This window comes from Cellulosimicrobium sp. BMG9.22, assembly GCF_059159975.1.
Map to the genome: position 1 here is coordinate 110,549 of NZ_JBZGBY010000005.1, position 88,872 is coordinate 199,420.

71 protein-coding genes (1 of these 71 running past the window's edge) are annotated in these 88,872 nt (G+C 73.8%); 17 read left to right on the forward strand and 54 right to left on the reverse strand.

Going from position 1 to position 88,872, the window contains the following annotated elements; genetic code table 11:
* Positions 1-732: the 3' portion of an HAD family hydrolase gene (locus AC4H2H_RS05880; protein ID WP_494369861.1), read on the forward strand. It extends 165 nt beyond the left edge of the window; only the last 732 of its 897 coding nucleotides appear in the window; its start codon lies off the left edge, out of view; the stop codon is at positions 730-732.
* On the opposite strand, the gene AC4H2H_RS05885 is transcribed toward AC4H2H_RS05880, so the two are convergent.
* From AC4H2H_RS05885 to AC4H2H_RS06035, 31 genes are all read right to left on the reverse strand, one after another.
* On the reverse strand, positions 685-2,442 hold the full coding sequence (locus tag AC4H2H_RS05885) for an L-aspartate oxidase (RefSeq protein ID WP_494369862.1): 1,758 nt from the start codon (positions 2,440-2,442) through the stop codon (positions 685-687). The two genes, AC4H2H_RS05880 and AC4H2H_RS05885, sit on opposite strands and share 48 nt — an antisense overlap.
* Before the next feature lie 258 nt (positions 2,443-2,700).
* On the reverse strand, positions 2,701-3,588 hold the full coding sequence (gene htpX, locus AC4H2H_RS05890) for a zinc metalloprotease HtpX (protein ID WP_494369863.1): 888 nt from the start codon (positions 3,586-3,588) through the stop codon (positions 2,701-2,703).
* 193 nt (positions 3,589-3,781) lie between these two features.
* The gene (locus AC4H2H_RS05895) at positions 3,782-5,194 is read right to left on the reverse strand and encodes an FAD-dependent oxidoreductase (RefSeq protein ID WP_494369864.1); all 1,413 of its coding nucleotides are present in this window, start codon (positions 5,192-5,194) and stop codon (positions 3,782-3,784) included.
* 213 nt (positions 5,195-5,407) lie between these two features.
* Positions 5,408-5,881, reverse strand: a complete 474-nt coding sequence (locus AC4H2H_RS05900) for an LpqN/LpqT family lipoprotein (RefSeq protein WP_494369865.1) — start codon at positions 5,879-5,881, stop codon at positions 5,408-5,410.
* Positions 5,882-6,011: 130 nt separating this feature from the next.
* Positions 6,012-6,281 carry a hypothetical protein gene (locus tag AC4H2H_RS05905; RefSeq protein WP_494369866.1) on the reverse strand — a complete coding sequence of 90 codons (270 nt, stop codon included), beginning with the start codon at positions 6,279-6,281 and terminating at the stop codon, positions 6,012-6,014.
* A 147-nt stretch (positions 6,282-6,428) separates the two neighbouring features.
* Positions 6,429-10,934 carry a type VII secretion EssC family protein gene (locus AC4H2H_RS05910; protein ID WP_494369867.1) on the reverse strand — a complete coding sequence of 1,502 codons (4,506 nt, stop codon included), beginning with the start codon at positions 10,932-10,934 and terminating at the stop codon, positions 6,429-6,431.
* A 110-nt stretch (positions 10,935-11,044) separates the two neighbouring features.
* On the reverse strand, positions 11,045-11,740 hold the full coding sequence (locus AC4H2H_RS05915) for an FHA domain-containing protein (protein ID WP_494369868.1): 696 nt from the start codon (positions 11,738-11,740) through the stop codon (positions 11,045-11,047).
* Entirely contained in the window at positions 11,737-13,578 is a 1,842-nt protein-coding gene (locus tag AC4H2H_RS05920) for a serine/threonine-protein kinase (protein ID WP_494369869.1), read from the reverse strand. Before AC4H2H_RS05920 ends, AC4H2H_RS05915 begins: the two co-directional genes overlap by 4 nt.
* Positions 13,575-15,260, reverse strand: a complete 1,686-nt coding sequence (locus tag AC4H2H_RS05925; RefSeq protein WP_494369870.1) for an FHA domain-containing protein — start codon at positions 15,258-15,260, stop codon at positions 13,575-13,577. Before AC4H2H_RS05925 ends, AC4H2H_RS05920 begins: the two co-directional genes overlap by 4 nt.
* Positions 15,257-16,120, reverse strand: a complete 864-nt coding sequence (locus tag AC4H2H_RS05930; protein ID WP_494369871.1) for a PP2C family protein-serine/threonine phosphatase — start codon at positions 16,118-16,120, stop codon at positions 15,257-15,259. Before AC4H2H_RS05930 ends, AC4H2H_RS05925 begins: the two co-directional genes overlap by 4 nt.
* Positions 16,117-17,751 carry an RDD family protein gene (locus AC4H2H_RS05935; RefSeq protein ID WP_494369872.1) on the reverse strand — a complete coding sequence of 545 codons (1,635 nt, stop codon included), beginning with the start codon at positions 17,749-17,751 and terminating at the stop codon, positions 16,117-16,119. The genes AC4H2H_RS05930 and AC4H2H_RS05935 overlap by 4 nt, the downstream gene beginning before the upstream one ends.
* On the reverse strand, positions 17,748-20,192 hold the full coding sequence (locus tag AC4H2H_RS05940) for a transglutaminase-like domain-containing protein (RefSeq protein WP_494369873.1): 2,445 nt from the start codon (positions 20,190-20,192) through the stop codon (positions 17,748-17,750). The genes AC4H2H_RS05935 and AC4H2H_RS05940 overlap by 4 nt, the downstream gene beginning before the upstream one ends.
* On the reverse strand, positions 20,192-21,511 hold the full coding sequence (locus tag AC4H2H_RS05945) for a DUF58 domain-containing protein (protein WP_494369874.1): 1,320 nt from the start codon (positions 21,509-21,511) through the stop codon (positions 20,192-20,194). The genes AC4H2H_RS05940 and AC4H2H_RS05945 overlap by 1 nt, the downstream gene beginning before the upstream one ends.
* A gap of 60 nt (positions 21,512-21,571) precedes the next feature.
* Positions 21,572-22,546 carry an AAA family ATPase gene (locus tag AC4H2H_RS05950; RefSeq protein WP_494369875.1) on the reverse strand — a complete coding sequence of 325 codons (975 nt, stop codon included), beginning with the start codon at positions 22,544-22,546 and terminating at the stop codon, positions 21,572-21,574.
* A gap of 46 nt (positions 22,547-22,592) precedes the next feature.
* A complete protein-coding gene (locus AC4H2H_RS05955; protein WP_494369876.1) occupies positions 22,593-28,655 on the reverse strand; it encodes an Ig-like domain-containing protein in 6,063 nt (2,020 codons plus the stop codon).
* Positions 28,656-28,978: 323 nt separating this feature from the next.
* Positions 28,979-29,983, reverse strand: a complete 1,005-nt coding sequence (locus AC4H2H_RS05960) for a polyprenyl synthetase family protein (RefSeq protein WP_494369877.1) — start codon at positions 29,981-29,983, stop codon at positions 28,979-28,981.
* Between the two features lie 65 nt (positions 29,984-30,048).
* The gene (gene nuoN, locus AC4H2H_RS05965) at positions 30,049-31,857 is read right to left on the reverse strand and encodes an NADH-quinone oxidoreductase subunit NuoN (RefSeq protein WP_494369878.1); all 1,809 of its coding nucleotides are present in this window, start codon (positions 31,855-31,857) and stop codon (positions 30,049-30,051) included.
* A complete protein-coding gene (locus tag AC4H2H_RS05970) occupies positions 31,854-33,521 on the reverse strand; it encodes an NADH-quinone oxidoreductase subunit M (RefSeq protein ID WP_494369879.1) in 1,668 nt (555 codons plus the stop codon). The genes nuoN and AC4H2H_RS05970 overlap by 4 nt, the downstream gene beginning before the upstream one ends.
* A 13-nt stretch (positions 33,522-33,534) precedes the next feature.
* Complete coding sequence (nuoL, locus tag AC4H2H_RS05975) at positions 33,535-35,574, reverse strand: NADH-quinone oxidoreductase subunit L (RefSeq protein ID WP_494369880.1); 2,040 nt, start codon at positions 35,572-35,574, stop codon at positions 33,535-33,537.
* Positions 35,575-35,587: 13 nt separating this feature from the next.
* A complete protein-coding gene (nuoK, locus tag AC4H2H_RS05980) occupies positions 35,588-35,887 on the reverse strand; it encodes an NADH-quinone oxidoreductase subunit NuoK (protein WP_483775859.1) in 300 nt (99 codons plus the stop codon).
* Entirely contained in the window at positions 35,887-36,813 is a 927-nt protein-coding gene (locus AC4H2H_RS05985; RefSeq protein ID WP_494369881.1) for an NADH-quinone oxidoreductase subunit J, read from the reverse strand. Before AC4H2H_RS05985 ends, nuoK begins: the two co-directional genes overlap by 1 nt.
* On the reverse strand, positions 36,810-37,559 hold the full coding sequence (gene nuoI / locus AC4H2H_RS05990) for an NADH-quinone oxidoreductase subunit NuoI (protein ID WP_494369882.1): 750 nt from the start codon (positions 37,557-37,559) through the stop codon (positions 36,810-36,812). The genes AC4H2H_RS05985 and nuoI overlap by 4 nt, the downstream gene beginning before the upstream one ends.
* Complete coding sequence (nuoH, locus tag AC4H2H_RS05995; RefSeq protein WP_494369883.1) at positions 37,552-38,973, reverse strand: NADH-quinone oxidoreductase subunit NuoH; 1,422 nt, start codon at positions 38,971-38,973, stop codon at positions 37,552-37,554. The genes nuoI and nuoH overlap by 8 nt, the downstream gene beginning before the upstream one ends.
* Positions 38,970-41,651 (reverse strand): NADH-quinone oxidoreductase subunit G, encoded by a 2,682-nt coding sequence (locus AC4H2H_RS06000; protein WP_494369884.1) that lies wholly within the window; start codon positions 41,649-41,651, stop codon positions 38,970-38,972. The genes nuoH and AC4H2H_RS06000 overlap by 4 nt, the downstream gene beginning before the upstream one ends.
* On the reverse strand, positions 41,651-43,006 hold the full coding sequence (nuoF, locus tag AC4H2H_RS06005; RefSeq protein WP_494369885.1) for an NADH-quinone oxidoreductase subunit NuoF: 1,356 nt from the start codon (positions 43,004-43,006) through the stop codon (positions 41,651-41,653). Before nuoF ends, AC4H2H_RS06000 begins: the two co-directional genes overlap by 1 nt.
* Positions 43,003-44,034 (reverse strand): NADH-quinone oxidoreductase subunit NuoE, encoded by a 1,032-nt coding sequence (nuoE, locus tag AC4H2H_RS06010; protein ID WP_494369886.1) that lies wholly within the window; start codon positions 44,032-44,034, stop codon positions 43,003-43,005. Before nuoE ends, nuoF begins: the two co-directional genes overlap by 4 nt.
* On the reverse strand, positions 44,031-45,410 hold the full coding sequence (locus AC4H2H_RS06015) for an NADH-quinone oxidoreductase subunit D (protein ID WP_494369887.1): 1,380 nt from the start codon (positions 45,408-45,410) through the stop codon (positions 44,031-44,033). Before AC4H2H_RS06015 ends, nuoE begins: the two co-directional genes overlap by 4 nt.
* Complete coding sequence (locus AC4H2H_RS06020; protein ID WP_494369931.1) at positions 45,407-46,132, reverse strand: NADH-quinone oxidoreductase subunit C; 726 nt, start codon at positions 46,130-46,132, stop codon at positions 45,407-45,409. Before AC4H2H_RS06020 ends, AC4H2H_RS06015 begins: the two co-directional genes overlap by 4 nt.
* Before the next feature lie 47 nt (positions 46,133-46,179).
* A complete protein-coding gene (locus AC4H2H_RS06025; RefSeq protein ID WP_494369888.1) occupies positions 46,180-46,731 on the reverse strand; it encodes a NuoB/complex I 20 kDa subunit family protein in 552 nt (183 codons plus the stop codon).
* Between the two features lie 79 nt (positions 46,732-46,810).
* Positions 46,811-47,173: an NADH-quinone oxidoreductase subunit A gene (locus AC4H2H_RS06030; protein WP_494369889.1), complete on the reverse strand. Its 363-nt coding sequence runs from the start codon at positions 47,171-47,173 to the stop codon at positions 46,811-46,813.
* Between the two features lie 115 nt (positions 47,174-47,288).
* Positions 47,289-48,590 (reverse strand): geranylgeranyl reductase family protein, encoded by a 1,302-nt coding sequence (locus AC4H2H_RS06035; RefSeq protein WP_494369890.1) that lies wholly within the window; start codon positions 48,588-48,590, stop codon positions 47,289-47,291.
* Between the two features lie 272 nt (positions 48,591-48,862).
* Here AC4H2H_RS06035 and AC4H2H_RS06040 point away from each other — a divergent pair, with 272 nt between their 5' ends.
* Positions 48,863-49,414, forward strand: a complete 552-nt coding sequence (locus tag AC4H2H_RS06040) for an MOSC domain-containing protein (RefSeq protein WP_494369891.1) — start codon at positions 48,863-48,865, stop codon at positions 49,412-49,414.
* 143 nt (positions 49,415-49,557) lie between these two features.
* Positions 49,558-51,297, forward strand: a complete 1,740-nt coding sequence (locus tag AC4H2H_RS06045) for an ATP-binding protein (RefSeq protein WP_494369892.1) — start codon at positions 49,558-49,560, stop codon at positions 51,295-51,297.
* A gap of 158 nt (positions 51,298-51,455) precedes the next feature.
* Here AC4H2H_RS06045 and AC4H2H_RS06050 read toward each other — a convergent pair whose 3' ends face one another.
* Genes AC4H2H_RS06050 through AC4H2H_RS06060 form a run of 3 tightly spaced genes read right to left on the reverse strand, consistent with a single transcriptional unit; the run spans position 51,456 to position 52,879 of the window.
* The gene (locus tag AC4H2H_RS06050; RefSeq protein ID WP_494369893.1) at positions 51,456-52,151 is read right to left on the reverse strand and encodes a demethylmenaquinone methyltransferase; all 696 of its coding nucleotides are present in this window, start codon (positions 52,149-52,151) and stop codon (positions 51,456-51,458) included.
* 39 nt (positions 52,152-52,190) lie between these two features.
* Positions 52,191-52,628 carry a type II toxin-antitoxin system VapC family toxin gene (locus AC4H2H_RS06055; protein ID WP_494369894.1) on the reverse strand — a complete coding sequence of 146 codons (438 nt, stop codon included), beginning with the start codon at positions 52,626-52,628 and terminating at the stop codon, positions 52,191-52,193.
* Complete coding sequence (locus tag AC4H2H_RS06060; protein WP_494369895.1) at positions 52,625-52,879, reverse strand: hypothetical protein; 255 nt, start codon at positions 52,877-52,879, stop codon at positions 52,625-52,627. The genes AC4H2H_RS06055 and AC4H2H_RS06060 overlap by 4 nt, the downstream gene beginning before the upstream one ends.
* 68 nt (positions 52,880-52,947) lie before the next feature.
* Between AC4H2H_RS06060 and AC4H2H_RS06065 the strand changes: the two genes are divergently transcribed.
* Positions 52,948-54,312, forward strand: coding sequence for an isochorismate synthase (locus AC4H2H_RS06065; protein ID WP_494369896.1), 1,365 nt, complete (start codon positions 52,948-52,950; stop codon positions 54,310-54,312).
* A gap of 81 nt (positions 54,313-54,393) precedes the next feature.
* Complete coding sequence (locus AC4H2H_RS06070) at positions 54,394-54,927, forward strand: GNAT family N-acetyltransferase (RefSeq protein WP_494369897.1); 534 nt, start codon at positions 54,394-54,396, stop codon at positions 54,925-54,927.
* A 97-nt stretch (positions 54,928-55,024) separates the two neighbouring features.
* Here the strand turns inward: AC4H2H_RS06070 and AC4H2H_RS06075 are convergent, their stop codons facing one another.
* The 6 genes from AC4H2H_RS06075 to pdxR all read right to left on the reverse strand — a co-directional run bounded on the left by AC4H2H_RS06075 (position 55,025) and on the right by pdxR (position 62,213).
* Positions 55,025-56,626 carry a S1C family serine protease gene (locus AC4H2H_RS06075; RefSeq protein WP_494369898.1) on the reverse strand — a complete coding sequence of 534 codons (1,602 nt, stop codon included), beginning with the start codon at positions 56,624-56,626 and terminating at the stop codon, positions 55,025-55,027.
* Between the two features lie 161 nt (positions 56,627-56,787).
* Positions 56,788-58,680 carry a 2-succinyl-5-enolpyruvyl-6-hydroxy-3-cyclohexene-1-carboxylic-acid synthase gene (gene menD / locus AC4H2H_RS06080; RefSeq protein WP_494369899.1) on the reverse strand — a complete coding sequence of 631 codons (1,893 nt, stop codon included), beginning with the start codon at positions 58,678-58,680 and terminating at the stop codon, positions 56,788-56,790.
* Positions 58,677-59,684 carry an o-succinylbenzoate synthase gene (locus tag AC4H2H_RS06085; RefSeq protein ID WP_494369932.1) on the reverse strand — a complete coding sequence of 336 codons (1,008 nt, stop codon included), beginning with the start codon at positions 59,682-59,684 and terminating at the stop codon, positions 58,677-58,679. The genes menD and AC4H2H_RS06085 overlap by 4 nt, the downstream gene beginning before the upstream one ends.
* 1 nt (position 59,685) lies before the next feature.
* Positions 59,686-60,351 (reverse strand): TetR/AcrR family transcriptional regulator, encoded by a 666-nt coding sequence (locus AC4H2H_RS06090; RefSeq protein ID WP_494369900.1) that lies wholly within the window; start codon positions 60,349-60,351, stop codon positions 59,686-59,688.
* A 4-nt stretch (positions 60,352-60,355) separates the two neighbouring features.
* The gene (locus AC4H2H_RS06095; protein ID WP_494369901.1) at positions 60,356-60,679 is read right to left on the reverse strand and encodes a DMT family transporter; all 324 of its coding nucleotides are present in this window, start codon (positions 60,677-60,679) and stop codon (positions 60,356-60,358) included.
* Between the two features lie 88 nt (positions 60,680-60,767).
* Entirely contained in the window at positions 60,768-62,213 is a 1,446-nt protein-coding gene (gene pdxR, locus AC4H2H_RS06100; protein ID WP_494369902.1) for a MocR-like pyridoxine biosynthesis transcription factor PdxR, read from the reverse strand.
* 67 nt (positions 62,214-62,280) lie between these two features.
* Here pdxR and AC4H2H_RS06105 point away from each other — a divergent pair, with 67 nt between their 5' ends.
* Complete coding sequence (locus AC4H2H_RS06105; protein ID WP_494369903.1) at positions 62,281-63,363, forward strand: DMT family transporter; 1,083 nt, start codon at positions 62,281-62,283, stop codon at positions 63,361-63,363.
* A gap of 25 nt (positions 63,364-63,388) precedes the next feature.
* Positions 63,389-64,414 carry a 1,4-dihydroxy-2-naphthoyl-CoA synthase gene (locus AC4H2H_RS06110; RefSeq protein ID WP_494369904.1) on the forward strand — a complete coding sequence of 342 codons (1,026 nt, stop codon included), beginning with the start codon at positions 63,389-63,391 and terminating at the stop codon, positions 64,412-64,414.
* Positions 64,415-64,497: 83 nt separating this feature from the next.
* Here AC4H2H_RS06110 and AC4H2H_RS06115 read toward each other — a convergent pair whose 3' ends face one another.
* Both AC4H2H_RS06115 and AC4H2H_RS06120 read right to left on the reverse strand, forming a co-directional pair.
* Complete coding sequence (locus tag AC4H2H_RS06115) at positions 64,498-64,734, reverse strand: hypothetical protein (protein ID WP_494369905.1); 237 nt, start codon at positions 64,732-64,734, stop codon at positions 64,498-64,500.
* A gap of 152 nt (positions 64,735-64,886) precedes the next feature.
* Positions 64,887-65,915, reverse strand: a complete 1,029-nt coding sequence (locus tag AC4H2H_RS06120; protein ID WP_494369906.1) for a DUF3048 domain-containing protein — start codon at positions 65,913-65,915, stop codon at positions 64,887-64,889.
* Positions 65,916-66,053: 138 nt separating this feature from the next.
* Between AC4H2H_RS06120 and AC4H2H_RS06125 the strand changes: the two genes are divergently transcribed.
* Positions 66,054-67,376 (forward strand): AMP-binding protein, encoded by a 1,323-nt coding sequence (locus tag AC4H2H_RS06125; RefSeq protein WP_494369907.1) that lies wholly within the window; start codon positions 66,054-66,056, stop codon positions 67,374-67,376.
* Between the two features lie 59 nt (positions 67,377-67,435).
* Positions 67,436-68,305, forward strand: coding sequence for a 1,4-dihydroxy-2-naphthoate polyprenyltransferase (locus AC4H2H_RS06130; RefSeq protein WP_494369908.1), 870 nt, complete (start codon positions 67,436-67,438; stop codon positions 68,303-68,305).
* A 35-nt stretch (positions 68,306-68,340) separates the two neighbouring features.
* On the opposite strand, the gene AC4H2H_RS06135 is transcribed toward AC4H2H_RS06130, so the two are convergent.
* Positions 68,341-68,658 carry a DUF4229 domain-containing protein gene (locus AC4H2H_RS06135; protein ID WP_494369909.1) on the reverse strand — a complete coding sequence of 106 codons (318 nt, stop codon included), beginning with the start codon at positions 68,656-68,658 and terminating at the stop codon, positions 68,341-68,343.
* 31 nt (positions 68,659-68,689) lie between these two features.
* Here AC4H2H_RS06135 and AC4H2H_RS06140 point away from each other — a divergent pair, with 31 nt between their 5' ends.
* Complete coding sequence (locus AC4H2H_RS06140; RefSeq protein ID WP_494369910.1) at positions 68,690-69,196, forward strand: PLD nuclease N-terminal domain-containing protein; 507 nt, start codon at positions 68,690-68,692, stop codon at positions 69,194-69,196.
* A 136-nt stretch (positions 69,197-69,332) separates the two neighbouring features.
* On the opposite strand, the gene ccsB is transcribed toward AC4H2H_RS06140, so the two are convergent.
* The 6 genes from ccsB to AC4H2H_RS06170 all read right to left on the reverse strand — a co-directional run bounded on the left by ccsB (position 69,333) and on the right by AC4H2H_RS06170 (position 75,125).
* On the reverse strand, positions 69,333-70,385 hold the full coding sequence (gene ccsB / locus AC4H2H_RS06145) for a c-type cytochrome biogenesis protein CcsB (RefSeq protein ID WP_494369911.1): 1,053 nt from the start codon (positions 70,383-70,385) through the stop codon (positions 69,333-69,335).
* Complete coding sequence (resB, locus tag AC4H2H_RS06150) at positions 70,382-72,217, reverse strand: cytochrome c biogenesis protein ResB (protein WP_494369912.1); 1,836 nt, start codon at positions 72,215-72,217, stop codon at positions 70,382-70,384. Before resB ends, ccsB begins: the two co-directional genes overlap by 4 nt.
* Complete coding sequence (locus AC4H2H_RS06155; protein WP_494369933.1) at positions 72,217-72,981, reverse strand: cytochrome c biogenesis CcdA family protein; 765 nt, start codon at positions 72,979-72,981, stop codon at positions 72,217-72,219. Before AC4H2H_RS06155 ends, resB begins: the two co-directional genes overlap by 1 nt.
* Before the next feature lie 104 nt (positions 72,982-73,085).
* Positions 73,086-73,727 (reverse strand): TlpA family protein disulfide reductase, encoded by a 642-nt coding sequence (locus AC4H2H_RS06160; RefSeq protein WP_494369913.1) that lies wholly within the window; start codon positions 73,725-73,727, stop codon positions 73,086-73,088.
* A gap of 127 nt (positions 73,728-73,854) precedes the next feature.
* Positions 73,855-74,526: a histidine phosphatase family protein gene (locus AC4H2H_RS06165; protein ID WP_494369914.1), complete on the reverse strand. Its 672-nt coding sequence runs from the start codon at positions 74,524-74,526 to the stop codon at positions 73,855-73,857.
* Between the two features lie 71 nt (positions 74,527-74,597).
* Positions 74,598-75,125, reverse strand: coding sequence for a MarR family winged helix-turn-helix transcriptional regulator (locus tag AC4H2H_RS06170; protein WP_494369915.1), 528 nt, complete (start codon positions 75,123-75,125; stop codon positions 74,598-74,600).
* A 171-nt stretch (positions 75,126-75,296) separates the two neighbouring features.
* On the opposite strand from AC4H2H_RS06170, the gene AC4H2H_RS06175 reads away from it, so the two are divergent.
* Positions 75,297-75,848, forward strand: coding sequence for a YceI family protein (locus tag AC4H2H_RS06175; protein ID WP_494369916.1), 552 nt, complete (start codon positions 75,297-75,299; stop codon positions 75,846-75,848).
* 131 nt (positions 75,849-75,979) lie between these two features.
* On the opposite strand, the gene AC4H2H_RS06180 is transcribed toward AC4H2H_RS06175, so the two are convergent.
* The gene (locus AC4H2H_RS06180) at positions 75,980-76,651 is read right to left on the reverse strand and encodes a redox-sensing transcriptional repressor Rex (RefSeq protein ID WP_494369917.1); all 672 of its coding nucleotides are present in this window, start codon (positions 76,649-76,651) and stop codon (positions 75,980-75,982) included.
* Positions 76,652-76,709: 58 nt separating this feature from the next.
* The gene (locus AC4H2H_RS06185) at positions 76,710-77,003 is read right to left on the reverse strand and encodes a glutaredoxin family protein (RefSeq protein WP_494369918.1); all 294 of its coding nucleotides are present in this window, start codon (positions 77,001-77,003) and stop codon (positions 76,710-76,712) included.
* Between the two features lie 49 nt (positions 77,004-77,052).
* On the opposite strand from AC4H2H_RS06185, the gene AC4H2H_RS06190 reads away from it, so the two are divergent.
* Entirely contained in the window at positions 77,053-77,925 is an 873-nt protein-coding gene (locus tag AC4H2H_RS06190; RefSeq protein ID WP_494369919.1) for an HAD family hydrolase, read from the forward strand.
* 28 nt (positions 77,926-77,953) lie between these two features.
* Here AC4H2H_RS06190 and AC4H2H_RS06195 read toward each other — a convergent pair whose 3' ends face one another.
* The gene (locus tag AC4H2H_RS06195; RefSeq protein WP_494369920.1) at positions 77,954-78,712 is read right to left on the reverse strand and encodes a type 1 glutamine amidotransferase; all 759 of its coding nucleotides are present in this window, start codon (positions 78,710-78,712) and stop codon (positions 77,954-77,956) included.
* 127 nt (positions 78,713-78,839) lie between these two features.
* On the opposite strand from AC4H2H_RS06195, the gene AC4H2H_RS06200 reads away from it, so the two are divergent.
* On the forward strand, positions 78,840-79,436 hold the full coding sequence (locus tag AC4H2H_RS06200) for an NYN domain-containing protein (protein ID WP_494369921.1): 597 nt from the start codon (positions 78,840-78,842) through the stop codon (positions 79,434-79,436).
* 18 nt (positions 79,437-79,454) lie between these two features.
* On the opposite strand, the gene AC4H2H_RS06205 is transcribed toward AC4H2H_RS06200, so the two are convergent.
* Positions 79,455-80,684 (reverse strand): DNA glycosylase AlkZ-like family protein, encoded by a 1,230-nt coding sequence (locus AC4H2H_RS06205; protein ID WP_494369922.1) that lies wholly within the window; start codon positions 80,682-80,684, stop codon positions 79,455-79,457.
* Between the two features lie 95 nt (positions 80,685-80,779).
* Here AC4H2H_RS06205 and AC4H2H_RS06210 point away from each other — a divergent pair, with 95 nt between their 5' ends.
* The 4 genes from AC4H2H_RS06210 (at position 80,780) to AC4H2H_RS06225 (ending at position 84,445) form a co-directional block, all read left to right on the forward strand.
* On the forward strand, positions 80,780-81,523 hold the full coding sequence (locus AC4H2H_RS06210) for a response regulator transcription factor (RefSeq protein WP_494369923.1): 744 nt from the start codon (positions 80,780-80,782) through the stop codon (positions 81,521-81,523).
* The gene (locus tag AC4H2H_RS06215) at positions 81,520-83,103 is read left to right on the forward strand and encodes a sensor histidine kinase (RefSeq protein WP_494369924.1); all 1,584 of its coding nucleotides are present in this window, start codon (positions 81,520-81,522) and stop codon (positions 83,101-83,103) included. Before AC4H2H_RS06210 ends, AC4H2H_RS06215 begins: the two co-directional genes overlap by 4 nt.
* 190 nt (positions 83,104-83,293) lie before the next feature.
* Entirely contained in the window at positions 83,294-84,025 is a 732-nt protein-coding gene (locus tag AC4H2H_RS06220; RefSeq protein ID WP_494369925.1) for an HD domain-containing protein, read from the forward strand.
* Positions 84,026-84,151: 126 nt separating this feature from the next.
* Positions 84,152-84,445, forward strand: a complete 294-nt coding sequence (locus tag AC4H2H_RS06225; protein ID WP_494369926.1) for a WXG100 family type VII secretion target — start codon at positions 84,152-84,154, stop codon at positions 84,443-84,445.
* Positions 84,446-84,528: 83 nt separating this feature from the next.
* On the opposite strand, the gene AC4H2H_RS06230 is transcribed toward AC4H2H_RS06225, so the two are convergent.
* Positions 84,529-88,422: an ATP-binding protein gene (locus AC4H2H_RS06230; protein WP_494369927.1), complete on the reverse strand. Its 3,894-nt coding sequence runs from the start codon at positions 88,420-88,422 to the stop codon at positions 84,529-84,531.
* Between the last annotated feature and the right edge of the window lie 450 nt (positions 88,423-88,872).

Genomic DNA, 88,872 nt, shown 5'->3' on the forward strand with positions numbered 1-88,872 from the left:
GACGTCGTCGGCGGGCACGGGCACGTCATCTGCCTCGGCGGGGCGGCGGTCTGGGACCTGGCCAGCGCGAGCCCGCTCGACGTGTGCGGGTTCACGGCGGACGAGGCTGCGGCGCTCGTCGCCGACCTACGAGCGGCGGTGCCGGGCGTCGCGCTCGCGTTCGAGCGCGTCGACGGACCGACGTTCGACCACGGGTTCCGCTCCACGGCGGACGACGCCGCGGCCAAGGGCTCACCGGACGTCGTCGCGCCGGTCGAGTCGACGCTGGGCCCGGGGCGGGCACCCGTGGGCAAGATCCTCGCGCGCGACGCACGCACGCCGGTCGAGGACGCCCCCGCGACGCGGCCCGTGGTCGTCGCGGACGGCCAGACGGCGGCGCAGGAGACGTTCTTCGCGCGGGTGCGCGACGTCGTCCGCGACCGCGCCCATCTCGCGTACTCCGGGGCCGCCGGCCTCGCGGAGCTGCTGGCGCCCACGGTCACCAAGGACGCTGCGCTCGCGCGCTGGTGCGCGCGGCTCGGGGTCGACGCGCGCGACGTCTGGGCGTTCGGCGACATGCCCAACGACCTGCCCATGCTGCGCTGGGCCGGGCGCTCGTTCGCGGTCGCGAACGCGCACCCCGACGTGCTCGCCGCGGCGACGGACGTCACCGCGGCGAACGACGACGACGGCGTCGCGCGCGCCCTACTCGACGAGCTTGCCCACCACGGAGTCGTCCCGACGCATCAGTGACGCGATCTGGCTCGGCACGGGCGGGATCTCCTCCGCGGTGACGCCTGGGCCCGGCGACCACACGAGGTTGGCGCGCAGCGCCGGGTCCGTCGCGGGGAAGTCGGAGCGGTTGTGGCACCCACGCGTCTCGCGCCGCGCGAGCGCGGACTCGAGCGTCGCACGCGCCGCGAGCAACGACCCCAAGAGGTCGAACACGTGCGCGAGGTCGTCGTACCCGGCGATGTCCGGGTGCGCGACGACGGCCCGCGCCCGGTCCTCGACCTCCCCCAGGCGCCGTAGCCCCTCGGTGAGCCCGTCCGCGGACCGGACGACGCCCGCGTGCTCGGTCATGACGTCGCGCACGGCCCGCTGCAGGCGGCGCGCGTTCTCCTGGGCGACCGGCTCCGCGCCGACGGCGGTGCCCAGGCCGAGCGCGAGGTCCACCTCGTGCGCAGCCCCGGCGACGGCGTCGCGATCCCGGCGCGGGGCGTCGGACCCGATCGCGAAGTCCGCGGCGGCCGCACCGGTGATGCGCCCGTAGACGAGCAGCTCGATGAGCGAGTTGCCGCCCAGCCGGTTCGCGCCGTGCAGGCCGCTCGCCGCCTCGCCGATGACGTAGAGCCCCTCGACGTCGGTCGCGTGGTCCGCGGCGTCGACACGCACCCCGCCCATCGAGTAGTGCGCGGTCGGGGCGACCTCCATGGGTGTCGTCGTGATGTCGAGCATCTGCAGGTCGAGCATCATGCGGTAGACGCGCGGGAGCCGTTCGAGCACCTGCTCGCGCGGCAGGTGGGAGACGTCCAGGTACACGCCGCCCTTGGCCGTGCCGCGGCCCTCGGCGATCTCCGTGAAGTTGGCGAGCGCGACGCGGTCGCGCGTCGAGAGCTCGAGCCGTTCGGGGTCGTACCGCTCCATGAACCGCTCGCCGAGCGCGTTGCGCAGGACTCCGCCCTCGCCGCGCGCCGCCTCGGAGACGAGCGTGCCGGCGGCGTCGTCGGGCTCGATGATGCCCGACGGGTGGAACTGGACGAGCTCGGCGTCCCGCAGGCTCGCGCCCGCCTCGACCGCGAGGCGCCACGAGTCGCCGGTGTTCTCGTCACGGCGCGACGACGTCCGTCGCCAGATCCGGGTGTGACCGCCCGCGGCGAGCACCACGGCGTCGGCGTGGATCGTCACGCGCGTGCCGTCCGTGACGTCGAAGCCGTACGCGCCGAACACGCGCCCGCCCGCGACGAGCAGGCGCGTCACGTAGACCGTGTCGAGCACGGGGACGTGCAGCTCGGTCGCGCGGCGCACGAGGGTGCGCTGGATCTCCAGGCCCGTGTAGTCGCCGGCGAAGGCCGTGCGGCGGTAGGTGTGCGCGCCGAAGAACCGCTGGCTGATGCGCCCGTCGGCCTCACGCGCGAACGGCATGCCCCACCGCTCGAGGTCCTCGATCCCCCGCGCGGCGTTCTGCGTGACGACCTGCACGACCTCGGGGTCGGCGAGCTCGTAGGACTCGGTGATCGTGTCCGCCGCGTGCTGCTGCCACGAGTCCTGCGGGTCCATCGTCGCGAGCGCGGCGTTGATGCCACCCGCCGCGAGGCTCGTGTGGGCGTCGTGGCGGCGTCGCTTGCCGACGGCGAGGACGTCGACGCCCCGTTCCGCCAGCTCGATGGACGCGCGCAGGCCCGCGCCTCCGGTTCCGATCACCAGGACGTTCGTCGCGAGACGTCGATGACTCGACTGCATGGGGAGACCTCCGTCGGAGCACCGCGGGTCTCCGCGGCTCCGACCGCGGAGACGGGCCCGTGGTCGGGCCCTCCTCCACGCTAGGTCGCCTGGACGCCGACAGGTCCGCATCGTGAGACGGATCACGTGGCCGGTGGCTCACGCTCGCGCGTCACGCTCCTGGGTCACGTCGGTGGGTCACGCCGGTGGGTCACGTCCGTCGGTCACACCGGTACGTCACGCTCAGGGGTCACGCTCAGGGGTCACGCAGCGTCCGGCTCAGTGGTAGGTGATGCCGCCGTAGCCGGGCCCGTGCCCGGCCATCGACTCGAGCCGCTTGATGCGCTCCGCCATGGGCGGGTGGGTCGCGAACATCTTGGCGACGCCGGCACCCCGGAACGGGTTGGCGATCATGAGGTGCGACACGTCCACGAGGTCCCGGTTCTGGGGCAGCGGAGCCCGCTGCGTCCCGGACTCCAGCTTGCGCAGCGCGGACGCGAGCGCGAGCGGGTCGCCCGTGAGCCGAGCCCCGTCCTCGTCCGCGTCGTACTCGCGCGTGCGGGAGATCGCGAGCTGGACGAGCATCGCGGCGATCGGCGCGAGGATGACCATGGCGATCGCCGCGAGCGGGTTGCCGCCGCGGTCGCGGTCGCCGCCGAAGATCAGGAGGAACTGGGCGAGCGACGTGATGACGCCGGCGAGCGCGCCCGCGACCGACGACGTGAGGATGTCGCGGTTGTACACGTGCATGAGCTCGTGGCCCAGGACCCCGCGCAGCTCGCGCTCGTCGAGCAGGCGCAGGATCCCCTCGGTGCAGCACACGGCCGCGTTCTTGGGGTTGCGGCCGGTCGCGAACGCGTTGGGCGCCTGCGTGGGCGAGACGTACAGGCGCGGCATCGGCTGCCGCGCGGCGGTCGAGAGTTCACGCACGATGCGGTACATCGCGGGCTGCTCCAGCTCGCTCACGGGCCGGGCGTGCATCGCGCGGATCGCGATCTTGTCGGAGTTCCAGTAGCCGTAGAACGTCGTCACGAGGCCGAGGCCGACGAACACCCAGAGCAGGTTGGCCCGGGCGCCGAAGAGGGCCCAGAGGCCGAGCACGACGACCCACATGAACCCGAACAGGGCGGCGGTCTTGAGGCCGTTGAAGTGGTGACGTCGTCCCACGTGCGCTCCTTCCACGATCGCGGCGGCCCGCCGTGGTGCCGGGCCGCCCGCCGGGCGTCGGCCGTGCCGACGTCCTCCTGCTGAACGCGCGAGGCCGCCGCCTCGTTCCCGCCGGACGACGACGGCGCCCCGCCCGGAGAGGGGCGGGGCGCCGTCGGCGGTACGCGGGCGGGGTTCCCGGCGCAGTGCGAGGTCAGCCGACCTGCGACTCCCCGCGGGCGACGCGGATCATCTCCTCGCGCGGGACGACCTTGACGCGCTCGCGACCGTGCGGCTCGCCGAGGGCGCGCTCGTAGGCGTCGAGCAGCTCCCAGCCGGACCACTCGACGTGGTCGACGCCGCGCTCGGTGAGGAACTCCACGATCGCGTCCGGGTCGCCCAGCGGGGCGACGCGGCCGGACGCGAGGTCCGCCGTCGCGACGTCGCCGCCGTCGCCCGCCCCCGTGACATCCTCCACGAGGTGGCGGATCGTCTCGGACGCGTCCGACTTGGTGTGCCCGATGAGGCCGACGGGGCCGCGCTTGATCCAGCCGGTCGCGTAGACGCCGGGGAGGTGCTCGCCGTCGATGTCGATGACGCGACCCTCGCGGTTGGGGATGACGCCCTTGAGCTCGTCGAACGGGATCTCGGACAGCGGCGAGCCGAAGTACCCGACGGCGCGGTACACGGCCTGCACGGGCCACTCGTGGAGCTCGCCCGTGCCGGAGACCGTGCCGTCGCCGTTGAGCTGCGTGCGCTCGGTGCGCAGCGCCTCGACCTTGCCGTCGCCGAGGACCGCCACGGGCGCGTGCAGGAAGTGCAGGTGCAGGCGGCGCGACGCGTTGTTCTCCGCCGGGTCCTTGAGCGTCCAGTCCGTGAGGGTCTTGACGACCTGCTTCGTCTGGTTCGACGAGCTGATCGCGGACATCGAGCCCTCGTCGAACTCGAAGTCCTCGGGGTAGACGATGACGTCCACGTCCGGGACGTGGCCCAGCTCGCGCAGCTCGAGCGGCGAGAACTTCGCCTGTGCCGGGCCGCGGCGCGCGAAGACGTGCACGTCCGTGACGGGCGACGCCTTGAGGCTCTCGTAGACGTTCTGCGGGACCTCGGTCGGCAGCAGGTCGTCGGCGTGCTTCGCGAGCACGCGCGCCACGTCGAGCGCGACGTTCCCGGCGCCGAGGACGGCGACCTGCTGCGCCTCGAGCGGCCAGGTGCGAGGGACGTCGGGGTGCCCGTCGTACCAGGAGACGAAGTCCGCCGCGCCATAGGAGCCCGGGAGGTCGATGCCCTCGATCGGCAGCGCCGCGTCGCGGATCGAGCCGGTGGAGAAGATCACCGCGTCGTAGTACTGGCGCAGGTCGTCGAGCTTGAGGTCGACGCCGTAGTCCACGTTGGCGAGCAGGCGGATGTCCCCGCGGCTCAGCACCTTGTGGAGCGCCACGATGATCTGCTTGATGCGCGGGTGGTCGGGTGCGACGCCGTAGCGCACGAGGCCGAACGGCGCGGGCAGACGCTCGAAGAGGTCGATGCTCACGTCGAGGTCGGTCTTGGACAGGATGTCCGCGGCGTAGATCCCGGCGGGACCAGCGCCGACGATCGCGACGCGCAGTGGACGGATGCTGCTCACAGGACAGGGCGCCTTCCGGTCGAGGACGGGTGTCTCCGCGCGGCCGCCGGTCGGGGCCGCGTCGTCGGACCGGTGGGCACCGGTCGCAGAAGACCTTCTCGATTGTACGACTGGAGTGAGGGTTGCCTCAGTCGGGCCCGCTCCTCCACCTCCAGGGTGCCAGCAGTCTCGACTGGTGGATACCGCGTCTTGTGATGCGGGCGAATGTAACGCTCAGCGGTCGAGACGGAGGCTGCCCTGCACCGACCGGATCTCCTCACCGGCCCACGGGTGTTGCACGAGCGTGCACGTGCCCGTCGTCTGGACCAGGTCCGCGACGGGACCGCGCGGCACGACGACCGTCCGCACCGACTGCACGAGGACGACGCCACCGCCGCCCTTGAACGAGGCCTCGACCCAACGCCCCGGCAGTCCGTCCACGTCGACGTCGCCGCTGCCGAGCTCCTTGAGGCGCGGCAGGGGCTTGAGCTTGCGCAGGACCTCCGCGTGCGCGTCGTCGAGCGACTGCTCGGCGCGGATCCGTGACACCACGACGATGACGTTGGGGTTGAACTCCCCGTCGGCGACCTCGCGTCCGAGGGCGAGCGGGAGGCCGACGTGCGGGAGCGGGACCCAGCCCTCGGGCGCCGTCAGCCGTACCCCGACGGGGGCCGGGAAGTCGTCGCTCGGGTAGCGCAGGTCGATCATGCGGGAGGGCCTCTCGTCGGCGTGCGTCGTCGGGGTGCGGAGAGCAGTCTCGCAGACGGCCCGAACCCCGGACGCGCCGAGGGCGCAGGACCCCTGGCGGGATCCTGCGCCCTCGGCGGACCGGAACAGGTCAGGCCTGCGAGGTCTGCTCCTGCGCCTGCGCGTTCTGCGTGGCCTTCGTGCCCGCGTCCGTCAGCGTCTGCGAGACGTTCTGGAGCTGGGTCTTCGCGGCCGGCCAGTCGTTGTTCTTGAACTGGTCGGCGTCCGGGCCCTGCCACGGGACGCTCTGGATCTGCTGGTCGAGCGTGTTCATCGTCGACGTGATGTCCTGCGCCTTCTGCGACAGCGTCGTCCCGAGGCCCCGCAGCTGCTCGACGTCCGCGCCCCAAAGTCCAGCCATGGTTCCACTCCTCTGTTTCTCGACCCCCACCCTGCGTGGGACGTCGTCCGTTGTCGATGGCCCTACTCAACCATCGGCTGCCGGACACGTCGATGGGGAGGGCTCCCCATCGCCGTGCCGGAGGTCTGAACGTGCTACGGCGCGGTGCTAGCCGGGAAGCGCGACATGGATCTTGCGCGGCCTGCCGGACACGACGAGGAAGCCTCGTCCCGGCGGGAAGTCGGCTCGCCGCATGCGGCCGAACCCGGTGCCGAGCAACGTCTCCCCGTCGACGTCTCCGGGGGTGAGCAGCAGGCCCGTGCGACCGGCCTTGAACGGTTGCGCCAACGCCCAGGCCTGCCCCCACGTCGAGGACTCGGACTCGCCCACCACGAGCTGCTCCGCCCGGACGGCAGCACGGACGAAGGCCGCGAGCGGTTGCTCGGCGGGCGTGCCCGTGAACTCCGTGACGGACTCGACGAGCACCGTGAGGCTGCCGGGCCGCAGCGAGCCGGTGTCGAGCGCCTGGGTGAGGTTCTCGATCAGTGTGACCGCGTCCTCCGGGGAGGTGGCCGCCGTGTCCCACACGTCGAGCGCCGAGATGCTCGTCCGCCGCGGCGCGAGATAGACGACCCGGCCCGCGCGCGCCCGGCGCACGGCCTGGGCGATGGTGACCAGCGCCGTCGTACGCCCGCCCCCCGGCGGGCCGGAGAGCATGAACGTGCCGCGCGCCGGCAGGGCGACGGGAGCGATGTCCAGGTCGTCGAGGCCGATCGTGGGCCGCTCGCCCGTGAGCTCGGGCAGCGCGTCCAGCGTGAAGCTGTCCGGCAGGCGGTCGACGCCCGGCGCCTGCGGGATGCCGAGGCGGGCCATCGCGTCGCGGAGCCGGCCCAGCTCGCGCGACTGCAGCGCGACGTTCGGGTCGCCGCCGAGCACGGCGACCTGGACCTCGTTCTCCTCGAGGATGCCGCGCCCCGGGGGCGACGTGAGCGTGAGGACGTCCTTCGGGACGCCCAGCGTCATGTAGTCGTCCTCGCTCGCGAGGCGCAGGACGAGCCGCTTCTGGATGGTCGACCCGAGCGACGTCGGGACGGACGCGGCGCGGTCGCCCGCGACGACGACGTGCACGCCCACCTGGCGGCCGTCCGTCGCGATCTGCGTGAACGCGTTCCACACGGGGAACACGTACGACGGGCGGAACTCGTACGCCTCGCGGAACGCGCCGATGCCGTCGACGAGGACGAGGATCCGCGGCTCGTCCGGGGCGTTGGCGAGGCGCCGGTACTCGTTGAGGTCGCCGGCCCGCAGGGACGCGTAGCGCGCCGAGCGCTCGTCCACGAGGTCGCGCAGCGTGCGCAGCACACGCTGGACGCGCTCCTCGTCGTCGCCCGGGATGACGGCGCCCACGTGGGGCAGGTCCTCGAGCATGCGCAGACCGCTCGCGCCGCAGTCGATCGCGTAGACCCGGACGGGGCCGCCGCGCGCCGTGATCGCCGCCGACACCGCGATCGTGCGCAGGGTCGCGCTCTTGCCGGAACCACCCGTGCCGTAGATCGCCATGTTGCCGTCGCGGTCCGGCTCGTAGAACACCGTGGGCTGCGTCTGCGTCGACGGGTCGTCCTCGACACCGAGCAGGAGCATCGCGTCCGTGCGCGGGTTGGGCAGGCGCGCGAGGTCGTACGTCGGCGCGAGCTCGGGCAGCCACGGCTTGCGCGGCGCCGGGACGGCCGCCTCCGTCGCCGCGCGCGAGATCGTCGCGACGACGCGGGAGATGTCGTTCGGGCCGGGATCCGTGAGCTCCTCGACCTCCGGCTCGGGCAGCTCCCAGCGGATGTCGGAGCCGAAGGCCATCTCCTGGACGTCGATGCGCGAGCGCTCCGGCTCCGCCGTCGTCCACCCGCCCGCGTACCCCGTCTGGAACGGGGTGATCCGGCCCGGACCGGTCTTCACCGCGCCGCGACCCGGGATCGACGGGTCGAAGTGCGCGGCCATGGGGATGCCGAGGATGTCGGTCGAGTCGTCCGCGTCGGCCATGCGCAGCGCGACGCGCAGGTTCGTGTTCGCGCGCAGGTTGTCCTTGATGACGCCCGCGGGCCGCTGCGTCGCGAGGATGAGGTGCAGGCCGAGCGAACGGCCACGCTGGGCGACGTCCACGACGCCGTCGACGAACTCCGGGACCTCGTTGACCAGCGCCGCGAACTCGTCGACGACGATGAGCAGGCTCGGGGGCGCGTCCGGGTCCCCCGTGCGCTCGAGGGACGCGAGGTCCTTGGCCTTCTTCCGGTTGAGCAGGTGCTCGCGGTAGCGCAGCTCGGCGCGCAGCGACGTGAGAGCGCGGCGCACGAGGTGCGGCGACAGGTCGGTCACGAGGCCCACGGTGTGCGGCAGGTTCACGCAGTCCGCGAACGCCGCACCGCCCTTGTAGTCGACGAAGAGGAACGTCACGCGGTCCGGGCTGTGCGCCGCGGCCATGCCGAGCACCCACGACTGCAGGAATTCGGACTTGCCCGCGCCCGTCGTCCCGCCGACGAGCGCGTGCGGACCCTGCGTGCGCAGGTCCAGGTACAGCGGCTCGGTGCCCGAGTGCCCGACCAGGCCGCGCAGGTTGGTCGGGACCCGGCGACGCACGGGCGGCGACCCGTCCCGCGGCGTGAGGGACCCGTTCTCGCGCCAGGCGTCGACGACGATCGAGGGGTCGTCTGCGAGCGCCGTGCCCGTGAGCGCGAGGTAGGAGACCGAGCGCGGCAGGTCGGAGTCGTCGTCGACCGGCGCGCCGACGTCGACGACGGGCGCGAGGATGCGGGCGACCTCGTGCGCCGTCGCGAGGTCCACCGTCTCGCAGGTCACGGGGAAGGTCAGGCGACCGACCCGGACCTCGCCGGACGTCGCGCCCGCGACGCTGCCCGGCGCGCCGCCCGGGCCCGCCGCGGCGACGTCCCCGGCACCGTCGACGAGCACGAACGTGCGGCACGCCGCAGGCAGCTGCTCGACCGTCGGGGCGACCCAGACGACGTGCACGCCGGCGTCCGCGCCCCGCTCGACGAGGCGCGTGAGACGCGAGCGGTCGACGGGCGCGTCGTCCTCGACGAGGACGACGACGGTCGGGAGCACGGGCTTCGGCGTGTCCGCCGGGTCGTCCGGGTCGATCGGGCCGCGCAGCTCGGCGTGGGTGCCGAGGTCGGCGCCCCGCAGCTCGACGAGGTCCTCGAGCTGGGACAGCAGCGACTGCGCGGCCCCCGGGTTGTCCGCGAGGTGGTCGCCGCCGAGAGGGCTGTGCGGCGAGCCGGTGTGGGGAAGCCACTCGAGCCACTCCCAGTCTGCCCGGGAGCGCTGCGACGTCACGGCCGCGAGCACGAGCTCGGCCGGCGAGTGCAGCCCGGCAAGCTGGACGAGCACGCCGCGCGCGACGGCGTCAGCCGCCGCGCCTGCGCCCGCGATGCCCATCGCGCCGTCGGTGCGCAGGCGCGCGACGACGGGCACGCCCGTGATCGTCGCGCACTCCGCGTGGAGCTTCTCGAGCTCGTTCCAGAACTCGGGCAGCGTGTTGTTCTCGGCAGGCGCCTCGAGCTGCGTCCGCGCGGGTGCCGACCCGAGGCCGACCCGGACGGTGAGGAAGGCCTCGTGCTCGGGCCGGTGCGTCCACAGCAGACCGCCCAGGCGCCGCACCGAGGCGACCGTGTCCCCGACCGACGGCGCCTCCGTGAGCCGCACGGCGCGCTCGACGGCGTGCGTCCGCTCGATCGTCACGTGCGTCGCCGCGGCCGACGAGCGGAACTGCTCCACCTGCGCCTTGAACTTCCGCTTGGCCTGCATCTTCTGGTCGAAGTAGTTGCCGAGCATGAGGATCGGGCTCAGCCCGATGAACACGATCGACAGCAGGTTCCGCGTGACCGAGTACAGGACCACGCCCATGACGAGCGGGGCGACCATCGCGAGGTACGGGAAGCGCGGCGGCTCCTGCGGCTGCGGCGGCCGCGGGGCCTTGAGCTTGCGCTCACCGAACCGGGCGACGACGCGCGGCGAGCGGTTGAACTCCACCACAGGGCTGGTCGGCGCGAGGCTCGTGGAGCGGTGCAGCGCGACGACCGACACGACGGTGGTGCCGATCGTCACGGTGTCCGCCGACGTGAGCGTCGAGCGCATCATGCGCTGCCCGCCCATGACGAGCCCGTTCGCCGAGTTCGTGTCCGTGATCTCGATCGACTCGCCCACCGTGATGCGCGCGTGCCGCTTGGACACCTGCGGGTCGTTGAGGCGGATGTCCATGTCGCGGTCGCGGCCGAGGTAGCTCGTCCCCACGGGGAGCGAGAACTCCCGGCCGGCGTCGGGGCCCTCGAGCACCCGCAGGACCGCCATCGCCGCCCCGCGGTCCTGCCCGGGCGCGTCGAACTGCTCGGACACGCGCACGATCGACACGGTCGAGCCCGAGCGCAGGCCCGCCTCGACGAGGTCGCTCGTGGGCGACAGCACCCGGCCCTGGGCCGCCGCGGCGCCACCCGTCGGCGCCGAGCCCACCTGGAGCGTCAGCCGGTCCGGGACCGCGGTGCCGGCACGGGTCGGGTCGCCCGCGAAGAGCGCCTCGGCCACGTCACGCACGGTGGCCGTCGCGTCGGCCGTGACGGCGACGTTGGTCGCGGAGGCGTCGGGACGGTGCAGCGTGAGCTTGATTCGCACGAAGGATCCTCGTTCAGGTCCGGGCGGGGAGCGGGCAGGTCGTCGACGGCAGTCCGACGGCGCGGTCGACCGGAGCACGCGGGCGCGCGCTCACGGGTCGTGCGCCGTGGTCAGCCGTCGTCGGTCAGGTCGAGCAGGGGGAGGTCGTCCCCGGTGACGAGCCGCGACGCGACGGCGTACTCCACGAGCCGCGCACGGCGGTTCGTCGCGAGCGCGCCGGGGCCGCCGCGCAGACCCTTGACCCCGATGCGGTCGAGCTTGTCGCACACGTTGTCGAGCTTGCGGTTGAAGCGCGTCGTCGCCCAGCCGAGGCGTGCGGCCGCCGCGGCCGACGACGGGATCTCGGACAGCCCGGTCCCGTCGCGACGCAGCATCGGCTCCGCGAGCGCGACGATGAGCTGCTTCTGGCTCGTCGTGAAGGTGATCATCCCGATCGTCGTCGCGCCCGACTCCGGGTCCTCGGAGCGGATCTCCTGGTACGGGGCGCCGCGCAGCTGCGCGGTGAGCTCGTACGTCGTCGGTCCGGCGGTGAAGACGATCGACGTCGTCGGGAAGACGATCGGCAGGCGGTTGCCCGGCGAGAGCCACGACTGCACGCCGCCGCCGGAGTCGCACACCGTCGCGGAGATGAGCGTGCCGACGTTGGCGAGCCACCAGATCCCGCCCTCGTGCGTGATGCGCAGGAAGCGGCGGTGCAGGTAGGGGTTGTCCTCGATCGACAGGTCGCCGTCGCGGCCGATGTCGAACTCCCCCTCCGCGTCGGGCCGGAACCACTCGCCGCAGAACTCGACCGCCAGCTCGCTCACGCGGCCTCCCCGCCGACGCACGTCTTCTGCGGGGACGCGGAAGGCTTGTTGTCACGCATCACGACGACCTCGATGCAGACCTTCTCCCCGGGCTTCGCCCGGAGCTCGACGGTCGTCTCGTCGAAGATCTCCTTGTAACGGGTGTCCTCGATCTGGTCGAGCTCGCGCCACGCGAACGAGTCGCCGTCCTGCGCCTTGTCCGAGTCGTAGGCCCACGTGAAGGTCGCGACCTCGCGTGCGGGGTCGTGCGTCCCCACGAGATCGTTCACCGGCGGGACCAGGTCACCGAGGTTGTCCGACGGCGTGAACGTCGTGTCGCTCGTCGGCGCGGTCTCGTCCCCTCCCGCCGTCGGGTCGGTGTCCTCGGGACTTCCACCGGACTGGAGCGCGAAGAACCCTGCGACGGCGAGGCCGACGACCCCGACACCGGCGACGGTGGCCCACAGGGCGCCCTTCCCGGAGCGTTCCGTCGCCTGGCCCTGCTCGGACGCCTGCGCAGGGCCCGCGGTGCGGTGCACCGTGTCCTCGACGGGCGGTGTGCCCCAGTGCGTCGGCCGGGCCGCACCGCCCGGGTACGCGCGCGGGTCGGTGAGCTCGGCGACCTGCGAGGCGGTCGGGCCGTACCCGCCCGGCCCGACGCCGGTCGTCGGCACGGTCCCGGCGGTCCCCCCGGACGTGCCGCCGGGTGCCGTGCCCGGCCCTGTGCCCGTCCATGCCGCGGGCCGGGCGCCCTGCTGGGCGGGTCCCGGCGCGTAGGGCGTCGGGGGGGCGTAGCCGCCCTGGTGCCCGGGCTGCGGGTACCCGGTCTGCTGGGGGACCCACGGGGCGGTGACGCGCTGCACCGGCTGCACGTTCGACGTCGGTTGCGTGACCCGCGGCTGCGCCGGCCCGGCCGGGTCGATCGAGACGATGTCCCGGAGCCGGGTCCCGCCGTCGTCGTCGGGCTCCTCCTCCTGGACGTGGCCCGAGTCGTCGAGCAGGTCGATCGGCGTGACCGCGTAGGAGAGCTCGTTCTGCACCTGCTGGAGCGCGCGGGCGAAGTCGAGCATGGTCGGGTAGCGGGAGCCCGGGTTCTTGGCCATCGCCGTCGCGAGCACGCGCTCGAGCGACGCGGGCACGTCCGTGCGACCGGTGCGCGGGAGCGGCGACGACTCGATGCGCGAGATGAGGTTCGCGCTCGAGTTCGAGCCGCCCGGCACCTCGAACGGCGTCCGGCCGGCGAGCAGGGTGAACGTCGTGGCGGCGAGCGCCCAGACGTCCGTCCCGACCCCGCTGCGCGGCGGCTCGGCGAACGACTCCGGCGGCGACCACGGGATCGACATGCCCTCGGCGCGCGCCGCGTCGTCGAGCGTGGACGAGATGCCGAAGTCGGTGAGCGCCGGGTGGCCGTACTCGGTGACGAGGATGTTGGCGGGCTTGATGTCGCGGTGCAGGATGCCGTGCCGGTGCGCGGTCTCGACGGCGCCCGCGATCTGCACGGCCGTGCGCAGAGCCTCGGCGACGGAGAGCCGCTCGGTGCGGTACCTGGCCCCGAGGTTCGGCCGGGAGCAGTACTCCATCGCGAGGTACGGGCGGCCGTCGTCCGCGACGTCGGCCTCGTACATCGTGACGATCGACGGGTGCGTCGAGAGCGTCGCCATGAGGTCGGCCTCGGCGTCGAACGCGGCCCGCTGCGACTCGCTCGACCACTCGTGCAGCAGCACCTTGACCGCCACTCGCCGCCGTGGCCGCTGCTGCTGGTAGAGGAAGACGTCCGAGAAGCCGCCCGAGCCGACGAGCGAGACGTACTCGAAGCCCTGGATCTCCGGGGGCGGGGACGGTGCGCGCTTGGAGCTCACCGGATTCCCTCGAAGGTCAGGGTCACGCCGTCACCCAGGTCGGCGACGTCTCCGTCGACGACGAGCACGGGCTCCGACGGGTGGAGCCGGCGCGGCGGCTGCCCGCTCCGCAGGAGCGTCGTGCCGTTGGTGGTGGCCATGTCGCTCACGAGCACGTGCCAGCCCTCCAGCGTGATCTCGACGTGCGAGCGCGAGATGTCCTGCTGCGGGCTCGGCACGGTCACGAGGCGCGGGAGGTCGGCCGCCTGCGTCCGCGGCGTGCGCGGCCGTCGCCCGACGACGACCGGCCGGTCGAGCTCGATCGTCTGGCCCGTCGAGACGACGAGCCGGCCGAGCGGGGGCCGGATCGCGAGCTCGGCGTCCCCGACGAGCTCGCTGCCGCACAGGGCGCACGTGTCACGCGACGGCGGGTTCGCGTGCCCCTGCACGCACGTCCGCGCGAGGATCTGCTGCTGTCCCGGGCCGGGCGGGGCCGTGAACGACGGCGTCGGCGCGGGCGGCGCCGGCGGCGCGCTGCTCTGCGCGGCGGCCCGCAGGTCCGCGATCGCGGACGAGAGCACGGTGTGGCCGTCGTGATCGAGCCCCTCGGCGTCGGACCCTGCGTCGTCCGCGGGGCCGTCGTCGGGGTCGAGGACGGTCGCGGCGCGGTGCGCGGCCGCCGGGGTGGCGCCCGTCCACTCGCGGGGGACCCCGGCGATGAGCCCACCGCCCGGCAGCTCGGCCGGTTCGGCGGCCGGCTCCGGGTGGGACGGCTCGGCCGGGCTCGGTCCCTCGCCCACGGACGGCTCGGTCGCCGGCGGGCCAGGCACGGGCGGGACGTCACCCGCGTGCTCGTCGTCCTCCGCCGCCCGCACCGCGGCGTCCTCGACGGTACGCAGGACCGTCGAGCCCCACAGGTGGGCGTAGTCGTCCGGCTCCTCGACGACGCTCGCGGCGCCGTCGAGCGCACCGGGCTCGGCGTCGGCGGCCGCATCGGCTTCGGTGGCTGCGTCGGGCTTCGCGCCGAGCGGTTCGTCCGTGCCGTCGGGCTCCGGAGCGATCGTCTCCTCGTGGAGGTGCAGCGTCGCTCCGACCACACCCACCGGGACGGCAGGGGCTTGGGGAACCGGCGACGACACCTCGAGGTCGACGACCGGCGCGACCTCGATGGGCTCGGGACGGTGCTCGACCGGGACGGGCTCAGGCACCACAGGGCGCTCGGCGAGCTGCCACGCGACGGCGTCCGCGAGCACGACGCCGGACGCGAGCGGGAAGGAGGCGACGTCGCCCGAGGCCGTGGCCAGGAGCGGCTCGCCGCGCGGCGCCTGCGCCGGCGCGACGCCGGTCCGGACGAGGACCTCGACGACGCCGTCGACGACGCGCTCGGACCACGTCGTGACGTCTTCGCCGTCCGCGTGGACGCGCTCCCCGCCGTCGAGCTCGAGCGTCACCGCGAGCGCACCGCGGACGGCGACGTGCACGCGGCGGCCCGCCACGACGGCGACCGCGAACGGCGGGATCGTGCGCAGGCTCGAGCCGAAGGCGCCGGTGAGGACCTGTAGCACCTCGACGACCCCCGGGTCCGCGCCCAGCTGGTCCCACACCTGCTCGACGAGCGCGTCGTCCGCCGGGCCGGGCAGCACGACGACGGTGCCACCTCGGACCAGGGCTCGCGCGGCTCCCGTGACGTAGCGCAGCGTCACGCCATTCCCCCGATCTGCAGTCGAACGTCCCTGGGCAACGTGTCCTCGTCGACGGCGGCGCCGGTCGCGCCCGTCGAGAGGAGCTGGTCGCGCGGCGCCGTGCTCCCGCCGCTCGTGTCGTCCGAGACACCGGTGGCGTCGACGACGACGACAGTGATGTTATCCCGCCCGCCGGCCGCGATCGCCTCGTGCACCAGCCGTTCGGCGGCACCCTGCGGGTCGGGCGTGTCGAGCAGGACCTCGGTGATCCGCTCGTCGGAGAGCTCTCCCGTGAGCCCGTCCGAGCAGACGAGGACCCGGTCGTGCCGCTCGATGGGGACGAACCAGAAGTCCGGCTGCGGCTCCGCGCGCGAGCCCAGCGCGCGTGTCACGACGTGGCGGCGCGGATGGGTCAACGCCTCGGTCGCGGTGAGGAGACCCGCGTCGACCATCTCCTGGACCTCGGAGTGGTCGACGCTCACCTGCTCGAGGCGGCCACCCGCCAGGTGGTAGGTCCGCGAGTCCCCGACGTTGACGACCAGCCAGTACGGGTTCCCGTCCTGCTCGGACACCGCGACGCCCGTCACGGTCGTCCCCGCCCCACGACCCGGCTCGGTGACGATCGCCTGGACGTTCTCCTGGGCGACCGTGAGCCGGGCGCGCACCTCGTCGGGGGTCACGACGTCGAGCTCGGCCAGCGGTCGCAGCGCGTCGACCGCCGTCGCGCTCGCCACCTCGCCCGCCTCGTGCCCGCCCATGCCGTCCGCGACGAAGAACACCGAGCGCGAGACGAGGAACCGGTCCTCGTTGAGGGGCCGGCGCGCGCCCCGGTGCGACGCCGCACCCCAGGACAGGTGCACCTCCGGCACCGGCGCCGTCACGCGTTCCCCGGGTGCACGAGGATCCGCCGGTCGCCCACGTGGATGGTCGCGCCCACCGGGACACGCACGCGCACGCCCGGCTCGGCGACACGCGGCGGCGAGCCGGGCACGGAGACGACGGTGCCGTTGGTCGAGCCGCGGTCCGTGAGCCACAGCCCGCTGGGGTCTGCCCGCAGCTCGGCGTGGGTCTTGGACACCGACCGCGTCGGGTCCGCAACCGCGACGAGGTTCCACGGCCCGTCGTCGGGCGCCTGAGGATTGCGGCCGACGAGCGTGGGCCGGTCGACCGCGCGCCGCTCACCGGACTCGAGCTCGAGGACGACCGAGACGTCGGGCGCGGGATCCAGCGCGCGCACGCCGGGCGCGGTCATCCGCGTGCTGTCCCACTCGGGCTCCGTGGGCTCGGGCCGGGGTGCGTGCGCCTCGTGCGACACGGCGGGCGGCGCCGACGGCGTCGGGGCGGGCGGTGCGGCAGGAGGCGCGGCCGGCGCGGAGGAGCCCGGCACGCCGGTGATGAGGCCGCCGCCGGCAGGCTGGGGCGTGGACGGGAAAGCCCACGGGTCGGGCACGACGGGCTGCGGCGCGGAAGGGGTGTGCGTGCCGGCAGCCGGGACGCCCGAGGGGGTGGGCGCGACCGGCGGTGGCGCGTACGACGTCGGAGCGGGCACCCCCGGGTAGGGCGCCGGGGCCGGAGCGGGCACCCCCGGGTACGGCGGCGGGGCCTGCGCGGGCACGCCGTAGCCGGACGCGCCGTAACCCTGCGCGCCGTATCCCGGCGCGCCGTTCGGGGTCGCCGGTCCCGGCGCCGTCGGCGCACAGAGGAGCGACGCGACGCCGTCGTGGCCGGCGGGACGTTCCGGGGCCTGGGGCGCGATGCCGCGGACGTCGAGCACGAGGGCCTTCGCAGCCTTGTCGTGCCAGCCCTGGCGGCGGCCCGAGGAGTCGAAGCCCGGGCTGAGCAGGACGACGAGGATGCCGCCGGCCGGCACCACGCCGACGATGATCCAGCGCAGCGCGGCGCGGCCGAAGCCGAGCGGCGCGCGGGACGTCACGCCGACCGTCCGGATCCCGGTCGCGAGGTTGCCGAGGGTCTTGCCCGTCGACCCCTCCCAGAACCACAGGCCGACCCACCACGCGAGCGCGATGACGACGGCGAGCACGTACACCAGGAGGATCTTGCCGACGAGCGCCGCCGCCTCCTCCTGCGTGACGGTCTGGACGCTGCCGAGCGGTGCTCCGACGACGCCGAGCCCGACCAGGAGGACCACGAACGCGACGATCCCGGGGACCGCGGCGTCCACCAGGTAGGCCACGAACCGGCGCCCGGTCGTCGCGAGCGGCGCCGAGGCGAGCGTCGGGGTCGCCATGGCCGGCGCCGGGACGAACGCCTTCTGGGTCGCCGCGTAGACCTCGGGCTCGGTCGTGGTGTCCGGGACGGAGCGCGACGGGGTCGCGAACGGCGGGGCACCCTGGTTCCCGCGGCCGGCCACCGCCTGGACGCTCCCCACCGGGCCGACCGCGGCCTCAGGGACCGGGCGGCCGGTCCGGGGGAACGGCTGCCCGCACACCGCGCAGAACGCCGAACCCGACGACTGCGCGGATCCGCACGCGGCGCACGTCACCTCGCTCATGACTCGTCTCCCTGTCTCGTCGGCCGGCGGCCGGGAAGCCACCGGCGCCCGCCGGACGACCCCTTGCCGGAACGCACCGAGCGCAAGGACAGCGCGGCGCGCACCCGGGCGCGGCGGTTCACCGAGGAGCGTAGCCCCCCGACGACGGTGTCGACGTCCGCCCAGAACGCCTCGATCTCCTGCTCGGTGGGCTCCCCCGACCCGAAGACCGTCGCATCGGCGCGGTGCGCGAGCGGGATGGTCGCCGTCGCGCCGTACGTCTGTGCGAGGACTCCCGCCCCCTCGCGCCGGGTCGCGCCCGTCGGGACCGCCGCGCCGAGGTCGGTCGCGGCGTCGAGCACCTCTCGCCACCCGCCGCTCACGCGGTCCACGGGACGCTCGGCCGCGCGGCGGCGCGCACGACGGCGTGCCTTGTACGCGAGGACCAGCACGATCGGCAGCGCCAGCAGAGCGAGCGGGACCGCGACGGCGACGCCGACCAGGAAGACCTGGCCCCAGTCGAAGCCGTCCTCGTCGGCCTTCTCCTTGTCCTCGTCGTCGACCTTGCCGGCCTCGGCCTCCGCGGGCTCCTCCGGCGGCTCCGGGTCCTCGAGGATCGGCGGCTTGGGGACCTGCAGGCTCTTGGGCTCGGGCTGGATCTTGTTGTCCTCGTCCGGGATGGCGGTGACCGGTACCCATCCGTACCCGACGAACGGCACCTCCGCCCACGCGTGGACGTCCGCGCCCGTCGCCGTGAACGCCTCGCCCGGCTCGAGCGGGTTCTTCTCCGGGTCGGGGTAGAAGCCCATGACGACGCGCGCCGGGATCCCGGCCTGGTTCGCCATGAGGGCGAGGGCGACCGCGAACTGCTCGTCGTCGCCGACCATCTCCTCGTCCGCGAGGAGCTGGTCGATGCGGTCGGCCGAGTGACCGGGCCGCGACGGCGGCTGGGTGTCGAGACCGCTCGAGAAGATCCCGCTCGCGACGAGACCGTCGCGCAGCGCGAAGAGCTGCTCGACCGGGTCCGTCTCCTCCCCCATGAACTGCGCGGCCTTCCCCGCGAGCGCCGCGGGCAGCACGCCCTTGGGCGGGACCGGGACGTCGGCCTGGTCGATCGCGCCGGCGCGCAGGTCCTCCTCGGACGGCTCGACCGTGACGCGCGTGTCGAGCGTGTACGTGTCGCCCGGCTGCAGCCCCGCCGTCGTGAGGGCGGTGCCCGTCGTCGAGTTGTAGTAGGTCGTCTCCCCGAGCACCCGCGCGCGCTCGCCCGCGTACGAGATGCCCGCGAGCTGGCCCGTGAGCGGCACCCACACGCCGGCGTAGTCGCCGACCGCGACGTCGAGCCGAGCGGGCGTGCCCGGCGCGACCGTGGCGATCTCCTCGCCCGCCCGCGTGTACACGCCGGAGCCCGGCAGGCCGCTCGAGACGTCGTAGACGACGCCGTTGTACGTGTCGAGCGTCGCGAGGCGCATCTTCGCCCCGGCAGGTAGGCCGCTGACGGTGAAGAGCTCGTCCTCGCGCATGTCCTTGGCGTACTTGCGGAACGCCGTCAGCGGGCTGACGTACTCGTGCAGGTCGAGCGGCGGGACGACGGTCTCGCGCAGGACCGTGCGCGGGTCGTCCGGCAGGAGCGCGGGAGCGGCGAAGGCCGCGGCGACACCACCGACCGCGAGCATCGCGGCCCCGGTGCGGACCCGGTGCCACCAGAGCCGACGCGTCGCCGCCCTGCTGGCCTCCGTCGTGATCTGGTGCTCGCCGAGGCGTGCCGCCGTCACGCGCCAGCCCGCCCAGAGGAGGCCGACGCCGCCGAGCACGAGGCCCTGCACCACCGGGTAGGCCGCGATGACGGTCCCGAGGAGGATCACGCCGACGAACGCGACCGCCACGGGGAGCATGGCCCATGCCGCGCGGCGCGACCGCCACGCGATGGTCCCCGCGACCAGGCCCGCGACGAGCATGAGGAGGTACGGCACGACGGCGAGCTCGGGGAACGAGGCGAGCGGCGGGACCGTCGTGACGAACTCCTTCCAGCCCGTGACCGCGCCGAGGAGCAGGTCCGTGACCGTCGTGAGCGACGGCACGACGCCGGCGATCGCGTCGGCCGGCAGGGCGAGGGCGCCGCCGAACAGCACGTAGGCGACGACCGCGACCGCGAGGACGGTGACCGCGGGCCAGCGGCGCCAGGCACCGAGCCACGCGACCCCGAGCCCGACGACGGCGCCGCCGGCGGCGGGCACGAGGTAGCCGAGCGAGCCCCAGACGGGGCCGAACCCGACCGCCGTCGCGCCGAGGACGAGGACGAGCGCGAGCGCGTCGACCGCCCCGAGAGCCGTGAGGGCGCGCGGGGTGTCGGCGCCCCGCAGGCGGGTCGTGCTGCGCTGGGACGTGCCCGAGGACGGTGCCGGTGCGCCGACCGGCGTGGCGCGGCGCGAGCCGCGCGTCGTGGTGCTGGGAGCGCTCATCAGTCGTTCAGCCTCCGCAGGGCGAGGGGGAGCTCGCCGAGCTCGCCGATGGTGAGGACGACGAGCTCCGCGATCGCGTGCCGGCTCAGGGACGCGCCGGGCACGCACTGGATCGCCATGACGCGCACGTCCTGCGGCAGGCGGGCCGACGCCGCGCGCAGCTCGGTCGGGGTGACCCGGCTGCCCACGATGAACGCGACGACGGACGCGTCGCTGATCGTCAGACCGGCGACACGCGCGACGTCGACGAGCGACGCGCGCTGCGAGCGCGTCTCGACCCGCGCGAGGTCGTCCAGCAGCCGCGTGCGGTGGTCGCCACGCAGGTTGCCGTCGTTGACGAGGACCGTGACACCCCGGTCCTCCTTGATGGCCTGGAGGCCGAGCGAACCGCACGCGCTCACGGCGAGCTCGAACTCGTCGTCGTGGGCGTAGTCCTCGGCGCGCGTCGAGAGCAGCACCGCGAGGTGCGAGCGGCGCGTCTCCTCGAACTGGCGGACCATGAGCTGCCCGGTGCGGGCCGTCGTCTTCCAGTGGATGTGCCGGCGGTCGTCGCCCGGGACGTAGTTGCGCAGCGCGTGGAACGACACGTCCGAGTTCGAGATGTCGGTCGTGACGCGACCCTCGAGGTCCTTGAGGAAGCCCGTCGAGGACCCGGAGAGGTTCTTGACGCGCGGGTGCACGAACAGCTCCTCGGGCTCGGTCCACACGACCTCGCGCCGCAGGAGGCCGAGCGGGTCGGCGCGCACCGAGCGCACCGGACCGACGGAGATCACCGAGCGTCGGTGCGTCGGCACCGTGAAGATCTCCTCGTGGCTCCCCTGCGGCCGCAGGCGCGGGACGGGGAACGTCGCCATACCCTGCCCGACGGGCAGCTCCATCACCGACGGCAGGAGCGGCCGCGCCGAGTCGTTGCGCACGTCGAGCCGGCCGACCGCGCGGTCCCCGACCGTGACGCGCTGCTGCGCGAGGTCGAGCACGACGGCGTAGCGGAACCGCCCGAGGACGAACGCGATCGCCGCGAGCAGCGCCACGGTGAGCAGCACCGCGACGACCAGGAGCTCGAGCCACGAGTAGCGCAGGCCTGCCCACCAGGACGCGATCGTGACGACGAGCGCCACCCACCCGAAGGGGCTCACGGCCGACGTGACGGGCTCCGCCGCGCGGGCCGCCGGCGCGAGCGCACGGCCGAGCGGCGCGACCGCCCGCGCGAGGGACGCACCGAGGGGTCGGAGCAGCCCAGCGAGTGCCGACGACGGTCGGGGTGCGCCGGAAGACCTGTCGGCGGGGCTGCCGGCCGGACGGCGTCGGGAGGCGTTCATGGTGTGCTCTCGGTCGGTGGGAAGGGTGGGGCCGCGCTCACGCTGCGCTCACGCGGGTGCTCACGCGGAGCGACGCTCCTGCGGGGCGGCGACGTCGGCGAGGAGGCGGCCCAGGACGGCCTCCGCCGTCGCGCCGGCGAACTCCGCCTCGGGATCGAGGACGAAGCGGTGCGCCCACGCGGGCTGCGCAAGCTCCTTGATGTCGTCGGGCAGGACGTAGTTGCGCCCGTGCGCGGCCGCCCACACCTTGGCGCACCGCACGAGGGCGAGCGCACCACGGACGGAGACGCCGACGCGGACCTCGGGCGCGTTGCGCGTCTCCTCGGCGAGGCGCGAGATGTACTCGAGGACCGCGCCGTCGACGTGCACGCGGGCACCGAGGTCGGCCATCTCGGTGACGGCCTGCGTCGTGATGAGCGGCTGCAGGTTCTTGCTGCGGTCGCGGATCGACGCGCCCGAGAGGATCTCGACCGTCGAGGCGTGGTCGGGGTAGCCGAGCGAGGTCTTCATGAGGAAGCGGTCGAGCTGCGCCTCCGGCAGGCGGTACGTGCCGGCCTGCTCGATGGGGTTCTGCGTCGCGATGACCATGAACGGGCGGCCCGTCTCGTGCGCCACGCCGTCGACCGTGACGCGACCCTCCTCCATGACCTCCAGGAGCGCGGACTGCGTCTTCGGCGAGGCGCGGTTGATCTCGTCCGCGAGCACGATCGACGCGAAGATCGGGCCGGGGTGGAAGTCGAACTTCCCCGACTTCTGGTCGTAGATCGTCACGCCCGTGACGTCGGACGGCAGCAGGTCCGGCGTGAACTGGATGCGCTGCTGCGTGCCCTGGACGCTGGCCGCGATAGCGCGCGCGAGCGACGTCTTGCCCGTGCCGGGCGCGTCCTCGAGCAGGACGTGGCCCTCGGACAGCATGCACGTGAGCACGAGGCGCACGACGTGCGGCTTGCCGAGGACGGCCTGGCCGACGTTGCCGACAAGGCGGTCGAAGGTCTGAGCGAACCAGGTGGCCTGCTCGGGGGTCATCGTGCTCATGAGTGTCCGTTTCTCGTGCGTGCTGGGGAATGCGTTCGTTCGTGGGCTACCACGTCATGGCGGGCGTGCTGGTCCCGTCGCGGAACCGGATCTGGACCTGCTCGCCGGGGTGGCCGTAGTAGCAGAGGGCACGCTGGCGGCCGGCGCCGAGGTCGATCGTCCACCACTCGCCCCACTGCGACGACGGCGAGAACTTGCCCCATCCGTTGTCCGACGCGAAGCACTGGTACTCGACGGTGCCCGTCGCGCCGTTGGGGTCGATGCCGAGCCAGCGGCACGACTGATCGCCGCAGCCGGGCTCTCCGACGGCGTTCGAGTGCTTGTACAGCGTCGGGACCGGCCGGGCGCCGGTCTTGGCGGTGGCGCAGTTGCCCGGGTCGCCACCGGCGATCTGGCCCTCGGAGTCGACGACCCGGGCACAGATCTTGATGGTCTGCTCGTAGCCGTCGCCCACCGTCCGGCTGCCGTCGCCCTTGCCGGTGTTCTCCCAGCCGCCGCCGCCGATCTTGACCTCGATGCGGTAGTCACGGCCGTTGTCGCCCGGGTCCCGCCACGAGACGGTCGTCTGCTTGCTGCCCTGGCCCGCGGTCGCCCCGGAGACCCCCGGTGTCCTCGGCGGGCCGTACGGGGTCGCGGAGTTGGCCTTCGCCTCCGGGCCCGCCTCGTTGGCGCCGTCGACGCCGGCGACGGCCCGGACCCTGATCTCGTACGGCTTGCCGTTCGTCAGGCCCGTGACCAGCTTGTCCGCGCGCAGGTCCTTCCAGCCGTCCCCCGCCGCGTACTCGTACGAGATCTCCCCCGCCTTGACGCCGTTGCCCGACGCGGCGCCGAACGAGAGCTGGACCTGCTCGTTCCTGCCGGTCGCGGTCGCCCGGAGGCTCGTCACGGCGCCGGGCTTCGCGAACGCGCGCACCGGGTCGGAGGCCGGCGAGAACTCGGCGTCGCCGAACTTGTCGGTCGCCTTGTTGTGCGCCTTGACGCGGAACGTGTACCCGGTCGTGTCCGCCGCGACGCCCATCGTCACGGACGTGCCCGTCGCCGTCGCGGTCTTGACGACGGAGCCGCCCTGCAGCGCCTCGATCGTGTACTCGGTGATCGCCGCACCGTTGTCGTTCGGCGCCTGCCAGGTGACCTTCATCTGCGACGTGTCGCCGATCGACGTCCGCTGGGCCGACGGCTTCGCAGGGGCCGCGGGCTTGCCGGCGGGTGTCTCGGCCGTCGAGTACGCGCCCCACTCCGAGGGGTCGGGTGCCTTGTTGACGGCCTGGACCCGGACGCGGTAGGCGACGCCGTTCTTGAGGCCGTCCCAGGTCACGGACGTCCCCGTGAGGGCCTTCTTCTGGGTCGCGCCGCCCGGCGGCGCCGGGGAGATCTCGAGGTTGACCGACTCGATCGCGGACCGGTCCGTGTACGTCTTGTTCGCCCAGGTCACGGTGAGGGACTGGTCGCCGAACTCGAGCTTCGGGGCAGCGGGCGGGTCCGGCTTCTCGTCCGGGCGGGCCATCTCCGAAGGCGGGGAGGCAGGTCCGTCGCCGACGGCGTTGGTCGCGAGCACGGTGAACGTGTACTCGACGTCGTTGGTCAGGCCGTCGAGCGTGCAGGTGGTGGTGCCGCACGCCTTCTCGTACCCGTTCTGGGAGCGCACGGTGTAGCCGGTGATGTCAGCGCCGTTGTTGTTCGGCGGGTCCCAGGTCAGCACGACCGTCTCGGACCGGACCTCCTCGACCTGCGGGGTCGCGGGCGCGTCGGGCTTGCCGAGCACCTTGAGCTGGACCCGGCCCTCGACCACACGGTCGGGGTCGTTCGTCGCGTCCTGGACGCGGTAGACCACGACCATGACGCCGATGTAGCTCTCGTTCGGGGTCACCACGACCTCGTCGCCCGAGTAGGACACGTCGCCGCTGCCCGTCTCGATCACGGCGTCGACGATCTCGAGCGGCGTGTCCGGGAACGGGTTGGAGTCGTTCGCGAGGACGTCCACCGTCGTCGGCTTGCCCTGGTGGGCGTCGTCGACGGTGTCGGTGTTCGCCCGCACGAGCGGCCGGGTGGACGCGACGACGGTGAGGGTCGCGGTGCCCTCGACGGGCGGGTGCTCGCCGTCGGTCACCGTGATCGGGACCGTGACGACCGTGCCCTTCGGCACGTCCGGCGTCGCCTCGGCGTGCAGCGTGCCGCCCTCGAGGCTCACGCTCACCCCCTCCGCGGAACCGCTCGTCGCGAAGGTCAGGGGGTCACCGTCCGCGTCGGACGCGAAGCGCGCGAGGTCGACCGAGGCCTGCTCTCCCGCCGCGACGTCGAGCGTCGGCGTCCCGATGAGCTCGGGTGCCAGGTTCTCCGGCGGGAGCACGCTGATCGGGAGCGTGAGGACGCTCGTGTGGCCCTCGGGGTCCTCCGGTCCGGAGCCGTCGGTGACCTCGAAGGACACGGAGGCGGGCCCGGTGTAGCCGGCGTCGGGCGTGTAGACGATCTCGGTCACCGAGGTGACCTCGCGCGCGCCCTCGGTCGCGGTGACCTTGTCCTCGGTGGTCAGACGCGGCGTCCTGCCCTCGACGACCAGGACGTAGTCGGTGATGTCGATCGGCAGCGACTCGCCCGCGAGCACCTCGAGCGGTGTGATCCCGGGGCGGAGCGTGGGTGCCTGGTCGGTGAGGCCGGGGACCTTGACGAACGCCTGGGCGGTGAGACCGTCGACGTCGGTCACGGTGTAGGTGATCACCTGGCGGGACTCCGCAAGGGTGACGACCAGCGCGCCGTCCTCGGTCACGCTCGTCGTCGTCGCGTCGGTGGTCACGGTGAGTTCCGTCGCGGCGCCGTCGGGGTCGTCGTCGTTCTCCAGCACCGGGACGGTGACCTCGGTCTTGCCCAGGATGTCCTCCACCGGGACGGCGTCGTCGCGCGCGACGGGAGGCTGCAAGGGCGCGTCGGCAGCGACGTTCACGGTGATCGCCCCGGTCGCGCGGGCTCCGTAGGTGTCCTGGATCGCGTAGTAGAACGTGTACGAACCGTCCTCGCCGGGCGAGGTGATGACGACCCGGTCGGTCACGACCTCGGCGTCCATGTCGTGCGTGTCCTCGATCCCGGCAGAGACCAGACCCACCTGGTCGCCGTCGGGGTCGGTGTCGTTGACCAACGCCGCGATCGCCACCGTGCGCCCGGGGCGCACCGTGATCTCGTCGTCCACCGCGACCGGCGGCTGGTTCGTCTCGCCCGGACGCGAGATCCCCACGCGCACGGTGCCCGTCGCCGTCGCGCCACGCGCGTCGAGCACCGAGTAGGTGAACGTGTCGAGACCCGTGGCGTTCTTCGACGCCGCGTACTCGAGCCTGCCGTCCACGACGCGGGCGGTCCCCTTCGCGGCGGGCGAGGCGATGCCCGTGACCTGGACCGAGTCGCCGTCGGGATCGATCCCGTCCACCGGCACGTCCACCCGGACGGTGGCGCCCGAGAGCACGCGGGCCTCGATCTCGCGCGGCTGCGGGGGCTCGTTCTCCTCGCCGTCGCGGATGTGGATCGTGACCTGCGCGGAGTCCTCCTGCCCGTTCACGTCGCGCACCCGGTAGATCGCGTACGCCGTGCCGGCCTCGGAGCCCGCCTTGAAGCGCAGCGTGTCCTCGGAGACGAACGCCTCGCCGAGCGCGGCCTCGACGCCCTGCTCGAGCTCGGGCTGCAGGAACAGCTCCAACCCGTCGGGGTGCGTGTCGTTCTTCAGCACCGGGATCGTCACGACGTCCCCGGTGTGGACCGTGACCTCGTCGGCCGCCGCGTTCGGCGGCTGCAGCCGCGTGGGTGCGGGCACGGGCACGACGCGCACCTGCCCCGTCGAGGTCTGCGTCCCGTTGGACACCGTGTACTCGACCGTCACCGGGCCGTCCAGGCCACGGATCTCGGTGATGCGCAGCATCTGGTGGGCGAGGATCGCGACCGACACCCCGGCGTCGTCGGGAACGCGCACGGACTGGACCACGAGCACGCCGCCCGCCGGGTCGGTGTCGTTGGCGAGCACGTCGACCAACGTCTTGCCGCCCGACGGCAGCAGCGCCGTGTCGGCGACGACGATCGGCGCGCCCGCCGCCTCGGAGGGCGGCAGGACGTCGACCCGCACGAGCCCCGTCGTCGCGTTCGGCCCGTCCGTGACCTGATAGGTCAGGTCGTAGGAGCGCGGCTCCATCGAGACGAAGGTGAACGTGCCCGCGTCGTAGTTCGGGGTGATCTCGGCCGGGGCCGACTCCGAGACCGAGGCGAGCCGCAGCTCGTCGGCGTTGGGGTCGGTGTCGTTGCGCAGCGGCTCGACCGTCACCGGCTGGCCGGCGGGCACCACGACGTGGTCGCTCACGGCCACCGGCGGCTGCTGGCCCGGCACCACGTCGATCAGGAGCCTGCCCTCGAACGAGACCTGCCCGTCGGAGACGAGGAGCGTGACGATCTTGCGACCCGTGGAGCCCCCGCCGTCACGGAACTCGACCGTGCCGTCCGGGCGCGAGCGCACGTCGTCCCCGGCAACCGTCGCCTCGGCCGACGCGAGGTACACGTCGTCGCCGTCCGGGTCCTTGAAGTACGGCAGCACCTTGATCGACGCCTTGCCACCCTGCTCCACCTTGAGCACCGGGTCGCCCGTCTGCTCGGGCGCCGCGTTCTCGCCCCAGGGCGAGACCTTCACGCTCACCCCGGCCTCGGCGACGCCGCCGCGCCCGTCCGAGACCGAGTAGCGGAACCCGCTCGTGCCCTCGGCGTCCTCGGGCACGACGGCCTGCAGCGCCGCGCCCCCCATGATCTGCTGCACCGCGATCCCGTCCGGGCCCTCGCCCACCGGGGACGCGGTCATCACGTCACCGTCCGGGTCGACGTCGTTCGCGAGCACGGGGAGGATCGTCGTGCGACCCGGACGCACGCCGAAGGTGTCGTCCGCGGGCTGCGGCGGCTTGTTCGGCTGCGTGCGGTCGGCGATGAACTGGTCGACCTGCTCGGGGTTGGTCAGCTCGGCGTCGGACTCCTCGCCCTCGGCCTCCTCCGGGATCACCAGCTCCCAGTCGTCGACCTTCTGGTACTCGTCCGCCGCCATCCACAGGGTCCCGGCCGACAGGTCGTTGAGCACGATCACGTGCCGGTTCACCCGGTACTCGAGCGGGGACTGGGGGTCGACACCCTCGAGCCGGGTGTCCAGGTCACGTTCGGTACCCGCGCAGTCCCGGACGACCTGACCCGTCGACGCCCACGCCCCGTAGGTGCACCCGCCCAGCTGCACGGGCGCACCCGGGCGCCCCTGCGCGGTGCGCCGCAGCGCGTCGCCGCCGTCGAGCGGCTGCGAGACGAGGCCCGTGGCGGTCGCGACGACCACGTCCTGGGAGGCCTCTGACGGCTGCTGGAGCCGCGCCTCGGCGCCGTCCTCGAGGGCGACGGTCTCCCCGCCCGGCAGCACGAGCTGCGACGCGGACCGGTCGAGGACGACGGGGTCGTCGCCGACCGCCGTCACCTCGACCTCGGCACCCTTGCCCACCGACAACGACGACGACGCGGGCTCACCCTCGACCGCGCCCTTGTCCGTCGTGGCGACCGTCCACAGCGACCCGGTCGAGGGCACGGCGACGAACACCGTCCCGTCCCCCGACACCGTCAGCGCACCGTCGCCGCCGACCTCCGCCGTCGGGTCGAGCTTCTCCGCGTCGAACGACGACGCGCCGGCGAACGGCAGCACCCACAGGAGGCCCTCCTCGCCGTCGAGGATCGCCGTCGTCGCACCCCCCGACGCGACCTGAGCCCCCGCCGGCAGGCGGACCTGACCGTCCAGCTTGAGATGAGCGATGTCGACCGGCGACGCCGTCCCGGCGCCCGCGTCGTCGAGCAGCACGCGGCCCTCGTCCTGCTGCACGTCGAACGACCCGCTGCCCGCGACCAGGGAACCGTCGAGGGCCTGCGACTCGTAGTTGAACCGCCCCAGCAGCCCGGCCGACGTCTTCGTCACCCACACGCCCGAGTCGTTCAGGTCGACGTCCGCCGTCGCCTCGCCCTCGTAGAAGATGGCGAGGCCCACCAACGCCGTCGAGAACACCGACACCGCCGTCACCGAGGCGACGGTGCGGCGGTGGTCGTGCACGTGCGCCAGGAAACCCACGGGTCCTCCGAGAAGTCGGATCGGGAGACGACCGGTCCTCTTCCTCAGCCCCCTCGATCTCGCTCAATACAGGGCGGCCCCACCGATCGCGAACCCGAGGATAGCGTTCGCCGGGGAGAAATCCGACCTCCGTCTCATGGGGAGCACTCCCCACCACGTCCCCCGGAGAGGTCCCCGGACACCGGCCGCGGCGCAGCTCGTCCAGCGTCCTACCAGGTCACACCGATGTCCGAGGCAACTGCTGGCCGCGCCTCGTGCGGACCTCCGCCGTGGCGGACGGCGAGCATCTTCACCTCGTTCTCACGAGGTGCTCGCCAGCCGGGTCAGGCGGCGCGGTCCGCGAGCGCCTCCGCGAACGACCGCAGCGCGTCGCTCACCGGCCCCGTGGGGAGCGCGTCGAGCTCGTCGACGGCCGAGCGCGCCCAGCGGACGGCCAGAGCACGCGTCTCGGCGAGCACCTCGTGGCGGCGCAGGGCGGCGACCGCCGACGCGAGAGCGGCGTCGTCCGTGAGGTCGGAGTCGAGGAGCTCGACGAGCTCGACGTCCGCCGCGTCCGAGGTGCCGTTCGCGATCCTCGCGCGCAGCAGCAGGACCGGCATCGTGGGGACCTTCTCGCGCAGGTCCGTACCGGGCGTCTTGCCGGACTCGTCGCCCGAGGACGCGAGGTCGAGGACGTCGTCGGCGAGCTGGAAGGCCACGCCGAGCTTCTCCCCGTACGCGGAGACGGTCTCGACCACGGCGTCGGAGCAGCCCGAGAACATCGCGCCCAGCCGCGCGGAGGTCGAGAGCAGCGACGCGGTCTTGTCGGCGAGCACCTGGAGGTAGTGCTCGACGGGGTCCTCGCCCTCCCCCGGGCCGGTCGTCTCGTGGAGCTGCCCGAGGCAGAGGCGCTCGAACGTCCGCGCCTGGATGAGGACGGCCTCCGGACCGAGCGCGGCGACGGTCGACGCGGCCCGCGCGAACAACAGGTCCCCGACCATGATCGCGACCGAGTTGCCCCACACCGCGTGCGCGGACGGCGCCCCACGGCGCACCGGCGCCGAGTCCATGACGTCGTCGTGGTAGAGCGACGCGAGGTGCGTGAGCTCCACGACGACGGCCGCCTCCTCCACCTCGGGGCGCGTCTCGTCACCGAGCTCGGCCGCAAGGAGCGTGAGCAGCGGTCGCAGCCGCTTGCCGCCCGCGTTGACGAGGTGCCGCGAGGCGGTGTCGGCGAGCGGGTCCGCGTGCGCGACGGCGGCCCGCAGCCGCGTCTCGACGCTCGCGAGTCGCTCGGTGAGCGCGGCAGCGAGCCCGGGGTCCGAGATCGGGATCGCGGTGGTCGTCACGGGCGCGGTCCGGGCGCGCTGCCCGGGCGGCACGGAAGGCACTGGAGGCCCTGGAGGCGCAGAGGTCACGGGACGAACTTAACCGCCTCGGCCGCCAGATCGAGAACCGGGGACGGGAACACACCGAGGACGAGCACGCCCAGGGCGCACACCGCGATCGCGATCGTCGTCGGACCGGTGGACCGTACGACCGTCACGCCCGTGCCGTCGGCAGTGCCCGGGGTGCTCCCGGAGGCGTCGGACGCCGCGGTGCCACCGGCCGGCGTGGTGAAGAACATCAGCACGATGATGCGGACGTAGAAGAACACCGCGACGGCCGAGGCCAGCACGCCGACGACGGCGAGCACCCACGTCGACCCCCCGCCCTGCCCGTCGGGGCCGGCGATCGCGGCGCCGAACGCGGTGAACTTCGCGATGAAGCCGGCGGTCAGCGGGATGCCCGCCATGGAGAGCAGGAAGAGCGAGAAGGTGCCTGCGAGCCACGGGCTCCGACGTCCGAGCCCGGCCCACTGTGCGAGGTGGGTGGCCTCGCCCAGCACCGCGACCGGTTCCGGGCCGGACGAGCCCGTGGAGCCGTCCGTGCCCGCGGCTCGAGCCCCGCCCGCCGACGACGCGTCGTCGGCCGCTGCTCCGGCGCCGACCGTGGCGGGCACCCGCTCGCGCGTCGGCGCGGTCTCGCGCACGAGCGTGACGACCGCGAAGGCGCCGACCGTGGCGAGACCGTAGACGAGGAGGTAGAACACCGTCGCGCGCAGCGACAGCTGCGAGAACCCGACGACGCCGACGAGGATGAACCCGGCGTGCGCGATCGACGAGTAGGCGAGGAGCCGCTTGACGTCGGTCTGCACCGCACCGACGACGGTCCCGACGACCATCGTGAGGAGCGTGACGATCCACAGGGCGACGAACAGGTCCTCGCGCGTGGCGGGCGAGGACTGCGCGAGCCCGAGGCTCACGACGTACAGGACCCGCAGGAGCGCCCCGAACGCCGCGGCCTTGGTGCACGCCGCCATGAACCCGGTGATCGGCGTCGGCGCACCCTGGTAGACGTCGGGTGTCCACGCGTGGAACGGCGCGGCGCCGATCTTGAAGAGCAGACCGGCGAGGATCAGCAGCACGCCGACGACGACGAGGCCCGGCATGGTCGCGAGCGGCCCCTCGGGCGCGGCGAGCGCCTGGTAGACCACGGCGAGGTCGACCGACCCCGCGAAGCCGTAGACGAGCGCGACGCCGAACACGAACAGCGCGGAGGCGAACGCGCCGAGCAGGAAGTACTTGAACGACGCCTCCTGCGACAGCAGGCGCCGGCGGCGCGCCATCGCCGAGAGCACGTAGAGCGGCAGCGAGAGCACCTCGAGCGCCACGAACATCACGAGGAGGTTCCCGGTCGCCGGGAAGATCATCATGCCGCCGACGGCGAAGAGCACGAGCGGGTACACCTCGGTCTGCTCGAGCCCCTTGCGCCGCGTGAGGTCCTCGTACGGGGACCCCGGCACGGCCGCCGCGGACGGCGCGAACGCGTCCTGGCCGGTCGCGGTGCGGTCGGCGATCACGAGGATCGCGAGGAAGGCGAGCAGGACGACGATGCCCTGGATCGCGAGCCCGAACGGGTCGATCACCATCGACCCGCCCAGCACGCGCACCCCGTAGGGCGAGCCGTCGGCCCCCTGGACGACGGGGTCGCGCCACAGCACGACGACGAAGGCGAACGCGACGGCGGTCGCGAGCAGCGCGAGCGCGACCTGGGTCGTGCGCCGGACCCGCGCCGGGACGAACGCCTCGACGAGCACACCGACCACGCCGGCGCCGAGCACGGCGAGGACCGGGGCGAGGTACAGCCAGTCGACCGTGGGGGCCACGAAGGAGTCGCTCACGACTCGCTCCCTTCGTCGGTGCTCGGAGTGAGGTGCGGCGCCCGTCCTTCGACGGCCATGCCGTCGTAGGGGCCGCCGAACGGGTCGGCGCGCTGCGGGTCCACGACGCCTGCGGGCGAGAGGTCGGACAGCGTGACCTGGGCCGGCTCACGGACGAGGTCGAGCGCGGGGGCCGGGTAGAAGCCGAGGACGACGAGCACGACGAGCAGCGGCGCGACGACCCACTTCTCGCGTGCCCCCAGATCGGGGAGCTGGTCGAGGCCCTCGCGCGTGCCGCCCGTGAAGATCCGCTGGTACGTGATCAGGACGTAGAGCGCGGCGAGGACGACGCCGAGCACCGCGACGAGCGCGGCCCACGGGCTGCGGGCGAAGGTTCCGACGAGCACCATGATCTCGCTGACGAACGTCGACAGCCCGGGCAGCGAGAGCGCGGAGAGTCCCGCCACGAGGAACGTCCCGGCGAGGACCGGGGTCACCTTCTGCAGCCCGCCGTAGTCCGCGATGCGCTGCGAGCGCTCCGGGTGCCGGGCGATGAGGAAGCCCGCGAGGAGGAACAGCGCCCCGGTCGAGACGCCGTGGTTGACCATGTACAGCGACGACCCGGACACGCTGAGCGACGTGAACGCGAAGATCCCGAGCACGATGAACCCGAAGTGGGACACCGACGTGTACGCGATGAGGCGCATGAGGTCGCTCTGCCCGATCGCCATGAGCGCGCCGTAGAGGATCGAGACGACGGCGAGGACGATCACCACCGGGGCGGCCCACGCGCTCGCGCTGGGGAAGAGCGGGAGGCACAGCGTGAGCATCCCGAACGTCCCGACCTTGTCGAGCACGCCGACGAGCAGCGTGGACGTCCCCGCCGGGGCGTGCTGCGCCGCGTCGGGCAACCAGGTGTGCACCGGGAAGAGCGGGGCCTTGATCGCGAACGCGAGGAAGAACCCGAGGAACAGCAGGCGCTCGGTCGTCACGGGCATGGGGTTCTCGGCGAAGTACCCCACGAGGTTCGCCGTGAGGAACGCGTCCTCCGGGCGCGCGCCCGTGGCCGGGTCGATCGGCACCTGCACGTACAGCGCGATGACCGCCGCGAGCATGATCAGCCCGCCCGCGAGCGAGAAGAGCAGGAACTTCACGGCCGCGTAGCGCCGTCGTGCGCCGACCCCGAAGCCGCCGATCATGAAGTAGACCGGGATCAGCATCGCCTCGAACAGGACGTAGAAGAGGAACACGTCGCGCGCGACGAACACCGCGACCATGAACGCCTCGAGCAGCAGCACGAGCGCGAGGTAGTGGCGCAGGCGGCGCACGTCGCCGTCCTGCTCCTTCCACGCCGCGGCGACGACGAGCGGGACGAGGAGCACCGCGAGCGCGACGAGGGCGAGCGCGACGCCGTCGGCGCCGACGGCGTAGCTCGCCCCGATCTGCGGGATCCACGCGGAGGTCTCGGCGAGCTGGTAGGTGCCGGCCGCGGACGTGTCGAACGCGGTGAACGCGCCGACGAGGAGCGCGAGCTCGACGAGCGCCGCACCGATCGCGATGCCGCGCACCGCGCGCAGCGCACCCGCGCCGACGCCGCGCGTGCGAGCCGCACCCGTCAGCCAGACGGCGGCGGCACCCACGAGGGGCCACGCGACGAGGAGGGTCAACCAGGGGACCGTGCTCATGACTCTCTCCCTCTCAGCTCGCGGTGCCGGTGGTCAGGGCGAGCACGACGGCCACGACGACCACGAGGCCGCCGAGCATCGTCGCGCCGTACGAGCGCACGTAGCCGTTCTGCCACCCGCGCAGCCACTCCCCCACCCGGCCGACCATGCCCGCGAGGCCCATCCAGCCGCCGTCGACCACCTCCTTGTCGGCGTAGACCAGGGACCGCGTGAGGTACTGGCCGGGCCGCATGAACACGGTCTCGTTGACGTCGTCCTGGTAGAGGTCGCGCCGGGCCGCGCGCGTGAGCACGGAGCCGCGCGGGGCGCGGATCGGCACGAGCGAGACGACGTACTGCCGCCACGCGAGCGCGACGCCGAGGAGCACCAGGACGAGCGTGAGCGTGATGAGCGACCACACCGGCAGCACCGGCTCGTGGTGCTCGGCGTGCCCGGTGACGGGCTCGAGCCACGTGACGAACCGGCCGCCCGCGTTGAGGACGAACCCGAGACCGACCGACCCGACCGCGAGGACGATCATGGGCCACGTCATGAGGCCCGGGGACTCGTGCGGGTGCCGGACGGGGCCGTCCTGAGCGCCGAGACCGTCCTCTCTGCCATGCCCGTCGTTCCAGCGGCGTCGGCCGAGGAACGTCATGAAGAACAGGCGCGACATGTAGAACGCCGTGATCCCGGCGCCGATCAGCGCGGCGCCGCCGAACACCCACGCGCGCCACGGCTCGCCGTCGACCGGGACGAACGCGGCCTCGATGATCTTGTCCTTGCTCCAGAACCCGGAGAACGGCGGGATACCGAGGATCGCGAGCCAGCCGAGGCCGAACGTGATCGTGGTGACCTTCATGTACCGGGTGAGCCCGCCGAAGCGGCGCATGTCGACCTGGTCGTCCATGCCGTGCATGACGGACCCCGCCCCGAGGAACATCCCGGCCTTGAAGAAGCCGTGCGTGACGAGGTGGAAGATCGCGAACGCGTACCCGATCGGGCCGAGCCCGGCCGCGAGGATCATGTACCCGATCTGGGACATCGTCGACGCGGCGAGCGCCTTCTTGATGTCGTCCTTCGCGCAGCCGACGATCGCCCCGAAGATCAGGGTCACCGCCCCGACGATCACCACGACGAGCTGGGCCGTGGGCGCGCCCTCGAAGATCGGCGCGGAGCGCACGACGAGATAGACGCCCGCGGTCACCATGGTGGCGGCGTGGATGAGCGCCGAGACCGGCGTCGGGCCGGCCATGGCGTCCCCGAGCCACGCCTGGAGCGGGAACTGCGCCGACTTGCCGCACGCGGCCAGCAGGAGCGCGAGGCCGGTCGCGGTGAGCAGCGCGGTCGACGCCTCGGGCACGTTGGCGAACACCGTCGTGAAGTCGACGGCGCCGAACGTCGCGAACATCAGCATGAGCGCGACGATGAGGCCGATGTCGCCCACGCGGTTCATGACGAACGCCTTCTTCGCCGCGACCGCGTAGTCGCGGCGGTGGTTCCAGAACCCGATGAGCAGGTACGACGCGAGACCGACGCCCTCCCAGCCGACGAAGAGCAGGAGGTAGGAGTCGGCGAGGACGAGGATCAGCATCGCCGCGACGAACAGGTTGAGGTACGCGAAGAACCGGCGCCGGTCCCGGTCGTGCGCCATGTAGGCGACCGCGTAGACGTGGATGAGCGTCCCGACGAACGTCACGAGGAGCACGAAGGTCATCGACAGCGGGTCGATGCGCAGCCCGACCGCGAGGTCGAGCCCGCCCGACACGATCCAGTCGAACAGGCGGTAGTCGACGACCCGCTCGTCGGCCGGGAGGCCGAGCATCGCGACGAACACGACGAGCCCCACGACGAAGGCCGCCGCGGACATGAGCACGCCGAACCACGCGCCCCACCGGTCGCTGCGGCGGCCGGCGAGGAGCAGCACGGCGGCCCCGAGGAGCGGCAGCAGCACGAGGAACGGTGCCGCGAGGAACGGCCCGGGCACGATCTCGCTCGCGGGCACGAGGTCGGTGGCGCCCGGCAGGACGGCCGTCAGGGCCGACGGCGCGGGCGAGGACAGGAGCATCGTCATCGGTGCCGGCCCCTCAGCTCTTGAGCAGGTTGACGTCGTCGACCGAGGCGGACCGACGGGTGCGGAAGATGGCGACGATGATCGCGAGGCCGACGACGACCTCGGCGGCCGCGACGACCATGACGAAGAACGCGAGCACCTGCCCGGTCACGTCGCCGTGCATGCGCGCGAAGGTGACGAACGCGAGGTTGGTCGCGTTGAGCATGAGCTCGACGCCCATGAACACGATGATCGCGTTGCGTCGCAGCAGGACGGTCGCGGCGCCGATCGCGAAGAGGATCGCGGCGAGCACGACGTAGTTGGTGAGCTCCATCAGTCGTCTCCTCCCCGGGCTCCCGGAGCGTCGCCGGGCACGCGGGACCGGCCGGGCTGGTCGGGTCCCGTGACATCACCGGCAGGCTCCTCGCCCGCCGGCTCGACCGGGACGGTGCGCTCGCTCGCGTCGCCGGCCCGCAGCGCCCGCAGCGCGCGCAGCGGCTCGTGCTCGACGAGCACCTCGCGCTCCGCCTCGAGGATCGTGCCCGCGGAGCGCTCCTGCCCGCGGATGCGCAGGATGCGCGACACGGACTCCTCGATGGGCCGGCCCTGCGGGTCGAGCGCCGGGGTGTCCATCGCGTTGTTCTGCGCGTAGACGCCGGGCGCGGCGAGCGGTGTGAGGCGGCCGCCCTGCTCGAGCGCGGCGACCTTCGCGTCCGCCTGCTCGCGCTGCCCGACCTTGGGCACGAGGCGACGCCGGTGCGTGAGCACGAGCGCCGACACCGCGGCGGTGATGAGCAGGATGCCCACGACCTCCATCGCGAACACGTAGTCGGCGAAAAGCACGCGCGCGAGCGCCACGGGGTTCGTCGCCTCGTTGGCGGCGGCCAGACCGACCGCCGGCGGGAAGGTCGCCTGCGACACCACCCCGACGAGCACGGCACCGAGACCGAGGCCGAGCAGCACGCCGATCCAGCGCTGGCCGCGGATCGTCTCGACGAGCGAGTCCGACGCGTCGACGCCGACGAGCATGAGGACGAAGAGGAACAGCATCATGACGGCGCCCGTGTACACCACGATCTGCACGACGCCGAGGAACGGGGCCTCCTGCGCGATGTAGAGGATCGCGAGGTCGACCATGACGAACATGACGGCGATCGCCGCGTGCACCGCCTTGCGCGAGAAGAGCAGCGAGAGCGCCGCGAGCACCATGAGGGGGGCGAGGACCCAGAAGAGGACCGCCTCGCCGCCGCTCGCGGTCACGGAGTCACCTTCCGGGCCGTCGTGCGCGCTCCCCGGCCGGACGGCGTGACCCGCCGGACCTCCGGCGTCGGGCCCGCGGGCTCCGGCGGCAGGGTCGGGTCGTCCGGGCGGTGCTCGCGCACCCACGCCACCTGCTCGTCCGCCGTCGCGGTCACCTCGCCGCGGTAGTACTCCGTGTCCGACGCCCCCGGGACCATCGGGTGCGGCGCCGCGAGCATCCCCTCCCGCAGCGGGGCGAGGAGGTCTTCCTTCTCCCAGATCAGCCCCTCGCGCGTCGGGCCGGCGAGCTCGTACTCGTTCGTCATCGTCAGCGCACGCGTGGGGCACGCCTCGATGCACAGCCCGCAGAAGATGCAACGCAGGTAGTTGATCTGGTAGACGCGGCCGTACCTCTCCCCGGGCGACATGTGGCCGCCGTCAGGCAGGTCGGCGTTGTCGGCGCCCTCGACGTAGATCGCGTCCGCGGGGCACGCCCACGCGCACAGCTCGCAGCCGATGCACTTCTCGAGCCCGTCCGCGTACCGGTTGAGCTGGTGCCGCCCGTGGTAGCGCGCCTTGGTGGGCACCTTCTGGCGCGGGTACTGCTCGGTGACGGTCGGTCGGAACATCGACGAGAACGTCACGCCGAACCCCGCGACCGGGGCGAGCGCCTCGCGCAGCCCCGTCGCCTGCGGGCGCCGGACGGTGTACTCCCCGGGCTCCGTCGGTCCGGCCTCACCGGCTCGCTGCTTCTGGTCGTCAGCCACGGTCGACCTCCTTGTCGTGAGGCGGGTTGGCGGCGGAGCCGCCGGGTGAGCCGGGCGTCCCGGCCGAGCGTGCGTCGTCGGGCACGAGGGCACGACGGCGCGGCGACGGCGGGAGCGACTGGCCGGGCAGCGGCGGGACGGGGAACCCGCCCGCGAACGCGTCGAACGGCTCGGTCCCCACGCGCCCGCGAGCGCCCGGGGCCCCAGGGGCGCCTGGGGGCGCCTTCTTCTCGGGCCAGAACCACACCACGACCACGACGACGAGCGCGATCGCGACCGCGATCCCGACGAACACGCGCAGGTCGACGTCGAGGAACTGGCGCACGGCCTGCGCGACGGCGAGGAGCACGAGCCACGCGAGCGCGAAGGGGATGAGGACCTTCCAGCCGAAGCGCATGAACTGGTCGTACCGCAGGCGCAGGAGCGTGCCGCGGACCCAGACGAACAGGAACATGAAAGCCCACGTCTTGGCGAGGAACCAGAGGATCGGCCACCAGCCCTCGTTGAACATGCCGTCGTTGATCGCCGAGAGCGGCCAGGGGGCACGCCACCCGCCGAGGAACAGCGTCGTCGCGACCGCGGACACGTTGAGCATGTTGATGTACTCCGCGAGGAAGAACCACGCGAACTTCATCGACGAGTACTCGGTCATGTACCCGGACACGAGCTCACCCTCGGCCTCGGGGAGGTCGAACGGGAGGCGGTTCGTCTCGCCGATCATCGAGATGACGTAGATGACGAACGCGGGCAGGAGCGGCAGGAACCACCAGAGCTGGGTCTGCGAGTCGACGATGGTGGACGTCGACATCGACCCCGCCATGACGAACACCGACACGAGCGACAGGCCCATCGCGAGCTCGTAGCTGATGACCTGGGCGGTCGAGCGCACGGACCCGAGCAGCGGGTACGTCGATCCCGACGACCAGCCGCCGAGCACGATCCCGTACACGCCGAGCGAGGCGCACGCGAGGATGTAGAGCACGGCCACCGGGAAGTCGGTGAGCTGGGCCGGGGTGACGAATTCCGTGAACGGGATCTGCACCTCGGGACCGAACGGGATGACCGCGAACACGAGCAACGCGCAGAACACGGAGATCATCGGCGCGAGCAGGTAGACGAACTTGTCCGCGGCCTTGACGGTGATGTCCTCCTTGAGCAGGAGCTTCATCGCGTCGGCGAGCGACTGCAGCAGGCCGAACGGGCCGTGCCAGTTCGGGCCGGGCCGCACCTGCATGCGCGCGACGACCTTGCGCTCGAACCAGATCGCCACGAGCACGCTCGTGAGCAGGAACACGATGATGAGCACGGCCTTGACCAGGTACGTCCAGCCGTTGTCCTGCGAGAAGTTCGCGACGATCCCCGGGACGCCCGGGGTCTCGGCCGCGAGAGCGCTGACCACGTGGGCGCCGTTCATGCGACCTTCCCTCCGTCGGTGCTCCCGGGCTCGAGCGTCACGACGTCGCCGGGTACCGCGCCGAGCGTCGCGTGCACCGCCGAGCCGGCGGAGCGCAGCGGCACCCACACCACGTGGTCGACCATGTCGGTGACGACGACCGGCAGCGTGAGCGCTCCCCGGTCGGTCGCGACCCGCACGAGCTCGCCGTCGAACACGTCGACGGCGGCCGCGGTCACGGCGGACATCCGGGCGACCGGCCGCTTGGCCGTCCCCGCGAGGTAGCGCTCGCCGTCCTGGCCGCGCGCGTCGTCGAGCAGGAGGCGCCAGCTCGCGAGGACCGCGGTCCCCGGCGCGACGGCGGGCGGCTCGGTCGTCGCGGCGTCCGGTGCGGCGACGCGTCCGCCGTCCCACGCGGCGTCGCCGAGCAGCTGCGCGAGCTCGGCACGCACCGCGTCCACGGTGCCGAGCCCGAGCGTCACGCCCGCCGCGTCGGCGAGCGCGTCGAGCACGCGGTGGTCGGTCATGGCCGTCGACGCGAGCGCCGCGGGGAACGGGCGCAGACGCCCCTCCCAGCTCACGTACGCGCCCTCGCGCTCGACCGGCGGCGCGACGGGGAGCACGACGTCGGCCAGCTCGGTCACCGCCGATCGCCGCACCTCGAGCGAGACGACGACGTCCGCCGCCTCGAGCGCGCGGCGCGCGTGCGCGGGGTCGGGCAGGTCGTCGAGCTCGAGGCCGCCGACGAGCACGCCCGAGAGCTGCCCCACGGAGAGGGCGTCGAGCATGTCGCCCGTGTCGCGACCGGTCGTCGCCGGCAGGCCCGTCGGGAGGTCGTCCGAGGCGTGCACGCCCCAGACCGTCGCGACGTCGACGCGCGCCGCGGCGTCCGCCACGGGGCGTCCGCCCGGCAGGAGGCCCGGCAGCGTGCCGGCCTCGACGCCGCCGCGTTCGCCCGCGCGGCGCGGGACCCACGCGACGCGCGCGCCCGTCGCCGCCGCGACCCGCAGGACCGCACTCAGCCCGCCGCGCGTCGCCGCCAGGCGCTCGCCGACGAGGATCACCGCGCCGGGGACCCGGAGTGCGTCGCTCGCGTCGGCGAGCGCGTCGGAACCGCTCGCCTCGTCCAGCGTGCGGACGCGGTCCCCCGCGGCGATGCCGTCGAGCCACTCGGCCTCGGTGCCCGGCGCCGCCGGGAGCAGCGTGCCGTGCAGGCGCTCGATCCCCCGCGACGCGAACGGCGCGACGGCGAAGACCCGCACACCGTGCTGCAGCACGCCCTTGCGCAGGCGCAGGAAGACGACGCCCGCCTCCTCCTCGGCCTCCAGGCCGACGAGGAGCACCGCGGGCGCCTTCTCGAGCTCGGTGAACGTCACGCCCAGGCCCGTCCCGGCGACGGCGTGCGCGAGGAAGTCGGCCTCCTCGGCGCTGTGCGCGCGGGCGCGGTGGTCGACGTCGTTGGTGCGCAGCCAGGTCCGCGCGGCCTTCGCGTAGGCATAGGCGTCCTCGACCGTGAGCCGCCCACCCGGGAGCACGCCCACGCCGCCGGCGTCGCGCGCCCGGGTGAGCGCGTCCGCCGCGACCTCGAGCGCCTCGGCCCACGACGCGGGGCGCAGCTCGCCACGCGTGACCGTGCCGTCCGGTGCGACCTCGCGGTCGCGGACCAGCGGGTGCGTGAGGCGGTCCGGCGCGGACTGCCAGGTGAACGCGAAGCGGTCCTTGTCGGTGATCCACTCCTCGTTGACGAGCGGGTCGTCGCCCGCGAGGCGTCGCAGCACCACGCCGCGGCGGTGGTCGACCCGGATCGCGGAACCCGACGAGTCGTGCTCGGCCACGGACGGCGTCGACACGAGGTCGAACGGACGCGAGCGGAACCGGTAGGCCGCGCCGGTGAGCGCACCCACCGGGCAGATCTGCACCGTGTTCCCCGAGAAGTACGAGGCGAACGGCAGCCCCGACTCGTCCTCGAGCGCGAGACCCACCGGCCGGTCGCCCGGCTCCTGCCCCGCCGGCGGCGCCCAGTCGAGCACCGCCTCGTCGAACCGGCCGATCTGCTGGGCCGCGCCGCGCTTCTGCAGGTCGATGAACGCGTCGCCCGCGATCTCCTTCGAGAACCGCGTGCAGCGCTGGCACAGCACGCAGCGCTCGCGGTCGAGGAGGATCTCGGTCGAGACGCTGATCGGCTTGGGGAACGTGCGCTTGACGTCGACGAACCGGCTCGTCGCGCGCCCGTTGCTCATCGCCTGGTTCTGCAGCGGGCACTCCCCGCCCTTGTCGCACACCGGGCAGTCGAGCGGGTGGTTGATGAGCAGCATCTCCATGATGCCGTGCTGCGCCTTGTCCGCGACGGCGCTCGTGCGCTGGGTCTTGACCACCATGCCCGGCGTCGCCTCGAGCGTGCACGACGCCTGCGGCTTCGGCATGGGCCTGACGTTGCCCTCGCGGTCCGGCGCGGCGACCTCCACGAGGCACTGGCGGCACGCACCGGCCGGTGCGAGCAGCGGGTGGTCGCAGAACCGCGGGATCTGGATGCCGATCTGCTCCGCCGCGCGGATCACGAGCGTGCCCTTCGGCACCGACATCTCGATGTCGTCGATCGTGAACGTCACGTGGTCGGCGGGCACGGGCGGCGTGGCCGGGCCGCCCGACGGCGCGGCGGGTGCCGGGCCGGTCCCCGGCGCGGGGGTCGTCGTCGTCATCAGTGAGCTCCTGCCGTCAGGACGCGCGCGGCGCGGGGCGTGTAGTCGAACAGCGCCGCGGCCGAGGGGTCGAACGGGCACCCGTGCCCGGAGATGTGCGCCTCGTACTCGTCGCGGAAGAGCTCGATGCTGCTCGTCACGGGCGACGTCGCGCCGTCGCCGAGCGCGCAGAACGCGCGCCCGAGGATGTTGTCGCACGTGTCGAGGAGCAGGTCGAGGTCGGCCTCGGTGCCCTGTCCCGCCTCGATGCGGGCCAGCACCTGCTTCATCCAGTACGTGCCCTCGCGGCACGGCGTGCACTTGCCGCACGACTCGTGCGCGTAGAAGTCCGTCCACCGGCTCACCGCGCGCACGACGCACGTGGTCTCGTCGAAGAGCTGCAGCGCGCGCGTGCCGAGCATCGACCCCGCCGCCGCCACCGACTCGTAGTCGAGGGGCGTGTCGAGGTGCGCGTCGGTGAACAGCGGCGTCGACGACCCGCCGGGCGTCCAGAACTTGAGCGCCTTGCCGCCGCGCATCCCGCCGGCCAGGTCGAGCAGCTCGCGCAGCGTCGTCCCGAGCGGCGCCTCGTACTGGCCCGGCCGCGTCACGTGTCCCGACAGCGAGAACAGGCCGTAGCCCGCCGAGCGCTCGGTGCCCATCGACGTGAACCAGTCCGCGCCCCGCTCGACGATCGACGGGACGCTCGCGATGGACTCGACGTTGTTGACGACCGTCGGCCGCGCGTACAGGCCCGCGACCGCGGGGAACGGCGGCTTGAGGCGCGGCTGGCCGCGCAGGCCCTCGAGCGAGTCGAGCAGCGCCGTCTCCTCGCCGCAGATGTACGCGCCCGCACCCGCGTGGACCGTGACGTCGAGGTCGAAGCCCGAGCCCTGGACGTCCTTGCCCAGGAACCCCGCCTCGTACGCCTCCTCGACCGCGCGCAGCAGCCGCCGGTACACGTGCAGCACCTCGCCGCGCACGTAGATGAACGCGTGGTCGCACCCGATCGCGTACGACGTGATCGCCACGCCCTCCACGAGCGCCTGCGGGCTCGCCAGCATGAGCGGGATGTCCTTGCACGTGCCCGGCTCGGACTCGTCGGCGTTGACGACGAGGTAGCGGGGGCCGCCGTCGGGCGGGGGCAGGAAGCCCCACTTCATGCCCGTGGGAAACCCGGCGCCGCCACGGCCACGCAGGCCCGACGCCTTGACCGTCGCGACGACGTCCGCCGGGTCCTGCGCGAGCGCCGCGCGCAACCCCGCGTACCCTCCGCGGTCGAGGTAGGACTGCAACGTCCACGACCGGTCTGCGTCCCACGTGTCCGACAGGACCGGGGTCAGCGGGTCGTGTCGCGTCCCGTTCTGCTCGCTCATGCGTCCGCTCCCTTCGACGGGTCGGGCTTCGTGCCGGGCGTGCCGGGCTTGCCGCCCGGGTCGACGTCGGCGTCGGTCGTGGGTGGGCGCTCGGCGCTCGACTGCTCTTCCCCTGTGGCTGGCTCGCCTCCGGCGGGGGAGGCGGCGTCGGGGCTCGGGCTACCATCCGCGCCGCTCGTTCCTCGCGGCGCTCCCGCCAGGCCCGCCACGCCCTTCGCCTCCGACGCCGCCTCCCCCGCCTCTGCGTCCGTCTCACCCGCGGTCGTGGGTTCCGTCGTGCCCGACGGCGGGGTGGGGGCTTCGGCGCTCGGCTCGCCCGTGGGGGCGGTCCAGCCGTGCTCGCGGGCGAGGCGGAGGCCGGCGAGGGTGGGCTCGCCGGCGCCGACGCCCTCGTCGGCGCGGCCGTCGGAGAAGCCGGCGAGGACGCGGCTCATCTGCTTGAAGCTGCAGACGCTCGCGGCGCCGCGGGTCGGGGCGACCTGCTCGCCGGCGCGGAGGCGGTCGACGACGTCGGTCGCGCTGCCGGGGGTCTGGTTGTCGAAGAACTCCCAGTTGACCATCATGACCGGGGCGTAGTCGCAGGCCGCGTTGCACTCGACGCGCTCGAGCGTGATCGCGCCGTCGTCGGTCGTCTCGTCGTGCCCGACGCCGAGGTGCTCGGACAGCTCGTCGAAGATCGCGTCGCCGCCCATGATCGCGCAGAGCGTGTTGGTGCAGACGCCCACGGTGTAGGTGCCGTTGGGGTGGCGCTTGTACTGGGTGTAGAACGTCGCGACGGCGGAGACCTCCGCCGCGGTGAGGTCGAGCTGCTCCGCGCAGAACAGGATGCCGTGGCGCGAGACGTACCCGTCCTCCGACTGCACCAGGTGCAGCATCGGCAGGAGCGCCGAGCGCGCCTGGGGGTAGCGCGCGACGATCTGCGCGGCGTCGGCTGCGAGGCGCGCGTACGTCTCGGCGTCGTAGCCCGGTCGCGAGCGCGGTCCGCCCGCGGGCGAGCCGTTCGTCGCAGGTCCGGCGTCGATCGTCATCGGTCCACCCCTCCCAGCACCGGGTCCAGGGACGCCACCGCGACGACGACGTCGGCCACCTGGCCGCCCTCGCACATCGCCGCCACGGCCTGGAGGTTGTTGAACGACGGGTCGCGGAAGTGCGCCCGGTAGGGGCGCGTGCCGCCGTCGGACACGAGGTGCACCCCGAGCTCGCCACGCGGGTGCTCCACGGTCTGCCACGCCTGCCCGACGGGGACGCGGAAGCCCTCGGTGACGAGCTTGAAGTGGTGGATCAGGGCCTCCATCGAGGTGCCCATGATCTCCTTGATGTGGTCGAGCGAGTTGCCCTGGCCGTCGCTGCCGAGCGCGAGCTGCGCGGGCCACGCGATCTTCCTGTCGCCCACCATGACCGGCTGCCCGGCCGTGGCCTCGAGGCGCTCGAGGCACTGCTCGACGATGTGCAGGGACTGGTAGCACTCCTCGAGCCGCAGGACGACGCGGTCGTAGCAGTCGGCGCCCTCGGCGGTCGGGACGTCGAAGTCGTACGTCTCGTACCCGCAGTAGGGGTCGGACTTGCGGACGTCGTACGGCAGGCCTGTCGAGCGCAGCACCGGCCCCGTGATCCCGAGCGCCATGCACCCGGCGAGGCTGAGGTGCCCGACACCGACGAGCCGGCCCTTGAAGATCGGGTTGGCGAGCATGAGGTCGCCGAGCTGACCGAGGTAGCGCCGGATCATCGGCTCCGCGTTCCGCACCTGCTCGACGAGGTCCGGCGGCACGTCCAGCGACACCCCGCCGGGCCGGACGTACGCGTGGTTCATGCGCAGGCCCGTGACCGCCTCGAAGATCCGCAGGATCTCCTCGCGCGCCGTGAACGCGACGGTCATCACGGTGGTCGCGCCCATCTCGTTGCCACCGGTGCCGAGGCACACGAGGTGGGACGCGATGCGGTTGAGCTCCATCATGAGCACCCGGATGACGCTCGCCCGCTCGGGGACGTCGTCCGTGATCCCGAGGAGCTTCTCGACGGCGAGGCAGTACGCCGTCTCCTGGAACAGGGGCGCGAGGTAGTCCATGCGGGTGCAGAACGTGACGCCCTGCGTCCACGTCCGGAACTCCATGTTCTTCTCGATGCCCGTGTGCAGGTAGCCGATGCCGCACCGCGCCTCGGTGACCGTCTCGCCGTCGATCTCGAGCATGAGCCGGAGCACGCCGTGCGTCGACGGGTGCTGCGGGCCCATGTTGACGACGATGCGCTCCTCGCCGAGCGCGGCGGCGGCCACCGCGCTCTGCGCGATGTCCTCCCAGTCGCCGCCCGACGCCTCGAAGCTCGGGACGCCGGGCTCGAAGTCCCCGACGGGCGGTCGCGTGGCGTGCGGGGCGGACCCCGGGGCGCCGGTGGTGTGCGTGCTCACGAGTACGACCTCCTCGTGTCCGGGGGTGGGATGGTCGCGCCCTTGTACTCGACCGGTATCCCGCCGAGCGGATAGTCCTTGCGCTGCGGGTGGCCCGGCCAGTCGTCGGGCATCTCGATGCGCGCGAGCGCCGGGTGGCCGTCGAAGACGATGCCGAAGAAGTCCCACGTCTCGCGCTCGTGCCAGTCGTTCGTCGGGTAGACCGACGTCGTCGACGGGACGTGCGGGTCGGCGTCGGGAACGGCGACCTCGACGCGCAGACGGCGCCCGTGCGTGACCGACGTGAGGTGGTAGACGGCGTGCAGCTCGCGGCCGACGTCGTGCGGGAAGTGCACGCCGCTCACGCCGAGGCTCAGCTCGAAGCGCAGGTCCTGGTCGTCGCGCAGCGCGCGGCACACGTCGAGCAGGTGGTCGCGGTGGACGTGGAGCGTCAGCTCGGCGTGCCTCCCGGGCGGGTCGACGACGACGCGCTCGACCGCGGCGTCGAACCCGACCCCCGCCTCGGCGAGCACCTCGGCGAGGACGTCCACGACGTCGTCGAACCAGCCGCCGTACGGGCGCGGGCTCGCGCCCGGCATCGCGACCGGCTGGACGAGCCCGCCGTAGCCTGACGTGTCGCCCGATCCCTGGGTGCCGAACATGCCCTGGCGCACCTCGACGACCTCGAGCGTGCGGGGCGCCCGCGCGCCGCTCACGAGGTCGCCCGACCGAGGGCCGTTCACCTCCTCGGGCTGCGGCACCGGCGTGCCCGCACCGGTCTTCTCGTCCGTCACCGCAGCAGCCCCTTCATCTGGAACGTGGGCGTCGCCTCGAGGGCGGCCGCCTCGGCGGCACGCGCCGCCTCCTTGCGGTTCGCGCCGAGCGGCTCGTTCTGGATCTGGTCGTGCAGCGCGAGGATCGCGTTGATGAGCATCTCGGGCCGCGGCGGGCAGCCGGGCAGGTAGATGTCCACCGGGACGATGTGGTCGACGCCCTGGACGATCGCGTAGTTGTTGAACATGCCGCCGCTGGAGGCGCACACGCCCATCGACAGCACCCACTTGGGCTCGCTCATCTGGTCGTAGACCTGGCGCACGACGGGAGCCATCTTCTGGCTGACGCGACCGGCGACGATCATGAGGTCCGCCTGGCGCGGCGACGCGCGGAAGACCTCCATGCCGAAGCGCGACAGGTCGAAGCGGGACGCGCCCGCCGCCATCATCTCGATCGCGCAGCACGCGAGCCCGAACGTCACCGGCCACAGCGAGGCCTTGCGCAGGTAGCCCGCGAGGTCCTCGATCGTGGTCAGCAAGAAGCCCGAGGGAGCTTCCTCGATCCCCATGGTGTTCTCCTCGTCCCTCGTCAGTCGCGAGCGCGGTCGTGCCGCGGACAGGTGTGCAGGTGCCGGCTCGGTCCCGTGGTCAGTCCCAATCCAGTCCACCCCGGCGCCACTCGTAGACGAACGGGACGGTGATGAGCGCGAGGAACGCGAGCATCGCGACGAGCCCGAAGGTCGCGAGCGTCGCGAAGTCGACCGCCCACGGGTAGAGGAAGACGACCTCGATGTCGAAGACGATGAACGTCATGGCGACGAGGTAGTACTTGATCGGGAAGCGCCCGCCGCCGATCGCGTGGGGCGTGGGTTCGATGCCGCACTCGTACGCATCGAGCTTCGCGCGGTTGTAGCGCTTGGGGCCGATGACCGCGCTCGCGGCCACGCCGCCGAGAGCCAGCACGGCGGCCACTCCCATGAGGACGAGCAGCGGGACGTAAGGATTGGTCATCGTCGACTCCTCGGACGCAGGCTCGGGATCCCTGGACGACGGCGTCCGGGTTCACGGTCAGGTGGTGCGAGCGGCGGCATCGTTGCCTTCCCCGGTGCCGGCCCACCTCGGTAGCTCATGACGATGGCACCACCCTCGTCAGCCCCGCGATGACGCGGTCGACCCAGTCGCCGCCGCGGGGCTCGTAGCAGTCGGACAGGAGCTTGAGGACGAACCGCATGACGACCGGGCGCGGGAGCCCGTACCGCGTGCAGATCCGCATGATCTCGGGGTGCTCGATGAGCTGCACGAAGTACCGCCCGAGGGTGTAGTACCCGCCGAGCTCGCGGCGCATGACCTTCGGGTACGTCTGCAGCGCGCGCTCGCGCCCCGCGTCCGTGGCCCGGGCGCGCGACTGCGCGACGACGTCGGCCGCCGTGCGCGCAGCCTGCATCGCGTACGCGATGCCCTCGCCGTTGAACGGGCTGACCATGCCACCCGAGTCCCCGACGAGCAGAACACCGCGCGTGTACAGCGGTGTCCGGTTGAACCCCATCGGCAGTGCGGCGCCGCGCACGGGGCCGAGCTGGTTCTCCTCGGTGAGCTCCCACTCGGCGGGCGCGTTGCGCATCCAGGTGGCGAAGAGGTCCTTGTAGTCGGTGTTCGCCGCCGACTGCTTCGCCGGCGTCGAGCTGACCGCGCCGAGCCCGACGTTCGCCGTCCCGTCGCCGAGCGCGAAGATCCAGCCGTAACCAGGCAGCAGCGCCGAGCGGTTCGGCTCGCCCTCCCAGAGCTCGAGGTGCGACTCCATCCACGGGTCGTCGTGGCGCGGGGTGCGGAAGTACGTGCGGACGGCGACGCCGATCGGGCGGTCCTCACGCCGCGCGAGGCCGAGCGCGAGCGCGAACCGCGACGAGACGCCGTCGGCCGCGATGACGACAGGCGCCCGGTACGTTACCTCGTCCCCCGCTCGCCGCCCCTTGTCGTCCACCGGCCGGGCGGTGACGCCGACGACGCGGCCCGTCCGCTCGTCGAGGAGCGGGCCCGTGACGGCGGTGCGCTCGAGGAGCTTGGCACCCGTGCGCACGGAGTGCTCCGCGAGCGTGCGGTCGAACGAGTGCCGGGCGCGGGCCATGCCGTAGCTCGGGTACGACGCGAGGTCGGGCCACGCGAGCTCCCACGAGCGCCCGCTCGCGACGACCCGCAGACCCTCGTTGCGGATCCAGCCGTCCTCGGCGCGGGTCGAGACCCCCATGCGCACGAGCTCGGCGACCGCGCGCGGGGTCAGCCCGTCGCCGCAGATCTTGTCGCGCGGGAACGCGGACTTCTCGAGGAGGATGACGGACAGGCCCGCCGCGGCGCAGTAGTGGGCCGCCGTCGACCCCGCGGGACCGGCGCCCACGACGATGACGTCCGCGTCGTCGCTGCTGCCACGCACGTCCTCACCTCGCCGTCCGGTCGTCGGAGCACTCTCGGAGCTCGCACCCACCGTGACCCGGGCCGGGGCGCGGTGCACCCACAGCCCTTGTGAAGTCGGTCACAATGAACAACCGTCACTCTAGTCACTCGCAGCGGGCGATGTGTAGCAAGGTGAACCTTCCTTGGAGATCCGGTGACGGAGGTCCTGTGCGCGCGGGAGTGACGTCCGAGGTCAGAGGGCCCTTCGAGGCGGCTCTCGACCGCTCCGGGCCGGTGCGGCAGGATGACGACGTGACCCCCAGCGCCCCCTACGTCCTCGCCGCCGCGTCGAGCCCCGACCACGGTTTCAGCAAGCCGACCGCGCCCGCGGTCCGGGTCGTCGCGGGCCACGGCATCGTCGGCGACACCCACGCCGGCACGACCGTCCAGCACCGCAGCCGCGTCCGCGCCGACCCGACGCAGCCCAACCTGCGCCAGGTCCACCTCATCCACGCCGAGCTGTTCGGCGAGCTCGCCCAGGCCGGTCACGACGTCGCGCCGGGCGACCTCGGCGAGAACGTCACGACCCGGGGGATCGACCTGCTGGGCCTGCCCCGCGGCACCCGCCTCGCGATCGGGCCGGACGTCGTCCTCGAGGTCACCGGCCTGCGCAACCCGTGCCAGCAGATCAACGACTTCCGGCCGGGCCTGCTCAAGCAGGTCGTCATGCCCGACGGCGAGGGCGGCCTGGTCCGCAAGGCCGGGATCATGACCGTGGTCGAGCGAGGCGGGACCATCACGGCGGGCGACGAGGTCGTCGCGACCTTCCCCGACGAGCCGCACACGCCGCTCGCACCCGTCTGACCAGCCGTATCGGCCCGGACGTCGCGTGCGTGTCGCGTACTGACTCTGGCGTGCACGACACGGACATGCCACCCTTACATGGACATGGACATGGACATGGCTGTCCATGTCTGGCTCAGGCAGATGAGAGCGGGGGAGATTCTGTGACCGGCGACGAGATGGCGGCGCTGATCGAGTCGTTGAGACTCGTTCGTTCCGAGTCCACAGTGGTCGAGGTCAAGAGCGGAGCAGGTGGATTTCCCGACTCGGTCGTCGAATCTCTTGTCTCGTTCGCGAACACCGAGGGCGGCACGATCCTCATCGGGATCGACGAGTCCGCCGGCTTCGTACCCGTCGAACTGGCAGACCCGGGTGCTTCGCGCGACCACCTCGTCGGGATCGCGAGCGATGCGATCTCGCCGCCGCTTCGCATCCAGGCTGACGTCGTCCAGCTCGAAGGAAGACCGGTCGTCGCCGCCTTCGTCCCTCCGCTTCCCGTGGACCAGCGCCCCGCGTTCGTGACCCGTAAGGGTGTCACGGGCGGCGCCTACCTCAGAGTGGGAGACGGAGACCGCTTGATGACCCACGCCGAGATCGCGCTGACTGTGGCGGATCGTACACAGCCGACCTACGACTGCGAGGAGATTCCGGGAACCAGTCGTGCCGACCTCGACGAGGGACATCTCCTCCGCGCACTTCAACGGGTCCGCAGCGGCTCGTCGCGGATGCGTGATGCCGCGGACGAGGTCGTGCTGCACCGCCTGGGGATCACGACCGCACCGCGGCCCGATGCCCCTCTCACCCTTGCCGGGCTCCTGACCTTCGGTCAGTATCCGCAGCAGTACTTTCCCCAGCTCATGGTGTCGGTCGTCGTACGACCCGCCGCGACGACCAGCGGACCCCGGTTCCTCGACAACGTCTCGGCGCGCGGACCCATCCCGGACATGGTCCAGGACGCTCTCGACGTGGTCACACGGAACGTCGCGGTCCGGGCGATCATGAGCGATCGTGGGCGCCGAGACGAGCACGAGTACCCCTTGCTCGCCGTCCGGGAGGCCATCGTCAACGCCTTGTTGCATCGCGACTACAGCCCCGTCACCCGAGGGACGCAGGTGCAGGTCGAGCTCGACCCGGAGACCCTGGTGATCAGGAGCCCTGGTGGCCTCTTCGGCGGCATCTCGACCGACGACCTCGGTGAGAGCGGAGTCTCGTCCTCCAGGAACGCCCGGCTCGCGGTGTTGCTCGCGGACACGTACCTGCCCCACAGCACCGAGCTCGTCGCTGAGAATCGAGGCTCCGGAGTGCCCGAGATGATCTCGTTGGCTCGAGGTCAAGGACTTCCGAGACCGGAGTTCCGCAGCAAGCTCACGTCTTTCACCGTGACCATGAAACGCTCCGAGCTGCTGTCCCCCGAGGTTCGACGATGGATCGACAGCCTTCGCCTCCCCCGCACGCACGCCCACGAGATCGCTGCCGCCATGCTCCGCTCGGGGTTCGTCACGAACGAGATCCTTCGTGAATGGGGCGTCGATCGCGTCGACGCGACCACAGTCCTCCGAGACCTCGTGACGGCTGGCGTCGCCGTTCGCGAGGGCGGCCGGCGTTACGCGAGGTATGTGCTCGCCGACCGGTCGGCGCCACGACCGGAGGCGGACTTGTTCTCAGGGCTCTCAGCCGAACCGGGGCCGATCCTTCACGACTCGACGACCGAGGAAGCGATCCGACGACTCGGCTCAGCCACGACGAGCGAACTGGCCGCCGCAACCGGCAAGAGCCGAAAGACGGTACTGCGGCACCTCGACGTTCTTATCAGAGCCGGGCTCGTCGAAGGAGTCGGTGCCTCGCGTAGCACGAAGCGCAGATACAGATGGACCGACCACCGCAAGACAAGAGTCCAGGAATAGGGTCCACGCCCAGTCCGCGATCGAGTCGAGCGTCGAGGCTCTCGCTTTCAGGTCCTCGGTGAGACGTACGACGCCTTCCGCACAGACACGACGCCTGACGCCGCGACCCGGTGTGTGGTGAGGCAGCCCATGGGCCCGCGCCGCGCCGTCGGGCACGGCTATGCGGGGCGCACGCCCCGGTGCAGCGCGACGATCCCGCCCGACAGGTTGCGGTAGGCGACCTTCTCCCAGCCCGCGCGGAGCAGGAGGCGGCCGAGGCCCTGCTGGTCCGGCCACGCCGCGATGGACTCGGCGAGGTACTGGTAGGACCCGCCCTCGCGCGTCACGGCGGCGGCGATGCGGGGCAGCGCCTGGACCAGGTACTCCTGGTAGAGCGTGCGGAACGGGCCCCAGGTCGGCGTGGAGAACTCGCAGATCACCACGCGTCCGCCGGGCCGCACGACGCGCAGCATCTCGCGCAGCGCGCCCTCGGTGTCGACGACGTTGCGCAGCCCGAACGAGATCGTCACCGCGTCGAAGGTCGCGTCGGCGAACGGCAGGTGCGTCGCGTCGCCCGCGACGAACGGCAGGTCGGGCCGGCGCTCCTTGCCCACCTGGAGCATGCCGAAGGAGAAGTCGCACGGCACGACACGCACGCCGTCGTCGGCGAACGGCTCGGACGACGTGCCGGTCCCCGCCGCGAGGTCGAGCACCTTCTCGCCCGGCAGCGCGGTGACCGCGCGCACCGTCGCCCGGCGCCACGAACGGTCCTGGCCGAACGACATGATGTCGTTCGTCAGGTCGTAGCGGGCAGCGATCCCGTCGAACATCGACGCGACCTCGGCGGGCTTCTTGTCCAGGCTGGCGCGGGGCATGCGCCCATGTTTCCACGCCTTCGGCCCGGGCCGGCACGCTCAGCGCAGCGCGTCCTCGGGCGGGACGCGCGCCAGGCCGGGAACGGCGTCGAAGTCGCGGTCGGGTGTGACGAACGCGTCGAAACCGTGGAGCTGGGCGGTCGCCGCGTGGATCGCGTCGCGACCGCCGAGGGACGTGCTGAGCACGAGGTCCAACGAGCGCGAGAGGACCGCCTCGTCGAGCGGGTGCAGGACGCACAGCTCCATGACGTCGCGGCCCGTGCGTACCGCGTCCGCCCGAGCCGCGGCAGAACCGCCCAGCCTGCGCATCCGGTGGAACACGAGCTCCTGCACGAGCTCGGCGCTCGCGTGCAGCTCGACGTCTCCCCGAGCGGCCGCCTCGACGATCGCCCGGCAGGAACCGCGCTGCGGGTGGTCGCCGCCGAGGGCGTAGGCGAGGACGGCGGTGTCCACGGCGATCCGTCGGGGCGCGCTCACGAGGCGTCGATCACGACGTCGCCGGCGAGCGCGGCCTTGGACTCGGACCAATCCTCGGCGGGAGCAGGATCAGCGGCGAGAAGTCGGCGGGCAGCAGCGGCACGCCCGGCGTCTGCCGCCCCGAACTGCAGGTCGATCGCGTCGCGGACCAGAGACGCGACCGATCGCCCCGTCCGGCGCGACTCTGCCTCGAGCCGCTCGTACCGGGCGTGGTCGATCAGGATCTGCAGGCGACGCTCGAGGACCGACATGCTCATACAGTAGCAGGAGCAGGTTCGCCGGACGCGTGCCGTCAGCGTCGCGCTTACGCTGGGAGGCGATGAGCGCAGAACCGTCGGCCCCGGCCGCCCAGCCCCACCCTCTGGTCGTGCGGACCACGCAGCTCCCCGACCTGCCCGGCGGTCTCGACGCCCTGGTCGACCTCCTGCCCGACGCGCGGCCCCTCGCCTGGGTGCGCCGCGGCGACGGGATCGTGGGCTGGGGCGAGTCGCTGCGGCTCGAGACCTGGGGGCCGGGCCGGTTCGCCGACGCCGAGGCGGCGTGGCACGAGACGCTCGCGCGCGCCGTCGTGCGCGACGAGGTCGGGCTGCCGGGCACGGGTCCCGTGGCCTTCGGGTCGTTCGCGTTCGACGACTCCGCGGCCGGCGACGACGCGCACGAGCCGGTCCGCGCGGGCGGGGTGCTCGTCGTGCCGCGCGTCGTGGTGGGCCGTCGGGACGGGCGCACCTGGCTCACGACCGTCGACACGGCCGGGTCGCTCGCGTCCGCTCCGGCCGCGGCCCTGGCCCGCACGCCGCGCACGCCCGTCTCGGCCCCCGGCGCGGTCGCCTGGCGCGACGGCGCGCTGCGCGCGGACGACTGGGCCGCCGTCGTCGCCGAGGGGGTGGAGCGCATCCGCTCGGGCGCGCTGGAGAAGGTCGTGCTCGCGCGCGACGTCGTCGCGCACACGAGCGAGCCCGTCGACCCGCGGTGGCTCCTCGCGCGGCTCGCGACCGCGTACGAGGCGTGCTGGACGTTCTCCGTCGACGGCCTGGTGGGCGCGACCCCCGAGCTGCTCGTGCGCAGCGAGAAGGGTCTGGTCACCTCGCGCGTGCTCGCAGGCACGATCCGCCGCGCCGGGCTGTCCGACGACGACGCGCTCCTCAGGGCGGCGCAGCTCGCTCGTTCCTCGAAGGACCTCGAGGAGCACGAGTACGCGGTGCGGTCCGTGGCCCACGCGCTCGAGCCGTTCTGCTCGTCCATGAACGTCCCCGACGCACCGTTCGTGCTGCACCTGCCGAACGTCATGCACCTCGCCTCGGACGTCACGGCGGTCCTCGCCCGGGGGACGGGCGCCCCGGGCGCGTCGGCCGGCGGGGCGGCCGGTCCGACGAGCCTCGCCCTCGCCGCCGCGCTCCACCCGTCCGCGGCCGTGTGCGGGACCCCGACGAGCCTCGCGCGCGAGCTCATCCGCGAGATCGAGGGCATGGACCGCGGCCGCTACGCCGGACCGGTCGGCTGGCTCGGCGCGGACGGCGACGGCGAGTGGGGCATCGCGCTGCGCTCCGCCGAGCTCTCCGAGACCGACCCGCGCACCGTGCGCCTCTTCGCCGGGTGCGGGATCGTCGCCGCGTCGGACCCTGCCGCCGAGGTCGCGGAGTCCGAGGCGAAGCTCGAGCCCATGCGCTACGCGCTCGGCGGGTAGCCGGACGGCACCACCCCGAGCAGTGGACCGCTCACCGGACGACCCTGTCACCAGGCACGACGCCGCTGCTACGTTCGCGAGGTGCCTCCCACCACGCGCCCCCTCGACCCCCGTCCCACCGACCCGACCGGTGTGCTCGTGCGCCGCGCGACGGTCGCCGACCGCGACGCGGTGTGGCCGCTGGTGCGGGAGCTGCCCCGCCACGACCCGGAACGGGAACCCTTCGACCGATCGTTCGGACCGCTGCTCGCGGCGCTCGACACGTACTTCGCGGTCGCGGAGCTGCCCGACCACGGCGTCGTCGGGTACGTGCTCGCGAACCGGCACCTGACGTTCGCGTCGAGCGGCGTCGTGTGCCGGGTCGAGGAGGTCGCGGTCGCACCGGGGCACCGCCGCCAGGGAGTCGGCCGCGCGCTGCTGGAGAGCGCCGAGGCCTGGGCGGTCGAGGTGCGCGCACGCCGCGTGGGCCTCGCGACGGGACTGTCCAAGGAGTTCTACGTCGCCGGCGGGTACGTCGAGACCGCGGGCTTCTTCACCAAGCGCCTCGAGCCGCCCGTCGAGGCCCCTCTCGACGCCGGGCTCACCCCGACCTGGTCCGGCCCGGCTCCGGCCTGACGCCGGCCCGCGTCCCGCGGACCGCGTCCTACGACGACGACCCGGCCGGCACGGAGGTCCGTGCCGACCAGGTCGGGGATGACGGTGGTGCGGAGCGTCAGCCCTGCCCGCCGAAGAACCAGTCGAACGGGTTCGGGACGTTGCCCGGGTCGGTCGGGTCGGTCTCCTGACCCTGCCCGCCGCCCTGCTGGCCCCGACCGGGAAGCTGTCCCTGGTCGCCCTGCTCCGGCTGCTGACCCTGCTCGCCCTCGCCAGGTGTCTGGCCCTCGCCCGTCCCGGGCTGGGTCGTGCTGTCGGCCGGGCGCGTCGCCAGCGTGATGTCGAGCTCGAGCGTCTCGCCGTCGCGCACGACGGTCAGGGTCGACTCCGCACCGGCGACGCGTTCGCGCACGAATGCCGTGAGGGACTCGGCGCCGCCGACGGCAGCCCCGTCGATCGCCACGACGACGTCGCCGGGCTCCATGCCCGCCTCGGCGGCGGGCGAGCCCTCGGTGACCTCCTGGACCTGCGCGCCGCGACGCGTCACGCCGTCCGCGGTCGCGGTCGCGTCCGTGAGGGTCACCCCGAGGAACGCGTGCTCGGCAGTGCCGTTCTCGATGAGCTGCTGGCCGATCGACTCGGCGAGGTTCACGGGGATCGCGAAGCCGAGACCGATCGACCCGGACTGCGTGCCACCGCCCGACAGGGTCGCGATCGACGACGTGATGCCGATGACGCGGCCCTGCGCGTCGAACAGCGGGCCGCCCGAGTTGCCGGGGTTGATGGCCGCGTCGATCTGGATCGCGTTGGTGACGACCGACGTGCCGCCGCCCTCGCCCGACGCGGAGACCGGGCGGTCGACGGCCGAGACGATGCCCGTCGTCGCCGTGTTCGCCAGGCCGAGCGGGTTGCCGACCGCGAGCACCGACTCGCCGACGCTCACGTCGTCGGAGTCGCCCAGCGTCGCGGGCTGCAGGTCGTCGGGCGCGTCCACGATCTGCACGACGGCGAGGTCGGTCGCGGGGTCGAGCCCGACGATCTTCGCCTCGAAGAGGCGGCCGTCGCTCAGGGTGACCTGCACCGTGTCGTTCGCCGCGCCGGCGACCACGTGGTTGTTCGTCACGACGTGGCCCTGGTCGTCGATGAGGACGCCCGACCCCTCTCCGCCGCCGGCCTGCGTCTGCACCTGGATCGCGACGACCGAGGGCGCGACCGCCTGCGTGACGGACTCCCAGTTCGGGTTCTGCGACGAGGAGTCCGAGACGGGAGCGGTCGTGGCCTCCTGCTGCTGCCCGACGTCGGCGAGCGAGGAGCCGACCTGGCCGTCGTCGTCGAATGCTCCCGTGAGGCCCGCGGTGCCGGCGCTCGCGAGGATCGCGGCGGCGGCCGCCGCGCTCACGACCGGGACCCAGGTGCGTCGGCGCTTGTCGGTCGGCGCGGCGCCCGCACCCTGCGCGGGCGGGGCCGGCGGCGCGGGCGGCGGGCCGAACGTGCCCGAAGGCGTGTGCGCGGCGGCTGCTCCCGATGCGCCCTGGGTGGGGCGCGCGTAGGGGTTGGGCGTCGCGGTCGGGAGACCTGACGGGGCCGCCGGCGTGACGTGCTGGACGTGCTGGGGCGGGGCGAGCGGCTGCGTCGGCTGCGCCTGCGGGTGCTCGGCGGCGGCCGGCATCGGCTGCGTCGCGTCGATCGGGGTGCGCTCGGTGTCGGGGGTGTGCGTCATGGTGGGCCTCCTCGTTTCTGCCCACTACTTCACACCACCGCGCTTGAACAACCCTTGAACGCACCTGGGAGTTCACTGCGAGTCTGGCCGCACGACCGGCAGTCGAACCTCGCCGAGAAGTGGTCTTCCGCCCCGGAATCCCGCTGATCCGGGGCTGATGCTCACTTCTCGGCGTGCGGGTCTCGGGCGAGCGCCGTGCCGACGGCGGCGCGGACCCGCGCGGCGAGGTCGAGACCCGCGGCACGCCGGTCCGTGCGCGGCACGCGCACCTCGAGCACCTGCACCCCCCTGCTCGGCGCGGCGAGCGCGTGCCGCAACGACGCGACGTCGGGCACGAGCTGGTGGTCCACGCCGTACCCGGTGCACAGCTGCGCGAGGTCGGCGCCGTGCGGCGTGGCGAACACACGCTCGAACGTGCGGCCGGCGCGCTCCGACGTCTCGCCGAGACCGCCGGGTTCGAGGCCCGCGAAGATCGACCCGCCGTCGTCGTTGACCACGACGAGCTGCAGGTCCACGTGCGGCTCGTGCGGGCCGCGCAGCAGGCCACCGACGTCGTGCAGGAACGTCAGGTCGCCCAGCAGCGCGCGGGTGCGCACCCCCCGGCGTGCGGCCGCGAACGCCACACCGAGCGCGGTGGAGACCATACCGTCGATGCCCGCCAGACCGCGGTTGGCGAGGATCGTAGGCGCCGGGGTCGCGCCGTCGGGCGGATCGGTCCCGAGCACGACGCCGAGGTCGCGCACGGGGTTCGAGGACCCGACGACGAGCACGTCGCCCGCTGCGGACGCCTGCACGACGGCGCGCGCGACCGACGGGCCGTCCGTGCGCGAGCCGTCGGTCGCGGCGGCGACGACCTCCGCGGCCGCGCGGGACGCCGTCTGCCAGCGGGCAAGCCACGCCGACCTCGTCGCCGGCGCCGCACCGCCGTCGCCCGCCACGCCCGACGCGAGCCAGCCCGGCGGGACGGCGGGCAGCACGAGCGCCGCGTTGCGCGCGGCGTCGGGCCAAGGCGCGCCGCCGCGCGCGACGATGGTGACGTCGACGGCCGCCGAGCCGAGGAGCCGCTGGACCGGTCGCGACAGCGTGGGCCGCCCGAGCACGACGACGTGCTCCACGTCGTCCGCGAGCTCACCGACACCCAGCACCAGCGGGTGCGCGACGACGAGGTTCGGCCCGCCCGCGGCACCGGACGAGGGCTCGGCGAGGAGCGGCCAGCCCCGCGCCTCGGCGAGCTCACGCGCGACGGGTCCGGCGCCGTCCCCGGCGACGACGACCGTCCGCCCCGCGGGCGGCGGGCCGCCCGCGACCGTGACGACCGGTGGGACCACGACCGGGATCCGGGAGGGCGCGGCGTCCGCGCCGGTCGCTGCCGGCCGCTCCGTGTCCAGCGGGGCGCTGAGGACGAGGGGCTCGCGGAAGGCGAGGTTGAGGTGGACCGGACCGGGCGAGCCCGTGCGCGTGCCCGTCGCCGCGGCGAGCGCGCGGGTCGTGACGGCGAGGAGGTCCCGCACCTCCTCAGGGTGCCCGGCGGGCGCGGGCCGGTCGACGGCGTAGCGCACCGCGGCACGGAAGATCCCGACCTGGTCGGTGGTCTGGTTGGCTCCGGTCCCGCGCAGCTCGTGGGGTCGGTCGGCGGTGAGGAGGACCAGCGGGACGCCCGCGTGGTGGGCCTCGAGCACCGCGGGGTGGAGGTTCGCGACGGCGGTGCCGGACGTCGTGACGACGGCGACGGGCCGCGGCAGCCCGGCCCCCTCGCCCCCTCCGCCCCCGACCGCCGACGACCCGCGCGCCAGGCCGAGCGCGAGGAAGCCGGCGGACCGCTCGTCCACGCGGACGTGCAGTGTGATCCGCCCGGCGTCTGCGGCGGCCGCGACGGCGTACGCGAGCGGGGCGCTGCGCGACCCGGGGGCGAGCACGACGTCGCGCACGCCGTCGTGCGCGAGGGCGTCGACCAGCGCGAAGGCCGCACGCACGGCCGGCGGCTGATCGCCGACCCCGACGGGCGGGCCGAGGGCGTCCGGCCCGTCGGCGCCGGGCCCGCGCGCCTCGGTCATCGCACGGCCTCCGTGCTCGCGAGCAACGCCGCGACGCGCTCGTACCGCTCGCGCCAGCGGCGCTCGGTCTCCGGGCCGGGCGCGGTCGCCGCGAGACCCTCGGGCGTCGGGGTCGGTCGCTCGACCGGCAGCGCGCCGTCGACCGGGACGAGCGGGGAGCCGGTGACGTCGGCCGTGAAGAGGTTCACGGTGGCGAGGCCGCACGCGTACGGCAGCTCGGGCAGCGCGGCCGCGAGCGCCACGCCCGCCGCGATCCCGACCGACGACTCGAGCGCGGACGAGACGACGACGGGCAGGCCGACCTGCTCGGCGAGGTCGAGGCACGCGCGCACGCCCCCGAGGGGCTGCACCTTGAGCACGACGACGTCCGCCGCCTCGGCCCGCACGACGGCGAGCGGGTCCTCCGCGCGCCGGACCGACTCGTCGGCCGCCACCGGCACGGCCCGTTCCCCCCGCTGGCCGCGACGTACGGCGGCGAGCCCGGCGACGTCCGCGCACGGCTGCTCGACGTACTCGAGGCCGCCCGCGGCGCGGTCGAGGTGCGGGAGCCGGGCGAGGGCCTCGTCCACGTCCCACGCGCCGTTCGCGTCGACGCGTACCCGCCCGCCCGGGCCGAGCGCGTCGCGCACGGCCTCGAGGCGCGCGACCTCGGCGGCGAGCGGCTCGAGCGTGCCGTCGGGTCCGCGCTGGGCGACCTTGACCTTCGCGGTGCGGCACCCGCCCGACGCGACGACGAGCTCGCGGGCACGGTCGGGGCCGACGGCGGGGACGGTCACGTTGACGGGGACGCGGTCGCGGACCGCGGCCGGCCAGCCATCGTCGGCGGCCTCGCGGGCCGCGCGCAGCCAGGCGGCCGACTCCGCGTCGTCGTAGTCCCAGAACGGCGAGAACTCGCCCCAGCCGGCGTCTCCGCGCAGCAGCACGCCGTCGCGCACGTCGAGACCGCGGAAGCGCGTGGTGAGGCGGGTGCGGTAGACGACGAGGGGGCCGGGCACGCGTCCCAGGCTATGCCACCGGCGACGACGCGCCCGCGTCCAGGCCCTCGCGCACGACGCCGGCGCCCCGGCCTGCGACGAGGTCCGTCACGAGGCGGACCGCGGTCTCGCGCACGTCCCTGCCCTCGCTCAGAGCGCTCACCGCGGCGCCGTCGATCACGGCGACGAGCAGCGCCGGCGAGACCTGCGCGGGACCGCGCACGGCGAGGAGCTGGGCGACGGCCGCGTCGAGGTGGTGCCTGCCGTCGGCGTAGGCCTGCGCGAGCGCGGGGTAGCGGCCCGCTCCGAGGAGATGCTCGTAGAACCCCCGGACCTCGACCTCGCCACCGGGCGGCAGCACGGCGTCGACGAGCACCCCGGGCACGTCCTGGCGGCCGTCGTCGGGCCGCGAGGCGGCTGCTCCTTCCGCCCGCTCGGCCGCGCCCCGGGCGTGCTCCGCCCAGCCCTGGACGATCAGCCGACCCGCGGCGCTCATGAGGTCGTCGAGGCCGGTGAAGTAGTAGGTCGTGGCGGCGAGCGGCACGTCGGCGCGTGCCGCGACCGCGCGGTGGGTCACCACGGCCGGTCCCTCGCGGAGGATGAGGTCCGCCGCGGCGCGCACGAGGGCGTCGCGGCGGGCGACGCCCCGCGCCTGGCGACGTGGGGCGGGGCGCGGGTCGACGCTCGTGCTCGCCATGAGGTCAGTGTCCTCCACCGGAGAGGTTGAGCCCCACGACGCCCGCGACGATCAGCACGAGGGAGATCACCTTGAGGACCGTGACGGACTCGTCGAACAGGAAGACGGCGAGGACGGCGGTCAGCGAGGCACCGATCCCGACCCACACGCCGTAGGCGACGCCCACGGGGAGGGACTTCAGGGCGATGCTGAGCCCGACCATGCTCAGCACGAGCATGCCGACGAACGCGACGCTCGGCCACAGCTTCGTGAAGCCGTCCGACGCCTTGAGGCTCAGCGCCCAGCCGGCCTCGAGCATGCCGGAGAGGATGAGGATGATCCATGCCATGGGGGGACTCCCTCGGTCGGCGCACCGGGTGGCAGGGCCCGCCGTCGTGCGCAGAACTGGTACTAACGTACCAGTCTTGGACGCGGTGTCAACCCCCGCGGCTCTCCGCCCGCAGGGCCGCGACCACAGTAGCCACGTCGCCCTCGCGCACGCGCGCCGTCCCGAGGACGACGCCGCGCTCGGTCCGTTCGACGCCCGAGCCGCTCAGCGGTTCCGCGGGGATCCCCGCGGACCGCAGCGCGGTGACGACCCGCCGCTCGCTCGGAGTGTCCGGCAGGGCGACGACGAGGTGCAGCCCCGCGGCCACGCCCCTCACGACGGCGCCCGGGACGGCGCGCTCGAGCGCCTCGAGCAGCGCGCGCCGCCGACGCTGGTAGACGAGCCGCGCGCGCCGCAGGTGCCGCTGGTACGCCCCCGAGGTCACGAGCTCCGCGAGCGCGGCCTGCTCCGGGACCGAGCTGCCGAGGTCGGCGCGCCGTTTCGCGTCGACCACCGGCGCGACGACGTGCGGCGGCGCGACGACCCAGCCGAGCCGCAGCGCGGGCGACAGGAGCTTGGAGACGGAGCCGAGGAGGACGACCCGCTCCGGGTCCGTCGCCTGCATCGAGGGGACGGGTCGCCGGTCGTAGCGCAGCTCCGCGTCGTAGTCGTCCTCGAGGACGAGCCGGTCCCCGGCCGCCGCCCAGGCGAGCAGGTCACGGCGACGGTCCGGCGCGAGGACGACGCCGAGCGGGAACTGGTGCGCGGGCGTCACCAGGACTGCGCGCGCGTCGTCGGGCAGCAGGTCGGTGCGCAGGCCGTCCCCGTCCACGGGGACGGCGGGCGTGCGCAGCCCGGCGTCGCGCAGGAGCTCGAGCGCTCCCGCCGAGGACGGGTCCTCGACCGCGACCGCGACGGACGCGGCCTCCCCGCGTCCTGGCGTCCGCGCACCCGGACCGGGCGTGCGACCGGCGACGGCCCCGTCGGCGAGCAGCCGCGCGAGGAGGGAGAGCGCCTGGGCGACCCCGCTCACGACGACGACGTCGCGCGCCGAGACCTGCGCGCCCCGGCTGCGGCGCAGGTGCACCGCGAGCGCCTCGCGCAGCGCAGGCAGTCCCTGCGGGTCCGGGTAGCCGAGGTCGGCGTCCGAGAGCCCGCGGACGGCGTCGCGCACCGACCGTGTCCAGGCTCCGCGCGGGAAGAGCGCCGGGTCGGGCGTACCGACGCTCGGGAGCCGCCGCGCGCCGTCGCCCGCGGGAGCCGCGGGACCGCGCGCGGCCGACGGCGCAGGTAGCGCGGGGACCACGACGCCCGACCGTGGCCGGGAGACGAGCAGCCCCTCGCCCACGAGGACGTCGACCGCCGCGGTGACCGTCCCACGCGAGACGCCGAGGGCCGACGCCGTGTCCCGGCTCGACGGGAGGACCGCACCGGCCTCCAGGCGACCCTCGACGACCGCCGACCGCAGGCCCTCGTGGAGCCAGCGCCCGACGTCGCGCGCCGGCCGCGGCCCGAGCGCGAGGAGCAGGGCGTCGGGCTCCAGCCGGGTCGTCATCTGGCCCAGTGAATCAGATGGACTCTGGCCCTGCACACTGATCCAGATGCCGACCTACGGTCGGGTGGTGCCGACCTCCGACCCCGTGCTCCCCGTCTCGCCCGCTGCCGTCGCGGACCGTGTGCGCCCGTCGGGGCGCGCACCCGCCCCCGGCCCTCAGACGCCCGGCGCCACACCGCCCGGCGCCACGTCGCCCAGGTCCACGTCGCCCGGCGACGCGGCGCCGTCGACCCGCGTCGGCGACCTCCGCTGCGCCGCCGGGATGGTGATCGTCGGCGCGTCGTTCGTCGCGTCGGCGGCGCTCGTCGACTTCCCCGTGCTCGGCGGGCAGGCCGTGCGGTACGCGGTTGCGGCGCTCGTGCTGCTCGCGGTCCTGGCGGGGCGGCGCGTGCCGTGGGTCCTGCCCTCGCTGCGCGACACGCTGCGTCTCCTCGCCCTCGCGGCGACCGGCCTCGTCGCGTTCAGCGTCCTCGTCGTGGAGGGCACGAGTCGCGCGGACCCGTCGCTCGTCGGGGCGGTCGTCGGCGCGACGCCGGTGGTGCTGGCCGTGACGACCGCGCTGCGTACGCGGCGGGTCGCGGCGCGGACGGTCGTGGCGGCGCTCGTCGTGACGGGCGGCGTCGTGCTCGTCGAGGGCGGCGGCTCGGGCGACCCCGTCGGCGTGGCGATCGCGCTCGGCGCGCTCGCGTGCGAGGTCTGCTTCTCCCTGCTCGCCGTACCGCTGCTCCCGAGGCTGGGCGCCCTGCGCGTCTCGGCGTACGCGTGCGTCCTCGCCGTGCCGCAGCTCGCGCTGCTCGGGCTCGTCGTGCCCGGCCCCTTCCTCGCCGTGCCCGACGCCGGCGAGCTCGTCGCGCTCGCCTACCTCGCCGTCGTCGTCACCGCGGTCGCGTTCCTGCTCTGGTACTCGGGCCTCGCGGTCGTCGGCCCCGCGCGGGCCGGGCTGTTCGCCGGCCTGATGCCCGTGTCCGCGCTCGCCGTGTCCGTCGCGCTCGGCTTCGAGGACCTCGCGGTGACGGCCGTCGTCGGATCGCTCGTCGTCGGCGCCGGGCTCCTGCTCGGTCTGAGTCGCCCCGCGCCGCGCGGCGGCCCGCCGCGCCTACGCGTGCGCTCGGCGCGGAGGAACGTTCCCCCGCGCCGAGCGCACGCGTAGGCGCGCACCGGCTACCGTGGCGGGCGTGAGCAGCACCGACCCCACGCCCGGCTCCCCCGCCGGCAACCCGACCGAGCCCGAGGCCAAGCTCCCCCGGACGGTGTCCGAGACGTTCGACCCTAGCGCGTGGCGCGAGGTCGTAGGTTTCGAGGGCCTGACGGACATGACGTACCACCGTGGCGTCGAGCGCGACGCGAGCGGCGCCGTCGTGCGCGACCTGCCGGTGGTGCGCGTCGCGTTCGACCGCCCCGAGGTGCGCAACGCGTTCCGCCCGCACACTGTGGACGAGCTCTACCGGGTGCTCGACCACGCGCGCATGACGTCCGACGTCGGGACGGTGCTCCTCACCGGCAACGGGCCCTCGCCCAAGGACGGCGTCTGGGCGTTCTGCTCGGGCGGGGACCAGCGCATCCGCGGGCGGTCGGGGTACCAGTACACGACCGCGCCCGACGGCGGCGGCGAGGTGCACACGCGCGACGCCGTCGACCCGGGCCGCGCGGGGCGCCTGCACATCCTCGAGGTGCAGCGCCTCATCCGGACGATGCCGAAGGTCGTGGTCGCGGTCGTCAACGGCTGGGCGGCCGGGGGCGGGCATTCGCTGCACGTCGTCGCGGACCTGTCGATCGCGAGCCGCGAGCACGCGCGGTTCAAGCAGACCGACGCGGACGTCGGATCGTTCGACGGCGGCTACGGGTCCGCGTACCTGGCGCGGCAGGTCGGTCAGAAGCGCGCGCGGGAGATCTTCTTCCTCGCGCGCGAGTACTCGGCGCAGGACGCGTACGAGTGGGGTGCGGTGAACGAGGTCGCGGACCACGCGGACCTCGAGGCGCTCGCAATCGAATATGCCCGCACGATCGCGACGAAGTCACCGCAGGCGATCCGCATGCTCAAGTTCGCGTTCAACCTCGCCGACGACGGGCTCATGGGCCAGCAGGTGTTCGCCGGGGAGGCGACCCGCCTGGCCTACATGACGGACGAGGCCGTCGAGGGTCGGGACGCGTTCCTCGAGCGGCGCGACCCGGACTGGGGCCGGTTCGGCTACGCCTACTGAGGTTCGCGACCCGAGCGGCCGCGCCCCGGAAGTTGTCAGCAGCACGTCGCACCCGAGCGTGTCCGGTTGCTGACAGGTCGAGATCAGGAACCCCCGACGAGGCTCGTGAGCATCTCGATGAGGCCGCGACCGACGAACGCCGCGGCGACGGCGAGGCCGAACAGGAGACCGACCGAGACGACGACGGGCGCGGCCGAGCGGGCGACGCCGGGCTCGTGGTCGCTCGGCGTGCTCGGGGTGTACGACGGCGGGAGCTGACCCTGCGGGCGCTCGCCGGGCTGGGGCAGGTGGTGGGCGGGGTGCTGGACGTCGGTTGCCATACCGCCACGGTGCCGCCCGGGCGTTACCCGGCACATCGGCCCCCCGGACCCTCTGCCCGGACCGCGCTCCTCCCCCGGGCGTAGTCCCCGGTCCGCCCGCGGGTGGAGCGCGACGCGCGCCCACTGGCCAGCGGCCGGGCACACCGGGACTGTCAGCCGATCTCCCAGCTCCCGGAGCCGGTCGGGACGAGCTCGATCCACGACGTCCCCGGCTCGAGCGCGACGGCCTTCCCGTCGCTGCCGGTGAGCACGAGCGGCGCGTCGACCGCCTCCTTGGACCACGTGACCGCGACCTGCTTGCCGCCGCTCGCGACGACGCCCTCCCCCGACCCGACGAGCTGCGTCTCGGGCACCGGGACGCCGGCGGGGTCCTTGAACCGCGTGTTCACCATCGTCGCGGAGAGCAGCACGACGTTCGTCGCGGACAGGCGCACCTGCTCGGAGGACACCGCAGGCTCGTCGCCCTCGCTGCGCCGGTACACGCCCTCGTCGCCGACCCACTCCCACACGGCCCGGCTCGCGTGCGTGAGGCGGACGTCGAGGCGGGCCGCGGGCCCCCCGGTGAGGGTCGCGGTCCCCCGCCCCGGCTCGCGCGCGAACACGAGCTCGGCGGGCGGCGGGGACGTGCGGTCGTCGTCGGCCTGGGCCCAGAAGTCCTCCGGGCTCCCGTAGACGTTGTGCGGCGCGCGCCGCGACCGGGTCGTCGTGAAGCCGTCGTCGCCGTGGTCCATGACGACGGACTGGATGCCGGCCGCCCCGACGGCGTCGATGAACGGCTGCTGGCCACCGGTGTACGCGAGGATGCCGTGCGCCGGGCCGACGATCGCCGGGTCCATCGGGCGCACCGACCGGACCGGTCCGACGCTCTCGGGCACCTGCGAGTGGTAGACCGCCACGAAGCGCGTGATGCCGCCCTCGACGACCTCCTCCCACACGACGTCCGCCTGCTCGAGCCCGGTCTGCGGGCGGGCCTGCGGCGCGTTCTCGATCTTCACCGCGAGCGCCGGCCGGTCCGCGACCTCCTCGGCCGCGACGCCGGTGAGCGGCCACACGACCGGCACGTCGGGCTCCGGCGGCGTGCCCTTGTCCGCGGACACGTCGGCGTCGACGGTCTGCGTCACGGGGGCCGCCGGCTCACCCCCGCCGCACGCCGCGACCAGGAGCGTCAGGGCAGCGAGCACCGCAGCGGCTCTCGCGCCGGCCCGCGCGGTTCGAACCCTCGTCACCCTCGACCTCCCGTCACCCGGGACGCTGCCCGTGGCTGCCCCCTGCCGGCGGCTCGTTGCCGGACACCCTACGACGCGTCCTACGCTGGGCGGGTGACCCGCGCCGTCGTCCCTGCCGACCTGGCCGGGCTCGTCCGGTCGGTCGGGGCCGCGCTCGATGGCGACGGACCGGCCGTCGCGCCCGTCCCCCTGCTCGACCGACCCGAGACCTCCGACGACCCGGACGTGCGCCTGCCTGAGGGCACGGCACTCGTCCTGCGCACGTCGGGCTCGACGGGTACCGCGCGCGAGGTCGTGCTCTCAGCGGCCGCTGTGCTCGGGTCGGGCGCGGCGACGCACGAGCGGCTCGGCGGCCCGGGCCACTGGCTCCTGGCGCTCCCGCCGACGCACGTGGCCGGGGTCCAGGTCGTCGCGCGCGCGCACGCCGCCGGTCGCGGGCTGAGCGTCGCCCCGCCGGACGATCCGTTCACGCCCGCGGGCTTCGCCGCGCTCGTCGCGCACGCGCCGGCAGGCGAGCGCCGGTACGCCTCGCTCGTGCCCACGCAGCTCCACCGGCTCGTCACCGCGGCGCAGGCAGGGGCCGACGGCGGCGCGCGCGGCCTCGACGCGCTGTGCTCGCTCGACGCCGTCCTCCTCGGGGGCGCCGCCACCCCCGCCCCGCTGCTGCGCGCCGCACGCGCGGCGGGTGCACGCGTCGTGACCACCTACGGCATGACCGAGACGTGCGGCGGCTGCGTGTACGACGGCGTCCCGCTCGCCGGGGCGCGCGTGCGCGTGGTCCCGCACGAGGGCACGGGCGACGGCACGGTCGAGAGCACCGACGAGCGCGTGCCCCGCAAGGCGGCCGTGGACGGCGGTGCCGGCGTCGTCGAGCTCGCCGGCCCGTTCCTCGCGGACGGCTACCTCGGCGACCGGGCCGCGACCGCGGCCGCGTTCCGCACCGACCCGGACGGGACGCGCTGGTTCCGCACGAGCGACCTCGGCCGGCTCGACGGGCCGGTGCACGCCCCGATCCTCACGGTGCTCGGCCGCGCGGACGACGTCCTCGTCACGGGCGGGGTCAACGTCGCCCCTGCGGCCGTCGAGGGTGTGCTGGCGGAGATGCTCGCCGAGATGCGCGCCGAGGCCGACGGCGTCGGCGAGGCGTGCGTCGTCGGCGTGCCGCACCCGGAGTGGGGCCAGGAGGTCGTGGCCGTGGTGACGCTCGCCGCGTGCGCGGCCGGTCCCGCGACGGGCCGCGCGGTCGACGCCGATCCCGCGCTGGTCGACGCCGTCCGGCGCCGGGTCGCGGATAGGCTGGGCCGGGCAGCGGCTCCCCGCCGCGTGCTCGTCGTCCCGGACCTCCCGAGACGCGGGCCCGGCAAGGTGGACCGCGCCGCGGTGGCGCGGCTCGTCGTCGGGCACACCGACCGCTGACGGCCGCCGCGCACGACCCGGACGCCGCACGACGACGCCGCACGACCGAACGGAGCACCATGGCCAGCACCACCGAGTGGGTCGCGGGCGCGCGCCTGCGCACCCTGCCCGCCGCCGCGACGCCCGTCATCGTCGGGTCCGGCGCCGCGGCGCAGGTGGACGGCTTCGCGTTCTGGCCCGCGCTCCTCGCGCTCGGCGTCGCGCTCGCGCTCCAGGTGGGCGTGAACTACGCCAACGACTACTCCGACGGCGTGCGCGGGACGGACCTCGACCGCGTCGGGCCGATGCGGCTCACGGCGACCGGCGCCGCGCCCGCGAGCCAGGTGCGCGCGGCGGCTTTCGGCGCGTTCGGCGTCGCGGCCGTGCTCGGGCTCGCGCTGTGCGCGGTCTCGGGGCACTGGTGGCTGATCGCCGTGGGCGCGCTCGCGATCCTCGCGGGCTGGTACTACACCGGCGGGCGCAACCCCTACGGGTACCGCGGGCTCGGCGAGGTCGGGGTGTTCGTGTTCTTCGGCCTGGTCGCGACGCTGGGCACGACGTACACCCAGGCGGACGTCGTCACGTGGCCGTCGGTGGTGGGCGCCGTCGCGGTGGGTCTGCTCGCGTGCGCGCTCCTCATGGTGAACAACATCCGCGACATCCCGACCGACGTCGTCGCCGGCAAGCGCACGCTCGCCGTGCGGCTCGGCGACTTCCGCGCCCGGCGCGCCTACCTGGCGATGATCTGGCTGCCGCTCGCGCTCGCCGTCGTGTGCGCCTTCGCGTCACCGTGGACCCTCGGCGTGCTGATCCTGCTCCTGCCCGCCGTGCTGCTCTCGCTCCCCGTCATCGCGGGCGCGCGAGGTCCGCTCCTCGTGCCGGTGCTCGCCGGGACGGGCCTGTTCGAGCTCGCGTACGGGGTGCTGCTGGGGGTCGGGCTCGCGCTCTGAGCACCGCGCACCCGGGCGTCGCCGGGCGGGACGGCTCAGCGCGCGGGGGGAGCCTCGGGGCGACCGCCCGACGCCTCGTCCGACGCCGCGTCGAAGGCCGCGTCCTCGGCGGCCGCGTCGTCCTCGATCTCGCGGGAGAAGCGCTCGCCCGTCCGAGCGCGGTGCTCGGCCCGCTCGGCGAGGTAGCGCGATGCGGCCTCACGAGGACCGCGCAGCGTGATGTACGACAGCATGAGCGCGAGGACGGCCGCGACGAGCACGAGCAGCCACCCGCGCAGCCCGGCGAGCCAGAGGACACCGAGCGCCGCCCCGAAGAGCAGCAGGCGCAGGACCGAGTAGACGACGACAGGCACCACTCCAGGGTACGGCGCATAGGCTGGTGCCATGCTCCGCGTCCTGCTCCCCCTGATCGCCGTCGGCCTCGCGGTCTACGCGCTGGTCGACCTCGCCTCCAGCGACGACGAGGAGCGTGGTGGCATCCCCAAGGGTCTGTGGATCGTGCTCATCGTGCTGCTGCCGTTCCTCGGCCCGATCGCGTGGATCGTCGTCAAGCGGTCGGCGTCCCGAGGTGGCTCGCGGTACGGCGCGCCCGAGCGCCCCGGCCGCCCCGGCGGCTCGTCGGGCGGGGTCACGCGCCGCCGTCGAGGTGCGCCCGTCGCGCCCGACGACGACCCCGACTTCCTCTGGCAGCTCGAGCAGCAGCAGCGCCGCCAGGCCCGCGACGGCGGCTCCGGCGCTCCTGACGCGACGTCGGACGACGCCCCGCCGTCGGACGCCGGGACGTCGGACGCCGGCACGTCGGACGCCGGCACGTCGGACCCTGACGAGCCGACGTCGAACGACGGCACCGCACCCAAGGGCCCCGACGACGGCGACGACTCCGCTCGCTGACTCAGCCCGGCGCGCCCGCACCGCGCGCGAAAACGTCTCTGCGCGTCGTCGAACACGACATGGGTGTCGCTATCCGGCGGATAACGACACCCATGTCGTGTTCGACGGCTCGGGCGGCCGGCTCGGGCGGCGGTGGTCAGCTGCCGGTGTCGAGGCCCGAGTACGAGTGCTTGCCGTTGAACAGCAGGTTTACGCCGGTGAAGTTGAACAGCACGCACGCGTAGCCGACGATCACGAAGTACGCCGCCCGGCGGCCCGACCAGCCGCGGGTCGTGCGGGCGTGGAGGTACGCCGCGTACACGATCCAGACGACGAAGCTCCAGACCTCCTTGGGGTCCCAGCCCCAGTAGCGACCCCACGCGTGCTCGGCCCAGATCGCCCCACCGATGAGGGTGAAGGTCCACAGCACGAACGCGACGGCGTTGAGGCGGAAGCTCAGGGCCTCGAGCTGCGTCGGGCCGGGCATCGAGTCGAGCCAGCGCCAGCCGCGCGCACCGAGGAACGCGTTGCCGCCGTCACGCGAGTCGCGCAGAAGCTGGAGCACCGACGTGACGAACGCGACCGTGAAGATGCCCGTCGCGATGATCGCGACCCCCACGTGGATGACGAGCCAGTACGACTGGAGCGCCGGCTGCACACCCGTCGCCGCGACGAAGAACGCGTTCTGCGCGAGCACGAGGAACAGCACCGCGAGCCCCGTGACGAACGACCCGAGGAAGCGGACGTCGCGCTTGAGGGAGACGCCGAGGAACACCGCGAGGGCCACGAACGCGCCGACGAGCGTGAACTCGTACATGTTGGCCCACGGCGTGCGGCCGGCGGCGATGCCGCGCGTGACGATCGCGGCGAGCAGCAGCCCGGTCCCGAGCCACGTCACCGAGATCCCGACGTTCGCCGCCCTGCGCGACGGCGCCGGGGCGGTCGAGGCGTCGCCCGTCGAGGCGGGAGTCGGCGCGTCCGGGCCGTAGGGCGAGCCCGACGACGTCGCCCTGCCCGGCGCGTTCCCCGCGGCCGCGAGCACCTCCGCGCGGTCGTTCTCGCGGTCAGCCTCGACCGTCCGGTCGGCCGCGCGCTCGTCGTCACGGCGTCCCGCGAGCCGCGCGAGGTCGATCGCGAACGCGACGAGCGCGATGGTCAGCGCGGTCGCGGCCGCCCAGACCAGGTCCTGGCTCAGCTCGGCAACGGTCATCGGTCAGCCTTTCGTGCACGGTCCTGCGCGGTCTGGTTCGTGGTCGGGCGGGAGGTGAGGTCGGCCTCACCTGATGGTGTCACGCCCGGGAGCGCGGCGAGGAGCCGGTCGACCTCGCCCTGCAGCCCGGCGTCGTCGCCGCGCGCGAGCCCTGCGACGGCGACGACGGTGCGCTCGCGCGGTGCGTCGTCCGCGGGCGCCCCCTCGCCCGGGGCCACCTCCTCGCGCCACGCGCGCACCCACACGCGGCGGCGCGGGGTGAAGAGCGAGACGGCCAGGCCCGTGAGCGCGCCGAGCGCGAAGACGAGCACCCAGGTCAGCGACGGGTCGTGGCGCAGGTCGAGCGCGACGTAGCGCGGGAGCGACTCGAACGTGATCGTGCCGAGACCGTCCGGGAGCTCAACCGTCTCGCCGGGCGCGACGAGCAGCTTCACGCGCTCGCCCTGCTCATCGACCGAGGCGGTGAGGTCGTCGGTGTCGAGGCGGTAGACGTTCTGCGGCAGGCCCTCGTCGAGGCCGAGGTCGCCCCGGTAGACCTCGAGGACGAGCATCGGGTTGATCGGCTGCGGGTAGACGGACGTCGCCGTCGTGCCGTCCTCGCTCAGCTCGGCGGTCGGCAGGAAGTACCCGACGAGGCCGATCTGGTCGAGCCCCGCCGACACGTCCGGGACCTTGATGACGCCCCGCGACGTGTACATCGTGTCCTCGGGCAGGAACGGGACGCGGCCCGCGAACGCGACCTCGCCGTCGGCGTCGCGCACGGTCACCTCGGGCGCGAAGCCGTTGCCCTGGAGGTAGATCTTCGCGCCGCCCGCCGTGAGCGGATGGTTGACCTTGATGGTCTCCTCGTGCGCCTCGCCGTCGGGGTCGCGCACCGTGACGCTCGCGGTGAAGTCCCGCGACTGCGCGAACGCGACCGCATCCGCCGCGAACTCCGCCTCGAACGCGTCCAGCGTCATGGAGAACGGCACGAGCGACGACGGCCGGAACCACGCGCCGTTCTCGAACGTGTCGTAGTCCACGACGGCGTTCGCGAACCCGCGCCCCTCGGTGACGATCGCCTGGCCGCGGTAGTGCAGGAGCTGGCCCGTCGCCACGGCGATGAGCAGCCCGACGAGGGAGAGGTGGAACAGCAGGTTCCCCGACTCGCGCAGGTACCCGCGCTCCGCGGACACCGTGCGGGCCGCAGGGCGGGGCGCGGTCCGCCCCTTCGCGGGCGTCGCGTCCTCGGACCCGGTGTCGACGCGGAACGTCGGGAGCCACCGCAGGCGGCCGCGCAGGTGCGAGCCGGCAGCCGCCACGACGTCGTCCGGCGACGCGTCGGTGACCGCGCGCCCCTGCGCGGGGAACCGGTCGAACCGGCGCGGGGTGCGCGGCGGGCGGGCGCGCACCGAGCGCAGGTGGGCTACCGTCCGCGGCAGGATGCAGCCGACGAGCGAGACGAACAGCAGGAGGTAGATCGCGGAGAACCACACCGACGCGTACACGTCGAAGAAGCCGAGCCGGTCGAGCCACTCGCCCGTCGTCGGGTTCTCCTGCAGGTAGCGCAGCACGGCCGCCGGGTCCTGCGGGCGCTGCGGCAGCACCGAGCCGGGCACCGCCGCGACGGCGAGCAGCATGAGCAGCATGAGCGCGACGCGCATGCTCGTGAGCTGTCGCCAGGTCCAGCGCAGCGTGCCGCGCCACCCGAGGGTCGGGAGCGCCGGTCCGCCGGAGCCGTCCGAGGGCGGCCGGTCGCCCGGTCCGGGGCCGTCGCCAGGACCGGCCGTGCTTCCCTCGGCGAACGCGTCGTCGATGCCCTCCGGGCGGTAGCGCTCGGTCTTCTCCGCCATCACACCACCGTCACGAATCCGTCGATCCAGCCCTGCATGGTCGACGTCCACGTCGTCCACAGGCCCGTGACCAGCGCGAGGCCGATGAGCACGAGCAGCCCGCCGCCGGTCCGCATGATCGCGAGGCGGTGCCGGCGCAGGAAGCCGAGCATGCGCTGCGAGCTCTGCAGCCCGAGCGCGATGAGCAGGAACGGCACGCCCAGCCCAACGCAGTAGGCGACCCCGAGCACGGCGCCGCGCCCCGCCGACGCCTCGCTCAACGAGAGCGACTGGACGGCGACGAGCGTCGGGCCGAGGCACGGCGTCCAGCCGAGGCCGAAGACGATGCCGAGCAGGGGCGCGCCCCACAGCCCGGCCTGCGGGCTGAGATGCAGCCGGCGCTCGCGCTGCAGGAACGGCACCGCGCCCATGAACGCGAAGCCCATGAGGATCACGACGACCCCGAGCACGCGCGTGATGACGTCCTCCCAGCGCACGAGGTGCACACCGACGGCGCCCGCGGCAAACATCAGCGCGACGAACACGAGCGTGAACCCGGCGACGAACAGCCCGACCCCGGCGAGGACCCGGCCGCGGCTCGGGGCGGCGGTCTGCGTGCGCGTCGCCGTCGTGCCGGACGCGCCCCGCGAGCCGCGCCCGCCACCGGCGTTCGCGGCGGCCATCCCGCTCACGTACCCGACGTAGCCCGGCACGAGCGGCAGCACGCACGGCGACGCGAAGGACACGAGCCCGGCGAGCACCGCGACGGGCAGCGCGAGCAGCATCGAGCCGCTGAAGACGGTCGTGGCGAACGTGTCGCCGACGCTCGTCGCGGCGACCGCGGGGACGATGGCCGGGACGGCGGCGAGAGACGGGAGAACGGGCACGGTCAGCCGGCCGCCTCGTCCTCGGCCAGCACGTCGTCGACGAGCGCGGTGAGCGTCGAGCCCTCCGCGAGCCCGATCACGCGCGCCGCGACGCGGCCCTCACGGTCGAGCACGACCGTCGACGGGACGGCCTGGAGCGGCACGGTGCCGGAGAGGGTCGCGACGACCTCGCCGCTGCGGTCGTCGATCGAGGGGTAGGGGATCTCGAACCGGCGCTGGAACGCCTGGGCGGCGCCGGCCTCGTCGGTCGTGTTGATGCCGAGGACCTGCACGCCGTCGTCGGCGCGGTCGTTCGCGAGCGCCACGAGGTCGGGCGCCTCAGCACGGCACGGTGCGCACGCCGCGTACCAGGTGTTGAGCACGACGACGTCGCCGACCCAGGCGCTCGTGTCGACCGCCTCGCCCTCGTAGTCGGTGCCGGTGAGGGCGACCGCGTCCCCGCGGTCGTCGGCCTCCCAGGTCCGCACCGACCCGTCGCCGGACACGTACCCCTGCCCGACGACGTCGGTCGTCGCGCCGGAGTCCTGGGCGCACGCGGTCAGGGTGAGCGCGGTCAGGGCGAGCACGCCCGCGGCGAGCGCTCGGCGGGCGGGTACCCGGGGAGGTGCGGAGCGCGCGCGGCGCGCGCGAGGCCCGGCGGTCACGACGACATCACGGGACGCACCCTGCCCGCCGTTCCTGGGCGCCACCTGGGAGACGTGACCGAGGTCACCCGGATCTCGGGCGCTCCGGGCGCTGGACGCCCGTTCGAGCCGTCCGGCATGACCGATCTCACGCGCCGGAGACGGTCGCGGCCCCCGGGAGGAGGTCGGCAACCGGCTCGGTGTAGTGGAGCCCGACGAGGCGGTCGTCCTCGAAGTGCAGCGAGGTGAGCGAGGCGAGCGAGCACTCCCGCTTGCGCGGGTCGTGCCACAGGCGACGGTTCTCGTAGCCCAGCCGCGTGAGCCACACCGGGAGCTGGTGGCTCACGAGCAGCGCCTCGTGACCCGCCGCCTTCTCGCGCGCGTCGACGACGGCGGCCTGCATGCGCGCCACCTGCTCGACGTACGGCTCGCCCCACGACGGCCGGAACGGGTTCCACAGGTAGCGCCAGTGCTGCGGGTGGCGCAGCGAGCCGTCGCCCACGCCGAAGGTCATGCCCTCGAAGTGGTTCGCCGCCTCGATGAGGCGGTCGTCGGTGCCGAGCTCGAGGCCGAACGCCTCGGCCGCGGGGGCCGCCGTCTCCTGGGCACGCTGGAGCGGGGAGGCCGTGACGACGACGAGGTCCGCCCGGGGCCGCGAGGTCCCGTCGGGGCCCGGCTCGCCGGCGAGGTGCGCGGCGACGCGGCGGGCCATCTCGTGACCCCGCTCCGAGAGGTGGTAGCCGGAGATGCGTCCGTAGAGGACGCCGTCAGGGTTGTGGACCTCGCCGTGGCGCAGGAGGTGGACGATGGTGGAGACCATGTGCACCAGTGTCCCGCACTCCGCGCGGCGGCACCGCACCTCGTCCGTGACGGCCCGGCGGACACCAGCGGTCAGGACTCCCGGTCGCCCTTGCACGCCTCGGCCACGACGGCCATGGCCTCGCCGAGCGCCCGGAACTGCTCGGGCGTGAGCACGTCGACCATGTACCGGCGGACCGCCGCGACGTGCGTCGGCGCGGAGGCGACGAGGACGCGGTAGCCCTCCGCCGTCATCGCGCAGTTGACGCCACGCCGGTCGCCGGTGCTCGCCGAGCGGCGCACGAGACCGCGCGCCTCCATGCGCGCGACGGTGTGGGTCACCCGGCTCCGCGACCGGGCGAGGCCGTCGGCGAGGGCCGACATGCGCAGCGTGCGGTCGGGGCTCTCCGAGAGACGGACCAGCAGCTCGTACTCGTTGAGCGACACCGCCGACCGTTCCTCGTGGTCCCGGCCCAGCGCCTCGATGAAGCGCACGGTGCCGTCGAGGTACGCACGCCACAGGCGCTGCTGGTCGGCGTCGAGCCAGCGGGGCTCGAGCTCCTCGTCGGGGGTGCCAGCGAGGCGCGGGGCGAGTGCGGAGCCGACGTCGTTGCTGGTCATGGAGTCCTCGGGTGCTGCATGGGGTCCTCTCGCTCGGGTGACGGGGCGTCGGGAGCATTCTTCCATCCTGCTGGGAATAGACGGCGCGACCGCGTATGTTGATACCGCCGTACGAAGTTGAACCTTCAACCAGTTCGCGTCCCGCAGGGACCACGACCTCCAGGAGCACCCATGGCCACGTCGCTGCCCACCGGTCTCACGACCGGTACCTACGCTCTCGACGCCTCGCACTCGCAGGCGGCGTTCACCGTCCGTCACGCCGGCATCTCCAAGGTGCGCGGGACGCTCGCGATCACGAACGGCTCGATCACGGTCGGCGACGACCTCGAGTCGACCACCGTCACCGCCGAGCTCGACGCCGCGTCCGTCAGCACCGGCGACGCGAACCGCGACAACCACCTGCGCAGCGCGGACTTCTGGGACGCGGAGAACAAGCCGACGTGGACCTTCACGTCGACGAGCATCTCGGGCGACGGCGACGACTACGTGGTCGCGGGCGACCTCACCATCAACGGCGTGACCAAGCCCGTCGAGCTGGAGACCGAGTTCGCCGGCACCGCGACGGACCCGTTCGGCAACCCGCGCGCCGGGTTCGAGGCCTCGACCGAGATCTCCCGCAAGGAGTTCGGCCTCACCTGGAACGCCGCGCTCGAGACCGGCGGCGTGCTCGTCGGCGACAAGATCAAGATCTCGCTCGACGTCTCGGCCATCAAGCAGGCCTGACGCCGAGCCCCGGCCACCGGCCGGGCAACCGTCGCCCTCCGGCAGGGCGCCGCCCGAGAGGCCGCGTGCGCGAGCACGCGGCCTCTCGCCGTGCCCGTCCTCTCCCGCGTCCCGGGCGGCCGCGAGGCGGCTCAGTCGCGCGCCTCGGCGAGGGCTCGCGCCTGCGAGTGGAACGCGAGGATCTGCAGCTCGCTGCCCACGTCCACGCCGCGCACGTCCACGTCCGGCGGGACCTGCAGCGCGCGCGGCGCGAAGTTGAGGATCTCCCGCACGCCCGCCGCGACCACACGGTCGGCGACGGTCTGCGCGTGCGCGGCGGGAGTCGCGAGGACCACGATCGTCACCTTCTCGCGCTCCACGACCTCCTCGAGCGAGTCCACGTGCTCGACGACGATCCCCGCAGCCCGCGTCCCGACGACGTCCGCCGACGCGTCGAGCAGCGCCGCGACGTGGAAACCGCGCTGCTCGTACCCCGAGTAGTTCGCGAGCGCGTGCCCGAGGTTGCCGATGCCGACGATCGCGATCCGGTGCTCGTCGACGAGGCCGAGCGCCTCGGTGATGTACTGCGCGAGCGAGTCGACGTCGTAGCCGACGCCACGGGTGCCGAACGACCCGAGGAACGACAGGTCCTTGCGCAGCTGCGCCGGGCCCACGCCCGACAGCTCGGCGAGCTCGACCGACGACGTCGTCGTCACGCCGCGCGCCACGAGGTCCCGCAACGCCCGGAGGTAGGACGGGAGCCGCGCCACCGTCGCGCTGGGGATCCCCGGCGCCGTCACCTCACCGACAACCTGCTCAGCCACCGTCACCACCGTTGTCCTGGGACCGTCCTCGTCGACGGTCGCTCGTCGTTCGTGCCGATCATCCCAGGTCGGCGCGTGCGCCCGAAATCCTGCCCACCGCGCGCGCGAGGCGGCGCGCGTCGACGCGCCAGAAGCCCTGCTGGACGCCACCGACCGTCACCACCGGGACGTACTCGCCGTACTGCTCGCGCACCGCCGGGTCCGTCGCCGGGTCGTCCAGGTCCACCTCGGCCCAGGCGACCCCCGCCTCGGCGCACACGGCCTCGACGACGACCCGGGCGTCGTCGCACAGGTGGCACCCCTGCCTGCCGTACAGGAGGACGGGCGGGGTCGGCTGCTCGGGGTCGCTCACGGTCCCAGCGTACGAGGGCAGGTGGGCCCGACGGCATAGAGTGGAGGGCATGGTGACGTCGAGCGGTCCGGGCACCTCCCGGACCCCCAGGACGTCCCGCGCCACCACGGACGCACCGGTCCCACCGGGCCCCGCGCACCGCACCGCCGCGTTCTTCGACGTCGACAACACGATCATCCGCGGCGCGTCGTCGTTCCACCTCGCCCGAGCCCTCTACCAGCGCCAGTTCTTCTCGACGGGCGACCTCGTGCGCTTCGCCGTGCACCAGGCGCGCTACCTCCTCTTCGGCGAGAACAAGCAGCAGATCGACCGCATCCGCTCCCGCGCCCTCGCGCTCATCGCCGGCCGCTCCGTCGCCGAGGTCACCGCCATCGGCGAGGAGGTCTACGACACCGTCCTCTCCCTGCGCATCTACCCCGGCACGCGCCGGCTCATCGACGAGCACCTCGCGGCGGGGCACCAGGTGTGGCTCGTCTCCGCGACCCCGCTCGAGATCGGCGAGCTCATCGCCCGCCGGCTCGGCGCGACCGGCGCGCTCGGGACCGTCGCCGAGCACGAGGACGGGTTCTACACCGGACGGCTCGTGGGCGACATGATGCACGGGCGAGCGAAGGCTGCCGGGGTGCGAGCGCTCGCCGAGCGCGAGGACCTCGACCTCGAGGGGTCGTACGCCTACGGCGACTCGCTCAACGACGTCACCATGATGGAAGCCGTCGGCCACCCGTGCCCGATCAACCCCGACACGAGGCTGCGACGTCACGCGCAGGACGTCGGCTGGCCCATCCGCGAGTTCCGCGGCCGACGGCGCCGCGTCGCCCGCAGCAGCATGCGCACCGCGAGCTGGGCCGGCGCCGCCTGGGCCGCGGCGCTCGTCCTGCGGTCCGTACGTCGAGCGGTCGACCGGCGCATCTCCCGCCTCTGACGAAGCACCGACGGTCCGGCCTCCTCGCTCAGGCGGGGACGCGCCGTCCGGGTGTCGTGCGAACGTGGGCGACGAACGCCTCGGCGAGGCGGCGGTTACCGTCGAGGATCTCCGGCGCGTGCTCGTCGAACGCGCCGAGCACGGCGTCGGTGTCGACGTCGTCGAGCCCCTCGCAGCACGCGGCGAGCCCGGCACGCGAGGTCTCGGGGTGAAACTGCACGCCGAGCGCCGAGCCGAGACGGAACGCCTGGTAGGGGTACATGTTCGACGAGCCGAGCCAGACGGCGCCGACGGGCAGGTCGACGATGGCATCGGCGTGCATGCTCGTCACGTGACGCACCGGGTCGTCGCCCGCCGCGAGCGCGGACAGCACGGGATCGGTCTCCGCCTCGGCGCGCCAGAAGACGCGCGTCGCGCCGAGCTCCCGCCCAGGGGGCGCGCTCACCTGGACCTGTCCGCCGCCCGCGACCGCGAGGAGCTGGGAGCCGAGGCAGATGGCGAGCGTCGGGACGCCGGACGTCGCGGCGGCGAGGAGGAGCTCGCGCAGCGCGGGCAACCAGGGCGCGCGGGCGTCGTCGTACGCGGACATGTGGCCGCCGAGGACGACGAGTCCGTCATCGAGCTCGTCGAGGGCCGGGAGCGACTCACCCTCGAACGCGCGGACGACGCGCAGGTCGGTGACGAGCTGGTCCGCGTAGGCATCGAGGCCGACGTCCGGGGAGTTCTGGACGACCGTGAGCCGGACGGTCCCGGTCGCTGCCGTGGCATCGGCGTGGTAGGTGGTCACGAGGTCCGACCGTACCCACTCGGACCCTCGAACGCCCAAACCTCCACGTCGCGGGCGCGGGCGTACGGCTCGCTCGGGCCGTGAACCCGCGCGACCGGTCGCACCGCACGCGGCTAGGCTGAGCCGCATGTCCGACTCCCAGAGCCCCGCCGGCACCCTCGCGACACCGCGCCGCACCTACCTCGTCGTGGACGGCGAGAACATCGACGCGACGCTGGGCATGAACGTCCTGGGTCACCGCCCGAACCCGGAGGAGCGTCCGCGCTGGGACCGGATCGTCGACTTCGCGCGGCAGGCATGGGGCCAGGACGTCACGCCGCTGTTCTTCCTCAACGCGTCGTCCGGCCAGATGCCGATGTCGTTCGTCCAGGCACTGCTCGCGATGGGCTACCGGCCGATCCCGCTGTCCGGCTCCAGCAACGAGAAGGTCGTGGACATCGGTATCCAGCGCATGCTGGACGCGATCGCGGACCGGCCGGGCGACGTGCTGCTCGCCAGCCACGACGGCGACTTCCTGCCGCAGGTCGAGGCGCTGCTCGACGACACGGACCGCCGCGTCGGGGTCCTCGCGTTCCGGGAGTTCGTCAACGTCCGCCTCACGGAGCTCACGGCGCGCGGGCTCGAGGTCTTCGACCTCGAGGACCATGTCGGCGCGTTCACGACCGTCCTGCCGCGCGTCCGCATCATCCCGCTCGCGGAGTTCGACCCGCTGCGCTACCTCTGACCCGCCTGCCGGGCGGCGTCAGGCGTGGAGCTCGCGGTACAGCGGGGTCGGGAACGACGCCGTCACGCCGTCCCCGCCGAGCAGCGCCGCGATCCGTTCGGCCTCCGCCGCGACGGCGCGCTCGGCGTCGGTTCCCACGTCCTCCAGCAGGCGGAACGCGGGCTCGCCGCCGGGCCGCACGGCCCACGCGCCGACGATCCGGCCCTCCCACCAGACCGTGGCTCCGGCGTTGCCGATCGAGTCGAAGATCGCGGCCTTGTGCGGGCCGAGGTACCAGTCGCGCGCGGCCCAGCCCATCGTCGTCGGGTCGAGCGACGGCAGGAGCGCGACGTGGCCCTCGAGCGGGGCCTCGCCGCGCCCGGGCAGGTCGGTCCCCCGCAGCATCACGCCCGGCCGTACCTCGGGCAGGCCCGGTGCCCCCGTCTCGACCTCGACCTCCTCGGCGTCGAGCCCGGCGAGCGCGGCACGGGTGTCGCGCAGGTTCCAGCCCGTCCACCACTTGAGGTCCTCGACCGTCGCGGGGCCGAAGACCTCGAGCCACGCGCGGGCGAGCTCGGTGCGCGCCGCGGCCTCGTCGAGCGCAGGGATGCCTCCGGGGAACCAGTCCTCGACGGGAAACCACACGTGCCGGTTGGACGACCAGCTCCCGCGGGGCTCGCCCCGGAAGACCGCGCCCTCGGCGGACAGCAGGGACAGGAGCTGGGACGTCATGGTGCGCCGCACGTCCCACGACTTGTCGGTCGTCGGGAGGAACGCGGTGCGCAGCATCGGCGCGACCTTCGAGAGCGTCGCGCCGTCCATCGGGCCGCGCTCGGCGAGCGCCGCGTGCACCTGAGCCTCGACCGCGGCGAGGAACCGTGGGGCGTCGTCGACCGGCGGGTCGGTGGGCAGCGTCGCGAGCCCCTTGAGCAGGTGCGCCCGCAGGCGGCGCGCGACGGCCTCCGCCGCGGCGGCGTGGACCACGGGCACGACCTCGCGCCGCACGACGAACATGGTCCGTCGCATCGCCAGCACCTTCACGAGCGACCGGCACTCGAAGACGGCGGCTCGGACGTCGTCGAGCACGAGCTCGGGCACGCGCGCGAGCACCGACAGGTAGACGCTGGGCGCGTCGGTCGCGTGCAGCGCGAGCAGCCGGTCGACGACGTCCTCGGGGCTGTGCGCCGCCGGTCGCCCCGGGAGGTCCGCACCCAGGGCGAGCTGCTGCGCGACGAGCCGACGCCGTCTCTGGTCCACCGTGATCCGCACGACCGCCATCCTGCCCGACACAGCCCGGCGGCGGGACCCCAGGCGGCGGAGGGGATCTCCAGGCGACTCCCAGACCACAGGAGGACACTGGGGGCATGAGCACACCCGAGGCACGGCTCGTCGTCGTCGACGACGAGCCCAACATCCGCGAGCTGCTGGCCACGTCCCTGCGCTTCGCCGGGTTCGAGGTCCACGCGGCCGCGGACGGGCAGAGCGCGCTGCGGCTCGTGCGCGACGTCGAGCCCGACCTCGTGGTGCTCGACGTGATGCTCCCCGACATGGACGGGTTCACCGTCACGCGCCGGCTGCGCGAGAAGGGCCAGCACACGCCCGTCGTCTTCCTCACCGCGAAGGACGACACGCGCGACAAGGTCACGGGCCTCACCGTGGGCGGCGACGACTACGTGACGAAGCCGTTCAGCCTCGAGGAGGTCGTGGCGCGCATCCGCGCGGTGCTGCGCCGCACGCACGCCGAGCCCGTCGAGGACGCCGTGCTGCGCTTCGCGGACCTCGAGATGGACGAGGACTCGCACGAGGTCCGCCGCGCGGGCATCGACGTCGACCTGTCCCCCACCGAGTTCAAGCTCCTGCGCTACCTCATGCTCAACGCCGGGCGTGTGCTGTCCAAGGCGCAGATCCTCGACCACGTCTGGCAGTACGACTGGGGCGGCGACGCCAACATCGTCGAGTCCTACATCTCCTACCTGCGGCGCAAGATCGACAACCTCACCGTGCCCGGCCCCGACGGCGAGCCCGTCGCCCTGCCGCCGCTCATCCACACCAAGCGCGGCGTCGGGTACCTGCTGCGCCAGCCGCCGGGCGCGTCGACGACCTCATGACGGCAGGACCCGACCGCACGACGTCGGGCGCGCGCGAGCACGTACCCGGGGCGCCGGAGTCACCCCCGGGTGCCGGCGGCCCGACGGCGGAGCGCCCCTTCGGCCGGCCCGTCCCCACCGCGGAGTGGGGCTGGTTCGCCCGCATCCCGCTGCGTGCGCGGCTCGTCGCGATCACGGTGCTGCTGCTCGCCGCCGGGCTGGGCCTCGCGTCGGCGGTGACGACGACGGTCGTCTCCAGCCATCTCGTCGGCCAGGTGGACGCGCAGCTCGAACGGTCCGCCGAGGGCGTCGCGAGCTCGACGATCCGGCAGACCCCCGCGTCCGCCACGCTGCCGAGCGACTACTACGTCCTGGTCCGCGACCTCGACGGGAACAGCTGGTCGCAGGGCTGGCCCCAGACGACGACTCGGTACGGCACCCCCGACATCCCCGCGATGTCGAACCCCGAGGTCGAGGACGCCGTCGGGACGCAGTTCACCGTCCCCTCGGTGGGCGGGGTCGACCCCGCCCAGTGGCGCGTCACGCCCTTCTTCTACTACGACAAGTTCACCGGTCAGCTCGGCGGGACCGCGTTCGTCGCGCTGCCGCTCACGGGCATCCACGAGACCGTCAAGGTGCTCGGGCGGGCGCTCGCGCTGTCGGCGCTCGGCATCGCGCTCGTCGGCGGAGCGATCGCGTACCTGGCGGTCCACCGCGCGCTGCGCCCGCTGCGCGAGATCGAGGAGACGGCGGCGGACATCGCCGCGGGCGACCTGTCGCGACGCGTGCGCCCCGCCCCGCCGACCACCGAGGTCGGCTCGCTCGCCGCCTCCCTCAACGCGATGCTGTCGCAGATCGAGGAGGCGTTCGCCGCCCAGGAGGCGTCGGAGGAGCGGATGCGGCGCTTCGTGTCCGACGCGAGCCACGAGCTGCGCACCCCGCTCGCGACGATCCGCGGCTACGGCGAGCTCTACCGGATGGGCGCGCTCGACACGACCGACAAGGTCGACGACACCATGGTCCGGATCGAGGACTCCGCGACCCGCATGGGCGCCCTCGTCAACGACCTGCTCGCGCTCGCGCGGCTCGACGAGGGGCGACCGCTGCGCCACGAACCGGTCGACCTCGCGGCGCTCGCGCGCGACTCGGCCCAGGACCTGCACGCGCTCGACCCGAGGCGCGAGGTGCGCGTCGTCGGGCTGGCGCCCGGCGACGACGCTCCTGGGTCGCTGCGCGTCGTCGGCGACGAGGACCGCCTGCGGCAGGTGCTCGCCAACCTCATCGGCAACGTCTCACGGCACACGCCCGCCGGCACACCGGCCGAGATCGCGCTCGGCACCGTCTCGGCGCCTGCTGCCGACGGGCCGGCCGCGGTCCTCGAGGTACGCGACCACGGTCCCGGTGTGCCCGCCGAGCAGGAGGCGCGCCTCTTCGAGCGGTTCTTCCGTGCGGACTCGTCGCGGAACCGCGCGTCGGGAGGGTCCGGGCTCGGCCTGGCGATCGTGGCGGCGATCGTCGGCGCCCACCGCGGGCACGTGTCCGTCCGGTCGACCGACGGCGGCGGGCTCACCGTCCGCGTCGAGCTCCCGCTCGCGTCCTGAGCACCCACCGACGGACGCTGGACGAATTCGTGACCGTTTTGTGACGAGAACGTGACACCGCGGCGGCTACGATGACGCGTCGTCGGTGGACCGACCTAGGCTGGTGCCGAGGCCCACGGACGATGCCGGGCCTGCCGACCGGAGCACCGGCCGGTCCCGTACCTCCCTGTCGTCGAAGAAGGCTGAAGTCATGGGCGTCAACAGCGCCGACGCACCGCAATGGTTCCTCTCCTCGTTCGTCCGCGGTGCTCGCGGAGCCGGGGCGACCGCGCCGGACCAGGAGGTCCGCGTCGTCGGGCAGAGGCTGCTCGACCGGTGGGACCAGCCGGACCGCCACTTCCACAACCTCCGGCACCTGGCCGACGTGCTCGGTCGCGTCGACGAGCTCTCGCAGGAGACGCACGACCCCGACCTGGTCCGCCTCGCGGCGTGGTACCACGGGGCCGTCTTCGACGCGAAGGGCCGTGCGACCTACGCCAACAAGGGCGGCGAGGACGAGTCGGCGAGCGCAGCGCTCGCGCACACGGAGCTCACGGCGCTCGGCGTCCCCGAGCCGGCCGTGCGTCGCGTCGCGCAGCTCGTCAACGCGCTCGTCCGGCACGCACCGGACCCGACGGACTTCGACTGCGCGGTGCTGTGCGACGCGGACCTCGCGATGCTCGCCGCCGAGCCGCAGCGCTACAAGGAGTACCTCAAGGACGTGCGCGACGAGTACGCGCACATCCCGAAGCCCGACTACGTGCGGGCGCGGATCGCGATCCTCACGAAGCTGCTCGACCGCCGGTCGCTCTTCTCGAGCCCGCTGGGAACGGCGTGGGAGGAGCCCGCGCGGCAGAACCTCGACGCGGAGCTCCAACGCCTGCGCAAGGAGCAGATCAGGCTGGCAGAGGCGTCCTCGCCGTCCACAGCCTCGACGTCCTGAGTGTTGTCCACAGGTTCCCGTGCCGACTCGGCGGGAGCCGCCCGTTCCGTCCTAACGTCCCTGTCGAACGCCGGGTCCCACCGGCGCGACGTGGCCCCGAGGTCACCCGACACGACGGAGGACGACATGAGCAGGTACGAGGTCGACAGCGTGCGCGTCGCGCAGGCGAGCGCCGCGGTGAACGGCTCGGTCACGGCGATCCGCGGTGAGGTGGCCGCCATGATGCGGCACCTCACGGACCTGCAGGCGTCGTGGCGCGGCACGGCATCGACCTCCTTCACGGGGGTCATGACGCAGTGGCAGGGCACCCAGACGCGGGTCGAGGAGGCGCTCGACGCGATCACCGCGGCGCTCGGGTCGGCGGCGCAGACGTACGCGGACGCGGAGTCGCAGGCGGCGCGCCTGTTCGTCGCTCGCTGATCGCGCCGGGAGCGATGCCGCGTCGGCGGGTCGCGGCGATCAGTGGCGCGGCTGGGTGGCGCCGGCCGGGGGCGACCGGCTCGTCAGTCGTCCGCGCGGACGACGGCGAGCCGGTCGCCCGCGCGCACGTGGTCCCCCGGCCGGACGAGCACCTCGACGACGCGACCGGGGGCGGGCGCGAGCACGGGCAGCTCGAGCTTCATCGCCTCGAGCACGACGACGGGACCGCCCTCCGGCACCACGTCACCCGGGCGGGCCTCGACCCGCCACACGACGCCGCCGAGCGGGGCGCGCAGCACGGTCCGGGACGGCCCGTCCTGCTCGTCCGGCTCGTCTTGTGGCCGCCCGCCGACGGACGACCTGCGGACCTGAGCCCGCGCCGACGTCCCGACGTGCTCGCCCGCGTCCGCCCACGCCCGCGCCTCACGGTCGAACGCCGCGCGACGCGAGCGGGCGACGGTCTCGATGTCGTCCGCCTCACGCGTCAGGAGCGCCGTGTGCTCGCGGCCGGAGAACGTCCCCTCCTCGACCGCGAGGTCCAGGACCCCGGCGCGAGCCGCGGCACGACGCTCGGCGAGCTCGTCCGCGTCGACGGGCTCCCACACGATGCGGTCGAAGTACCGGAAGAGCCACGGCGTGCCGCTCTCGAACGGTGGGCGCTGGGCGTGCGGCGACCAGATCGGGACGGTGCGACCGACGAGCTGGTAGCCGCCCGGGCTCGCCATGCCGTAGACGCAGAGGAACGCACCGCCGAGACCGACGGCGTCGGCGGGCGTCCACGTGCGGGCGGGCGTGTACTTCGTGGTCAGGAGCCGGTGCCGCGGGTCCACCGGCACGGCGAGGGGCGCGCCGAGGTACACGTCGCCGAGGCCGAGCACGAGGTGCTCGGCGTCGAGCACGGTGCGGCGCACGTCGTCGACGCTCGTGAGCCCGTTGACGCGCCGCACGAAGTCGACGTTCGACGGCAGCCACGGAGCGTCGGCCCGGACGGCCGCGGTGTAGCGCTCGACGGCCTCGCGGATCGCCGGGTCGTCCCAGCTCAGCGGGAGCCGCAGCACGCGGCTCGGCACCTCGATCTCCGCGCTGGGCGGCAGGTCGTGCTCGAGCTCGCGGAGCAGCCCGACGAGCCGCTCGACGCGCAGCTCGTCGGGGTCGACGTGCACGTGCAGCGTCCGGACGCCGGGCGTCACGTCGACCACTCCGCGTGGTGCGGCGTCGTCGAGTGCCCGGGACAGGGCGTGCACGCGCAGACGGTCGAGCAGATCGAGGGCGCCGTCGGCCCCGCCGTACTCGACGAGCACGTTGTCGTCCGCGCCGCGCAGGTACCGGACCGCGGGCGGGCGGGCCGCGCCCGGCCCGCGCACGTCCTGTGGCCTCGTCGCGTCGCCGTCGCCGTGACCGTCGCCGTCGCCGTGCCCATGGTCGTGGTCGTGGTCGTGGAAATGGCCGCCGTCGTGCACGACGACGTCGCTCGAGAACGCACTGGATTCCCGGCCCCGAACGGCCCGGACCGTCGTCGGTACCCGCGCTGCCGCGCGCGCCGCGTCGGAGACACGGAGGCGCCCCGCGCCGTCGTCGCGGACGGTGACGAACCGCACGACGTCGCCCGGGCGCATCTGTCCCAGCTTCCAGCGCGAGCCCGCGACGACGGTGACCGGGCAGACGAATCCGCCGAGGCTGGGTCCGTCCGGGCCGAGGAGGATCGGCGTGTCGCCGCTGACGTTGAGCGAGCCGACGGAGTACGGGTTGTCGAGGACGTTGGACGGGTGCAGCCCGGCGTCGCCACCGTCGGGACGCGCCCACGTCAGCGGCGGTCCTTCGAGGCGGATCCCGGCGCGGTCGGCGTGCGGCAGGACGCGCCACCACGCCGTGCGCAGCCGCCCGAGCGCAGCCTGGGTGAGCGCCCCCGACTGGGGCCCGGTCGTCACGGCGAGCTCCCACGAGTGGCCGATGCGTGGTCGCTCGTCGGTCGGCACCGGCGACGGCTCGCCGAACCCGGGGTTCCGCGCCACCGAGCGACGTCCCTGACGCGCAACCCCGGGTTCGGCGGCGGCCGGGTGCCGCTCAACCCCGGGTTGGACGGCGGACGGCGGCGCCGGGCTCAACGCGTCGCCCGCCGCGAGCTCGCGGCCGGCGTAGCCCCCGATGCCGCCCGGCACGAACGTCGCCGTCGAGCCGAGGTACTCCGGCACGTCGAGCCCGCCGCGCACGAGCACGTAGGTGCGCAGCCCGGCGCCGTGCGGCGCGCCGACGCCGAGGACTCCCCCGGCCGGCACGACGACCGGCTCCCACTGCCGTACCGGCGCGCCGTCGACCGCGACCGGAGCGGGCGCGCCCGTCACGCACACCGTGGTCGCGTCCGAGAAGCGCAGGGTCGGGCCGGTGAGCGTGCACTCGAGGCCCGGCGCGCCCTCGGGATTGCCGAGCGCGCGGTTGCCCGCCCGGAACGAGAGGTCGTCCATGGGCCCCGACGGCGGTATCCCCACACCCCAGTACCCGGTGCGCCCCGGCCAGTCATGGACCGTCGTGAGGACCCCCGCGTCGAGCACGTCGATCCAGGGCGACGGGTCCTGGACGCGGCCCAGCGTGGCGGTCGTCGCCGTGCCCGCCACGACGTCGGGGTCGCCGAGCGCGGTGCGCAGCAGCGAGACGTTCGTCGGCACCCCGTCCACACGCACGTCCCCGAGCGCCGCTCGCAGGGCCGCGACGGCGTCGGCGTGGGTCGACGCGCGGAGGACGACCTTGGCGAGCAGCGGGTCCGCGTGCGGGCCGAGCTCGTCGCCCACGCTCGCTCCCGTCTCGACACGGACCACGGTCGTCGCCCGCGCTCCGGTGCTGCCCGCCGGCTCGACCGGGGCCCGGCGATCGCCACCGTCGAGCGCACCGTCGTGCACGGAGGGAAGGTCCAGCCGCGCGAGCGTGCCGGCGACCGGGCTGCCGTGCCGCACGTCCTCCGCGTAGACGCGCGCCTGGACCGCCGCCCCACGCACGGGCGGGCCCGACGGCGGCACCCCGTCGAGCACGGTCGCGTCGCCGAGGGCGAGGCGCAGCATCCAGGCGACCAGGTCGACCCCGGTCACCTCCTCCGTGACCGTGTGCTCGACCTGCAGGCGCGGGTTCACCTCGAGGAACGCCACCTCTCCCGACTCGACGTCGAGGAGCGCCTCCAGGGTCGCGGCCGAGCGGAGGGCGACGGACTCGCCGAGCCGGCGTGCGCCGTCGTGCAACGCACCGCGGACGGCGGGGTCGAGCCCGGGTGCCGGCGCGACCTCGAGGACCTTCTGGTGGCGGCGCTGGACCGAGCAGTCCCGGTCGCCGAGCGTGACGACGCGGCCCGACCCGTCCCCGAAGAGCTGCACCTCGAGGTGCCGCGCGCGCTCGACGTGCCGCTCCACGAACAGCCGCCCCGACGACCCCGGCCGCGACGACTCGCGGCGCCACGCCGCGGCGAGGCCGTCGGCGTCGCGGCACACGTGCACGCCGGTGCCGCCCCCGCCACCCGCATCCTTGAGCACGAGCGGGAAGCCGATCTCCCCCGCCCACCCGATCGCGTCCTCGAGCCCGGCGAGCACCGCCGACCCCGGCAGCACGCGCAGACCGCACTCGCGGGCGAGCGCCCGGGCGCGGGCCTTGTCGCCGAGCACGCGGAGCTGGTCGGGAGCCGGGCCGGCGAACGCGATGCCCGCCGCCTCGACCGCCGCGGCGAACCCGGCGTCCTCCGAGCGGAACCCGTAGCCGGGGTGCAGCACGTCGGCGCCCGCGACGAGCGCGGCGTCGAGGAGCCGACGGCCGTCGTCGTACGACGCGGCGACGGGCGCCGGACCGAGCCGCACCGCGTCGTCCGCGAGGCGCACGTGCCGGGCGCTCCGGTCGCCGTCGGAGTGCACCGCCACGGTGCGCAGGCCGAGGTCGCGGGCGCTGCGCACGATGCGGCAGGCGATCTCGCCGCGGTTCGCGACGAGCAGCGTGGCGGCCATCGCCCTCCCGGGTGCCGGTGCGGGCGCGTGTGCTCGCACTCGCTGTCGGGACAGATCGACGACAAGAGTAGGCCCCGCGCGGCCGGCGCCACCACGCAGTCCACCGTCGGGCGCCCACCGCGCGGCCCACCCGAGAACGGACTTCGTGCGAAGCAGCACCGAGCTCGCGCGAGGCGGCCGAGAGAAAAACCCTGGTCGCGCGAGAGAGAACCCTGGTCCCGCCAGGTAGGTGCCGGGTAGAGCGTCGTGGTCGACAGACGACGGCGGCGGGCCGGGCGCCGACCAGGCGTCGCCCCCTTCGTGAGGCCGAGAAGTGAGAAACAGCCCCGAAATCGCGCGATTCTGGGGCTGATTCCCACTTCTCGACGACACCGAGCCCGGGACGAGCCGCAACGGCATGTTCGGCGTAGCCCGGGTCCGCCCAGGCTGGTGCAGATCAGGGCGAGACGA

Coding starts and splice junctions, on each gene's coding strand:
- AC4H2H_RS06225 (WP_494369926.1), top strand. CDS start 84,152: ATGAGCAGGTACGAGGTCGACAGCGTGCGCGTCGCGCAGGCGAGCGCC.
- resB (WP_494369912.1), bottom strand. CDS start 72,217: ATGGCGGAGAAGACCGAGCGCTACCGCCCGGAGGGCATCGACGACGCG.
- AC4H2H_RS06140 (WP_494369910.1), top strand. CDS start 68,690: ATGCTCCGCGTCCTGCTCCCCCTGATCGCCGTCGGCCTCGCGGTCTAC.
- nuoK (WP_483775859.1), bottom strand. CDS start 35,887: ATGGAGCTCACCAACTACGTCGTGCTCGCCGCGATCCTCTTCGCGATC.
- nuoE (WP_494369886.1), bottom strand. CDS start 44,034: ATGACGATCGACGCCGGACCTGCGACGAACGGCTCGCCCGCGGGCGGA.
- nuoL (WP_494369880.1), bottom strand. CDS start 35,574: ATGACGATGCTCCTGTCCTCGCCCGCGCCGTCGGCCCTGACGGCCGTC.
- AC4H2H_RS05905 (WP_494369866.1), bottom strand. CDS start 6,281: ATGGCTGGACTTTGGGGCGCGGACGTCGAGCAGCTGCGGGGCCTCGGG.
- AC4H2H_RS06190 (WP_494369919.1), top strand. CDS start 77,053: ATGGTGACGTCGAGCGGTCCGGGCACCTCCCGGACCCCCAGGACGTCC.
- AC4H2H_RS06030 (WP_494369889.1), bottom strand. CDS start 47,173: ATGACCAATCCTTACGTCCCGCTGCTCGTCCTCATGGGAGTGGCCGCC.
- AC4H2H_RS06075 (WP_494369898.1), bottom strand. CDS start 56,626: ATGACGCACACCCCCGACACCGAGCGCACCCCGATCGACGCGACGCAG.
- AC4H2H_RS06215 (WP_494369924.1), top strand. CDS start 81,520: ATGACGGCAGGACCCGACCGCACGACGTCGGGCGCGCGCGAGCACGTA.
- AC4H2H_RS06200 (WP_494369921.1), top strand. CDS start 78,840: ATGTCCGACTCCCAGAGCCCCGCCGGCACCCTCGCGACACCGCGCCGC.
- AC4H2H_RS06230 (WP_494369927.1), bottom strand. CDS start 88,422: ATGGCCGCCACGCTGCTCGTCGCGAACCGCGGCGAGATCGCCTGCCGC.
- AC4H2H_RS06170 (WP_494369915.1), bottom strand. CDS start 75,125: ATGACCAGCAACGACGTCGGCTCCGCACTCGCCCCGCGCCTCGCTGGC.
- AC4H2H_RS06050 (WP_494369893.1), bottom strand. CDS start 52,151: ATGCCCCGCGCCAGCCTGGACAAGAAGCCCGCCGAGGTCGCGTCGATG.
- AC4H2H_RS06060 (WP_494369895.1), bottom strand. CDS start 52,879: ATGTCGGTCCTCGAGCGTCGCCTGCAGATCCTGATCGACCACGCCCGG.
- AC4H2H_RS06210 (WP_494369923.1), top strand. CDS start 80,780: ATGAGCACACCCGAGGCACGGCTCGTCGTCGTCGACGACGAGCCCAAC.
- menD (WP_494369899.1), bottom strand. CDS start 58,680: ATGACCGAGGCGCGCGGGCCCGGCGCCGACGGGCCGGACGCCCTCGGC.
- AC4H2H_RS05970 (WP_494369879.1), bottom strand. CDS start 33,521: ATGAGCACGGTCCCCTGGTTGACCCTCCTCGTCGCGTGGCCCCTCGTG.
- AC4H2H_RS06130 (WP_494369908.1), top strand. CDS start 67,436: ATGGCCAGCACCACCGAGTGGGTCGCGGGCGCGCGCCTGCGCACCCTG.
- AC4H2H_RS06095 (WP_494369901.1), bottom strand. CDS start 60,679: ATGGCATGGATCATCCTCATCCTCTCCGGCATGCTCGAGGCCGGCTGG.
- AC4H2H_RS06065 (WP_494369896.1), top strand. CDS start 52,948: ATGAGCGCAGAACCGTCGGCCCCGGCCGCCCAGCCCCACCCTCTGGTC.
- AC4H2H_RS06165 (WP_494369914.1), bottom strand. CDS start 74,526: ATGGTCTCCACCATCGTCCACCTCCTGCGCCACGGCGAGGTCCACAAC.
- AC4H2H_RS06025 (WP_494369888.1), bottom strand. CDS start 46,731: ATGGGGATCGAGGAAGCTCCCTCGGGCTTCTTGCTGACCACGATCGAG.
- AC4H2H_RS05935 (WP_494369872.1), bottom strand. CDS start 17,751: ATGAGCGAGGTGACGTGCGCCGCGTGCGGATCCGCGCAGTCGTCGGGT.
- AC4H2H_RS05900 (WP_494369865.1), bottom strand. CDS start 5,881: ATGATCGACCTGCGCTACCCGAGCGACGACTTCCCGGCCCCCGTCGGG.
- pdxR (WP_494369902.1), bottom strand. CDS start 62,213: ATGACGACCCGGCTGGAGCCCGACGCCCTGCTCCTCGCGCTCGGGCCG.
- nuoF (WP_494369885.1), bottom strand. CDS start 43,006: ATGAGCGAGCAGAACGGGACGCGACACGACCCGCTGACCCCGGTCCTG.
- AC4H2H_RS06155 (WP_494369933.1), bottom strand. CDS start 72,981: ATGCTGCTCGCGCTGCCCGTCGCGGTGCTCGCCGGGCTCGTGTCCTTC.
- AC4H2H_RS06175 (WP_494369916.1), top strand. CDS start 75,297: ATGGCCACGTCGCTGCCCACCGGTCTCACGACCGGTACCTACGCTCTC.
- ccsB (WP_494369911.1), bottom strand. CDS start 70,385: ATGACCGTTGCCGAGCTGAGCCAGGACCTGGTCTGGGCGGCCGCGACC.
- AC4H2H_RS06000 (WP_494369884.1), bottom strand. CDS start 41,651: ATGACGACGACGACCCCCGCGCCGGGGACCGGCCCGGCACCCGCCGCG.
- AC4H2H_RS06090 (WP_494369900.1), bottom strand. CDS start 60,351: ATGGCGAGCACGAGCGTCGACCCGCGCCCCGCCCCACGTCGCCAGGCG.
- AC4H2H_RS05940 (WP_494369873.1), bottom strand. CDS start 20,192: ATGAGCGCTCCCAGCACCACGACGCGCGGCTCGCGCCGCGCCACGCCG.
- AC4H2H_RS06115 (WP_494369905.1), bottom strand. CDS start 64,734: ATGGCAACCGACGTCCAGCACCCCGCCCACCACCTGCCCCAGCCCGGC.
- AC4H2H_RS05885 (WP_494369862.1), bottom strand. CDS start 2,442: ATGCAGTCGAGTCATCGACGTCTCGCGACGAACGTCCTGGTGATCGGA.
- nuoH (WP_494369883.1), bottom strand. CDS start 38,973: ATGAACGGCGCCCACGTGGTCAGCGCTCTCGCGGCCGAGACCCCGGGC.
- AC4H2H_RS05950 (WP_494369875.1), bottom strand. CDS start 22,546: ATGAGCACGATGACCCCCGAGCAGGCCACCTGGTTCGCTCAGACCTTC.
- AC4H2H_RS06220 (WP_494369925.1), top strand. CDS start 83,294: ATGGGCGTCAACAGCGCCGACGCACCGCAATGGTTCCTCTCCTCGTTC.
- AC4H2H_RS05945 (WP_494369874.1), bottom strand. CDS start 21,511: ATGAACGCCTCCCGACGCCGTCCGGCCGGCAGCCCCGCCGACAGGTCT.